Genomic DNA, 113,273 nt, shown 5'->3' with positions numbered 1-113,273 from the left:
GAGGATCCCGCCGGCGGACGACCGTTGAGCGCGTCCTGCACGGGCATCGACTGGTCGACCATCTGGAAGGTCAGCTTGGCGGTCTGGCCAAGAATTTCCTTCAGCCTTTGCGGATCCTGCAGGCCCGGCACCTGGACCAGAATGCGGTCGTCGCCTTGGCGTTGCACGATCGGCTCGGTGGTGCCGAGTTCGTTGACGCGGCGCTCGACGACCTCGAGCGACTGCGCCAGCGCCGTCGACGTGCGGTATTTGATGCCGGCGTCGGTAACGGTGAATTTGAGCAGGCCGGGCTCGGAATCATCCAGCGACATCTCCTGGACAGAGCCGCCGCTGAACAGGCCGGCCGCCACCGGGTCGGTCAGTGTCTTCAGTGCCGTCTTGGCGGCATCGACCTGTCCGGGATCGGTGATACGGACCTGCACGGTCCGGCCTGATCCGGCAAGGCCGGTGTAACCGATCTTGGCGTCGCGCAGCAGTGTCCTAATTTGGTCGCGCGTCGTCTCCAGCCGATCCTTGGTCAGATCGTTCGGATCCATCCTGAGCAGGATATGCGAGCCGCCCTGCAGATCGAGGCCGAGCGTCATCTGGCGCTTCGGCACCCAGTCGGGAAGCTTGGCCAGCGTGCTGGCTGAGAAAAGATTGGGCGCAACGAAGATCACTGTGGCGGCCACGGCCAGCCAGATCAGGATCATCTTGAAGCGCGAGAAATAGAGCATATGGCGTCGTCCGTCAGGGCATTCTGGCGGATCGTTCCGCCTGGAATTGGGTTATTTCTTGGCGTTCTGGTTCGCCACCGGCTCGCCTCGGTCAGCATATGGGTGATTGTCGAGCACGAGGCAGTTCACTTTGGTGCTGCCATCGGGCTTTCTTCCACTATTGTCAATCTTGCCGGCAAGAGACCAGCGCGCAATGGCATCACGAGATGTTGGCGCCCTGGACCGGGTGGCCAGCCAGATCAGTGTCGTCTTAAAGTGCGAAAATACAGCAAATGGCGTCGTCCGTCAGGGGCGTATCCGCGTACCGCTCCCCCAGAAATTTCGGCTATTTCTTGGCGTTCTGGTTCGCCACTGGCTCGCCCTTGACGCGCACATCGGCAATCGTCGAGCGCAGCGCCGTTACCTTGGTGCCACCGCCGAGATCGATCTCGAGCTCGTTGTCGTCGATCACCTTGGTCACCTTGCCGACGAAACCGCCGCCGGTGATGACCGTGTCGCCGCGGCGAACCGCCGCCAGCATCTCGCCGCGCTTCTTCAACTGCGTACGCTGCGGCCGGAGGATCAGAAAATACATGATCACGAAAATCAGGACAAACGGCAAAATGCTGATGAACATATCCGGGGAGGTGCCGACGCCTTGGGCATATGCCGGTGTCACGAACATCGAGGTACTCCTGAATTTTGAAAAACAGCCGCCAAACCGTCCTGGGGAAATTTGGCGGCCCCGTGAAATTTGGCCGGAATATAGTCGGTAAAGTTGCCAATGCAACTGCGGCCAGGCATTTCGGCTGCTTTTCGGGCTGGTTGAGCCGTGTTAGAGCATGATCCCGAAAAATGGAGCGCGGTTTCGGAAAAGATCATGCTCTAACAAAAGGTTGGAGCCGGTTCCGAAACCGCCGGAATCAAATAGGTTCCGTTGTCACGCCTTCCTGAATGCAGAAACAAAAAGACAAGAAATGACCGACAGCACCATCGAAGCCCTGAACAAGAAGCTCGACCGCCTGATCGAGGCGGTCGCCCGCCTCGCTCCGCCGCCGGTGCCGGAAACCGATCTCGGCGGGGCCGATTGCTTCGTCTGGCAGGCTGATCCCGGCTATCTGGAGCCGGTGCTCAAGGTCAACCGCGTCGACATCGGCCTGATCCGCGGCGTCGATCGCGTCCGCGACATACTGGTCGACAACACCGAGCGCTTCGCCGCCGGATACGCAGCCAACAATGTGCTGTTGTGGGGCGCGCGCGGCATGGGCAAGTCCTCGCTGGTCAAGGCCGTGCATGCCGCAATCAACGCGTCGGCAAAGCTGGACCTGCCGCTCAAGCTCATCGAGATCCACCGCGAGGACATCGACACGCTGCCGAAGCTGATGAATTTGCTGAAGGCGGCACCTTACCGTTTCATCCTGTTTTGCGACGACCTCTCCTTCGACCACGACGACACCTCCTACAAGTCGCTGAAGGCGGCGCTCGAAGGCGGCGTCGAGGGCCGCCCGGAAAATGTCATCTTCTATGCCACGTCGAACCGGCGGCATCTGTTGCCGCGCGACATGATCGACAATGAGCGCTCGACCGCCATCAACCCGTCAGAGGCGGTCGAGGAAAAAGTCTCGCTGTCCGACCGTTTCGGCCTCTGGCTCGGCTTCCACAAATGCTCGCAAGACGAGTATCTCGACATGATCGACGGTTATATCAGCCATCACGGTCTTGCCATCGCTCCCGAGACGCTGCGCGCCGAGGCGCTGGAATGGGCGACGACACGCGGCAGCCGTTCGGGCCGCGTTGCCTGGCAGTTCACCCAGGATCTGGCAGGCCGGCTCGGCAAATCTCTCAAGGATTAGGGACAAAGACTGAAAAAGCCCGCCCCCTGCGGGGCGGGCTGAGCCGGCGGGCCGGACTGGAGGTCAGGCGGCGCGCAATCGCTTTTCTTATTCTATTCGAGATAGGTCGAAGGATCGACTTTCTTTTATTCAAGATAGGTCGAAGGATCGACTTTCTTTTATTCAAGATAGGTCGAAGGATCGACTTTCTTTTATTCAAGATAGGTCGAAGGATCGACTTTCTTTTATTCAAGATAGGTCGAAGGATCGACCGGCGCCGAATTCTTGCGGACTTCGAAATGCAGTTTCGGCGAGTCGGTGGTGCCGCTCATCCCGGACTGCGCGATTTCCTGGCCGCGCTTGACCTTCTGGCCGCGCTGGACCTCGATCGAGCGGGCGTGGCCATAGACTGTAACCAACCCGTTCTCGTGGCGCACCAGAACCGTGTTGCCGAATTCCTTGAGACCATCGCCGGCATAGATGACGACACCGTTCTCGGCCGCCTTGACCGGGGTCCCTTCCGGCACGGCGATGTCGACACCATCCTTGCCGCCGCCAAAGCTGGAGATCACGCGGCCGCGTACCGGCCAGCGCATCTTGCCGATACCGGTGGCGTTTGGCGCCACCGCGTCGTCGTCCTCGGCCTGCTGGATGACCTTCGCGGCCTTTTGGGGTGGCGTGTAGGCGGCGAGCGTCTCCGACGGCGTGGTCTTTGCCGCAGGCGGGGTGGTGGCAGTCGTTACCGGATCGACCTTTGCCGGCTTGGCGCTGGCAACCGTCGCGGTTCCGCCGGCCGGCACCTTCAGGGTCTGGCCGATCTTGAGCAGACCGCCCTGCAAACCGTTCGCCTGCTTCAACGCAACAACGCCGACGCCGGTCTTCCTGGCGATGGCCGACAGAGTATCGCCTTGCTTGACCGTGTAGGTGCCGCCGGCACCAGTCGTCTTGGGTGCGGCTTTTCCGTCCTTCGGCTGGCTTGCCGCGGCCGATGCATCCACCTGCGCGGCGGACTTGCCCTCCTTGAGCTTCGGCTGCTGCGGCAGTACGGCCACCATCTCCGGCGCCTTGGCCGGCAAATCGTGCTTAGTGTCGTTCGCAGGCTTGGCGTCTGCAAGCTTCGGCGCCGGTTTCTTGCCTGAATAGGCATAGGCCGGAATGACGAGCTTCTGGCCGGTCTTCAGCCCGTTGGTCGCGCTCAGCCCATTGACCTTCATGAGGGCGTCGGCGGGCACGCCGTAGCGCCGCGACAGGCCGGAGATGGTCTCGCCGTCCCTAACGATGATCTCGGTGGCACGCGGTTCGCCGCCTGCCGTCGCCATGCGCGGAGCATCAGGTTGTGCATTCTTGAACGGCTTTGCCGCTGTCCCGGTTGCAGTCCGGTCGACCTGAGGGGCGGCTGGCGCCGAAGCGGTGCGAGCCGGACTGACGGCGGGCGCCGGCTGCGACTGGCTGACCGGCGGCAATTGCTGCGTCGTAACCGGTTCAAGACTTGAGCGGCTGACCGACTGGGTATGGCTGCCGTCGAGCGGCGCGGCCGACACCGGCGCATCACCTGGATAAGGCTGGGCGGCGTCCTGCTTGTCGATGATACTGCGCTGGTTGTTGGTCGAGGAGGTGAAGACGTCATCGACGCTGTTGAACCGCGAGACCTGGGAACTGCATCCCGCCGCGGTGCCCGCAACCATAAGGACAGCGAAACCACGCGCCAGGTTGCGTCCGTTTGCCTTCAAAATACTGAATTGCATCGCTTTTACCCGCAGATACCCGGTACAGACTGACCGTGATTAAAGCGCGTTAATGTTACCGGTCGGTTAAACCTTTAGAATCAGACGCAAATTTTCTTAGAATATTTGAGGCTGGACCTGGTCGGGTTGAGGTTCAGGTAGGGCCGAGTCACAGACGGGCGCGAAGCGACCAGACAGGTCGGTTGCGCCATCACCTGAATATCGACAGAACCTAGATGACCGCGGCTACGCTGCGCAGGATCGGCTGCAGGCGGACGAGACCGATGTCCTCGCGTTCGAAGCGGCTGCCGACCTTGGTCAGTTTGGCCAGCACCTGCTCGCCCTCCTCGGGTCCGATCGGAGCGATGACGATGCCGCCGCTCGACAATTGGTCGAGCAGGAAGCGCGGCAGGCTGTCGAAGGCCGCCCATGCGACGATGCGATCGAACGGCGCTTCATTGGCCAGTCCGTTGGAGCCGTCCGCCTGGCGCACGATGACATTGCCGATGCCGAGCGCGTCGAAGCGCTGCTTGGCCTGCTCGGCCAGCGTCTTGTAGCGGTCGACGGTGACGACCCGCGCAGCAAGCCGCGACATCACCGCCGCCGTGTAGCCCGACCCGGTGCCGATCTCGAGCACGCGGTTGCCCGGCTCGATGGCAAGTGCTGCGATCACCGCAGCTTGCAGATCGGCGCCCTCGATCGCTTCGCCGCATTCGATCGGCAGCATGCGGTCCGACCAGGCGATCGGATGGAACTGCGCGGAAAGGAAGCCGCGCCTCGGCGTCGCCTCGAAGGCGGCGATCAGCGCCTTCGGCACCACGCCCTTGCCACGCAGACGGAGCAGGAAAGCGGCGAAGCCTTCGCGGTCGTCGACCGTCGGACCATGGTTCAGGTTCATGCGAGCGCCTTGGTCAGTTGATCGCGGATTTCATGAGCGGTGAGATCGAGCTGCAGCGGCGTCACCGATACCAGCCGGTTGCGCATGGCGTGGAGGTCGGTGCCTTGCTTGCCCTCGACCGGCTCGCGGCCGAAGCGCAGCCAATAATAGGGAAGCCCGCGCCCATCGCGGCGCTCGTCGACCCATAGGCTGTGGACAAGCTTGCCTTGCGAGGTGACCACCGTGCCGGCGATATCTTCGGGGAGGCAATTCGGAAAATTGACGTTGAGCAGCACGCCGTCCGGCAGCGGCATGGCGACAAGCTTTTTGAGCAGCGCCGGCGCCAGCGCCTCGGTGGTCTCGTAAGGGACGACGCGATCCTCGCCGAGATAGGAATAGGCCTGGCTGAGCGCGATCGAACGCACGCCGAGCAGCGCGCCTTCCATGGCGCCGGCGACCGTGCCCGAATAGGTGACGTCATCGGCGATGTTGGCGCCGGAATTGACGCCGGACAGGATCAGGTCGGGTGCTGCAGGCAGGATCTTCTTCACGCCCATGATGACGCAGTCGGTCGGCGTGCCGCGCACGGCGAAGTGCTTTTCGCCGATCTTGCGCAGGCGCAGCGGCTCCGAGATCGACAGCGAATGCGCGTAGCCGGATTGGTCCTGCTCCGGCGCCACCACCCAGACGTCGTCCGACAGTGTGCGGGCTATACGTTCGAGCGATGCAAGGCCCTCGGCATGGATGCCGTCATCATTGGTCAGGAGAATGCGCATTATTTCGATTCGATCTTTTCCAGACCGCCCATGTAAGGCCGAAGCGCTTCAGGAATGGTTACGCTGCCATCCTCATTCTGGTAGTTTTCGATGACAGCAATGAGAGCGCGGCCGACGGCGGTGCCGGAGCCGTTCAGCGTGTGGACGAAGCGGTTGCCCTTGCCGTCCTTGTCCTTGTAGCGGGCGTCCATGCGCCGCGCCTGGAAATCGCCGCAGACAGAACAGGACGAAATCTCGCGATAGGCGTTCTGGCCCGGCAGCCAGACCTCGATGTCATAGGTCTTGCGCGCGCCAAATCCCATGTCGCCGGTGCACAACGTCATGGTGCGAAACGGCAGGCCGAGACGCTTCAGCACTTCCTCGGCGCATTCGGTCATCCGCTCGTGCTCGGCGAGCGAGGAGTCCTGGTCGGTGATCGACACCAGTTCCACCTTGTAGAACTGGTGCTGGCGCAGCATGCCGCGCGTATCGCGCCCGGCCGAGCCCGCTTCCGAGCGGAAGCACGGCGTCAGCGCCGTATAGCGCAGCGGCAGCTTTTCATGCGGTGTGATGTCCTCGCGCACAAGGTTTGTGAGTGGGACTTCTGCGGTCGGGATGAGCCACAGCCGAGAGGCCAGAGCTTTTGCCTCGTCATATTGTCGCCGGTAATCGACCATACCCTGTTCAATAGCGGCATTAAACCAGGAGAATGCCTCCTCGGTGGTCATCTCTTTTCCGGTTCGCTCCTTGTATTCTCTTTGAACTTCTGGCAGCGCCGCCCAAGTCTTGGCTTTTACGTTGTCAAAAAACCGTTCAAAAGATGGAAGCTCTTCAATGCGCTTTTGCGTCTGAAATAAATCTTCTTCAAATTTCGGCAATTGTCCGGTACCGAACATTGCCTCATCGCGCACCATCAGCGGCGGCTGGATCTCCTCATAGCCATGCTCGGTCGTATGCAGGTCCAGCATGAACTGGCCGAGTGCACGTTCCATCCGTGCCAGCCCGCCTTTCAACACGGTGAAGCGCGAGCCGGAAAGCTTCGCCGCCCGCTCGAAATCCATCATGCCGAGCGCTTCGCCGACCTCGAAATGCTCCTTCGCCCAGTTCGGGCGCGCCGGCACCTTGCCGACGATGCGTTTGACGACATTGTCGTGCTCGTCCCTGCCGATCGGCACATCGTCGAGCGGCACATTGGGCAGCACCGCCAACGCGTCGTTCAGCGCCTTGTCGAGTTCGCGTTCGCGCGCCTCGCCATTCTGGATAAAGGCCTTGATCTCGCCGACTTCGGCTTTGAGTTTTTCGGCAAGGGCGGCATCGCCCGAACGCATGGCGTTGCCGATCTCCTTCGAAGCAGCGTTGCGGCGCTCCTGCCTGGTCTGCAGCTCGGTCAGATGTTCGCGCCGCGCCTCGTCCCTGGCGATCAGATCATCGACCGTGGACTGCGCGTCCTCGCTGGACCACGAGCGCTTCCTGAGCGCCTCGACAAGGGCCTTCGGGTTGTCGCGAATCCATTTGATGTCAAGCATGGTCCTGAACGCTCCTGAGCTAGGTCAGAGGGCGTAAACCGCATCCTTGACCGATGCAAGATGTCAAGATCGAGTTCCTTCGCGCCCCCCTGTCCTGCCGGACATCTCCCCCGCGGGTGGGGAGATTGGCTGTCATCACGACTTTCGCCAACCTCCGGCGTTGAAGAAGTGCGCCTTCGGCGAAGCTGCCAATCTCCCCCCTTGAGGGGGAGATGTCCGGCAGGACAGAGGGGGGCGCGACAGGATGCAGCCTATGTAGACGACGCGTCCGCTGCCTTTTCGGCCGCCGCTTCCGCAGCTTCCCGCTTCTCGCGTGCCAGACGTTCCCGTTCTTTGCTGCGCTCGATCAGCCGGGCCGACCAGATCGAGACCTCGTAGAGAAGGATCGTGGGAACGGCCAGGCCGATCTGGCTTATCGGGTCGGGCGGTGTCAGAATGGCCGCGACGACGAAGGCGATGACGATCGCCCATTTGCGCTTTTCAACCAGCGCCTCGGACGACAGCATGCCCACCCGCGTCATCAGGCTGGTCACCACCGGCAACTGGAACACCAGGCCGAAGGAGAAGATCAGCGTCATGATCAGGCTGAGATATTCCGACACTTTCGGCAGCAGCGAAATCTGCACCTGGTCGTCAGTGCCGGCCTGCTGCATGGCGAGGAAGAACCACATCACCATCGGCGTGAAGAAGAAATAGACCAGCGACGCGCCCATCAGGAACAGGATCGGCGAAGCGATCAGGAACGGCAGGAAAGCGTTGCGTTCGTTCTTGTATAGGCCGGGAGCGATGAATTTATAGATCTGCGTGGCGATCAGCGGAAAGGCGATCACCATGCCGCCGAACATCGCCAGCTTGACCTGGGTGAAGAAGAATTCCTGCGGCGCCGTGTAGATAAGCTCGACCTTGTGCGGGTCGAGCCCTGCCCATTGAGTCGCCCATTTGAACGGGATGACCAACAGGTTGAACAGTTGCTTGGCGAAGAAGAAGCAGAACAGGAAGGCAACGAAGAACCCGCCGATCGACCACATCAGCCGCCGCCGCAATTCGATCAGATGCTCCATCAGCGGAGCCGCCGATTTATCGATCTCGTCCTTTTCCGAAATGCTCACTTGGCGGCTCCCGCCGTCTTTTTGGCGGCTGCAGTCGGCTTCTTCACCGCTGCCGGTGCAGGCTTCGGCTCGGCCTTTTTAGCCGCGGTCTTCGTCGCAGCAGGTTTTGCCGCTGCTGCCGCTGGTTTCGCTGCGGCCTTGGAGGCCGGCATCGCTTTCGCTGGCGCACCCTTCGTCTTCGCCGCCGAGGCCTTTTGCGGTGCAGCCGGCGTCGCCGCCGCGACAGGCGGTGTCACCACCGACTCATCGGTCATCGCCGGAAAGGTTGGCGCCGCCGGCGCCGCTTCCGGGGCATTGACGCCCGGCAGCACTGTCGCGCCATTCTTCAGCTCGGTATCCTGCGGCGTCGAAGCTGGCGTGACCGGGTCGACGGCCGGCTTCGGCTTCATCACCGCGTCGACGCCCGAACGGACATCGGCTGCCGCCTGCTCGAACGGGTTGAGCTGTTTCCTGATCTCGGCGGCCGGGTTAAGGCTTCTGAGTGAATCGACCGACTTCTTGACGTCGTCAAGCTCGGCCTCCTTCAGCGCGTCGTTGAACTGTTTCTGGAAGTCGGCTGCCATACCGCGCATCTTCGCCGTCGTGCGGCCGAAAGTGCGCAGCATCTTGGGCAAATCCTTAGGCCCGACGACCACGATCATGACAATCGCGATCACCAGCATCTCGGTCCAGCCGATGTCGAACATGGCGATACGTTCCGACTAAAGTTTTGGGCTCAGCTCTTGCTGGCCTTTTCCTTCACTGCCGAAACGGTTTCGTCGGCACGGTGTTCAACGGTGCGCTTGTCCTCGGCGACCTCGTCGTCGGCTATGCCCTTCTTGAAGCTCTTGATACCCTTGGCCATGTCACCCATCAGCTCGGGAATCTTGCCGCGGCCGAACACCAGCAACACAATCACCAGAACGATCAGCCAGTGCCAAATCGAAAATGAACCCATAACAATCTCTCTCGAAAGTTTTCTCTGACGATGATCTATGCGCTTTCACGTCGGGATTCAAACACAACCGCGACAGAGTTTATAAATGAGTGGCCGAAGTCACGCACTTTCGGCGCCATAGCCCGCTACCAATCGGCGCAGCCGCGAAATACCAACGGCTTTCGGCATGTCGTTTGGGTCAATCTTCCTCGACGCGCGGCGTCAACAGGCCGAGTTCCTCGAGGTCGATGTCGGTCAGCGGATCCTCGTCGTCGGTCAGCGCATCCGGATCCGCCGGCGGCAGCGGAATGGAAAAATTCGACGGCATGCGGCCTGAAAGCAGCCCGGCGCCCTTCAATTCGTCCATGCCGGGAAGATCGCGGATCTCCTCCAACGCGAAATGGTCGAGGAAGATGTCGGTGGTGCCGTAGGTGACGGGACGGCCGGGCGTGCGGCGCCGGCCGCGCATCTTCACCCATTCGGTCTCCATCAGCGTGTCCAGCGTGCCCTTCGAGGTCTCGACGCCGCGAATATCCTCGATCTCGGCGCGCGTCACCGGCTGGTGGTAAGCGATGATCGCCAGCACTTCGAGCGCCGCGCGGGAAAGCTTCCTCTGCTGCACCGTGTCGCGGCTCATCAGGAAAGCGAGATCGCCGGCGGTGCGGAACGCCCAGGCATCGCCGACGCGCACCAGATTAACGCCGCGCCGCGCATAAATCTGCTGCAGTTCGGCCATCGCCGCGGCAATGCTAATGCCGTCGGGCAGGCGCGCGGCAAGCTGCTTTTCGCTGACCGGCTCGGCGCTGGCGAAAACGATCGCCTCGGCCATTCGCACGGCTTCCGCCATATGCAGCCGCTCGCCAGGATTCTGGGACAAGTTCTGGGCTTGATTTTCTGCCGGTACCCCGGCGAGCACGCCCTCTTCGGTCTCGTCGTCGACGTTGAACGGAATGACCGAAGCGTTGGCGCGTTCACTCATGATGCCACCTCGACTGCCCTGATGCCTTGCGCACGGCCGCGCAGATAGAGCGGCGCGAACACCTCGTCCTGCCGCATTTCCATTTTGCCTTCGCGCACCAGTTCCAGCGTGGCCGCGAACGAACTGGCAATCGCGGTACGCCGCTCGTCCGGGCCGGTCAGATATTCGACCAGGAAACTGTCCAGCGCCGTCCAGTCGGCAAGCGTGCCGATCAGCCTGTTGAGGATGTCGCGTGCATCCTTGAGCGACCACACACCGCGCCTGGCGATCGTCACATTGGTGATCGCCTGCTTCTGGCGTTGCGCCGCATAGGCGGTCAGCAGATCGTAGAGCGAGGCCGAATAGGCGTTGCGTTTCTCGACCATGACCATTTCCGGCATGCCGCGGGCGAACACGTCTCGTCCGAGCCGGTTACGGTTGACCAGGCGTGCCGCCGCGTCGCGCATCGCTTCCAGCCGCTTCAACCGGAATTGCAGCACCGCCGCCAACTCCTCGCCGCTTTCGCCGTCGTCACCGGGTTGCTTGGGGATCAAAAGCTTCGACTTGAGAAACGCCAGCCACGCTGCCATCACCAGATAGTCGGCGGCAAGCTCCAGCCTGAGCGCTCTCACCTTCTCGACGAAGGCCAGATATTGCTCGGCCAGCGCCAGGATCGAGATGCGCGACAGATCGACCTTCTGGTTGCGGGCAAGATGCAGCAGAAGATCGAGCGGGCCCTCGAAACCGTCGACATCGACGACCAGCGCGGGATCGCCAGTCAGCCGCGAATCGTCGTTCTCGGCCCACAGACGGTCCATCGGTGCGGCCTTGCCGGCCTTGCTGTCCAATGTTTCCGCCACTTCCTGTCGCTTTCCTTTGCTTCTAGCTTCTTGTTTGACCATGATCTGTTCCGAAAAACCGGCTCCCATTTTTCGGGATCATGGTCTAGGCCACCGCATCGAAATAGGTGGCGAATTCGGCGCGTATCTCGGCTTCATCAGCCCGATCGCGCTTCTTGATATAGGTCAGCGCCCGTTGCGCGCGTTGCAGCGACGTGCCTTCAAGCCCTGTTGTGCGCGACGCAATGCCGGCCATCTCCTCGAAAACGCCGTTGCAGTGAAGGACCAGATCGCAGCCCGCCGCAAGGATCGCGGCCGCCTTTGTCGGGAAATCCCCAGAAAGTGCCTTCATCGAGGTGTCGTCGCTCATCAACAGCCCGTCGAAGCCGATTTCGCCGCGGATGATCTCGTCGATGACCTTGCCGGAGGTGGTGGCCGGGTTCTTCGGGTCGATCGCGCTGTAGACGACATGCGCCGTCATCGCCATCGGCAAATGATTGAGCTCCCTGAACGGGGCGAAATCATGCCGCTGCAAGTCGCTCATTGAGGCATCGACCGTCGGCAGTTCGAAATGCGTGTCGGCAAAGGCCCGTCCATGCCCGGGGATATGCTTCATCACCGGCAGCACGCCGCCCGACATCAGGCCCTCCGCCGCGGCGCGACCCAGTTCGATGACGGCACGAGGCTCCTTGCCATAGGCGCGCGCGCCGATGACGTCGCTGGCGCCCTCGATCGGAACGTCGAGCACCGGCAGGCAATCCGCCGTGATGCCGTAGCGCAGCAGGTCGAAGGCGTGCAACCGCGCCATCAGCCAGGCGGCGCGGTTGCCGGCATCGTGATCGTTGCGCCACAAGGCCCCGAGCGCACCACCGGCCGGATAATTCGGCGCCAACGGCGGCCGCAGGCGCTGCACCCGGCCGCCTTCCTGGTCGATGAACACCGGGGCGTCCGGGCGCTCGATACAGTCGCGCATCGCCGCGACCAGATCGCGGATCTGCTCGGTCTCGCCGATGTTGCGCGCAAACAGGATGAAGCCCCACGGGCATTCATTGCGATAGAAATTGATTTCGTCGCGTGTGAGCGATTTCCCGGCGCAGCCGAGGATCATGGATTTTGATTCGGTCATGAGCAGGAGTTTAGAGCTTCACGCGGACAAAGGGAATCGCATCGAACCACATGCGGTTGAGCCACAACCCCTTCCACACAAAGAACTCCCTTCCACCAAAAAACGGCGCGGTTCGTGACCGCGCCGGTTCTTTCCGCCCAAGGGCGGGTATTCGAAATGGCTAGCGCGACACGAAGCAGTTGCCGCCGGCAGCCTTGTAGTTGGTGCACAGGTTGATCGCATCGTTGCGTGACTTCGCCGGGACGCGGACGCGATAGAACGTTCCCTTGCCGGCGATCTCGGCCTTGACGATGTTGGCGGTGTGGCCGGAAAGCACGCTGCCGTAGCGGCGCTGCAGATCCTGATAGGTCGACTGGGCGCTTTCGACAGTCGGTTGCGAAGCGATCTGCATCGACCACGAGCCACCGCCGGTCGAGGCGGCCGCCGGACTGATGGACGCAACCTGGTCGGGCTTGACCTCGCCGACGACGTCGACCGGCTGGTCGGACGGACGCTGCGGCGCCACCGGAACCGTGGCCGGCGTATTGGCAGGCTGGGCGGTTTGGGCCTCAGCCTCAGGCGCGGCTGCCGGCGCGGTTATCGGATCGACTGTTTCCGGCTTGGCTGTTTCCGGCTTGGCGATTTCGGTCTGATCGCCGCCCACCGGGTCGCCACCCAACAGATCGCCACTTGCCTGGTCGGCAACAGGCGGTACCGTACCGGTCTGTTCTGCTGCGTCGTCGGCCTGTCCCGCTGGGGCCACATGCTGCGGCGCCGGATCGACAGGTTCGACGGCAGCCATCTGCGGTGCAGGCGCCGGATCGACAGGTTCAACGGCAGCCGTCTGCGGTGCCGCAGGCGCCGGATCCTCCCGCGCAACCAGCGAGCCATCTGATTTGACGACCATGGTTCTCACCTTGCGCGGTGCAACGGCGACGACGTCGGGTTCGATGCCCTGGTCGGCCTCTTGCAGAACCTGGGCGATACGATCCTCGGACTTGGGTGCCGGCGCGGCGGCGACGTCGGCATTTCCGGCCGCTTGCGTGCCGCGGATCGCATTGGCGCCTTCAGCGGCGGCGGATTCGGCATTGCGGATTGCATCGGGGGCTTCAGCCGTGTCGATATCGTCGGGCGAAAGATCGACCACACGGCTCTGCGGCGGCTCCTTGGCCGCCACGTCCACCGGCTCTTCGGTGTTGGTGACCAGTTTTTCCTGGACCGGTTCGGCAGGCTTTGCGCCACCCTTGGCCACTGCGTCATAGACCTTATTGTCCTGGTTCGGCACGACGGTGCCGCCCGGATTTTCAGGCCTGACCTTGATCGGTGCGTTGTCCGCCTTGACGATGACCGGCGCATCGGTGCCGCCGGCGCCGCCGAAAGACAGCGCGAAGGCGCCGAGACCGCCGGCGAGCGCCACGGCGCCGACGACTGCGGCGACCAGCAGGCCGCGGCTCCGCGGCCTCGCGGCATCGTGCCCAGCCAAGCCGGGAACCGACATGGCCTCATCCAGTTCGGGGTCGTAGTCGAGTTCGTCCAATCCAAAGTCGTCGGCCTGCGAGGCCGGCCGGCCGTTGGGCAAGTCGCCCCAATCGAAGCCGCTGGCGGCATCGGCATAAGACGCACTGACAGACGCTTGTGCGGGTCTCGCCGCATAGGTCCGCGTTTCAACGCGTTCGGGCTCATAGCCTGACTGGAACCCGGCCGCTGACTGGATTCCGGCCCCTGACGGGAAACCTGCATTGTAGGATTCGTCGTCATACGACGCGCTGCGCGCCGGGGTGGCAGCGACGTCTACGGTGTTCATTTCGGTGAGAAGGCTAGCGAACTCGGTGTCGAGATCGTCATAGGCAGGCGCCGCCGGTTCGTCGTCATTGAAGTCGAGTTCCGGAATATCGAGGTCGTCCGCCAGCGCCACGACGCGCTCGGGCACATCGACCGTCTCGACATCAGGCATCTCGTCATACGCCGAAGACTGTTCGCTTTGCGCCGGTGCAGATGCAGCATTGGCGGCATCGTCTTGCGCCGGCTCATCCTGATAGGATGGTACCGCAGCCATCGGCGGCGGCGCTTCCGCGGTCCTCGCCGAAGCCGTCGGCTGGGCTGCAAAGGCAGGTTGCGACTGCGCGACCGGCGTTACGCGGCTCCACGAATGGGCCGGCGCCGGCGGGGCGGAGCGTGCGGCCATCCAGTTGAGCGCGTCGTCCTGGGAAGCGGCGGCCGCAACGTTCTCGCCGTCGCCATGGTCCAGACCGATGTCCTTGGCGAAGGCGGTATGCAATGCATCATCGTCGAAATCGACATCGGCCGGCCCGGCGGCATCTTCAGCGCCGAAATCCTGACCCTCGAGGTCATCGAGGAGAACGGAGTCGAGATCGGCCTCGGCCGCCTGAACCGCGCCATCCGATGGCTCCGAAAGGTCTTGCTCGTCGAGGCTCCAGTCCAGTTCGTCGATGGTATCCACTGGTTTGTCGGCGGCTTTTCCAGCCGCGGCCACAGGCTGCTGAACCAAGGCGGGTTCATTGGCCGCGGACGCAACCACCGGAGCGGCCCGTGTGCGCATGATGCCCAACAGCGCGTTCAACTCGTCTTCGAGGCTCCGCTCGTCAGCGACGGGGGCAAGCGCCGCCGGCTGGACTACGGCGGCCGGCGCCGTCGGTTGGGCTGCAACGCCGGGGGCCGGCGCAACCGGCTCTTCGGCTTCCTCGGCAAGCGCGTCGTCGAAGCTCAAGTCAAAATCGTCGTCGAACGCATCTTCCGGGGTCGCGGCGGAAGGGCCATCCTTGGCCGCGATAGCCTCCGGTTCGTCAATTTCTGGCTCGTCAATTTCGACCGGTTCAGCCGTGCGAACCTCGAAATCCATGTCGACATCGGCCATGGCGTCGTAATGGCCGGCAAAATCCTCACCGGACTCTTCCGAAACGGCCCGATCAGGCGCAGCAGGAGCTTCAACAGCGGGCTGCTCCATCGGCACGTGTTCGTCGAGTATCAACTCGTCTTCGAGCGAGCTTGCGACGGCATTGTCGAATTCGTCGTCGAAGACGGGTTCGGCGGCCGGCGCGGCGATTTCAGCGGGTTCGGCAGCGACGGCGTGCGCCATCGGCACGTGTTCGTCGAGCATCAGCTCGTCTTCGAGCGAGCCTGCGACCGCGTTGTCGAATTCATCGTCGAAGGCGGGTTCGGCGGCCGGTGCGGAGATTTCGGCTTCGGCAGCCTGCGCCATCGGCACGTGTTCGTCGAGCATCAAATCGTCTTCGAGCGAGCTTGCGACTGCGTTGTCGAATTCATCGTCGAAGGCGGGTTCGGCGGCCAGAGCGGACACGGCGGCGGCAGTATTCTGTTCGGCCTCGTCCGTCGCATCGTCGTCGAGCAGTAAATCCTGTTCGAGCGAAGCGGCAAGCTCGTCGTTCCCAAGCTTGTCGTTCACCGGTAAATCGTCTTCGAATGGCGACACGTCTTCGAGCGAACTGGCGAGCCCATCGTTGAAATCGTCATCGAAGGCAGCTTCAGCAGCCGATGCGGATGCTTCGGCAACGTCAGAACGAACGTCATCGGCAGCAACGGCATAGGCGGTCTCGTCCGTCGCATCGTCGTCCAGCAGGAAATCCTGTTCGAGCGACGCGGCAAGCTCGTCGTTCCCAAGCTTATCAGTCACTGGCAAATCGTCTTCGAAAGGCGACACGTCTTCGAGCGAACTGGCAAGCGCATCGTCGAAATCGTCATCGAACGCAGCTTCAACAGCCGGCGCGGATCTTTCGGCAACACCAGCGCGCGCGTCGTCGGCAGCAACGGCATGGCCAGCTTCGTCCGCCGCATCGGCGTCGAGCAGGAAATCCCGTTCGAGCGACGCGGCAAGCTCGCCGTCCCCAAGCCCGTCGTCAATTGGGTCAATGGCAGCCGCTTCGAAAGCCGGCTCGCGAACCTCGGTTGCGCGGTCATTGTCGTCGGCGCCGAATTCGCCCATCAACTCCTTCTCGAGGTCGATGTCGAAGTCGCCGTCGTCCACCGGCTGGCTGGCGGGAGCCGCCTTCGGCTGGGCCTGCGGCTTGACCGGCTGGCGCGGGTCGAACCCCATGATCCTGGTCAGTTCCGCGAACGGATCATCGTCGGCGATATCGTTTTGGGCGGCTGCTCTCAGCTGGGTTCTGTCTGCCATTATTGTTCCCGAACTCGCACTCATTCGGACGCCATGGACGTCGCGTAGGGTTGGCCCTTACCAGCGCAATGTGGGCAAAAGGTGACAGGTTTTTTAGTCAAACCTAACGCATTTCGGTGGGCGCATCGGCTCCGATCAGCGTCAGGCCGGACGTCAAAACGTCCGAAACAGCCTGCACCAGCCCTAGTCTGGCATGCGTCAATTGTCGGTCGTTAACCTTAACAAAACGTAAGTCCGGATTCTCGGTGCCGCGGTTCCAATGTCCGTGGAAGCTGGAGGCGAGATCGTAGAGGTAGAATGCCAGCCGATGCGGCTCGAGCGCAAGGGCCGCGGATTCAATCAGCCGCGGATATTCGGCAAGCTTCCTGATCAGGCCGATCTCGCCTTCGTCGGTCAGCGAAGCGGTGGCGGCGGCCAGCCGACTGCGGTCAAAATTGGCCTCGCCCAACTGTTCGCTCGCCTGCCGGAACACCGAATGGCAGCGCGCCGAGGCGTACTGCACGTAGAACACCGGATTGTCCTTCGACTGCTCCGTCACCTTGGCGAAGTCGAAATCGAGCGGCGCATCGTTCTTGCGGTACAGCATCATGAAGCGGATCGGATCGCGGCCGACCTCCTCCACCACTTCGCGCAGCGTCACGAAATCGCCCGACCGCTTCGACATGCGCACCGGTTCGCCCTCGCGAAAAAGCCTCACCAACTGGCAAAGCAGCACGGTAAGCTTCACCTCGTCGCCGGAAATCGCCCGGGCAAGCGCTTCCAGGCGCTTCACATAGCCGCCATGATCGGCGCCAAGCACATAGATCAGCTCGACGAAACCGCGATCGACCTTGTCCTTCAAATAGGCGACGTCCGCGGCGAAATAGGTGAAGGTGCCGTCCGACTTGACCAGCGCCCGGTCCATGTCGTCGCCGACCGCCGTCGAGCGGAACAGCGTCTGCTCGCGATCCTCCCAGTCGTCCGGCTTCTCGCCCTTGGGCGGCGGCAGCTTGCCCTTGTAAATGTGGCCCTTGAGCGTCAGGTCGTTGATCGCCGAGCGGATTTTCCGGGCGTTGTCGGCGTGCAGGGTACGCTCCGAGAAAAAGACGTCGTGATGCACATTGAGCAGCGCCAGATCCTCGCGGATCATCGCCATCATCGCATCGATCGTCCTGTCCTTGACGATGGCAAGCGCTTCCTCGTCGGCCATCTGCAGCAAGGAGCGGCCGAATTCGCTGGCCAACCCCTGGCCGACCGGGATCAGATAATCGCCAGGATAAAGCCCGGCAGGAATCTCGCCGATATCATCGCCGAGCGCCTCGCGGTAACGCAGCATGGCAGAGCGGCCGAGCACGTCGATCTGCGAACCAGCGTCGTTGATGACATATTCCTTGGTCACGTCATAACCGGCGAAGGCCATCAGATTGGCGAGCGCATCACCCACCACGGCGCCACGGCAATGGCCGACATGCATCGGCCCGGTCGGGTTGGCCGAGACATATTCGACGTTTGCCTTCTTGCCGCCGCCGACGGCCGAGCGGCCGTAATTGCGGCCTTCGCCGAGCAGCGCAGTCAGGTGCACCTGCCAGAATGCGTCCCTGAGCCTGAGATTGACGAAGCCCGGACCGGCGACGTCTGCGGCGGCGATGTCGATGTCGGCACGGAGCGCCTGCGCCAGCTTTTCAGCCAGTGCGCGTGGGGACTGGCCGGTCGGCTTGGCCAGCACCATCGCGGCATTGGTCGCCAGGTCGCCATGGCTGGGGTCGCGCGGCGGCTCGACGGCGATGCGCGACAGGTCCAGCGAACCGCCGTCCTTGTCTTTCAAATCAAGCGCTTCGACAGCTCTGGTGATTCGCGCGTTGAAATCGGCGAAGATGTTCATTGGTGTGGCTCTGGGGTGTGGCTCTGGCGGCTTTGCAGGGATCCGGCTCATTGGCCGGCAAAATCGAGCTCGGCCTAGCTTAATTCCGGCGTATGGTCAAACAAACGGCGGTGTTCTTTCAATGCGTAGGTATCCGTCATGCCCGCCAGGAAATCGGCGACGCTGCGCGCCTTGATGCGATCGTCGGCCCGGTCGAGCCCTTCGCGCCAGCCATCGGGCATGGCGCGCGGATCGGCGAAATAGACCTCGAACAGGTCGTTGACGATCTGCTCGGCCTCGTTGCGCACGCGCATGACCTCGCTGTGCCGGTAGAGATGCTTGTAGAGAAAGGCCTTCAATTCCTTTTCGAACGCGGCCATTTCGGCTGAAAAGGTCACCATCGTCTCGCCTGCCGCCCTTACCGCGTCGGCGCTGTCCGGCTTGATGCGGGCCAGATTGGCGGTGGTGGAAACGATGACATCCTCGACCATCATCGTGATCTGCCGGCGCATCAGTTCGTGCCCTGTCCTCACATCGTCGAGCGCCGGATAGCGCCGGCGCACGCCTTCAAGGATCGAGCCGGGCAGCGAGATCTTTTCCAGCATGTCCAGCTTCAGGATGCCTGACCTCAGGCCGTCGTCGATGTCATGGGTGTTGTAGGCGATGTCATCGGCGATTGCCGCGCACTGCGCCTCGATGCCGGCGAAGCGGTCGAGCTCGAGATCGTGCAGCTCCGAATAGTCTCGGATCGCTTGCGGCACCGGCCCCTTCAGGCCGTTTCCCCTGGCGTCGGTCAGCGGGCCGTTGTGCTTGACCAGCCCCTCCAGCGTTTCCCAGGTGAGGTTCAGCCCGTCGAATTCGGCATAGCGGCTCTCCAGCCGCGTCACCACGCGCAGCGATTGCGCGTTGTGGTCGAAACCGCCCCAGACAGCCATCTTGTTGTTCAGCGCATCCTCGCCGGTATGGCCGAAGGGCGTGTGACCGAAATCGTGCACCAGCGCCACCGCCTCGGCCAGATCCTCGTCGCCGCGCAGCGCCCGCGCCAGGGCGCGCGCTATCTGCGCCACCTCGATCGAATGCGTCAGCCGGGTGCGGTAATGGTCGCCCTCGTGCGCGACGAACACCTGCGTCTTGTGCTTCAGCCGGCGGAATGCCGTCGAATGGATGATGCGGTCGCGGTCGCGCTGGAACGGCGTGCGGGTCGGGCTCTCCACCTCGTCGAACAGGCGCCCGCGCGACTTTGCCGGATCGCAAGCATAGGCTGCGCGCGGCCGATAGCCGAATCCGATGTCGCCCAACTCATTTGTCATCGCCGCTGCCGCAGTTGACTTGCCCTCTCGCGCTTCATACCTATCATGTGAAACCGAAAGCAAGGTGACGCCCATGGGCGCTGATGCCAAGACTGCCATGAAAGTCGAGATGACCGACGCCGCCGCTAGGCGGATCGCCAAGATTATATCTGGCGAAGCCGGCAAGAAGGCGCTGCGCGTTTCGGTCGAGGGCGGCGGCTGCTCCGGTTTTTCCTACAAGTTCGACCTTGTCGACACCCGCAACGATGACGACGTCGCCATCGAGAAGGACGGCGCCACCGTGCTGATCGACGACCTCTCGCTGGTCTATATGGGTGGGTCGGTGATCGATTTTGTCGACGACTTGATGGGCCAGTCGTTCCAGATCAGGAACCCGAATGCGGTCGCTTCGTGCGGCTGCGGCACCAGCTTCAGTATTTGAAAATATGAAGCCGCTCCTCGAGGGCCTTGAGGATCCGATGACGGTCCTTGTCGCCCGCGAGATAGAAGCAATTTCCGATGTCGATATCGTTGGTTGGGCCAACCGTCACAAGGCAGCTCGGGTCTACGAAGACGACGCTGACTATGTGCAGCTCGTGCGGTGCAATCCGCGGGATGCCGTTAACCTTGCGAAAGCTCATGGCCATTTGAAGTCGCTGATCACGCGGTGTTTTCCCGATTTCAACGACAAGTCCGATGAAGCCAAGGAAATAGCACGTAAGCTGTTCCTTCGACGCATTCGGACTTACCTTGACGGCGAACTGGAACCCTTTCAGGTCTGCCGTATGGTGTCGCCGATTGAGGACAAATATGATTTTCCGCACTGGCTTGGAGACCTTTCCAACGGCTGTGATTGGATGGACGAGAATGCAACGCGCGAGCAGGCATCGCACCTGCGATGGATGATAGCGAAAATACTCGCGGAAAATGCCGAACCCCAACCTTTCGGGAGTGAATGAGCATGCGCCCGGTCGGCGCGGTCCGTCAGGTCGCGCTTTCAGCCGGGCGCGATCTCGATGCAACGCTGACGTTTTGGCATGATGTGCTCGGCATGACGGTGCACGCACGCTTTGATCCGCCCGGCATCGCCTTCATCATGGCCGGCGACGTGCGGCTGCTGTTCACCGATGGCCTGCCGGCCGGCACAGTCTATCTCGACATATCGGGCCTCGACGATTTCCACGCCTCGGCAAAAGCCGCCGGTGTCCCCTTCACCGCGCCGCCGATGCTCGTCCATCGCGATGCCGAGGGTCTGTTCGGGCCGGCGGGGGAAAGCGAATGGATGGCCTTCCTAAAGGACCCGGCAGGCAATACGATCGGCCTGGTCGAACGTCATCCGCCGGAACAGCAATGAGGCCGTTATGAAAATCGTCACCTGGAACATCAATGGCGTTCGGGCCCGCATTGGCAATTTGACCCATTGGCTGACGGAAAGCGCGCCTGATATCGCCTGCCTGCAGGAGATCAAGACGGCCGACGAGCAGTTTCCGCGCGCCGAGATCGAGGCGCTTGGCTACAACGTCGAAATCTATGGCCAAAAGGGTTTTAATGGCGTCGCCATCCTGTCGAAGCTGCGCTTCGACGAGGTTATCAGAGGCTTGCCGGGCGACGATACGGACGAGCAGGCGCGTTTCATCGAGGGCGTGTTCTCGACCGACAAGGGCGCGTTGCGCGTTGCCTCGCTCTATTTGCCGAACGGCAACCCGATCGATGACGAGAAGAAGTTCTCCTACAAGCTGTCCTGGATGGCGCGGCTGGAGCGCTGGGCCGAGGAAAGGCTCCCGCTCGAAGAGGCTCTGGTGTTGGCCGGCGACTACAATGTCATCCCCGAATACATTGATGCGAAATTCCCGGAGAACTGGCTCGGCGATGCGCTGTTCCAGCCGCAGACCAGGCAGGCGTTTCGCCGGCTGAAGCATCTCGGCTTCACCGAAGCCGTGCGCGCGGTCACCGACTCGCCGGACATTTTTACTTTCTGGGACTATCAGGCCGGCGCCTGGCAGAAGAACAACGGCATCCGCATCGATCACTTGCTGCTCTCGCCCGAGGCCGCCAACCGCTTTTCCTCGGCCTCGGTCGAAAAGCACGTGCGCGCCTGGGAAAAACCTTCCGACCATGTGCCGGTGGCCATAGAACTGGCTTTTGCGCCGATCTGATCATTTCGAGGTCCGGACCGCCGGATTCCCGGTTGATAGACCGTCATATCGACACAATCGGGGTTTCCGCTGCAATCTGGGTTCGGCCGGGGTTCAGGATGACGATCAGGTTTGCGATTTGCTCATGTGCCGCTGCGCTCGCCCTCGCGGCGACGCCGGCGTTTGCAGATCCTGAATGCCTGGCCAACGGAAAATCATTCCAGATCGGCCAGGTCGCCTGCCTGACGCTTTCCGGCCGGAGCCATCTCGCCCGCTGCGACATGGTGCTCAACAACACGTCATGGACAAAGATCCGGGACGATTGTCCGGGAACCACGTTGACGCCGCCGGCCACGCCTATTTCAACGCCGGAGTCCGGCCTCGTTCCGACGAAACCGACCGAGAATTGATCTCGGCTGTCCGACTTCGAGATACCCAGTCTTCCTGACTATTGGCTTTATGACTGGCTTCGCGACTACCGGTCGCCGCCGCCCTTGGTGAGGATGTCGTCGGCCAGCGAAATCGCGGTGCGGCGGTCGGCCTCGCCCGCGGCGGCAAACGCCTCTTCCTGCATGCCACGTATCCATGGCTGGTCGGAAGGTGACGCCCGTTCGAGTGCCGCGGTCATCATCGCCAGCCCCCGAACGATCTTGCCGCTCTGGAAAAGCAGGTGGCCGAGCGTCGCCTGCGCGCCGGCATGCCCTTTTTCCGCAGCGAGTTGGAACCAGCGCCCGGCCTGCTTGAGGCTAGCCTTGACGCCGCCCTTGCCATTCAGAAAGATCTGGCCCATCTCGAACTGGGCATTCGGGTTGCGGTAATTGGCGGCGGCGCGCATGTAATATTCCTGGGCCGCCACCTCGTTCTCTATGATGGGGCTGCCGGGGATGCCCTTCCTCAGATAATCGCCGAGCGCCACGAGCGCGTCCGACACATAGCTCTCTTCCGGCGAACCGGGCTCGACGTCCTGGTCGGCGATCTCGCTGAAGAACTTGAACGCCGCGTAATCGTCGCGCTCCACGCCGTCACCCTCGGCATACATACGCGCAAGCTTCCAGGTGGCGCCGATCTGGCCGTTTTCGGCCGCGTACTTATAAGCCTCCGCGGCCTGCTCCTTGCGGCCGTTCTTATAGGCGGAGAAGCCGAACTGAAACACCGCCCATGGGCTGGACTGCGGCTTCACGCCGGTCTTGTCGTCGAACACCTTGTCGTCGAAGGCCATGGCCTGGCCCGCGGCGCCCAAGGTCGCGCCAAAAGTGGCGATCGCGACCAGTGCCGAAAAGACAGACAACCTCAGCAACTCAGATATCCGCATAACAATGTGTTTCTTTCGCACCACCGGGATGGGTGACCGCGCCGTCGCGGGCAGGCCCTACCGTTTGCGCATACTTCCAGATCGCGCCCGACTGATAGTCGGTCGCGCGCACCTTCCATGCCTTCGCTCTGGCCGCCAGTTCGGCGTCGGACAGCGCCACCTCGATCGTGCCGCTCACCGCGTCGATCGAGATCAAATCGCCATCCCTGAGCAGCCCGATCGGACCACCCACGGCGGCTTCCGGCCCGACATGGCCGATGCAGAAACCGCGTGTCGCGCCCGAAAAACGTCCGTCGGTGATGAGAGCCACCTTGCCGCCCATACCCTGACCGTAGAGAGCAGCCGTCGTCGATAGCATTTCGCGCATGCCCGGACCGCCGCGCGGTCCCTCGTAGCGGATGACGAGGACCTCGCCTTCGCTGTAGCTGCGATCCGTAACCGCCTGGAAACATTCCTCTTCCGAATCGAAGCAGCGTGCCGGACCAGAGAATTTCAGCTCCGACATGCCCGCGACCTTCACGATCGCGCCTTCGGGGGCAAGGTTTCCCTTCAAGCCCACGACGCCACCCGTTTGGGTGATTGGTCGGTTGGCGGGACGGACCACATCCTGGCTATCATTCCACGCAACGTGCTCCATATTTTCGGCTAAAGTGCGGCCGGTCACCGTCAGGCAGTCGCCATGCAGATAGCCGTGGTCGAGCAACGTTTTCATCAAAAGCGGAATGCCGCCGGCTTCGAACATGTCCTTGGCGACATATTTACCGCCCGGTTTCAGGTCGGCGATGTAGGGCGTCTTCTCGAAGATCCTGGCGACGTCGAACAGATCGAACTTTATCCCGGCCTCATGCGCGATCGCCGGCAAATGCAGCGCTGCGTTGGTCGAGCCGCCGGTGGCCGAAACCACGGTTGCCGCATTCTCCAACGCCTTCAGCGTGACGATGTCGCGCGGGCGGATATTGTTTGCGATCAGCTCCATGATCTTTTCGCCGGCGGCGAAATTGAAGCGGTCGCGCATCTCGTAGGGCGCCGGCGCCCCGCAGGAATAGGGCAGCGCCAGACCGATGGCCTCGGCGACGGTGGCCATGGTGTTGGCGGTGAACTGGGCGCCGCAGGAGCCGGCCGACGGACAAGCGGCTTGTTCGATTTCGAGGAGTTCGGCGTCGCCGATCGTGCCGACCGAGTGCTGGCCGACGGCCTCGAACACATCCTGCACGGTGATCTGCCGGCCCTTATAGGAACCGGGCAGGATCGAACCGCCATAGATGAAGATCGATGGCACGTTGAGCCGCACCATGGCCATCATCATGCCGGGCAGCGACTTGTCGCAACCGGCAAGGCCAACCAGTGCATCGTAGCAATGGCCGCGCATGGTGAGTTCGACCGAATCGGCGATGACCTCGCGCGACACCAGTGACGATTTCATGCCCTGGTGGCCCATGGCGATGCCGTCCGTGACGGTGATGGTGCAGAATTCGCGTGGCGTGCCGTTAGCCGCCGCGACCCCCTTCTTGACCACCTGCGCCTGGCGCATCAGCGAGATGTTGCACGGTGCCGCCTCGTTCCAGCAACTCGCGACACCGACCAGCGGCTGCGCGATCTCGGCCGCCGACAATCCCATCGCATAGAGATAGGAGCGGTGCGGCGCGCGCGCCGGACCGACGGTCACGTACCGGCTGGGCAGCTTGGTCTTGGAGATGACTCTGGCGTTCATACTCTTCCCTTGCCGCGGGCGGTGCGACCTGCCCCATTGCCGAGCCTTTTGGCACATGCCCTGAGACGAATTCGAGGTGCGCCGGGTTTATGGCGGGAAGTAGGCAATGTCGGCGGGCGCCCTTGTGGCGCGAGGGTTGTTCAGAAACTGTTGCCAAAACATCACGATCGCGTGAGGCAGAGGGAAGCGGCGTCGTTGCAACGCCGCTTGGTTGCCGGGAAGCCCCCCTCAAGCAAAAAAGTCGGGCATGACCCGGCTTTTTACTATTGAAAACATGTATTTAGAACTTGACCTTAACCGAAGCTGAGCCGGCAAGGAGCAGATCGTCGTCGTACGTGTAGGTGATGGCATTTGCCGTGTCGCCAACACCGGTGAAGGTCGACGACCCACTGGTCAGAACACCGATCGAACCACCAAGTCTGACCTCGATCTTGTCGTTCGGCGAATAAGAAATGCCGCTGGCCACGGACCAGGTGTCCGACTGATAGCCGGAGGTCGTCGAGGTTCCACGGTCCCAGGTCAGCGAAACCGCGCCAGACAATTGGTCGGTGAACTTGTGAGCTATGCCGCCCGAAACCGTCCAGCCATCGCGATAAAGCAGATCGAAAGAAACGGGCGAGGGTGTACCGAAAACCGGGTTAATCACGCCGTTAATTGGAATAATGCCAAGCTTGCTCCACTCCTGCCAGCGAACCGAGCCAAAGGCCAACCAGCCAGGCGCTATACCGCTCTGCAGCTTGAATTCCACGGCCTGGGGTATCTCGGCCGAGGCGGAGACAGGGAACACTCCGGTAACATTTCCTAGCGGCCCACCTGCAAATCCGGTCGTGTCGACGGTTCCCGACAGTCCGTCATATTTGTAGCTCGAAGAGTACATCAAGCTTGCGCGCAAGGCGATTTCGGGAATTTCATAAGCGGCGCCCACGCGCCAACCCCATGCCTCGTCGGAAAGCTTGAATTTTCCGAGGCCGGTATTGCCGAAGGCCAGCAAGGTCTGGCGCGACAGAAACGCATCGACCTCCTGGTAGGAGACGCCGCCGATGAACCGCAGGGAGCCCTTGCCGACGTTTATCTTGTAGGAGCAGGTAAGGCCGAAATCATTTGTTTTGACGTAGTATTCGACCGCGGTTGGCGAATAGGCGTTGTTCATTCCGAAGTCTGCCTCCGCACCATACGGTTCCGTATAGCTCGCAAGGCAATCCACTGGTTCAAAAATGTTGGCCTTGATACCGATGCGCGGCACCGCATAGTCGCCGTCGACATCCACTGACGAAGACGACATTCCCGAGCCATCCAGGCGCTGCACATTCTTCAGTGTGCGCTGTGGCGAAACATAGGTGACGCCGGCGTCGAACGAATATGGCGCGGCATCAAACAACTGGTCGATGTTGACACCGCCCCGGTCGAAACCGCCCGCGTTCGCGACGCCCGAAATCAACAGCGAAAAGCACCCCGCCCCCAGCAGCGCTTTCAGACGCAAATTGTTCATGACTCTCCTCCCCGAATACGAATGGACGAAGCTAGAACCAATTCAGGTTAACGTCGCAACAACGAATTCTCGACGCGTACATGTACGCCTTCGCCGACCGCATTTTAGACAAAGTGGCAGCTTCACCGCAGAGCGGGAAAACGGCTCGTTTGGCTGCAAATCGAGAAAAAAATCGGAAAACTCGCATGGAACGGCGCAAAAACGGCCCGTTCTGCGAGAACTAATCCCATTGTTACATTATGGCAACAATAGGGCTAAAACATTCCGTTTACGTCAAGATTTACGCTGCGGAATGCCTATTTTCGTGGCAGGGGCCCGTCCGAAAAGCAAGTTCGGAGACTCGCGAACCTAGAGCATCGGACCCAAAGCGGCGCCCGGTTTTGGGACAATGCGATGCTCAGCCAATTCGATTCTCAAACACCAGAGATAGGTCAACCGGCATCACGCACTCGTGTCAGCGCCACCGAGAGCTTTTCTTGCGCCTCGCGATACTCGGCGAGTTTTTCGCGCTCGGCTTCCACGACCTCTTCCGGCGCGTTGGCGACGAATTTCTCGTTGGACAGCTTCTTGTGCAGGCGGGCGATCTCTTCGGTCACCTTGACAAGTTCCTTCTGCAGCCGCGCCGCCTCGGCGGTAAGGTCGATCAGGCTGCCGAGCGGCAGGCAGATGGTCGCCTCGTTGAGCACGATCTGGGCGGAGCCTTTGGGCGCCGCATCGACCAGCGAGATGTCGCCGACCCGCGCCAGCCGCTTGATGGCCGACGCCTGGCGCTCAAGCCTTTCGTGGGTTGCGGTATTGGCGCCGATCACCATCAGCGGCGCAATCGCAGCCGGCGGCACGTTCATTTCCGAGCGTACGGAGCGGATGCCGGAGACGAGATCGACCAGCCAGTTGATGTCGGCGGCCGCTGCCTCATCCTCGAAGTCTGGCGACGGCCACGCGGCATGGCAAAGCAGCGACGGCCGTTCCTTGCCCTCGCCTGATGTCTCGGCCCACAGCTCTTCGGTCATGAATGGCATCATCGGATGCAGCAGCTTATAGATCTCGTCGAGCACGAAGGCGACACAAGCCCGGCTTTCGGCCTTGGCAGCCTCGTCCGTGCCTGTGAACACCGGCTTCAGCAGTTCCAGGTACCAGTCGCAGAACAGGTTCCAGACGAAGCGGTAGGCCGCACCTGCCGCCTCGTTGAACCGGTATGAGGTGATGCCATCGGTGATTTCGCGCGCGGCGCGCGTCAGTTCGGTCAGGATCCAGCGGTTGACCGCCAGCTTGGCGTCGTTCAGCCAGAACTCATCGTTCCTCGCGACGTCGTTCATCTCGGCAAAACGCGTCGCGTTCCACAGCTTGGTGCCGAAGTTGCGGTAACCGGCGATGCGGGCCGGATCGAGCTTCACGTCGCGCCCTTGCGCGGCCATCACCGTCAGCGTGAAGCGCAGCGCATCGGCGCCGTATTCGTCGATGAGTTCGAGCGGGTCGATGACGTTGCCTTTCGACTTCGACATCTTTTGCCCGTTCTTGTCGCGCACCAGCGCATGGACATAGACGGTGTGGAACGGCTCCTCGTCCATGAAATGCAGGCCCATCATCATCATGCGGGCGACCCAGAAGAAGATGATGTCGAAACCGGTCACCAGCACGTCGGTCTGGTAGTAGGTCTTCAGCTCCGGCGTCTGGTCCGGCCAGCCAAGCGTCGAGAACGGCCACAGCGCCGACGAGAACCATGTGTCGAGCACATCCTCGTCGCGGGTCAGGATCTCGCCCGGCTTGAAGTTTTCGAGCTTGTCCTCGACCCAGGCCTTCCATGGCCCTTCCAGCGCCAGATAATATTCGACGGCGGCTGCGAGCGCCTCCTCCTCGGTCTTCTCGACGAAGACACGTCCGTCCGGCCCGTACCAGGCCGGGATCTGGTGACCCCACCAGAGCTGGCGCGAAATGCACCAGGGCTGGATGTTCTCCATCCAGTCGAAATAGGTCTTTTCCCAGTTTTTCGGCACGAAATTGGTACGGCCCTCGCGCACCGAGGCAATCGCCGGCTTGGCGAGCTCCGCCGCGTTCGCATACCATTGTTCGGTCAGGAACGGTTCGATCGGCACGCCGCCGCGATCGCCATGCGGCACGGCATGGCGATGCGGCTCGACCTTTTCGAGGAAACCGCCCGCTTCCATCAGCTCGACGATCTTCTTGCGCGCGACGAAACGATCGAGGCCGTCGAGTTCATCCCAGACGGCCTGGCGCTCGGGCGTCACCTCCAGCCCGGCGAGAAAGTCGTCATTGTCCGTGAGGGCGACCGCCGCCTCGACGGTGAGGATATTGATCGCCGGCAGCTTGTGGCGCCTGCCGACCTCGAAGTCGTTGAAGTCATGCGCCGGCGTGATCTTGACCGCGCCGCTGCCCTTTTCCGGATCGGAATATTGGTCCGCCACCACGGGGATCTTGCGGCCGACGATCGGCAGGACGAGGTTCTTGCCGACCAGATGCCGGTAACGCTCGTCGTCGGGATGCACCGCCACCGCCGTATCGCCCAGCATCGTTTCGGGACGCGTCGTCGCTACGGTGATGAAGGTTTTTGGATTTTCCGGATCGAAGACCTCGCTCTCGACGGGATAGCGGAAATGCCAGAGATTGCCGTTGACCTCCTGCTGTTCGACCTCGAGGTCGGAAATCGCTGTCAAGAGCTTCGGGTCCCAATTCACAAGGCGCTTGTCCTTGTAGATCAGGCCTTCCTTGTAGAGCGTGACGAACACTTCGAGCACCGCCTTGGACAGGCCCTCGTCCATGGTGAAACGCTCCCGGCTCCAGTCGGCGGAGGCTCCCAGCCGCTTCAACTGGTTGAGGATCGCGCCGCCGGATTCGGCTTTCCACTCCCAGACTTTCTCGATGAACTCATCGCGCGTCAGGTCGCGGCGGTGGATCTGCTTCTCCATGAGCTGACGCTCGACCACCATCTGCGTAGCTATGCCGGCATGGTCCATGCCGGGCTGCCACAGCACGTTCTTGCCGCGCATGCGCTCGAAGCGCACCAGAATGTCCTGCAGCGTGTTGTTGAGCGCATGGCCCATATGCAGCGAACCGGTGACGTTCGGCGGCGGGATAACGATGGTGAAGGCTTCCGCCCCCTCCTCGGCGCCTGCGCCGGCACGAAACGCGTCGGCTTCCTCCCAGATTTTGGCGATCTTCGGCTCGACGATTTTGGCGTCGTAGGTTTTTTCGAGCATAGGGAAATGGTCCGAGCTGTCGGGTTTTTGCTGGTCCGGTGTAAATCGGAAGGTTTTGGCCAAGTCAACCGCGAGGCGGCAGGCGAGCGGGCTCGCCTGCCATACAGATAGATCGGGCAAGATCACAGGCAATGCCACTGCCGAGGCCGTAGGCATTGCATCGCGCATCAACGAAGACGCCGCCCGCAGCGGCGGGGTTCATCCGTCGACCGTCGGAATTATTACTGCGCGCCGCGCGCCACGCGTTCGATTTCCTCGCGCACCAGCCGCTCGACCAGCGTCGGCAGATTGTTGTCCAGCCAGTCCTGCAGCATCGGCCTCAGCATCTCCTCGGCAATCTCGTCGAAGGTTTTCTTGCTGCGGCTGGCGAACGCATCGGAAAGCTCGCCGAAGGCGGCGGCGACCTGCCGGCCCGTATGTTCGGAAAGGATCGCCGGACGAGCCGATGGCGCCTCGCTTGCTGGGCGAGCCAACCCGCTTCGCGGCGGAGCCGGCTCGAAAGCAGGTTCGGCCGAGTCCTCGAAAACCTCGGGCTTCGGTTCCGCGTCCGGCGTCCGTCGCCCCTCGGCCCTGTCCGGCTTGGCTACGGTCGTCGCTTCGCCGACTGCGGCGATTTCCCGCCGCCAGTCGGCAACGACGCTGTCAGTCGTCTCCGCAACCCTTGCCGTCGCAGGCGCATCCGGCTCCGGCTTGGCGGCCGGGGCCGGCTCGGCAGCGACCCTGGCACCAGCAAGCGTCACGGGCGCTTTGACCGAAGCCGGATCGGAACGCACCGGCGGCTCCATGCGTGCGATGACGGGCTCGACGGCCGACGGTGACGCCTGCACCTCGGTCAGCGTGACCGGCCCCTTGGCGTCCAATCCCGGACGCAACTCGGCGCGAAACGCGCTCACCTCCGGCGGCGCTCCGCCTGCCTCCGGCGGCGCTCCGCCCGCCGCCGCTGGCGCCCCGACTGCCGCCGGTGCCGGCACTGCAACCGACGTCAAATCCTGCAGCAGGTCGTCCGCCTCATCCGGCTGCTTGCGGCCGGTATCGTTGTCCTCGATGATCCTCCTGATGGAAGCCAGTATCTCCTCCATGGAAGGTTCGCGCTGTACGCTGCTTGCCGTCGCCATCGTCACATCCGCCGCCCTTGTGACTCGTTGTAGATTCCCTGTCCGGCCAAAGCCGGATTCGAATCATGGCAATAGCGTAACCGACGGATCGCGTTACGAGAATCCCCAATCTGAGGGCATGTTGGATTTCAACAGATTAGAGCCCGCGCATTCCTTCGAACGCGCGGGCTCTAATGCCTTGAAACTGGACGGGATTTGAAACTGCTGGCGCGATCAGCGGCCGTCCGGGGTGCGCAGGCCGATCCACTTGTCCTTAACCGCATTGTAATGCTCTTCGGGTCTGTATTTCGTCACCTGAAGGGCGAGACGCTCGACCGATAGACGACCGATCGCCGAGAGGATGGCATAGCTCGCCACCACCAAATCGCGTTCGGAACTGGCCTGGTTGATCTTGGCGGTGATGAGGGTGGCCTGGGCGTTGAGAACGTCGAGCGTGGTGCGCTGGCCGACATTGCGCTCCTCGATGACCCCGCTCAAGGCAAGCTGCGCGGCGGCGATCACCTGCCTGTTGGCCACCACGGTTTGCTGGGCGGCGATATATTGCGTCCACGCCGAGGTCACGGCTTGCCGCACGGTGTCGCGGCTTACATCGACCTCGATCCGGGCCTGGCTGAGCGATTCCTTGTTCTGACGCACTATCGCCGACGTCCGCCCGCCCGAATAGATCGGTATAGTCAAGGTGGCACCAATGCTGGCCGAATTGGTTGTGCCATCCTGCCCCGTCCCGAGATCGACGCCCGGACTCTCCCTGCGATAGGCGCTGGAAACGCCGGCGGAAGCCGAAAGCTGCGGCAGCAGCGCGCCTTCGGCCGATTTCACCGAAAACGCCGCCGCGTCGACCAGATGCTGGGTGGAGAGGATGGCCGGGTGCTCGCTGGCTGCAATCGCGATCGCCGCATCGAGGTTCGACGGCAACAGCTTCGACAGCGGCGAAGCGGCCCTGAGCCTGCCTGGCTCATCGCCGACGATCTGGCGATAGGTCGCAGCGCTTGCCAGCGCCTGCGCGCGGGCGGCGGCCAGTTCCGCCACAGCGGAGGAGCGCTCGGCATCGGCCTGTGCTACGTCGGTGCGGGTGCCCTCGCCGACTTCGAAGCGCGAGCGCGCGGCGCGCGCCTGCTCGGTCAGGAACTGCAGGTTCTGCTCCGTCAGCACCGCCACTTGGCGGTCGCGAATCACGTCCATGTAGGCGCTTGCCGCGTTGAACAGAGTGTTCTCTTCGGTGTTGCGCAGGCTCTCGAACGAGGCGCGGACCTGGGATTCGGCTGCAGCGACGTTGTTCCTGGTCTGAAAGCCGTCGAACAGGGTCTGGTCGATCTGGACGCCGAAGTTGCCGGTGGTCAAACGCGTGCTTCGGTTCGCGCCGGGTACATTGCCGCGGGCATTGAAATTTTCGCTGGAGTAGTCGATGTCGGCAGAACCGGTGATGGTCGGGCGCCAGCCGGACTTGGCGATGGCAACGCTCTCATCGGTGACGCGGACGCCGGCACGAGCCGAATTGAGCTCGGAATTGTTCTGGTAGGCTTTTGAAAGTGCACCGAGAATGGTTTCCGCCGAGGCGGCCAGCGGAGAAAGCGCGGTCGCCGAGAAGAGGACGGCGGCAAAAAGGCTCTTGCGTAAAGACGGCACGTTATTCCCTCATTCGTTTTGCATGGGAACCACACCGCGCCGGCTTCTCCCATTCGAGCAGCCGGCGCGGTGTGTTTCAGGTCCCCTGCTGTCAGCCCCCAAAAGAACACCCCGGTTATGCGGATCAGCAACGATTGTTCAAGCGCAAGCGAACATGACAACGCCTTTGCCGCAAGCCAAAATTGCTCAGAATTCAAACGCATGAGCACGTTCAAATCCCGGTAGTGGCTTAATTGCCGCATTAAATGCGCCTCTTCCGGTTACACCCCCCCTTGTTTTCAAAAACAATCGGGCCACACCCGAATTCCCCTGCCCTTCGACGGCGACGAGCCGGCCGCCTTCCGCAAGCTGGTCGAGCAGCGATTCCGGCACCTTCTCCACACTGCCGCCGATGAAAATGACGTCGTAGGGTGCTCCCGCGGCATGGCCTTCCGGCAGCGACCCCTTGACCACGCTGACATTGTCGCAGCCCAGCGCCGAAAGCGTCGACATGGCGGTCTCGACCAATGCCGGATCGCTTTCCAGGGCGACGACCGACTTTGCCAGCCGCGACAGGATCGCCGCCGCATAGCCGGTGCCGCAGCCGACATCGAGCGCCGAATCGCCAGGGCCGATCTCGGCCAGTTGCATCAGCTTGGCCAGCGGCGAAGGCTCCATGAGATAGCGTGGGCCGTCCGCTGCATTGGCGATGCGGATGTCCTCGTCGATATAGGCCAGATCGCGCTGGCCGGGGGCGACAAAGGCCTCGCGCGGCACGACAAGCATCGCCTCGAGCAGCGGCGCGCTGGTCACGTCGGTGGTGCGGATCTGGCCATCGACCATTTTCACCCGACGTTCGGCAAAATCAGCGCTCATGTTCCAACCAATCCGCCCAAAACCAATCTGCTTGCCGCGCCAAGACCGCGGCTCATTTCGACCGGAACTCAAGCCCCCTGGCGCGGGTGCGCGGGAGCTTGGGCATTTGGAGGCCTCGCCCGGAATCGAACCGGGGTGCAAGGATTTGCAGTCCTCTGCGTAACCACTCCGCCACGAGGCCTCATTGCTCCCGGCGTTCCACCCGGTTCCAATAGGTTGCGGCGAAAATGCCGTCAAGCGCGCATGGTGCATTCCGGACGGTTTCCCCTCGGCCATGATGCCACGCATCGAATCGTCGATACGCATCCTGCAATTAAGATATTAGTTAATTGTTAAGTACGGAGTATGGCAAAGGGAAGCCGGGACCTGGACCTTACGTCGGGTAAGCAAAAGGTCCGCCATTCTGAAGGAGAATTGCGAGGGCCGGAAACAGCGCTCCGGGCATTGGCCAGATTTAGTCGAGCCGGAAAGACGCCCCTTCACAGAAGCTTGCCCATGCGGTGCAAACCCGTCAGTTCGGCCGCCGCCGCCGCTCCCACCACACGACAAGCCGGCGCCGGTGGCGGCGCACCAAGGCAAACTCGTAGGAGAGCACCAGCAATCCGATCGGAATCATCCAGAATCCCAGGATCGGCAGGAAGCCGAGAATGCCGCCGAAGATCAGCACGACGCCGATCGCAATCCTGAGGCCGCGCGAACGCGGCATGGTGAACTGACGGCCGAAGACCGATATTTTCCGTGCCGGTGGATGGTTGTGGCTCGCTGCGCTCATGTCTGGTCGGTGATCCGTTCGGGCAAAGTAAAAGCACCAGCTGACGAAAGCCGCAACCGCGTTTTCGGTTCCGCGCACCCCGTCAGACGGCTCATATGAGGACGCGCGCACATGATTGCGAGAAATCGTGGCGCGAAAAAGCGCCGAAAAATACGAAATGCTGCTTTGCAAAGCCGAAACGGGTTTGCTATAGGCTGCGCCACTCACACGAGAGCCTTTGTTCCCCGGTAGCTCAGTGGTAGAGCAACCGGCTGTTAACCGGTTGGTCGCTGGTTCGAATCCGGCCCGGGGAGCCAGCGCCTTTTCTACGATACGGCGCGATCCTGTGCGCAGTGTGCGATGTTTCCTTACGCTTCAATTTGGTTCGCTTCTGCTAAAATGGTTGCAAACAGCAGAGATGCCTATCGAAGTCAGGGTAAGTTAGCGTGGCGCCTTGCCTTCGCCTAGGTCTGCAAAGCCCTCATCGTAAGTTCGGCGGCGACATCGTGAAAAGACATGCTCCCGGCGCGATTGCGCCGAAACGAGCCGTCTCAGAGATTCGGCCGGCGAAACCTTCCAACACGAGAACCGGAAGAATCGACCGATCCGGACATTCCGGTCCTAAAGCTAAACAGCTGCAATCAAGCCCGCCTCCAGACTGCACCATGACCATGAGACTGGAGATCGACTCGCATCACACATCCTGTGCTATTTGTGATAATGTGACTGAGGCGGTGACATGCTGCAGCATCTACGAGTCCAAGCTCAAGGTTCCGATGCCGCCGACCAGACGCGGCAGTGGACGAGTTCAATTTGGCTCGCTGTTGTCATCGGTATCGCGTATTTCCTGGCGGCACAGTTAAGCCTTTCCCTACTCACTCCTGATGGCGTTGCCGTGTTCTGGCCCGCCGCTGGTATCGCCGCGGGCACGTTGATCGCCCTTGGGCCAAGAGCGCGATTGGGGGTTGTGGTTGGGACGATGATCGCCACCATCGTGGCCAATCTCTTGGGTGACCGAAACCTCGGGAGCGCCACCGTCTTCGCCGTATGCAATGGGGTGGAAGCCCTGCTTACAGCTAGTCTGATCGAGCGCTACTTCGGTTCCGGAGTGAGTCTCAACCGCCTGCGCAACGTGCTGGGACTGTTAGGGGCGGCGATCGTCGGTGCCGCTGCATCCGGGATCGGCGGGAGCTTGGGGTTCACTTTGTTCTATGGCGCGACGACATCGATTTTTGCCATTTGGCAAAACTGGTTCTTATCCGACGCGCTTGGCATCGTCACGACTGCGCCGCTGGTGATCGGCCTCGCCTCAGCAGCACGCGAGCCGCCGCCGCAAAGCGAGGCAATCGAAGGTCTCTTGGCTCTAGCGGCGGTAGCCGCGATGAGCCTCGTCGTCATTTCCCTGCCAGCGGAGCCTTGGAAAACAGTAGTGCCGATCGCGCTACTATTCCCGTTACTCTTGTGGATAGCGGCCCGTTGCCGGCCGATCTTCGCTTCGGCAGCGGCGTTCATTGTTGCCGTTGCAATAGTGTGGACGACGACGTTTGGAATTGGCCATTTCGGCGACCCGGATCTTCCGGTTGCGGACCGCATCCTTGCCGCTCAAGCCGGCATACTGATGGTTGCGCTCTGCGCAACCGTCCTTGCTGCGCTGTTCGCCGAGCGGCGTCAGCACGAGGACGCGCTCATTGAGAGCGAAGCCCGTTTGCAAGAGGCGCTGTCGGCAGGGGCGGCCACGGCGTTCGTTTGGGATGTCCGGACGGGCTCGTCGCTGCGCAGCGCAAACGCCGCGCAGATCCTGGGTTATGAGCCGCGGCAAACGCTGACCGCCGGTAACTTTCTCTCGAGAGTCCATCCGGACGACCGCGGGCGCTTCAAAGCGCTCGTCCGCGGTGTCCGCCCCGAAAGCCCCACATATACCGTAACATTCCGCTTCAAGCGCTGCGACAGTTGGGAAGTCTGGCTAGAGGAAGTGGCCAAGGCCGAGTTCGATGCAATGGGGCGCCTTGTATGCCTCAAGGGCCTCACTGTTGACGTCACCGAACGCAAGCGGTCTGAGGAGCACCAACGCCTGTTGGTCGCCGAACTGGATCATCGCGTCAAGAACTTGCTGGCACGCGTTTCCGTCGTCATCACGGATACGAGCCCGGGCAGTGGTTCGCTGGACGAATACATTCAAGCACTCGATAGGCGCATTCAATCCATGGCCGCCGCCCACTCGCTACTCAGCCAGAATCGTTGGCACGGCGTTGACCTCATGGACCTTGTCCGCCATCAGCTTGCGCCCTACGCGACGGACGCAAACACAACGATCCGTGGCTCCAACTTCACACTCACGGTCGCGGAGACACAGGGGTTGGCGATGGTGCTCAACGAGCTGGCAACGAACGCTGCGAAGTACGGCGCACTGTCGACCAGAAATGGGCGGGTGGAGGTGGTCTGTAACCGCGGGCCTAGCGAGAATGCGACAAACCTGTCGATCGTATGGCGTGAGATTGGCGGCCCCGCAATTGCGGCTTCGCCGCAATGCGGATACGGCGTCAGCCTCATTCGTGATCTTATCCCTCACGAGCTCGGCGGTTCGGTCGACCTCGTATTTGCATCCGACGGCGTTTGCTGCAGAATTGAGTTTCCTGTCAAGGCCGTGACCGTGACAGACATAAAGGGAGCCACTTCCGGCCATCCAGCAGCTAGCGCGACGTCACTTGACGCACCGTTGCAATAAGATGTGCCGCGCTGACGGGTTTATGCAAGATAGCTTCAACCTTGCCCAGTGCTAGCGGAACGACCTCGTAGCCGGTAATGACGATGACACTGATCCCTTGATCTTGCAGACGGTCGATCAGGTCATGAGCGGGCTCGCCGTCTCGGAGGCTAAAGTCGACGAGCGCTACATCAGGGCGGCGTTCGGAGATGAGGCGCTCGGCGTCGGCTGCGGTTGCAACGGGCCCGGCCAAGTCAGCCCCCAACGCGTTAAGCAGCCTCGTCATAGCTCTTGCGAGGTGCCAGGAATCCTCAACCAAGAGGATACGCACGCCCGTCAACGACCCGGCTGTGGGCGGGTCGCGGTGGCTGGGTGAAGTCACCGGCTCCTCAACACATTGCATTGGGCCCACCTCTATCCTGAACGTTACTGACCTGCCACAGGTAATTTCCTCCAAACTGGAGTTTCGGCTCTCAAGGAATACGTCGGCTCGACCGGCTTGACTTCAGCTTTGCGAGAACCGCGCTCACGTATCCGTGCTAGAACCGGCTGAAACGTCGTGACCCGCGCTTGCTAGAGATTTCCGCCTCGCGAAGCGCAGGATAACACCTAGCGAAGCCGCGATTGGTATCGCTAGCAAGACACCGATGAAGCCAAACAGCCACCCAAAGGCGAACAGCGCAAACATCATCCAGACTGGATTGAGGTTGACGCGACGACCGATGAGGCGCGGCGACAGCACATAGTCGGCAAGCATTTCACCAACGATGAAGATGCCCCCCACAACAGCGACAGGTGCCCAATCGGGCCAGAACTGGTCCACCGCAACGCAGACGGACACCAAGATCCCGGTGGCTGCCCCGAGATAGGGAACGAAACTGATGAGGCCTGCAGTGATGCCGATCAAAATGGCATGATTGAGTCCGGTCAGCTTCAAAGCAGCGGCATAAATGACGGCAAGAACGAGGCAGATGACGACCTGACCGCGCACGAAGCCGGCAACAGTATCGTGGATTTCGCGCCCCAGCGCCCGAACATCGTCGCGGTACTCCGGAGCAAACCAGCCATCGACCGTTGCAATCATTCGATGCCAGTCAATCGCCAGATAGATGGCGATGATTGGCGTGACGACGAGCAGGGAAAGAAGAGAAATCAAGGCTCTTCCGCTCGACCATAGCGAGGTAACGACGCCGTCGAGCCATTTGCTGCCCACCGTCCTCACGACATCGACAGACGATTGCTCGATGTGAAGATTCTCACCCATGACACTACGCATCCAGGGGCCACTTGCATTGGTCGCAAGGGACTGCAGACGCGTGATGTAGCGGGGAAACTCCTCAACAAAAAATCTGAGTTCGCCAATAATTACCGGGAGCATGACCAACATTACCCCGATAATGCCCACGATCAGCGGCAAGAAGACGGCTAGTGCTGCAAGGGTTCGATTGATCCCGAACCGCTCCAACCTGTCGACCGCCGGAACGAGGAGATAGGCGAGCAATGTGCCTACGACAAATGGCAGCAGAATTTCGCGCAACAGCACCAGCGCAACCAAGGCGACTGCGGAAACCCCAATCCAGAACGTAGCTGGTTGCGCAATTCTCATCGACCTTCTCCCCACATCCCGTTTCGAGCTCAACTGTCGGCCACTTGTTGATCTCGGCGCACGTGTCCTCGGATCCAATGGAGGGGCGACGGTTAGCTTTTCCTTTGTCAATTCTCTATCAAGCTGGCGAAGGCGATCTCACCATCGGTAATGTAATGGTTGACCATTCCGGTCTGCAGACGTGAACCGGACTGGTGCAATACAACATCCCCGATCACCCGCTTCGTCTTCAGCTGGGTGACTATGTAGTCTCGTTCAGCATTCGTGTCTGAATCGGTAGCGTGTGTCACTTGGAGCGTCAGCCTGGTTAGCGATAATCCGGTATCTCTGGTGCCCGCCCCGACCCACAGGACACGCTGATCGTTCGGCGGTCTATCCGTATTTAGCCAGAAGCTTGCTGCCGTGATATCGTCGCTCGAGTGGGAGAGGCTCAGCGCCCAGAAGCGGATATGATGGCGCTTGCGCGGACTGTCGTTGATGGGCTGTTGAAAACCCATGTCCTGCCTTCGTCCAAAGAGATAGAGCGTGCTGAATGGGGCAGTGGGATACGAAGAGTTGAGCAGGAACGCTCGTACCATCCGCCACGAGCTTGCAACCCCCAAACGATCAGCCGTTGACCAGCCCGCTGCTGCAAATGCATCGCAGAGTTGTTGACGGGTCCCGATCAGGACTAGATTTACTGGATCGCCGGGCAAGCCGTCTCCGGTGATTGAGTATCTAGGAATGAGTCTCCGGTGCAGAACCTTAAGGCCCATTCGGACTACGTTTGGCAAAATGACATAGGCAGCAAGCCCGTAGGTAAGACCTACGGCTAGGACCCATGGAAGTCTGCGGTCCGCAGTATCGAAAACGATAAAGACTATGAGCCAAACGCTGACTACTCCCAGACAGATGATGAGAAATCTCTGGAATAACCGCGTAAGTGTCCTCAAAATTCATTGTCCCGTATGGCGCCAATAGCCTCGGCGTCGACTTCCCGGTTCGTGCCCGGATTCTGCCGATTCAGCATAGCCGCCGTCAGACCATTTCTACCTCACGTTTCGTCGTCACGATATTGCTCTTTGGGGAAGTGCTATCGGCAAAGGTCTTGTTGGTCCCGAACCGCGCGGCCGGTCCATTCGTATGCAAACGTCGATGGAAGGCATTTTTTGGGCGCGAAACAGACGTTGGCGAATGACCGCTTTGACCGAGACCGTGTGAAAACGCGGCTGCGCGCACATCGTTCGGGACGACGGGTTCGCAGGCAGGTTTTGGATGCGGGCCGGTGGCTGGTTCTGATTAGGCGGCAATGGTCTGCATGAGTCGTTTGACGCCGAAGATGTTGATCATCAGCTTCATGTTGTAGGCGAGAACCTGCCTGGCCGACCTCAATCGCGAGCAAGTCATCAAGTTTGGCAGGAACATAATCGAAGAACAGCGTTTGGCCACTGCGGACGAAGGTCCATCCTTCCCTATAATGGCAAATCATCTGGAACCACATTCCGACGCGCCTTCCGGGAATGAATATCGATGATTTGAATTTCCACGATCTGCGCCACGAAGGCACCAGTCGCCTGTTGGGGGCAATGGCAACCCGCGTAACTGAACTCGGCGAGGCCTCTCGACACATACGCTGCACCCTGTTGGGTGTGTGGGTCGTGAAATAACACTCCGGTGCTGGATGAAACGGATGCCCAGAACCCGCCGCATCATTTTATTCGACATGGATTTTCAGCGCCGTGTCGCCGATTTCCCGCCATAACCTCTATTCGCGCGATCGAACCGCTGCAGACATTGCCATTCTCCGGGAATTGGCCAAGATCGGGTCATGCTGCCTCCTGATCGGCGGCGCGATAAATGCCGTAGCCGACCTTGACGAGCAGACCCTCATCGCACATGCGGGCCAGATAACAGCGGGGAATTCCAATGTCGGTTAGATCGCACGTTCGCACTTCACCCTTTTCGCGTACGAGTGCGACAGCGCGCGCTCTGAGGGATGGCTTCGGCCCGCCGGCCAATCGGGTGCGCTCAGCGCGCTCGCGGTCGCGCTTCCGAATCTTGATAGTGGGCTGTTGCGTAGTTTCGAGGGGGATCGGCAGTTCGTAGTTCGCAGTTTCGTTCAGCCCGGGGAGCCACTTCAGATCAAAATTGCGAACGCCGCTTACACGCGGTTCCACTCCAGAGCCGCTTTCGTACGTGGCGAAAGTCTGTAGGCCGATCCGGCCAATCCAAGTGTCCCTCGCCGATGTGCCGCTGATCCGCCCGACCCACCGCATCGACCGCAGCCGCCTATCCGGCCTGCGTCCGACATGCGACAGGCTGATCATTCGGCCCGCTCCCTTCCGGCCAGCACTGAAACCCGGTGTTAACGTCGTTCGCGGCTTAGAGGATGCGGCCGCAGCTTGAAAGTGTAGGGTACAGCTCGCTGCCAGACAGGGAGGCGAAAATGAAATTGCTTGGGATTGCGCTCTTGTGCACGGGCATGATCAGCGTAGCAATGCCGGCCGTTCGCGCTGAGGATCAGCTTGTTCCGCCTAACCATGTAGAAGCGCCGGAGCCGGCAGTTCATTGCGAAGGCCAAAACTGCCTTCCACCAGCCGATAACCCTGTCGAGGAATGCAAGGGGCAGGATTGCACGCCGGCTCCGCCGGTCGACCCAGGCCCGCAGATTGAACAGGTCGACTGAACAGCATCAGCCGACAACTACGAAGGTGATCGCAGATCCGTGGAGAAGGTTGGATTTCAAGTCCTCTCCCTCGCCAGGATGTACCAATGGGACTAAAGCGCGTCGCGTTTGACCGGCCTATGCGACGCGCTTTAGGTTTTGTTTTTACGCATGTCGCTATCGCAAAAACCGCTGCACACTTTTGCGCGACGTCCGGGAAACAAGTCCCCGGCCGCTCACATGAGTCTGCACAACAGCCGTCCGGAACGTCATGTTGCTGGGTTCCCCAGCCCTTCCACCAGCGTGCTCAAGGCCGCATCCAAGGGCGCCGATCCCACCTTCTCGGGCACCAAGAGCCCATCGATCGCAAGCATGGTCATGCCGTGGACGAGTCCCCAGGCGGCTGCCGCCTGACCTTCTATCGGCCGCTTGCGAATGCTCCCCGCGGCCTGGCCGCGCCGGAGGATTTCGAGGAGAACATCGAAGACCGCCAGCGCCCGCTCATTGAGATGCATTCCCACCGCTTTTCCCTCCTCCGCGCTAAACATCAGGCGGTACAGAGCCGGGTTGTCCGTTCCGAACGCGACGTAGGCACGAGCTATCGGAGTAATTTCGTCGCGCAGAGATTTCGGCGCTTCAGACTTCGCTGCCGATAGGGACTCGCGCAGCCGGTCGAACCCAATCATAGCGATCTCCGCAAGCAGCGCGGCCTTATCGGGGAAGTGCTTGTAGGGTGCCGCGTGGCTTACGCCTGCCCGGCGGGCGACTTCGCGCAGCGTGAACTGCCAGCCCTTCTCCTCCCGAAGCATATCCAACGCCGTCTCGATGACCGCACGACGGAGATCACCGTGGTGATAGGGGCGGTTGGGTGCGTCCTGCATGGTACCTCAAAGTTTCTTGTGAATACATTGTTGACAGTGGCTACTTAAGGGCGTATGTCAAGGGCGTAAGTTTCTCCTGTCTACATCGGAGTGGACCATGAACGCAATCGCAAAAATCACCGACGCTGATCGGCTGGGCAGTCTCCTCGCCGGCCAGCGTGCTGCCTTCCTGCATGACGGAGCGCCTTCGCTGGCGCAGCGACGCGCTGATCTGGCCAAGTTCAGGGCCACGATTATCGGGCACCGCAAAGCGATTGAAGATGCCATCAATGCCGATTTCGGGCATCGCTCGAGATATGAGACGGCGATCATGGAGGTCGGAGGGGTCGCCGAGGGCACGAAGTATCTGATCCGAAACCTTCGCAAATTCATGGCGCCGACCCGCCGCCACGTCGCCCTGCATATGCGAATGGGCAACGCTCGCATCGAATATCAGCCGCTTGGTGTCGTCGGCGTCATGTCGCCGTGGAACTATCCGGTGAACCTCGCGCTGATGCCGGTCGTCACGGCCATCGCCGCTGGAAACCGGGTGATGCTGAAACCCTCGGAGTTCACGCCCGTCACCAATGCGCTGCTCGCAAAAATGTTCGGCGAGATTTTCGCTGAAGATCAGTTCGCGATCGTCACTGGCGATGCGGCCGTGGGGGCGGCCTTCACGGCCTTGCCGTTCGACCACTTGGTCTTCACCGGGAGCACCGCAGTAGGGCGAACGGTGATGAAGGCCGCAAGCGACAACCTCGTTCCGGTTACCCTCGAACTCGGGGGCAAGTCGCCCAGCATCGTCGCCAAGGGCAACGCCCTCGACCAGGCGGCCGCGTCAATTGCCTACGGAAAGCTGCTCAGCGCCGGACAAACCTGCATCGCCCCGGACTATGCACTGGTCCACGAAAGCGAGGTCGACGCATTCGTCAAGGCATATGACCGGAAGGTGACGTCCTTTTATCCTGACGGTCCGACGAGTGAGCATTACACCTCGATCATAAACGATCGGCACCATGCCCGGCTTCAGAGTCTGATCGACGACGCCCGCTCCAAAGGAGCGCGGATCATCGAGGTCGGCAACCGGCCCAGCGATGCATCCCGTCGCCTCAACACGCTGGCGCCAGCCGTCGTCCTCGGCGCCACCGACGACATGAGCATCGCTCATGAGGAAATCTTCGGCCCGGTCCTGCCGATTTTTCCCTACCGCGACATCGAAGAAGCGATCGCCTACGTGAACGCCCGGCCTCGGCCACTCGCGCTCTACTACTTCGGCGCCGATGATGAAGACCGGCGCAAGGTGCTGAGCCGAACGACCTCCGGCAACGTCACCATCAACGGGACGATCATGCACATCGCCCAGGATGACTTGCCTTTCGGCGGTGTCGGTCCCAGCGGCATGGGGGCGTACCATGGCATCGAAGGCTTCCGTACCCTCAGCCATGCCAAGGGGATCTATGAGCAGGGCCGTTGGAACCTTTCCAACCTGCTCCACGCCCCGTTCAGACAGCCGATCGATACCATCCTCAACATGATGCTTCGGTGATCGGAATTCCGTTTCCCAATGAAACCGAGGAGCATCAGCACATGACCACCCACACATCGTTGCCGCTACGCGGTTCCTGCGAATGCGGCGCCTGCTCGTTCGAGGTGCATACCTCCCCGAAAGCCAGGTTCCGGTGCCACTGCCTGATCTGTCAGGCGTTCAATAGCAAACCGTTCGCGGATGTGGTCGCTGTTCGCGCCAAGGATGTCGCGCTGAAAAACGCCGGCAATATCTCATTCAGGAAATACCGTCCGCCGCCGAACTTCAATCGCGGGGTCTGCCGGACTTGCGGCAAGCCCGTTGTGGAGGTTGCGGGCGTCGGGCCATTCAAGGTGATGTTCATCCCGGCCAGCAATTTGGAGCCCGAGGCCCGTCTGCCGCCGGTTCGCATGGATATATTTTATCACCGTCGTGTGCGGGACATGCCCGATAGCTTGCCCAAATACAGCGGCTATTTCCCGAGCGAATTGGCGGTCGGGAAACTGATCATGAGTGGTTTGTGAAATGGCGAGTCGATTTATTTGGCAAGCATGCGACCCGAGTTGGAACGATCTCGGCTATCTAACGATGCCCCTACATCAGGTCGGAACGCCCCAAGCCAAATAGGTGAACCGACGAGCCTCCGCCGTGATCTCGGCGTCTTCTGGGGAAGCTCCCAGGAACCCGCCGTGAGACCAGCTTCGATAACGTGGAGTTCGGCCATCGCGCCTGCATTCCGAAGGGCTCGGTGCATGCGCACCGTATCGGACAGAAGCAGGTCGCGTGTTCCCGTCGCCAGAAGCGTCTGGGTCCAGCCCAACTCGAAGTTTCCGAACAGGGGAGAGACATGGGGATGTTCGAGATCCTCCGCGCCGGCGTAGCTGCGAATGTAGTCCGCGCCGCCGTAGAGGTTCACGTGGAGGAAGCGGTTCGTCTGGTGGCTGTCGCCTGCGAGCGGGCCGGGGTGAACAGTGGATTCATTAGGGACCTCCATTTTGCTGGAGTCCTTGTCCGCTATTCCACTCACGGGATAAACCTGGCAGAATTGAACAATTTGAACGACATGGCGCTGTTCGTGGAGGTGGCCAGAGCCAGGAGCTTTCGGAAGGCGGCGGAGGCTCTCGGCATGCCGAACTCCACTCTGTCGCGACGTATCAGCGAGCTGGAGAAGGCGATCGGCTTGAGACTGCTGCATCGCACGACGCGCAAGATCGAGCTCACCGAGGCCGGCCAGCTCTATTATGAGCGAAGCAAGCGAATCGTCGACGAGGCGCGACTGGCGCACGAACAGCTCGGCGCGATGCTTGAGCAGCCGAGCGGCGTCCTACGGGTTTCGCTCCCGGTCGACCTCGCCACGCTTTACCTCATTCCGATCATCGGCGATTTCGCGCGGCATTATCCCGGCATCACGTTTGAATTCGACCTGACCCCACGCCGTGTCGATCTGGTCGCCGAGCCGTTCGATGTGGCGATCCGCATCGGCAAACTGGAAGATTCCAGCCTGATCGCTCGCCTGATCGGGCGGCATTCGCGCCACCTCTATGCGTCTCCTGGCTATATCGAAGCGTCGGGCGAGCCCGCCACACCTGCGGAACTGGCGAAGCATGAATGCATCGGCATGGCGCGGAGCCCGACCTGGAATTTGCACCAGGAGATGAACAAGGTCGATGTCGCCGTTCGCGGTCGCTTCACGCTCAACAGCGTCGGGATGATCCGCGCCCTGGCAGTCAACCACCAGGGCATCGCCCTGCTTGCCGAGAAGATCGTCGCCGAAGACTTGGCCACTGGCCGGCTCCGACGCATCCTGCCCTAATGGCAGGGGTCGTCGGTCAGCATTTACGCCGTCACCGAAACTCGCCTTATTCCAGCCAAGACGCAGCGCTTCATCGAATTCCTGTCTTCCAGGTTGATGGAGGCTTGAAAATGCGGGCGGCTCTCACCTCTTCGGCATGGGGCGTGCGAGCTGATCTAGAGCGTCGGGCACAGGACCCACTGCGCGCCCGCTCCCCTTGCTACGTCATTCATTCCGAAAGACCGGAATCAAGCTGCCTTAGGAAGGGCCGCTCGATAGCGCCCATAAGCGACTTTGATGAGCAAGCCCTCGTCGCACATGCGGGCTAGGTAGCAGCGAGGAACGCCGATGTCGGTCAGTTCCTTCGCCCGAACCTCGCCCTTCTCCAGGGCGAGCGCGACCGCGCGTTCCCTCAGCGTTGGCCTGGGCCCACCCGCCAATCTAATCCTCTCCGCGCGATCGCGATCGCGCTTGCGAATCCGCTTGGTGGGCCCTGGTGTAGGTTTGAGGGCGATCGGCGACTCAAAGTTCGCAGTTCCATTCAGCTCGGGGAGCCAATATTTTCAAACACTTAGGTATCGATGCAGGGTACGCCAATCGGCGTATGCTCGCTGCTGGGCTACATACCGGGCTACAGATGCTGAGTCAGGGGAAGTCGCAGATGTCGACGACAAGATCGCCACGTCCCTCACCGCCCCTGGGAAAGCTCTTGCGATTCACGCGCAAAGAAGCGGCTTTAAATCAAATCAATCTCGCGATCAGACTTTTCATGAGGGGAATTCGCTGGCGGGCGACGATCCTATTCATGGCCAGCTCAATCGTGCCGCTGTCGGTCTCCAGCAGTTCGATCAACGGCACGGCCGATAGCAGTGGTGTCGGCGTAAGGCTGCGGAGATTGGCGTCTAGCGCCGTTGTTGCTCCGGCTACCAGCCCAAAGTGATTATCTGGGACAGCTCGGCGATGTCGCCATAGATCATCGAACCCTTGACGAGAAAACACTTGTCACCGAGGACTTCGAAGAGCGAGCTTGACGCGGTGCAAACCGGCAGGTTCTTCGAATTGGCGTACGTCCCGAGGGGCGCGGTTTCGACCTTACGGTCCGCGGCTTCGGCATAGCCGACGCTGATCGCGAGGATAGCGATAGCAATGAGAGTCGTCTTGCTCATATTTAGCCCGTAGAGCCAGCGGGCTTCTTGCCCTTGGCCTTGCCATAGGTGGCGCAGGGGTAAGTCGCGCCATGCATCAAATTAGCACCGGCCCATATGGGCTTCATCCATCGATTGGATGAAGCGGGCTCATCTATATTAGCCAACGCTTGACGATGCCGCTTGCCGCTAAACGCGCAAGCAACGCGCCTTGGTGATTGAACTCGACAATTTCCGCGGATTGAAACCTGCTACCGCCAAGCGCTCGTGTTCTGCCTCGAGATCATCAACGCAAAGAGCCATGTGGCCATAGCCGTCGCCAAGCGCGTAGGGCTCACCCCTGCCCTTGTTGATCGTCAATTCAAGCTCGAAATCGGCCTTCCGCATTGCAGATAGTCCAATGTGAACGTGTCGAAATCCAACCGGTCCGCAACATCGAGTCCGAATGCGCTTTTGTAGAAACTCACCGACTGGTTCTCTTCTACCACCTGGATCATCGAATGAATTGCTTTCGCCAAAGGAGCCTCCAGTTTGCGGTCGTCTCCGAAATACCGGCGACCGTGGCCCATTGGCTGCAAAAAGGGGTGGCAGCCGGTTACCACGTCGAGAAATTGGCGTAAGGCTGGTTACGCACCAAAGCCCGATTGCAGTCATTGCAAATGGTTCGGAAAATGCGCTTTAGATGGTATCATCCCGGCGAATGGGCGCAGAAGCCGCTTTCGCCGAGAGCATATCAAACGGGAGGACTTCGCATATGTAAGGTCTTTGCCGGGCAGGTCCGGAGGGGTATCGGCTAGTCAATCGCTCAGTTCGAATAGGTGGCCATTCGACGAGCATCCAGCTCGAGGCCACTTTTGGACGCTGTTGGACGAGATCGCCCATGGACAGGGGATGACGGCGCCAAAGTTCCTATCGACGCTTTACGACGAAGCGCTGGAGATCAACGGCCATATCCGAACTTTGCCTCCATGCCGCGCACTACATGCGCGCTCTACCTGCGCGACAGGCGACCACTCGATTGCGAAGCCGCGGAATTGAAGAGCAAGGCAGCCTGACCCGCGGGCATTGCTCAAACGCGCCCAGTACCGGAAAATCCCGTGTAGCAGCTACCTGCTACCAGCGACCTGAATTTTAGCGCTATGTGATATCAATGGCGAACTTTGCCGAGGCGGTGTAGGGTTCGCTTCAAGAGAAGAATGAGCCGTATCGACGGCGACGCGGATCGAATCTGGGAGGATTCATGGTCGAGATTATCTCCAAGCGGGATGGCCCGCGGCGCGAGGACGCACAAGTCAAAAGACTGATCGAGCAGAACCGCTCGACCATCGTCCGCCTTGCCGACCAGATCAGCGGCGGCGGCTATTCAGCTTCGCGAAAGCCACGCCAGCAACCCAAGGCGGAAGGCCTGATCATCCATGTCGGTGGCGGCGCGGCATCGGTGGCCGAGGCCAAGCCGTCCATCCAGGTCACCATGAACGGCCGCGTAATTTCGAAGGATCGGAACACCGGCCGTCAACTTCATCACATCGGCGATATCCGCTACCGCGGCGGCGACCAGGTCTTCGTGCTGGCAACAAAGCAGAATGGCTTCTTCTCGCCGGTTGACGAAATCGTTGCGGAGGCGCTTGCCGACATGGACGGATCCCGCCTCGCTGCCACCTATACCGAAGAACAGCTTGCCTTCGACATCGGCGCGAAACTCGGCATCAACTGATCAGGCACACGCCCGGACATCCTTCTTCGCGCCCAACTCGCGGCAGTATACGAACGCGACAGCATACAGAAATGGCATACCTCAAAGGTTCTGTGATGACTGAATGAAACGCGAGATAGCCCCCAATCAGATGAAGATCGATGCCCTTCCGGCGCGTACCTCGCTGGCCACCGGCCAAATGGCTCTGAGCAACATCGACTATGACGAGCGTGCCACCATGCGCGCCTGGGAAAATTTTCTAGCTGACGAACCCAAAAGTGCCCGCGATCCGGTCCACCCAAGCCACGTCCGCTCCCTCATTCACGATTCCTGGTATCGCAGCGCCACCGGCGGCATCAACGCTCAAGGCATTGAAGCGCCACTGAGCAGTGATCGCGACGCAATCGAATATCTGACCCGGGCCAATGCAGAACTGCTTTCGGCGGCGCGGCGGTCGTTCGCCTCGCTTGGCCAGTTGCTGGACGGGACCGGCGCGATGCTGGTTCTGGCCGACAGCGACGGCGTGCTGATCGACGCCATCGGCGACAAGAAGACGCTGCATGACGGCATGGATATCCACCTCGCCATCGGCGGCAAATGGAACGAGGATGCCGTCGGAACGAACGGCATCGGTACGGCGCTGTGGACCGGTGAGCCGACTTTCGTGCATGCGGCCGAGCATTTCTGCGCCGGCATCAAATCCTGGACCTGCGCCGGCGCGCCGATTCGCGACCCGCTGGACGGCAAGATCATCGGTGTCGTCGACCTGTCAGGCTATTCGCCGATCTTCAGACCGCACAACACCGCGCTCGTCGCCGCCACAGCCCGGCAGATCGAAAAGGCATTGGCCGAACAGCAGCAGGAACAGCGCACGCGCCTGCTCGAAGCCTTCATTTCATCGGCTCCCAGCTACCGCCGAAAAGACGGGCTGGTAATCGTCGACCATCGCGGCCGCGCCATCTTCTGCAACAATGTGCCTGACGGCGAGACCACCGAGATGATGGACGGCCCGATGGAGCCAGGCCGTGGCCGCTGGCTGATGAACCTTCCGTCCTCCGGCTCCGAAGCCGATCTTGCCAGAGCGCTGCCGGCCCATCTGCGATCCTGCCACATCACGCCGCTCAAGCTCGACGGCGACCTCCGCGGCGCGGCGCTGGTGTTCCCCTCCGTGCCGGCAGTCTCCAGCGCGGCGGTGCTCCACCGGGAAGTGAACAAGCATCTTCAGGATGCTGTCGCCATGATCGTCGGCGAAAGCGAAGCGCTGCAGGCCGCAATCGACGTCGCCTGCCGCGTCGCCCGGTCGGGCAGCGTACCATCGCTGTTGGTCGAAGGTGAGACAGGGGTCGGGAAGGAGCTGTTTGCGCGGCTTGTCCATGCCGGCAGCCGGCGCACGGCAAACGATCCGTTCATTGCGATGAATTGCGGGGCGATCACCAGAGACCTGTTCGGCAGCGAATTGTTCGGCCATGTCGCCGGCGCCTTTACCGGCGCCTCGCGGGAAGGCAAACCGGGCGTTTTCGAGCTCGCCAATGGTGGCGTCCTCAGTCTCGACGAGATCGGCGAATTGCCCCTTGAGATCCAGCCGTTCCTGCTGCGTGTGCTGGAAGAGCGTGTGGTCCACCGCATTGGCGACAGCCGGGGTCGCCCGGTGGATGTACGCCTGGTCGCCTCAACCAATCGCGATCTCAAGCAGGAAATTGCCGCAGGCCGCTTCCGCCGCGATCTCTACTATCGAATTGGCGCGGTCTCGATCACCGTTCCACCGCTGCGCGAGCGCGGCGAAGATGTGCTGCTGCTGATCGAGCATTTCAACCGGCAGATCGCCACCGCAGCGGGCGAGGAGCCGCTGGAATTCTCGCACGAAGCACTCGAGGCCCTGCTCGCCTATGGTTGGCCGGGCAATGTACGCGAACTGAAGAACCTCATCGGGCGGCTGCATGTCCTGGCGCGCGGCCGCGACATCGGACTTTACGACCTTCCCGAGGAGATCACGGCGCCCGGCTCTGAATCGGAAGCCGGATCGAACAGCAGTGCAGCGACCCCGCAGGACGTAGGCACGCTCGTCGAGGCGGAACGCCAGGCGATGAAAAACGCATTGGCAGCCGAAGGCGGCAACCTCAGTCGGGTCGCACGGCGGCTCGGTATCTCCCGGCCAACGCTCTATCGCAAGCTCGACCAATACGGCATCCGCCGCGGTTTCCTCTAGAGCCTGTCACCGGCACGAAAGAAGCCCGCGGCATTCGCGCCACGGGGTTGGGATAAGTCAATCACTGAAGCGGTAGCGGGGGTTAGATCAGCTCTTCACGACAGCAGCTGTCACTTTCTCGGAGACGTAGCCGAGACTGTTGCCAATGATCAGCGAAATCACCACAGCTGCCGCGACCTTGCTGATGCCGCTTGGACCCTCGCCATAGGCGGCAGCGCCAAGCAGAAAAAGTGCCGCAGTCGTTGCGTAGCCATAGACCGCTGATGGAATCGCACTCAGCAATGGCAGCTTGGCAGCGAGAATCAGGACTACGATTGAAACGCCGACGCAAATGCCGGCCGTGAGAGCCGTAACACCAATAGACGTCAGTGCTATCAATGCGCTGGCGGCGCAGATCGCTCCCCAAAGGTTTGCAAGCGCCGAATTCTTGAACCCGGCTTCCTTGCCGCCACAGTGATAGAAACTCCCCCAGCCCACAAATACCGCCCAGATCAGCAGATAGGGGTTGCCGATCGTGATCGCTGCCCACGTTGCAATGCCGCCCATAATGCCGATGACGACGGCCAGTCCTGTGATAAGATCCATATTGTCCTCCCATTTTTCCAAACTGCGAAGCAAAGAACTCGTTTCAGGACCGCGCTTCGCTGACGTCCCGATACGGAAAAGCCATGGCATCAGCCGCGGCGCCCAAGAAAGAAAGGCTTGCCGGGCCGGCAAGCGAACCAAAACGTCGGGCCCGCTCCGTGCAGGCCCGACCAGACGCTTCAGGGCACGATGACGCCGCGGCCGGTGAACCGCCGGTTCTTGAAATCGTCGAGTGCGGTGTTGATGCTGGCGAGGTTGTATTCGGTGTAGTGCATCTTCACCTTGCCGTCGGCGTTGAGCTCCATCAGTTCGACAAGCTCGGTAAAATTGCCGACCAGGCTACCGCCGATGTTGATCTCCTCGATGACGAGATGGGCAGTCGGCACATTGATATTGCCGCCATAGCCGACGACGAATAGCTGGCCGCCCTTGCGCACCATCTTCCAGCAGATGTTCTCGACGCCGAGTTCGCCGACGAAATCGATCACCACATGAGCGCCGCCGCCGGTGATCTGGCTGACCTCCTCGACGATGTTCGGCCCGCCATCAAGGACGTAGTCGGCGCCAAGATCCTTGGCCAGCACCTGTGCCGCCGGTTCGCGATCGACGGCGATGATGCGGCAACCCGAAATCGCATGCAGCGACTGCAGCGCGATGTGGCCGAGCCCGCCTATGCCGAGCAGGACGCAGTAACTCCCTGGCCTTAGCAGCTTGGCCGCCCGCTTGGCGGCGCGGTAGGCGGTGATGCCGGCGTCAGCCAAGGGCGCCACTTCGATCGGCGTGACATTGGCGTTCAGCTTGATCAGCGAGCGCTCGCTGGTGATGAAATATTCGGCGAAGCCGCCATTCATGCCAAGGCCGGGAAACTGGCCGTTGTCGCAGTACATGTCCTCGCCATGCCGGCAGTTGAGGCAGATCCCGCACGAGCGGAAGGGATGGCAGATCACGGCGTCGCCGCGCTTGACGGACTTGACGCCGCTGCCAACTTCCTCGACCCAGCCAGCATTCTCGTGACCCATGATGTAGGGCAACAGCGTGCCTTCGGGATCCATGGTCGGCTTCCACACACCCTCGATGATATGCAGGTCGGTGCGGCAAAGGCCGGCAGCACCGACCCGCACGATCACTTCGTCGGGGGCGGTGATTGTCGGCGCCTTGACCTCTTCGATCCTGAGCTGGACATTCATTTGCGGATCGTATTCGTACAGTCTGGCAGCTTTCATCGTCGTATCCTTTCAACGTCGAGATTTGTTCGGATCGCTTTCGGATTGCTTAGGCGCGGCCGAGCTTTTCGGAGCCGCCGCCGCGAGCCGGTCCGGCCGTCGGATCCTCGTCCTCGGCGAGATGGCCAATCAGCGTTTCAGTGGTAAGGATCAGCGTGGCCACCGAAGCCGCATTGGCGAGTGCTGTGTAGGTGACACGAACCGGATCGATGATCCCTGCCTCGAACATGTTTTGATAGCTGCCGGCAGACGCGTTGTAGCCGTAGCCGCCGTTGATGCGCGTAACTTCCGCCACAACTGCTTCGGGATCGGCGCCGGCATTGGCGGCGATGCGCCAGAGCGGCCGCGACAGCACCGACCGCACCAGGCGCACGCCTTCGGCGACATCGCCGTCGACGCCGGCCGACACCTTGTCGAGCAGCGGCGCGATCTGGGCAAGCGCCGAGCCGCCGCCGGCGACCACGCCCTCTTCGGATGCGGCGCGTACCGCATTCAGCGAATCCTCGATGAGCTGAATGGTTCGCTTCTGCTCGACGGGTGTGACACCGCCGGCATAAAGGATCGCGGTACCGCCAGAAAGCTTGGCCAGGCGTTCGCGCAGCTTGTCCTGATCGATGTTCGGCGGCGAAGCTTCATACTGCCGCTGTACCTGGGCGCGCCGCGATGCGATTGCCGCATGGTCGCCACCACCGCAAATGATCGAGGTGTAGGACGAACTGGTCTTCACCCGGTCAGCCTGTCCGAGATCGTCGGCGGTGATGTCCTCCAGCCGGCCGCCAAGATCGCGCGCGATTACCTTGCCGCCGGTGATGATCGCCAGATCCTCCATCATCGCCTTGCGCCAATGGCCATATTCCGGCGGGTGGACCACGAGGTATTTTCCCGGTCCTTGCTTGCCGAGTAGCGTCACCACAACTTCCGGCGACATTTCCTCGGACACGATCAGCAGCGGTCGACCATCCTCGTCGGCAATGCGGCGAGCCGCATCCAGCGCCTCAGGCTCCTTGATCTTGAGATCGGTCATCAGAATGTAAGGCCGTTCGAGAACCGCCTCCATCTTCTCCTGGTCAGTCACCATGTGATGCGAGAGATAGCCGCGATCGAAGGACATGCCCTCGACCACATCGAGCGTGGTCTCGGTGGTGACGCTGAAGTCCGTGGTGATGACACCTTCGGCTCCCACGCGCTGATGGGCTTCCGCCACCAGCGCGCCAAGCTTGGTATCGGTCGCCGCAATGTTGGCGACCGAAGCCAGGATGCTGTTGCCCTTTGCCGGCTTGGCCGAGGCCTTGAGCGCGGCCACCACCGCCGCCACCGCAAGGTCGATGCCCTTGCACAGATCGACGGATTTCACACCGCGTTCATTCGCCTCCACACCGCCCTGGATGAGAGCGTTGGCGAGCACGATGGCAGTCGTGGTACCGTCGCCAGCGACCTCATTGGTCTGCATCGAGACCTCGCGGACCACTTGCGCGCCCATGTTTTCGAAACGGTCGTGCAATTCGATCTCGGAGGCGATGCTGACACCGTCACGGGTCACCATCGGCGTGCCGATCGGCCGGTCGATCATGGCGTTCATGCCTTTGGGGCCGAGCGTCGGCTCGACGGCAGCGGCCAGCCGAAAGACGCCACGGGCCAGAGCACGGCGGGCCTCGGAATTGTGAAGCATTATTTTGGGCATGATTCCTCCTTCCGCCTTACGGGCGGGTTGTTGGTTAGGGGCCTCGTGCGAGGGAGGCCGTTGTTTCAGCTCTGCTTCAGGCGGTCGGCGCGGCTCGTGCCGGCACGCGGTCCATGATGAAATCGACCAGCGTCGGTTCGCCGTCGACCACATCCAGTTCCTTGTATCTCGTCTGCTTGAGTCCACGGCACAGCGCGCCGTTGAACTCCATGTTGACGCGCACACCGCGCAGATCGGCGAGATGGGCCCCGAGTGCGGCGGGCGGAATGCGTTGCCCTTCCCATGTCACGAAGACAGGGTCATCCGCGCGGCGGTCGGGGTAGCGCTCGAGCAAAGCCGCCCTGTACCTCGGCTTCTGGTTGGCCGCCTCGCCCGGTTCGAACCGCGCGACGTCGTATGCCGGCAGGTCCATGGCGAGGATTTCCCGATCTGTCAGACCGTGCTGCCTGAGGCCGCGCAAGACTGCCTCTTGGCGGCGCTTGAATGCCTTCATCCTGAAGGTTTCGCGCAAAGCGCCGAGATCCTGATCCTCGGCAAGCTCGGCGAATATGTCGCCGAATGTCTTGCCGGCTTCCATGCCACGATTGACCTCTTCCGCGAACATGTGATCGTGCAGCTTGACACGATAGGCTGGCGACCATGAGAGCTGGTCGAGCGCCTTGCGGACGCCGTCCAGCATCAGGAACGCGAAGTTGGGCGAGCACCAGTAGGTCGGCAGGCGGAAGTCTATTTCCACGCTGCCGTCGCTCGTCATCGCGGCCCGCTCAACGAAGCCCATCTCGGTAATCGGTTCGTCGAGTTCGGGGTCGTTAACCTCACCAAGGCACCGCCAGAGTTCGTTCTCGCGGTTGCCGGAAACGCTGGCGGTTGCCATGGCCCCTACTCCGCCGCGATGCTGAAGGGCGAGCCGGCGAGCGCCTTCTTCTTGGCTTCGACGTCGATGTTGTAGAGGCGCGCGGCATTGAGGCCGAGGATCTTCTCCTTGATCTCGTCGGTCAGTTGCACACCGCGTTCAGCGGCGATGTCCTCGGGGATCTGGTAGGCCCAGAATTTCTCGACCAGCCAGCGCGGCGTCCAGATCGCATAGTCGGAACCGAACAGGATTTTCTCCGGCCCGATCCAGAACAGCAGTTCGGCGATGACTTCGCCGAAATAGCGCGGGCGGGAATGGATGAAGGGCAGCGCTACCGCAAGTCCACCATAGACGTTGGTTTCCTGCGTCGCGATCCAGCAGAAATCGTCGAGGCGTGGCAGGCCGCAATGCTCGATGATCCAGTTGAGGCCTTGGAAATCCGTCGCCGCGTGATCCACGTCATGCACGTCGAACGCATCCTTCGAGAGCGGCAGGATCGTCGGGCCCTTGTGGACGTGGATGTTGCTGATGCCGAGCTTGTCGCAGAGCTCGAAGCACTTGTAGGCATCGGGATCGGTGAGCTTCCAGCCCTTGGAAGCGCCATTCCATTCGGCCGTGTACATCTTCACGCCCTTGACGTTGTAGGTCTCCTTGAGGAAGTGGATGTATTCGAGAGCCTTCTCACCGTCGCGGGGGTCAAAGGCGCCGTTGACGATGAAACGCTCCGGATAGCGCTTGGCCACCTCGGCGTTGCGCTCGATCGTGTTGAAGCCGTTCTTGTAGAAGTCCTTGAGATAGGTCGACTGGACGATCGCCACATCATCGGGACCGTCGATGAACAGGTCGCGATAGAGATCGTCGGCGCTGTATTTCTCGAACTTGCTCTTCTCCCAAAGCTGGTCCTTGGGGCTCAGCCCGGTGTGATAGGCGTAGAAGCAATCGATGAACTGCTTGCCGTGGACATTTTTCTGGTTGTCCGGGCTGCCGTCCCAGAAATGGGTGTGGCCGTCGACCACGAAGATATCCTTGCCTTCCGGTGTCCTAAACATTCTTTCCTCCGCGAGATGGCGTTGATCGGTTCGGCACGCCGCAACCAGGGCGGCGCGCCCGGTTTTTTTGGCGGCTATTCGATGTATTCGAACATCTCATCCATGTTGCCGAACAGGATCACGGTGTTGTCGTCGACGCGAACCATGCGGCCGTAGTGGGTGGAGGTGTTGACTTCGAAGGTCTCCGCTGAAATCTCCCGGCCGAGATATTCACCGATCGCGTCCATCTTGAAGATCAGCTTGCCGTCACCGTCGATGCGGATCAGTGCCGGCTGGTAGGTGATGGTCACCCCCGGCTTCTGGCCCATGAATTCGGCGATGGCCCTGGCCTCGACCGAGTCATTCATGGTGACGCCGCATTGATGCGAAATCGTCTGTTCGAAGGTGATGTCCTTCATCTCCTTGAAGATGTTGGAATGCGTTGCGTCGCGTGCTGCTAGTGACATGGCATTTCTCCCTCTGTCAGCGCTTGAGGCCGAGTTCGCCGAGGATCTGGCCAATCCGTTCCTCGGATTTGGCGCGGACATCCGCGAACGCGACTGGCTTGGAATGCGGCATCGACCAGATCGGCTGCAGGCCGATGGCTGCCTTGTCGGCGAGCGCGCCGTGTTTCTTGACCCAGCCCTGGAAGAGCTTCTTGTTCGTCGCGCCGTGTTTCTCATCGTTGGCGAGCATGTGCATGAGGTCGATCGTGTTGGCGAGGTTGCGCTCGTAGTCGGCCTCGGCCGCCGAGATCACTGCAGGCGTGATGAAGTCATGGTTGGCGGCGGCGATCTGCATCAGGAACCCTGAGCGGAATGCTTCCCCGACCAGCGGTTCGAAGACGATGTTGATGGCGAAATACTGTTCGAGATAGTCGGTCGCGCCCATGATGGTCTCGACAGCTTCGCGGGTGCCTTGCCAGTTCTTGTCTTCGAGCCAGCTCCTCTTGCCGAGTTCGTCGTCCCAGCCGGAAAGGTCCATGCCGATCTCGGCAAGGTAGAGCGTAATGTCCTGCGCAAGCCGCAGCTTGTAGGACGAGTTGGTCAACGTCGCGTTGTTGATCATCTGGGTATAGCCGTAGCGCTGTGCCTGCATCAGCGAGGTGCCGAGCCCGAATTCGGCATGTTTCCACGCGCCGAGCTGCGTCTGCAGGATCTTGACCCAGGCTTTGTCGAAAGTCTTGGGCGCGCCCGATTTGCGGGCATTGTTGATGACGCTCTGCACCATCGTCTCGATCTTCGACTGACGCTGGTAGTGCGTACGCTCCCATTCCTGGTCCGGAGCGCGGAAGGCATGCCAGTTGGAGCTGTGCGCGGCGGTGTTCTGCTTGACATAGGCGCCCTTGCCGTCGGCAAAGGAGATGATCCAGTCCTGGATCAGGTAACGCTCGGGATCGGGCTGCACGTCGACCGTCATGTCCTCGTAGTGGGTCGCACGCTGGCCCTTCGGGTCGAAATACCGGTACTTCCGGCTGTCGGAGTCGGCAAAGAGCGCCGCGCCGGCGGCTCCGGATCCGACTGAACTCGAGGTAGCTGGCATAGTCTTCACTCCCTTGTTGCAGTTGTGGTTACAGTTGCGTGGCCGCCCTCTTAGTGGGCCGGCGTTGCACCTGCCGATGTGGTGAACTTGTCGAAGAAGATCCGCTCCGTCTCGAACCCATTCATGAACAGAACCGGCTGAAGCGCATCGATCATTGGCGGCGGACCACAGGCATGAACGTCGCCCTGCCCGTCGACCGCCAGTTGCTTGAGCTTGGCGTCGACACTCTGGTGTACGAAACCGCGCTCGCCTTGCCATTCAGCGTCGTCATTCGCGTGCGACAGCACGGGAATGAAGGTGACGTCGGAATGATTGCCGACGAGTTCAGCGATCCTGTCGAGATAGAACAGGTCGTTGCGGGTGCGGGCGCCGTAGAAGAAATAGACCGGACGTTTCTCGCCGCTCTTCAGATGGTCGTTGAGGATAGACCAGATCGGTGACATGCCCGATCCGGCTCCAACGAGGATCAGGGGTCCTTGCCGTTCGTCGCGGCGGAAACAGGTTCCGTAGGGTCCAACGACGGTGACCTCTGCTCCGGCCTTGATGCCTCCGCAATCGAGTTCTCCGGAGAACTTTCCCTTAGGGTATTTTTTGATGATGAAGGAGAGTTCTTGGGTTTGGTCCGGCGTATTTGCCATGGAGAACGAGCGCGTAATCGTCTCCCCTTTTTGCGTGGTAACCGTGATGTCGACATATTGCCCCGCCCAGAACTTTATCGGCGAGCCGAGTTCGATCTCGATGCCGCGAATGTCGTGGGTCAGGTGCTCGATCCGAGCAATCCGGCCCTTGAACGTCTTCACAGCGATCGCTTTCGCCAAAATCTCCTCGTCGTAGTTGAGAAGCTCGACTTCCAGATCGGAGTAGGCGATGCAGCGGCACAAAAGGACGTGGCCGCTCTCCTTCTCCATGTCGTTCAGCGCGAAGGTCGAGTATTTGAGCATGTCGACTTCGCCGTCGAGCAACACGCTCTTGCAGGCTGAGCATTGCCCTTCCTTGCAGCCGTGCGGCAGCGCGATGCCCTGGCGGAACGCGGCGTTAAGCACCGTTTCGCCATTTTCGACATCGAATTCGACGCCGACCGGGCTTAGCCTGACCGTGTGGGTTTCCGACATACGGACCTCCAGTAAGACAAGGGGCGGGACGAACCCGCCCCTTGGCCTGATCAGTTGCAGGGATTGATCGTGAAGCCGGCCCGGTATTCCGCCAGGTGCTTCTCACGGTCCGCGGGCGACATGGCACGCAGCGCGTTGAGCGGCGACCCGAGCTTGTTGCCGCGCACGTCGTCCAGCGTCCACATCTCCGTGTCGTCGAAGCGCATATGCGGCTGCGGGACGAGCGTCTTGCCGTCAGAGCGGACGAAGTTCAGGTCCTTGATCGCATCGGCCAGATCCCAGCCGTCATAGAGCGTCTCCCACTCGCGCTTGCCGCTGAAGCGGCCCATCGCGGGCGTCGGCCGGCCCTGATACTCGTCGGCGAACGCCACGGTGGCAGTCCACTTGTCGAGTTCGTGGGCGAAGGTGTGCAGCTGGCCGTCGATCTCGCCGACAACCATATCCTCACGGATCAGGCAGGGAACGAGGCAGGACCAGCAGCGGTGCGGATAGACGTAACCGACGTCGCTGTTGAACAGCAGCACCTTCTCGCCCTTGTGGCTGAGCTTGGCGTACCATTTCCAGAAGTCGCCGAATTCGGCGTACCAGCCCGGATACTTGTGCTCGAACCACTCGAAGTCCTTGTCGGTCTGGGCTTCGATGCGCCAGAAGTTGACCGGCCAGCCGACCGCGAAGAACTGTCCGACCTTGTGGACGTAATTCTTCTTGGCAATGCGTTCCCAGGCCGCCTGGACGTCGTCGTGATGGACCTTGATGCCGTATTTCTCGAGCGGCAGCATGTAGGTGCGGTAGTAGTCCTCGTAGATCCAGCGGTGCCACATTTCCGCGTAGGACTCCTTGTTCTTGTCGCGGTTGGTGGTGCCGTATTCGATGAAGGTGCCGATGGCCGCGTCGACGATCGCGTGGTTCTGCCAGAAGGCGTAGCGAAGGTCGCGCTCGAGCAAGAGGTGATTTTCCGGCTCCTTGAGCGCCGCCATCAGCAGCGAATGGCCATTGCCGATATGCCGGCTCTCATCGGACTGCACCGACAGGAAGACGGTGGGTAGCGCATAGTCGCCGTTGCGGGCAGCTTCCGAAGGCATGGCGACGAACAGCGTGTTGGTGAAGGCGGTCTCGGCGACCACGGTCAGGTACATGCAGGCGGCGGTCATGGTGTCGCCGGTGATGAAGCCTTCCGCGAACTGCCGGCCGATGGTCGTGGCGTAGCATTTTCCGAAGGCTTCCTCCGTAATGTCGAAGCCGGCCGGATCGATGTAGTTCTCCATGTACCATTTCTTCAGGTTCATCTGGATCGTCGAGTGACGGAACTCGTCGATCATCTGCATGGTAAAGCCGGTCCGGAGTTCCTCGCCGGGCGCGATGCGGGCGACCATCGCCATCGAGCGAGCGGCGGAGATTTCCGGGAAGGGAATGATGGCCAGGAAGAGCTTCATCCATTCGACCCACCGCGGCTCGACGTTGCGGAACATGTCACCGCGCAACGCCGCATCGAGCGCGCCATATACGCGGTTGTCCTTCTCTTCCTGCATGGGGAAATAGGACCGCAGGACCTGCTTCATCGGGTCTCGCGGCGTCTTGTTGATCTTATAGTCTGTCGGAAACGTCATCGCTTCCTGGACGTAGGAAGGATTCCAGCCGAGATCGGCAATCTTCTTGGTTGCCTCGCCCACGGAGATTCCGCGTTGTGAAGTAATCTTGTTGAGCGTCAGAGACGTCATGGTCATAAGCCTCCACCAGGTTTGAGCCGCAGGTCCCTTGACCCCGGAATGAAGCGGCGCACAGCACCGCTAGTGAGAGTGCGAACGGCACGACAAAGGATTGCGCATTCAGGCGCGACTCATGGTCCGGCCATTCAAGTGGATCGCGGCAAAGGTTTTGGAGGCGTCTGGCAGGGACCGCGGCGCCAACCGCATATGCGATGGGCATATCGAAGCGGACGCGACTTGTCCCTGCTTCCTCCGTTCCTTCGTTCTTTTGGCACCGCGTCAAAAAGCGCGATGGGCTTCTTATGGAAGTGTACAAAGCAAGCGCCGTGCCAATTTGAAAACAGCACCCATGGCTGGCGCTCAAAACAAAATCGCCGCTCTTTCGGCATATGAGCTGATAGCCAACTGTAACGTTCTTTTACAGTTGTAACGTACGCCTGTAATATTTAGCATCTATTCGCAATTGCAACATACTTAGTTAGCAAGTGCAGCAAATCCGACAACAAATATTATCTATTCAATTGTTACCCTTTCTCTACTATTTGACGGCGATGGCCCATGGACGGGCGACGCGCCGGAGAGAGAAGATGCCGAACAACAAAGACAGCCGAGGGCCGCAGGAGCCGATGTCCAGCCAGGCCGATGGCGTCACCGGCGATCTTGTCAGGCTGATGTCCCGCGATCTGGTCTTTGTCATGCGCTTCATGGGCGAGAGCCAACATCGCCTCCAGAGCCACTTCCAGGATTTCATCCGGGCCGAGCTTGCCGCCGGCGGCGTCACCACGGAAACCCATCCGATGATCCATCTGTTCATCGAGAACCATGCGATCCTGTTGCGCGACTTCGTGTTTTCCGGCGTTTCGCTGTCGCGCCAGTTCCGCGTCGACGAGATCGAACGCCTCACCGGCGATACGACATCGATGATCCGCGTCGACATCTGGGACCAGCTCAAAAGCCACATTGAAACGGCTGAAAAACAATTCCATTCGCAGGCCGGTACATTGCCCAAATTGCTGTCGGCTTTTGGAAAACCGCACGGACCGATGGCTGGAAGCGAAAAATGACAGGAGGATCCGATGGGGCAACCTGACTGGCGTGACGCGCTGCTCGCTCGCCGGCTCGATCTGATCGCCAACGTCTCCGCGCTTACTGCCGAGGCGCTGCGGCTAAATCAGAAGCGCGCCGGCATCGAGATGGATGTGTTGCGCCTGGAACTCGAAATCGACAGGAGCGGCGCGAACGCGCAACTGGTGCAGGACTTGCATGAAGCGGAGGAGAGAGCCGCGGCAATCATGCTCGCATGTGCGGCGTGCGAGGAGCGCATCGTCGCCGCGGAAGCCGACGTCGAGGACGTCGACCGCAGCCTCGCGGCACCGGATGAGAATTACGATGGGAGCCAGCCATGAACCAGCACGCGATACAGAACCTGACCTTGTTCGACCTGCTGGCGCGGAGCTGGCGTCGCCCGTCGGCGATCGCCGATCTGCGCTTCAGCACCGATGACTCGACAGTCGCCTTCACGTGCATGGACGGAACGGTCGCAATAGCCGCGGTCGCGGACAAGGAGCCGCCGGAGTCGCGGATCAGAGTGAGCGGCGATCTCGGCCAGACGACGATCCGCCCAAAGGAAAAGCTACCAGCGCCATTGATTGCCACTGCTGCATTAGGAGATGGCGATATCCCGCTCGCCAGCTACCTTCGGTCCAGCTTCCTCGTCGGAACAGCGGCCGGCGAGGCGGTGCATCTGACCGCGGACGGCAGCGTGATGGAGACGCTGGTGAAGATCGACGGACCGATCGTCGCTATCGACCACAGCCGCCAGCCGGCGATGACAGCCGTCAGCAACGGGCAGGATGTCTTCCTGTCACGCGGCCACGGCGACGCGGTGAGACTGCGACATGGTGCGGCACCGTCCACGGACGCGCTTGCCTTTTCGCCGGGTGGACGGCGCCTCGCTTATGGTCTGGAGGACGGATTATCGATTTGGATTGTCGAAGGCGACGCGACCTTGATAAGCGATATCAGTTTTTCAGCGCGCCCCGTGTCGATCCGCTGGAGTGGCGACGGCACCTGGCTGGCCTGCGGGCTCGAAACCGGAGGCTTTGCTTTGGTCAGCGTGACCGATGGCCGAGCTGACATCGTCGAAGGATTTCCATCGCCGGTCCGGACAGTATGCTGGAGCCTGCCGGAGAATGCGCTGTTCACATCGGGCGCATTCCGGATCGCCGGCTGGTCAATGACCGCCCCGCCGCTTCACGGCGATGCCTCCGGCGCGTTGGAGACTGGCCGCGCCGGGCTGGTGCCGGTCGAGACGGTGGCTGCGCACCCGGAAAAGAAACTAATTGCAGCCGGCTATACCAATGGCCGGATCACCATAGCCCAGATCGGCGCGCGGGACGAACTGCTGGTCAGATCCTTGGGCGGTGAGATCGCGGCGCTTGCCTGGTCGGGCGACGGACGGCACCTGGCGGTAGGTTCGGTAGACGGCACCGCCGCGATCGTCACTTTTCCCGCGCAGATGTTCAAATAGTGGTTGCATGCAAAAGGAGGAAAAGATGCAAACGGAATCCACACCCGAGGACGAGAGCAAGGACGAATTTTTCGAACGGCTCGCCAACCTGTCGGAAGAAATGGTGGCCAAGCATGGCAAGGATTTCAGTATGGGCGCATTGGTGCTCGCCGCCCGCTGGATCGCCGAAAACCGCGTCGGCCAGTTGAAAACGAACTAGGGTTCGGATCGCAGGCAGGTGCTTCATAGAACGACAAGGCGTTCGAAGGAACTAACACTGCGACACGCTCTTGAATCGCCAGGCTTCCGCCGCCTGGGTACCGGATGTCGATTGCTAGGGCGTCACCCGCTTTGCTGCGCATGAAAGTTCAGTAGCGCGGCATACAGCGGATCGTGGATACACCGACGAAGATCGGTTGGGGTGGCCAGTCGACAAATGTCGACGACAAGATCGCCCTGTCCCCACCGCCCCTGGGAAAACTCTTGCGATTCACGCGCAAAGAAGCGGCTTTAAACCAAATCAATCTCGCGTCAGACTTTTTCATGAGGGGGAATTCGCTGGCGGGCGACGATCCTATTCATGGCCAGCTCAATCGTGCCGCTGTCGGTCTCCAGTTCGAGCAGTTCGATCAACGGCACGGCCGATAGCAGTGTGGTGTCGGCGTAAGGCTGCGGAATTAGCGTCGAGCGCCGTTGTTGCTCCGGCTACCAGCCCAAAGTGATTATCTGGGAAAGCTCGGCGATGTCGCCATAGATCATCGAACCCTTGACGAGAAAACACTTGTCACCGAGGACTTCGAAGAGTGAGCTTGACGCGGTGCAAACCGGCAGGTTCTTCGAATTGGCGTACGTCCCGAGGGGTGCGGTTTCGACCTTACGGTCCGCGGCTTCGGCATAGCCGACGCTGATCGCGAGGATAGCGATAGCAATGAGAGTTGTCTTGCTCATATTCAGCCCCTAGAGCCAGCGGGCTTCTTGGGCAGCAAAACCGGGCTGCCGTCCCTGGCCTTGCCATGGTCGCGCTATGCATCAAAGTAGCACCGGCCCATATGGGCTTCATCCATCGATTGGATGAAGCGGGCTCATCTATATTAGCCAACGCTTGACGATGCCGCTTGCCGCTCCAAAATCTTCTGCATGGCGCGGGGAATTGGCATTGGTGACGGGGTGGTGATAACGGGCACGGCGCGAAGGCGGGGTCACCGAGGATCGCGTCCGCGTCGCCATTCCGGGCGAAGCCACTGGATGCCCGGGCAGAGGTCCGATCGGCCGATCAAGCCCGACGCAGAGCAATTTTTAGGGTGCCCCATATGCGGCCAGGACTTCGACATGCGCGATCTTGGCCAGGTATCACTACTCCCCGGACCACCAGCCGCTATCCTATGGAGATACATAGGAGGCCTTGCACATGGCAAACCACCAGGTCCGAAGCACTATCACACACATTGGGACGCTGACGTCGCGCCCGCAGGCATTTCTGATCTTTTTTACCTATGCCGGCCTCTGGCTAATTTTCGATCGGGATAGCCTCGATTGGCACGCCGTTGCGACACTGGCGACGTGGGCGATGACGCTGTTCATCCAGCGCGCCGAGCATCGCGATACGCAGGCGCTGCACGCCAAACTGGACGAACTGCTTCGCGCGGCCAGTGAGGCCGACAGCGAGACCGCGACGGTCGACAAGAAAGAACCAGAGGAAATCGAGGTCCAACGCGAGTGGAAACAGCAAGGCGATTCACCAAAGCGAACACGATGAATACCGATCGGCAGGTCACGCAGCATCGTTATCGGTCGCAACCAAATAATACCGGAAGTGATTGCGGATGTGCTCGTTGAAATATTGGCCCTTGGCAAACGCGGCTTTGAACTCGGCGAAGGTCTTCGCCGGCACATCCTCAACTCGTGCCGTTTGTTGCTGGCGACGATCCATACCGAGATCTCGATAGCTGGAGGCAACCGAGGGCGAACTCAACTCCATTGCTGGTGAAATAAAGATCGGCCGATCGGACCTCATTCAGATCGTGCTGCGGTTGGACACCAATGCCTATCTGCCTGTCCGGGCGACCAATGAGGAAAGCGAGACTGACCGCAGTGCACAGGGACTTCCGCGATCATCGAATTACTTGAATCGCCAGGTTCGGCAGTATCCAACGGCGGCGGACCCCATCGCCGCCGGCCGGCGCTCGACAGGCAATTTACCCCGACGCTCCCCAAGTGGCGCCGGCCGCAAGCGACTGACAATCGCTCACCAAATCAAAGCGGGGCTGTAGGTTGCGGACCTTTCCCCTGAACGCGTCCTTCAGCCGCCGTTAGCAGGTGCTGCCGGAGCGGGCGCGGCTGGGGCAGGTGCGGCTGGGGCAGGTGCGGCCGGCTCTGCCGGAGCGGGCGCGGCTGGCGCTTCGACCTTGGGCGCTTCGACCGTGGGTGCTTCAACCTTGGGCGCTTCAATCTTTACATCGAGGTCCTTTCCGTCGCCCCCGCCCGGGATGTTGATAACGCCGGTGAACAACAGCAGGATCACGATTGCGATAATTGCGAGAACGACGGCGACAGCAGTGCCGCCGCCATTTCCGCCTGAGTTAACAACCGTTGGACCGTCAGCCATGGCCACCTCTCCTATCTCTGAATTATCACTGGTCGGCAAATGGGACCGGCGGTACTTAGTTCCGCCGCAGGGCTATGGTCCCACATGCGGTAAGACCGAAGTCGTTGCGTCATAGACAGAGGGCTGAGAGCCGGCAACCAAGACCTTACCAATGCATTTGGATTGGGCCGCCGAGCAAAGTCCCTTCATCGGTGGCTCACCGGGTGCTCGCTGTTTGTCCCCCATCGGCGGGCACCCTAACAGGGGAAAGAACTGTGACCCTTATCCAGAGCAGACAGAATGTCGATGAGGTCGCAAGCCGACCCGCAAATGACAATCAAACTCCTAACCCAACAGATTTCTCGGTGGTTGATCTCATTTCGTCGAGCGACGATGAGGTCGCTGCCATTGTCAGGCGAGCAGAGAACCTGGCCCTTGCCGTTATTATAGTAATGGCGATCTTCCTGATCCTTGCACCGGTGGTCTTCATTGCCATGAGGTATGGGATCTGAGATGTCCCGCTTTAGCCCTCGTCCCAGAAATCCTGCAGCGAAGCGTGCCGAAGTTCGTCCTCGCCCCTGAGATACTTCACACGGGCTTTGATTCCTGGTTTGACCCACTGCGTCGCCGGCCGCTTTGGCATGTCCTTGGGCCGTGGCCCAGCATGTTCCTGGGCGCGCTTCCAAAGCCGCTCCCGACGCCAAGGGGGGAGCGTGCTGAAGGTAAAGCCCATCGAAGCAAATAACGTCGGAAGAGAAAGCCTCGGAGGCATAGAGGAGCGCCGCTATCGGCAGGCCCGGCCAACTTCCGCGATCACGCCATAATCAATCTGGCGAACTTCTTCCTTCGTTGCGAACCCCAACGCCGCTTGGCCGGCGCCAATCTAGGCAACCCCACCTCCCCCGCTCCCAGCGGCGCTGGCCATCTTTTCGCTAATGCATATCGCGCAAAAGTGCGCAGCGGTTTTGCGATAACGACATGCATAAAAACAAGAACCTAAAGCGCGTCGCAAACGCCACGCGCTTTAGGGTAACTACATCGGTTACGCCATCACGCCACCACGACCGGTTTTCGGTGCCGTCATCCAGGGTATAGCTGCAGAGACGTCCTCGAGGATCTTGGCCGATCTGGCGAAGCCGGCGAAAGCCTCGCGTGCAACTGAAATGGGGACTTGGCCATCATAGGCGCGCTGGCAAGCTCGGAGCGCCGTGTCAAAGATTGGCCCTCTGCGATTCTTCGGCCATTCCTGCAGGAACTCGAAAGCATCAGCTAAGCATTCGATTTCCTCCACCGTGAACTCCCCTTTCCTGACGAAAACAGGCCGGGCGAAAGTCCTGTCGTTCATTACAACCTCCATTCAACTGAACGATTGTTTGAGCTTCCACGAGAGCCGTGAGCGACGGCTGCGGGAAAATATGTGAAGAGCACTTTTTGCTGTCAAGAAAGGACCAATTCTTGACTGAAGCAAAACTCATCGCAGGACCGAGACCGCATGCGGAATGTCGCTGTGTACCGCTGCAACCTGCAGCCGAGGGCGCTTTGAACTCCATAGCTCCCGATGAAAACCGAACACTCGCAAAGACCGCCCGGCGGCACCATAGGCGGCCCGGAAAGACCGTGACAACAGCAGAAAGCCCGCGCCCTCGGGGAGAGGACACGGGCTAATCGGGGCCACCGATCTCGCAGCATTTGTATGGGGGACAATACTACGCTGCTGGCACTAAACTTTCGTCGCAGGACAGTGTTCCATCCTCAAAGGAAAAAAACCGCAGGTTTGTGTTCGCCGCTATAGAAACTCCTCCCAACGAAGGACCGCGTACACTGCTCCGCCCACCATCGAGAGTACAGAAAGAACCAGGAGCAAGGCGACCGGGTATGGCTCGCTGACGACGGCGTTAGCTTCGTCCTGTTTCTCGTTCAAATTCTCGTTTCGCCCTTCCTGATGACGCTGCGACCAAGCCCAGTTTTGCCCTGGGTCTCTGTCGAAATCTTGGTGGCGATATCCCATGCGATCACCGGATCGTCGGGCAGATGCCTCTGAAGCCATTCAGGGAGACTGCGGCCAGTGTTCTTGTCCATTTCGCGAACAAGTCTTCTGCTTTGAACTATGTCCAACTTGCTAATGTATAGTTTTAGCTTTCGGCAGTTTTTAAGGCAAGATGGCCAGGTCCGACCATTTTCGGCTGCTTTCGGTTTCAAGGCTCAGTAGCAACGCCCTGGTCCTTGGACCGCTTCAGCAGCGCACGCGACGCCTGCACCAAGCGTGACGGGGCCAGTGTGTAGCGAAGGTCCTCAACCAGCGCCCTTCCGTGTTCGACGGTCTGCCGAACGCGCGTCGCACGGATCTTGTTGGTTTCCCAAATAGATTCTTCCACGTTTGCTGACCTTCCAAGGCTGCGTCTGCGACGGAGCGTTGGCCGGCGTCTACCAACCGGCGGTTGGAAGAGATTTGTCAGCAGCGAGCGCGGATCTTTCAATCTCCGCCCCCGACCAGGACCTCGCGTGGGCCGAACAAGGGAACCTGCACCTCTGCTGGAACAAAGACACGAGCCCTATTCGGCGCGCGCACCATGGCTCAGTACGGCGCGCGCCTGGATGCGGACTGTTCCAACAGGCTCCGATAGCTTCCGCCCGGTCAATTCGCCTGGAACAAAGCTTTCCAGAGGTGGTTTTCCCCCGTGAAGGGACAGACTTTTCGAAGGAGATGCCTCGTGAAAAAAGTTCTGATCACCAGTATGCTGGCCATCGGCGTTGGCTGTGGTGCAGCATTCGCTCAGGAACAGCAGCCGGCCCAAAGCCAGTCGGGCGCCGATTGCCCGGCCGGCACGGCCGGTTGCCCGGAAGGTACGATGGGCGAACAGTCCCAAGGTAAGGCCGGCGCCACCACTGAGGAGCGGGCTCAAGGCAAGGCGAAGATGCAGACCGATGAGCAAGCCCAGGGCAAAGCCGGCGTAACCACCGAGCAGCAGACCCAAGGCGAGGCTGGCGCCACAACCGACCAACAGGCGCAGGACAAGGCCAAGGTCCAGACCGAGCAGCAGACCCAGGGCGAGGCCGGTGCCGCTACCGAGCAGCAGACTCAGGGCACGATCTCTACCCAGCCACAGGATGAGACTTCGACCGGCGCGATCAGCAATGTGACCGTTGAACAGAAAACGGAAATCACCCAAATCCTCAAGCAGGAAAAGGTCGAACCGGTTGCCAGCGTCGATTTTGACATCTCAGTGGGTGTCGAGGTTCCGCGGCAGAAGGTCAGACTGCGTCGTCTGCCACCGCGAATCGTCGAGATTGTCCCAGCTTACGAATCCTATGAGTATTTCGTGTTGGCTGATGGCCGAATCGTCATCGTCGACCCGGATACGCTCACGATCGTCCTTATTCTGACCTAACGCCCTTGTTCGGAATAAAGGAGGGGTCCGCTGCCCCCACGGCGGACCCTTCAACATGCATTGATTGAAGTTGGAGACCAGTCTCCTTTCATCGAACGGCGACTGCTATTTACGTCGCCAGTACATCCTGCTGTTCAAGCTGGCGGGCTTTTTGCATGCATGCTGGCGGGCTTTTTGCATGCATATTGAGGACCCTTCCGGCCGATACCCCTCGACGGGTGCCCTTCATGCTCAAAAAAGGCCTGAGATAGGACTTCAGTCTGCCCGCTGGCCGACCATGGGCTGGCGCAAGCAGTGCTTTGGTCCGGGACTGCTATCGCAATAGCCTGAGATGGGAGAGTTTTCAGGAACCGAGCTCCTGCAGGCGTCGTTGCGATGTCGACCCGTGACAGGAAGGCTGCAATGGACCCCAGCATTCACCAGGCACGTTGGCTGCTTTTTCCGGTGTTTGGCTTGGTGTTCGGGGTCGCAGCCGTCGGGCTTATTATCGGCTGATGGGCCCGATCAATGAAGGCAACACACTTGCGCAGTAATGAGTCCCTTCCTGCGCTAGCGAGACCCACCGGTTTCTCCCCCTGAGACTGGTGGGTCTTGACACCGCCTGATGATGGCGAAAGCGTGATAAACTGGTGCAAAGTACAGAGGATTGGCTCGGGCGAATTCGAAACAGGTAGAAATGCAACGTAGACCGTGACGGTCAGAGGATATTTAGCGTGCTATTGGCAAATTCATTGATCACAGACGCGATACGGCCGCAACGCCTGAGGTTTCGTGAGACAAGAATTCTCGCCAGGATGAATGCGCGGCCTGCGTGCTCTCAATCGCAGCAATCTCTTCGAAGGCTTCGCGTCGCCATCTGCCTCACCGCATCGGCCTTGGCTCTCGTCGTGAGCCCCTACCGTGTGGCACAGGACGGCCTGTCCCTGACGCTTAGCCCGCAGGCCGCCCAGGCACAAGGGAACTCTGGGAACGCTGGGAACTCTGGAAACTCCGGGAACGCTGGAAACTCCGGGAACGCTGGAAACGCTGGAACTCCCGGGAGTTCGAACTCCAATGCCAACGCGGGCAAGGGCAAATCAAAATCATCGAAAGGCAATCCCCCGGCAAATCCAGTTGCCGCTGTAAACCCCGGCAACAAGCCAAAAGTTTATGTCAACGCGACCACTGGAGACCGGATCGAAGTGCGCGGGCCAAGTGTGGGTGTGGTGCATTCCAACGGGCTCAGTGAGCGCATCGACGGTGGCCAATATGAAATGCGGGATGCCATGGGCCGCACCATCATTCGGCGGCAGGCGACGAACTCCGATCGGGCAAGACTGCTCGCCATGATCGAGTGATGACGAGTTCACCGGCCGCAAGGCTACCTTGCTTCACGCAGGATGGCGGGCAGGCGGATGCTGATGCTCGGTCGCGTCGCGCAATGTCATCGCGGCTTCGGTCCGGTTGCTCACATTGAGCTTGGCGAGAATCCGCGTCATGTGATGCTTTATGGTTTTCTCGTGCAGGTTTAGCTGAAGACCGATCCGCTTGTTGCTTAATCCCGCGGCAACGAGCGTCAGGATCTCTCTTTCGCGGCTGGTGAGTTCGGCCAGCACGTTGGCTTTCGCGGTCGCGGTTGACTGGGTAGACAGGTCGACCAACACGCGCGCCGACAATTGCGGGCAAACATACCGTTCGCCCATCGCCACCGTGCGCAGTATGGCGGCCAGCGTTCTCGACCCGACACCCTTCAGGACATAGCCTCTTGCCCCGCTCTGCAAGGCGGTCATGACGTGCTGGTTTTCCTCCGAAACGGTCAGCATCACGATTTTCAGATCCTGATGCCGCTCCAGAGCCGGTTCGATCGCGCTGAGGCCCCCACCAGGCACCGAGATGTCCATCAGGAGAATATCGAGCTGCTGGTCTTCCGATATCCGCAAGGCGTCATCTCTACTGCTGCCTTGGGCGACGATCTCGAACCCGCCGATCTGCTCGAGAGTGCGCACGACGCCCTCCCTGAACAGCGGATGGTCGTCGATGATGGCGAGCTTTATGGCCGCTGCCATCACGCCTGTCCTATTTCAACTATGTTGAGAATCATTTTCACCTCCGTGCCATTCTGTGAAGATGTTACAGCAAATTGGCCGCCGAGGCTTTCTACCCGCTCACGCAGCCCGATGAGCCCCAGCCTTTCAGGGTGGATGATCTTCGGGTCGAAACCTGGGCCGGTGTCGGAAACCTCGATAGAAACGCGCTCCCCGTCGAAATGTTTCGCGACCGATTGACCGGCACCCCCGGCGTGACGGAAGCCATTGTTCAGCGCCTCCTGAATGAAGCGAAAGATGCAGATCTTGGCCGCTGGTGACAAGGGTGTGTGCCCCCCGGTCGTGGACAGCATCACTTTGACGCCGGTTCGCTCTTCGTGCGCTCGCACGGCAAGCTCGAGGATTTCCGTCAACTCGGCATTCTCGACATGCGGCAGCATGAGGCCCTTGCTGACATTCCTGATTTCTCGCATCGCATCGTCCAAATTGGCTTTGACTGCCTGCAATTCCCGTGCGCGCGCCGCTGACGGCGCGGCAGGATCGGCAAGCACGGGGCTGTCGATCCCTAGCGCAGCGAGGGCAACCAGTTGCGCCGGCCCGTCGTGCAGGTCCGCGCCGATCCGCCTGAGGTAACGTTCGTTAAACGCCGTGGCGCGCTGCGAAGCACGCTGCACCCGCAGTCTCAACATTCTGTTTTGAACAACCAGATCGGAAAGTTCGGCAATGCGCTGCTTCAATGAGCGGCTCTGGGAACGAATCGTGCGGCTGCCACGAAAAACGATCGCCGAGAGACCGAGGAAGAAAATAGCGGTGACGGCTGCGACATCGAACCAGGTCCGAACGAGTGCCTGCCGGAGGTCCTTTTCAAAATCGGTGGCGATCTCGTCGAATTCCAAAACAGCCACGACTTCGCCCGACCACGGCTGAAGCATCGGATTATAGATTTCAAGAAGATGCAAGCCGCTGTCCCTCTCAGCCTGGTTATCATAGTGCCTGTCCAATTCAGCAACTATGTCGCCTGCGAATGCGGCCCGGAGATTGTCGCTGAGTGGAAAGCGCTTCCCGACCAAATTTTTATTGGTTGAATAGAGGATGGTGCCGTCGCGGCGCCAGAGCTTGAAGGATTCGAGCCTTGTGCCGAGCGCGCCTTGTCCCAGCGTTTCATCCAGCGCGTGGGCAACGCTCTCGTCGAGCACTTCGCTCCTGCGCATGTCGGGGAGCAGCGGCGCGATAACGCTGTCGACGTAAAGGGCGGTCGCAGAAGCCGAGTTCCGGGTGACCGCGGCTTCTATCTGGCTTGTCACGGAAATTCCCACCACGATCATCGCCGACAGCGAGAATAGCCCGCCGGCGAGCAGAAACTGAGTGGCCAGCGACAGTGCATTCCATCGATCGATCAGTCTTGTCGCTCTATATGGCGCCATATCCCCAACGGCCCGGTCGGCGGCGCGTCGCACCAGCGGCATGATTCGAGAGAACCGGCCAATCTGTCGTCGAACGACGCTAAGCGACGCCATCTTTGATCTGCAACTGATCAATCGCTAGGGAACTTAGGGCTTTACGGGCTGGACGGAAACCGCAGCCGACGGTTTTTTTGCGTAAAACTCCACTGCCTCGTTGAGAGAGGCAGCAAGCCATGACGCGCCAACTCCGATGCTTTCGATCCTTCGGCACAGATGGTGCAACGCCTGATCGCCCGCGCGGCGGAAGATGCGGCGGGTTTTTCACTTCCGGTCGCGCAAGGCTCTCACTGCTTGAGTAAGGGTCATCCGATCGTTGCCGTTCTTTTTGATCAGCTTACTGACCTGGCTGGGCGAAACGCCATTTTCTCGTGCGAAATGTTCCACCTCGTAATACTCGTCGACCGACAGGCGGTCGTGGTCGAGGAAGTCTCGATTGCACTTGTTGTCGGCCATTTCCTTTCTCCTGGCGAAGCCTAACACGGGGTCTGAATGTCGGTTGGAAACAGGCTGGATGAGGGTGTTGGACACTCCTCTCCTTGAACTCCTCCCATGAACTTGCGGCGAACGAGTGCGAGCGGTCGCGGTTCCGCGCGGATCGATAGCCGGACCCATGCGCGCGGCAGGTCAGACTTAAGTCCAATGGCAGGGCCTCTCGGATCGGACCGAAGCCCAGCCAAGGAACATTTGCAGCGGCCTGATGTTTCAACGAGTCTGGCGCGAAGATGATGCCAAAAGAGCTCAGCTAAAGTCACATAAAGGAGGCAACTATGAATATGCGACTTTCCACTGTAGCCGCGGGGTTTCTCCTACTGGCAGGTATAGGCGCCGCGTCCGCCCAGGACGTGATTATCGCGCCTGAACAGGAGACCGTCATCAGGGAATATGTGGAAAAGCAGCCGCTCGCATCGGTGAAGATCCCTGGGGTGGAACTCAATATCGGCTCAACGCTGCCCGATACGGTCGAGCTTCATGAAGTTCCCGACGTCGAATACCGCTATGTCGTCGTCGACAATCAGACCGTTATCGTTGATCCAGGCACACGCAAGATCGTCAAAATCATTCGGTGACCTGAGCGAGAGGGAGGAGACGCCCGCCGCTTCGAACGAGCGGCGGGCGACTGTGCTATGGGCAGTGTCAAATGCGAACAATCAGCAGACTTTTCGATTCCCACGACCAGGCAGCGCGTGCCGTTGCCGCGCTTCAGGCGGCAGGAATTTCTCACGAACAGATCAGCGTCATCGGACCTTACGACGACGAAATCGGCGCTGTCCTCAGCGGTCCTGGCGGTGCCGCGCTTGGCGCGGCTGCTGGTCTGTTAATCGGCCTGGGTGCTTTTGGAGCCACCGGCATTGATCCTGTCGGAGCAGCGGCTGGCATGGTCCTCGTCGGTGCGGCCTGTGGCGGCTTTGCTGGCAGGCTTCTCGGGGCATCTGCCGATCTTGCCAAGAAACCGGGTGAGCCGAACGTTGTACCAGGCGTCATTTTTGTGATGGCGCATGTCGATGAAAACCAGGCCGATACCGCGCAGGCAGTGCTCGAAAATCCCGTTCACGTAATGCAGCTCGTGGCCACGGTCGGGTGAGATGTGTCGGGTTGCACTTCTCGCTGAGCCATCAGTTTTCCCTCTGACGGTTCACGAGACGGGAAGCGTCTGCTCGACCAGATTGACGTAGTAGCGCAACACGGTCGGCACGATCTCGTCATTGAATACGTAGCGATCGCCATGCAGCCCCTCGCCGGGACCGACATCGCCGACCCCGATCCACGCGTAGCAGCCGCCTGCCTCGCGGATCATAAAGGCGAAATCCTCGCAGCCGAGGCTCGGGCTGAACTCGGTCGTGACGTTCTCCCTGCCGACGGCGGCGGCGGCCGCCTCGACGGCGCGGGCCGTGGCAATCGCCGTGTTGATGAGCGGCGGATAGCCCTTCTTGTAGTCGAGCGTGGCCTTGAGCGAATGGGCTGCGGCAATGCCCTGGGCGATCTCGCCGATCAGCTTCTCGCAATGATCGGAATGACCGGGCTCGAAAAAGCGGCAGGTGCCTTGCAGCCAGACCTTGCCAGGCACGATGTTGCCGACATTGCCGCCATGGATCTGCGTGAGGCTGACAACCAGCGCGCTTTGCGGATCGACCGAGCGGCTGACAATGCGCTGGACGGCCTGGACAAAGGCGCCCGCGGCCAGGATCGGGTCGTCGCCGAGCTGCGGCATGGCGGCATGCGCGCCAATGCCCTCGAAGGTCAGCTCGAAATTGTCGACGGCGGCCATCTGCGCTCCAACGCGAGCCGCGATCGTCCCCAGTCTGACGCCCGGCCAGTTGTGGACGGCATACATGGCCTCGACTGGGAAACGCCTGAACACGCCGTCTTCGATCATGCGCAAGCTGCCGCCTTCGTTTTCTTCGGCTGGCTGGAAGATGAAGTAGACGATACCCTCGAAGGCGCGGGATTGGCTGAGCAGTCTGGCCGCGCCGAGCAGCATGGCGGTGTGGCCGTCATGGCCGCAGGCGTGCATTATGCCCTCATTCCTGGAGGCATAGGGCAAGCCGGTCCTCTCGACGACCGGAAGCGCGTCCAACTCGGCGCGAAGACCGATGGCGCGCGTGCCCGTGCCGCTGCGCAGGACGCCGACAACCCCAGTGCGGCCGATCCCCTCATGCACCTCATCGAAGCCGAAGGCGCGCAGTTTCTCGGCAACGAAACGTGCCGTTTCGTTCTCATCGAATCCGAGTTCGGGATTGGAATGGATATGGTGGCGCCAGGCTATCACCTCTGGCATCAAGGCGGCGATGGGGTCATTATGCAGCACGATGCTCTCCTTCCACCGGCAAAGGGCGGTTTGATCCGGGATCACGATTAGAAGATCGCACAAGAGGCGTCTTGAACCAGATTGACCGCAGCAGAGAGAAAGACGTGGACGCGACCGAGACCAGGAAATACTGGCGCCATCCCTGCTTCCCGGACCTTGGCCTGTTCAAGGCGCGCTTCACGCAGCACCGTTATGAGCTGCACACGCACCCAACCTATGTGATCGCGCTGATTACTTCTGGCTGCGAACGCATCCGCATTGGACGCCACAACGTTCTTGCTCCGGCTGGTACCATTGCCGTCGTCAACCCCGAGGAGTGGCATGACGGGGAACAGGGTGCGGATGAAGGCTGGGCCTACCGGACGTTTTATCCCTCGGTGCCGCTGATGGTGGGGCTCGCCCGCGAGTTGGGCGGAGATGGCGCTCCGATCTTCTCGCACGCGATCATCGAGGACAGCGATCTCGCCGAAGCGTTGGCGGCGGCGCATGAAGGTTCTACGTCCCAGGACGCAACGAAAGCCGAGGCGTCGCTGCTCGTCGCCTTGAGGCATCTCATCGTTCGGCATGGCGATTGGAGCGGGCGAACCGAAGCGATCGATAGCTCGGGATCGCGACAGAGGTTCTCGCTCTACGAGGATCTTGTCGAAAGCGAACTTGGCTCGCAGCTCGATCTGCAGCGGTTTGCCGACGCCGGGCGCGTCACCCGGTTCCAGGTCATCCGGGATTTCAAGAAAGCGATTGGCCTGACGCCCGCGGCCTATATCCGCGACCGGAGACTGCGTCGCGCCAGTTCCTTGATCGAACAGGGGCTCGGCCTCGCCGATGCCGCGATTGCGGCAGGTTTCGCCGACCAGAGCCATCTTTCCCGCACGTTCCGGGCGACGCGCGGCATGACACCTGGCATGTATAGGAGAGGAGGCTGAGTGCTCCCAAAGGAGACGCTTGCGCGCGGAAATTTGCTGCGCGATGGTGAAGTTGGGCTTGGGGGGAAATCATGCGAAAAATCCTGGTATCGACGACGCTGCTGCTCGCGGCAGCCATTTCCGCAACCGCCGCGTACGCGCTGGACGCCAGCGGCACCCCGGTTGTCGTGACCCCGCTTGCCTCGCGCACCGAGACGGCGTCCGGCCAACCGATCACGCTGCCGCAGAAAAACGTGCAGGTCCTGGTTTCGTCCTTTGAGATTGCGCCGGGCGCGACCTTGCCGGTCCACAAGCACCCGTTCCCCCGCTATGCCTATGTCCAGGGTGGGACGCTTCAGGTCACCAATGTCGAGACCGGCAAGAGCACCACATACAAGTCAGGCGATTTCATCATCGAAATGATCGGGCAGTGGCATCAGGCCACCAATGTCGGCGTCGATCCGGTCAAGCTGCTGGTCATCGACCAAGTCGAAGAAGGCACCAAGAACACAGTGTTGCGCCAGTAGCTGGCAACAGTCGTGGCTGCCAGCAGGCTGCTCACTTCGCCGCCGCGCTCACCCGGTCCGCGGCAGCGGCCAGCACGGCGCGGTCGCCCTCCTCGTACAGGCGGCGGACGGCGATGGCGCTGACGCGCCAGCCTTCGGGCGTCCGCACCAGCCGGTGGAGATAGCTGGCGCCGACCGTCCAGACCCGTGCGTCGATCCAGTGGCTGGCGCGGACATGGCTGCGCGCAACCGCATCGTTGCCCCCGCCTTCGACAACGATGTTGGTGATGAGGTGCTGGGTGGCGTCGAAGCCCGGCAGCAGGCCTTGCCACTGAGCAATCAACGAGTCGCGGTCGCTGGTCGCCGCCTCGCCACCGAAAAGGCTCGTATAGTCGGTCGTGACGCGGGCCGCGAGATAGGATTTGACCCGGTTCCATTCGCGCAAATCGGCATAAAGGCCGATCCCCGCCACTGCCTCGGCGATGGCGGTCCTGTCTTCGACCGTCAGCGCAGCCGTGGACTGCGTGGTGCTCAAGGCCGGCGCACAGCTGGCGGTAGACGTCGCGGCGAAAACTGCCGAGGCCAAGACGTGCCGGCGGGTGACGGGGCTCATTGTCCTGCCTCCCCTGCACTGCTCAGCATGGCGCGGAAATGCGCGGCGACGGCATCGGTCGCCGCCTCCACCGGCGCGGCGCCGTCGTAGAAATCGAACTGGGTCACATTGTCGAGCCACAGTTCCTGCTTCGGCCCAGTCAGTCGCGCGTAAAATTTGTGCGCACCCTGCGGGATGGCAGCCGCCTCGCTATGCACCATCAGGAAGGGCTGATGCAGGCGCAGAGCAGCCTGGATCGCGTCGAATGTCAGCCAGCCGCGCCAGAAGGCCGGATCGGCCTCGTTGCGCCAGGCCGGGATCATGCCGCGATCGGGCTCGGTGTAGTAAGGCACCTTGAACATGATCGCCCGCTGGTCGGTCAGGCTGGCGGCGGGCAGGAATGCCGGCTTGCCGGTGCTGCGATACGCAGCCTCGGCCGCATTGCCCGCGGCTTCAAGCCTGGCGACCCCGTCCTTGCCGCCATAGGTCTGCTCGACCACCTCGGCATCGTGCAGCCAGGGCGCAACGAGGGCGACCGACTTGATCGCGGCATCTTTAGCGGCGGCAGTGACCATGTAGCCGGAGCTGGCGCAAATGCCGAGCCCGCCGATGCGGTCCTTGCTGACCTCGGGCCGGGTTGCGAGATAGGCGACCGCCGCTTCGATGTCGGCGATCTTGGTGCCGGGATCCTCGTATTGGCGACGTGCGCCGCCGCTTTCGCCCCAGCCGCGGAAGTCGAAGGTCAAGGCCACGAACCCGCGGTCGGCCATCTCGCGGGCGTAGCGGGCGGCCATCTGTTCCTTCACCGTCATCCATGCGCCGGTCACGACCAGCGCGGGCCGAGCTTTCGCCGGGTCCATATCCTCGGGCAGATAGAGATCGCCGACGATCTGCTCGCCGTGCGAGGCGAAAGTGACGCGCTCGACGCGCGGTGCGGCGAAGGCGCTGGAGCCGAGCGCGACGGCGGTTGCCGCGGCTAGCGTCAGGATTTTCAACATCGCAAGTCTCCTTTTGCTTGGAGCGAGAAACGCGGCGCGACGGATTTAGGAAGGCCGCCGTCTCAGCGGTCGTCCGCCAGTCGGCCGGGCAGTGGCTTCAGCGGGTAGTGTGCCCAGTAGAAGGCGTCCGACTGGTACATGTCGGTCAAGAAATTCTGTGCCTCGGCGATCTTGCCGTCCTTGATGCGAAACATCAGGGCGTAGAGCTGGTCGATCTCAGGACCTGAGCCGACGTTTGACCAGCCGCGATGGATGTCGACGACGCTTCTCGCCTCAGGCGCGCTGGTCAAGGTGCTGGAGCCTTTCTGTCCCACCTACGAACCGCTCCACCTCTATTATCCCAGCCGCCGTCTCGTCCCGCCCAAGCTGCGAGCCTTCATCGACTTCGTGCGCGCGAATGCCCACAATTTGCGGATCTGATGCGCCGCTGCGAAAACCGACATGTGCCGCGGTGCATATCGGCGAACCGGCTCATCCCCAGGCGCCGACCATCTGCCTGGTGGCGGCGTTGAGGCGGTTGAAGGCGTTGATCAAGGCAATCTGGACCACCAGTGCGGCAAGCGCCTTCTCGTCATAGTGCCGGGCGGCCTCGTCCCAGATCGCGTCCGGCACCGGGTCCGGCCGATCGCAAAGCCGGGTTGTTGCCTCGGCAAGCGCAAGAGCCGCGCGTTCAGCGTCGGTGAAATAAGGCGTCTCCCGCCAGGCGGACACGTTGAAGATGCGCTCGTCCTTTTCGCCGGCCTTCTTCAATTCGCGCGCATGCATGTCGATACAGACGCTGCATCCGTTGATCTGGCTGGCGCGCAAATGGACGAGCTTGCGCGTCACATAGGGCAGGTCAGCCGTTTCCGTCGACTTGTCCAGCGCGAGCAGCGCCTGCAGGGCGCCGGGAATGAGAAGCACCGGGTTTTTCAGTCTTGCTTGCATGGCGGTCTCCTTGTTTTGCCGATTCCGGATGCCAATCATCCGGGTTTTTGGTTTTACTGTTCCGTTCGTCCTGCGGGTCGGATCGGAGAGGGTTCGAAGAAATCATCGGCCGCGCTGTCCACGCCAAAACCCATAACCCGTTAGCTATGGATTTACCCATAACTCATTGGTTATGAGTGTGTCAAGCGGGAAATTGGCGGCAATGCAAACGGCAGCGATCCGTCGCGTTGAGCCAATAATTCCGGCTTTCGCGGCAAGGAGCCCGATGCTAGGGCTGCACGTCTTGAATCCGCAACGGATCGCCCTGTGACCGACACCGAACGCCCTCGCCTGCCGCTGATCGAAATCTGTGTCGAAGGCATAGATGGCCTGCTCGCCGCGCAAGCCGCCGGCGCCGACCGGGTCGAGCTGTGCGCCAGCCTGGTCGAGGGCGGCATCACGCCGAGTTTTGGCACGGTGCGCGCAGCCCTCGAACTCGCGACGGTCCCGTTCCACGTCATCGTGCGGCCGCGCGGCGGCGATTTTCTCTACAGCGATGCTGAATACGGTTCGATGCTCGCCGATGTGCGCGCGCTGAGCGAGCTTGGCGTGGCCGGCGTCGTCGTTGGCTGCCTGAACGCTGACGGCACCATCGACGAAAAGCGCATGAGCGAATTGGTGCAGGCGGCAGGGTCCTTGAACGTCACCTGCCACCGTGCCTTCGACATGACGCGCGATCCGGCCGAGGCGCTGGAAGCGCTGATCCGCAGCAAGGTCGGCCGCGTGCTGACCAGCGGCCAGCGCGACACCGCATTGGACGGCGTTACCCTGCTGGCGGAACTCGTCCGGCAGGCGGGGAAGCGCACCATCATTCTCGGTTGCGGCGGGCTCGACCCCACGAACATCGCCGAGGTGCGGGAAAGATCCGGACTGACTGAAATGCACTTCGCCGCACTCAAGGACGTGCCGAGCGCCATGCGCTACCGCAATCCGCATGTCGGCATGGGCGGCACCGACCTTGACCGCGAATACCGCAACACGGTGACCGACGCGGCGCTTGTGGCTGCGACGATTGCGGCGGCGCGAGCATGATCCCGAAGGAAGCAAGCATTTGACGCAAGCACGGTTGCCGATCGAAAAAGTCTCGCCGCAGGACGAGCCCGCCGTCCTCGCCCTCAATAACGAGCACGCGACCGAGCTGTCGTGGCTTGGGCCGGAACGCCTGTCCTTCCTGCTCTGCGAAGCGTTTTATGCCCGCCGCATCGGCGCGCTCGAAGCCTTCATCATGACCTTCGACCAGGACGCCCGCTACGACAGTCCGAACTTCCTGTGGTTTCGCGAGCGCTACCAGCGCTTCGTCTATGTCGACCGTGTCGTCGTTGCGGAAGAAGCGCGTGGCCGCGGCCATGCCCGCAGGCTCTATGAGGATCTATTCGACGATGTCTTGCGTGCCGGCCAGACCATCGTCACTTGCGAGGTGAATGCCGACCCACCCAACCCGGCCTCGGATGCCTTTCACGCCGCACTCGGCTTTGTCGAGGTCGGCGACGCGGTGATCCACGGCGGCAAGAAGGCGGTGCGCTACTATACCAGGCAGATCACCGGCTGAGACGACAGCCCTACCAGTTGCGGTTCAGCCAGCCACGGGCCGGCTTTTCGATGGACCGGCAGATTCAGGCGTTGGCGGCAGCCACTGCGCGCTTGGCCATCACCGCGATCAGATTGGCGCGGTAGTCGGCCGAGGCGTGGATGTCGCTCATCAAATTCTTCGCCGAAATCTTCATGCCGTCGAGGGCGGCGGCCGTGAAACTCTTGGTCAGCGCCGCCTCGATTTCCTTCGAACGGAAGACGCCGTCGTCCCCGGCCCCGGTGACGGCGACCCTGACGCCATCCTTGCTCTTGGCCACGAACACCCCGACGATCGCATAGCGCGAGGCTGGATTGCGGAACTTTTCATAGGCCGCCTTGGCCGGCGCGGTGAAGGTCACGGCGGTGATGATCTCGCCGTCTTTCAGTGCCGTCTCGAACAGGCCTGTGAAGAACTTGCCGGCGGCGATCTCGCGCTTGTTGGTGACGATGGTAGCGTCGAGCGCCAGCAGTGCTGCCGGATAGTCGGCCGCCGGATCGTTGTTGGCGATCGAGCCGCCGATCGTGCCCTTGTAGCGTACCGCCGGATCGCCGATCCGGGACGCCATATGGGCGAGCGCCGGACACGCCTTCTTCAGCTTCTCGTCGCTGGCGACATCGTGATGCGTGGTGGCGGCGCCGATGGTGACGGTCTTGCCCGACACCTTGACGCCTTGCAGTTCCTTGATCCGCGACAGGTCGACCAGGTCGGAAGGCGCGGCAAGCCGCGTCTTCATCGCGGGGATCAGCGTCATGCCGCCCGACAAGAGCTTTGCATCGCCGCTCTTGAGCAGCTTGGCGGCCTCAGTGACGGAGGCGGCGCGGTGATAGTTGACTGAGTACATTTGTCTTTCTCCCTTCGGGGGAAAGGAGCGAATAGGGAGTAGTGAGTAGCGAATAGGGCCTATCCCTTCGCACGCTGTTTGTTCCCTATTCGCTACTCCCTATTCGCTATTTGCTTATCAGTGTTTCGTCGCCCGGATCGCTGCCCAGACCGTGGACGGCGATGCCGGCATGGCGATATCGGTGATGCCGATGGCGTCGGTGATGGCATTGATCACTGCCGGCGGTGAGCCGATGGCGCCGGCCTCGCCGCAGCCCTTGATGCCGAGCGGATTGCCCGGGCACGGTGTGTTCGAGGTCGAGACCTTGAACGACGGCAGATCGTCGGCGCGCGGCATGGTGTAGTCCATATAGCTCGCCGTCAAAAGCTGCCCGCTGGCGTCGTAGCGAGTGCCCTCCAGCAAGGCTTGACCGATGCCTTGTGCGACGCCGCCATGCACCTGGCCTTCGACGATCATCGGGTTGATGATGTTGCCGAAATCGTCGGCCGCGACGAACTGGACGATCTCGGTGACGCCGGTCTCCGGATCGATTTCAACCTCGCAGACATAGCAGCCGGCCGGGAAGGTGAAGTTTGACGGATCGTAGAATGAGGTCTCCTTCAGCCCCGGCTCCATGCCGCCTGGCAGGTTGTGGGCCGTGTAGGCGGCAAGCGCCATCTGGAACCATGGCACGCTCTTATCGGTGCCGGTGACCTTCAACGCGCCGTTTTCGATGACGATGTCACCCTCGTCGGCCTCGAGCAGATGGGCGGCGATCTTCTTGGCCTTGGCCTCGACCTTATCGAGCGCCTTGGCGACGGCCGACATGCCGACGGCGCCCGAGCGCGAACCGTAGCTTCCCATGCCCATCTGCACCTTGTCGGTATCGCCATGGACGATCGAGACGCTGTCTATCGGCACGCCAAAGCGCTGGCTGACCAGCTGCGCGAAGGTCGTCTCATGGCCCTGGCCGTGGCTGTGCGAGCCGGTCAGCACCTCGATGGTGCCGACGGCGTTGACGCGCACCTCGGCACTTTCCCAAAGGCCGACACCCGCTCCAAGACTGCCGACCGCCGCCGACGGCGCCAGGCCGCAGGCCTCGATATAGTTGCTCATGCCGATGCCGCGCAGCTTGCCTTTCTTGGCGGCGGCGGCCTTGCGCTCGGCAAAGCCGGCATAGTCGGCAGCCGCCATCGCCGCGTCGAGCGAAGCGGCATAATCGCCGGCGTCATAGTTCATGATGACCGGCGTCTGGTGCGGAAACGACGTGATGAAGTTCTTTCGGCGAAGCTCCGCCGGCGACACGCCCAACTCGCGTGCGGCGGTCTCCATGGTGCGTTCGAGCAGATAGGTGGCTTCCGGCCGCCCTGCCCCGCGATAGGCGTCGACCGGCGCGGTGTTGGTATAGACGGCACGCACATTGGCGTGGATCGCCGGAATATCGTACTGGCCCGATAACAGCGTCGCGTAGAGATAGGTCGGCACGCAGGACGAGAACAGCGACATGTAGGCGCCGAGATTGGCGATGGTGTCGACCTTCAGCCCGGTGATCCTGTTGTCTTTGTCGAAGGCCATCTCCACTGTCGAGACATGGTCACGGCCATGGGCGTCGGTGAGAAAACTCTCGGTGCGGTCAGCAACCCATTTGACCGGCACGCCGGTCTTCTTCGAGGCCCACAGGCAGATGATTTCTTCCGGATAGATGTAGATCTTCGAGCCGAAGCCGCCGCCGACATCCGGCGCGATGACGCGCAGTTTGTTTTCAGGCGCGACATTGTAGAAGGCGCTCATCACCAGGCGCGCAAGATGCGGGTTCTGCGAAGTCGTCCAGCACGTGTAGTGATCCTCGGCCTTGTCGTAATAGCCTAGTGCGGCACGCGGCTCCATGGCGTTGGGCACCAGCCGGTTGTTGACGATCTTCATGCGGGTGACGTGGGCAGCGGCCTTGATCGCCGCATTGGTCGCGGTGCTGTCGCCGAGCTCCCAGTCGAAAATCAGATTGCCTTCGGCTTCCGGATGGATCTGTGGTGCGCTCCTTTCGAGCGCCTTCGGAGCATCGACGACTGCCTTCAGTTCTTTGTAGGTGATATCGACTGCTTCGGCCGCGTCGCGCGCCTGGCCCTTGGTTTCGGCAACCACGACGACCACCGCGTCGCCGACGTAGCGGACCCTGTCGAAGGCCAGCGGCGACCACGCCCCCATCTTCATCGGCGAGCCGTCCTTGGAATGGATCATCCAGCCGCAGATGAGATTGCCGATGCCGTCGGCCTTGAGCTCCTTGCCGGTCAGCACACCGATGACGCCCGGCATCGCCTGGGCCTTTTTGACATCGATCTTCTTGATCTGTGCATGCGCGTACGGGCTGCGCACGAAGGCCGCATGCTTCATGCCGGGAACCACCATGTCGTCGACATAGCGCCCGGCGCCGGTAATGAACCGCTTGTCTTCCTTGCGCGCTACACGAGCGCCAACACCTTCAATGCCCATCGCAGAAATTCCTCCCGAATTGCCGAAATAGTGAGTAGCAAACTAGTGAGTAGTGAAAGGAAACCGGCAGTGAGCCATTCAGGCCGAACTACTCACTACTGACTACTCACTCTTCATCTCACGCAGCTTGCCTAGCCTTGCCCTTGGCGGCTCCCTTGGCCATCGTCTGCGATGCGGCGAGGATCGCCTTCACGATGTTGTGGTAGCCGGTGCAGCGGCAGATGTTGCCTTCGAGCTCGGCGCGCACCGTGGCCTCGTCGAGGCCTTCGGGGTGACGGGCAATCATGTCGGTCGCCGCCATGATCATGCCCGGCGTGCAGAAACCGCACTGCAGCCCGTGATGCTCCTTGAACGCCGCCTGCACCGGATGCAGGTCGGCGCCGTCCGCCAAGCCTTCGATCGTCACGATGGTCGATCCGGAGGCTTGCACCGCAAGCATCGTGCAGGATTTTACCGCCTTGCCATCGACATGGATCACACAGGCGCCGCATTGCGAGGTGTCGCAGCCGACATGCGTCCCGGTCAGGCCGAGATTCTCCCTCAAGAAATGAACCAGAAGCGTACGGTCTTCGGCAGTGCCGCTGACCCGCTTTCCGTTCACCGTCAACGATATGTCCGACATGAAACCTCCCTGGGTGCTGCCTTGGTCGTTCTGGCGTCGGTGGTGCCCGAGCCCTCCATCTGTCCGCTATTCTTATACCGCATAAAGCACGGGGAAAAAGTGCCGCGGAATGCCGAGATTGCGAGAATGCAGTTCGTCCGAAAATCCGCCTATTGTACTTTCGGTCACGCAAAGACAGGAAATGGCGCAACGAAGCGAACCACGATCGCCGTGCGAAGCCGCCTTCCGGCCATCAGCGGCCGAGGCTGGCCAAGCCGATTTCAGCCGACGCCGTGTTTTCTGAGAACCTCCTGCTCGTCGCCTGACACCCAGCCAAATATTTTAGGCTCTCCGCCCAGTTTCTGCACGAGGTGGTGGACGTCGAAATCGATCGTGACGTCCGGTCGGTCTTTGCGAGCGTAGGACGACGTCCAGGCGACGTGGGCAACGCAATGATGCCCGTCAATCGGCGAGATGCGAACATCGCGTATTCGCATCGCCTTCGTGCCGTTCGCTCGATAGCGAGCATAGCCTTGTTCCATAACCTGCTTGAGCTGGTCGTCGTTCTTCCGACCATGACGCCGACAGGCGACGCTGCAATGAAGGCGGAGGCATAGACGGATGTCACTTCGTCCATGTCGGCATCGCCGGCGAGGGATTTCTCGAAAAGCTGCTCGTACCTTTCGAATAGCTTCCTGACCTGCGCTTCCATGGATCACGCTACCTTCCGGTGTGGTTTGGATTCGAAGTTTCTCAGCGCTGATGCCGTCAAAATAGCAGAAACTTCAAATCCATCATGTTGGCTCATTGCCAAAGCAGCACTTGAAGACAACAATGACCTCGACGCCGGCGCGCCAGACGCGCACAAAAAGAGCGTCGGAGGAATCGAGGAGGAAGCCGCTGGCCAGTTCAAGCACGCGCTATGCATGCGGCCTATCGGTGCTCACCACGGATGAGCCTGACGCCGATGCGTTCACCCGGGCGGTCGCGGCCGAAGCCGCAGCCATCGATGCCGGCTTCGCCCTGCTGTTTTTCTCCCAGAGCCTTGTCGATGCGGCGGCCCTGTCGGATGCGCTGAAGATCAACGCGCCGGCACTTGCGTATGCCGGCTGCTCCACCGCCGGCGAAATCACGCCGCGCGGTCTGGAGGAAGGCCAGATCCTCGCCTTGCTGCTTCCGTCAGCAGCGTTTTCGGTCGCAAGCACCATGGTCGACAGTCTCTCTTCGTCGGGCATGGACAGGATCACCGGTGAAGTCGGGGCGCTGCGGCGCTCGCTGCAGGGCCGCGTCGGGTACGAACGGTCCAACACCACCTTCGCGCTCTGCTTCATCGACGGGCTGTCCTATGCCGAGGAAGCGGTGACCTCCGCCATCCATTGGGGGCTCGACGATATTCCACTGATCGGCGGGTCGGCCGGCGATGATCTGAAATTCGAGACGACGCGGCTGATCTCGAACGGCAAGGTTACCTCCGACAGCGCCATCATCGTGCTGATCACCACGGAAATTCCTTTCCACGTGTTCAAGACCGACAATTTCGTTCCCACCGACGAGAAGCTGGTGGTGACCGCGTCCGATCCCGATCACCGCACCGTACGCGAATTCAACGCCACCAATGCCGCCGAGGAATATGCCGCCTCGGTCGGCGTCATCCCGCAGATGCTGACGCCGCTGAGTTTCGCCTCCCATCCGGTGGTGGTGAAAGTGGGCGGTGAATTTTACTGCCGCTCGATCCAGAAGATGCACGCGGACGGCTCGCTGTCGTTCTTCTGCGCTATCGACGATGGCGTCGTCCTTTCCATCGCCCAGCCCAAGAACATGGTTGAATCGACACGTGCCGCCCTTAGGGATGTCGAGGAAAGGCTTGGCGGCATCGACATGATTCTCGGTTTCGACTGCGTGCTGCGCAGGCTCGATGCGCGCAACCGGCAGGTCTTTCGAGAGATTTCGGAACTCTACAAGGTCAACAATGTCATCGGCTTCGGCACCTATGGCGAACAGTACCGGTCGATGCATCTGAACCAGACTTTCACCGGCATCGCCTTCGGAGAGCGGCAGGCGGCGGAGTAGGAGGTTGTTATGCCGCTCAGGAACATCAACGACCTGGAGAAGCTGAAGAAGATCAACGCAGCCCTTGTCAGCCGCGTCGAGCGCTCGATGGACCAGCAGGCCAACGCGTTCTCGCTGTTCCAGACCGCGATTTCGCTCGAGAATCGAGTGCGTACGCGCACCGAGGAACTGCATTCGACACTGCGTAGATTGGAACAATCCAACATCGATCTCAGCGCGGCCAAGGAAAACGCCGAACTGGCGAACCTGTCCAAGACCAGGTTCCTGGCAGCCGCCAGCCACGACGTGCTGCAACCGCTGAACGCCGCCCATCTCTCCGTCTCGGCGCTGGCCGAGGTGCAGACCAGCGACGAGGGCAAGAAACTGGTCCGGCAGGTCGAGCGGTCGCTGGAGACGATGGAGGATCTGCTGCGCACCCTGCTCGACATTTCCAAGCTCGACGCCGGCGTCGTGCAGCCCGATATCGGCGACGTCAGCCTGGAAATGCTGTTTTCGTCGCTGCGCTCGGATTTCCTGCCGGTCGCCGAATTGAAGGGCCTGACGCTAAAATTCCGGCCGGTCAACGCCGTCGTGCGTTCGGACCGCACCTTGCTGCGCCGCATCCTGCAGAACATCCTTTCCAACGCGCTGCGCTACACCCGCTCCGGCGGCGTGCTGGTCGGTACCAGGCATCGCGGCGACACGATCCGCATCGATGTCGCCGATACCGGCTGCGGTATCCCCGACGACCAGCGCGAGGCGGTGTTCGAGGAGTTCCACCGCGGCACGATCCCGACCGATGCCGGGCTTGCCGGCGGCGGGTTGGGATTGGGCCTGGCCATCGTGCGCCGCATCGCCGCCGCACTCGGCCATCCCGTGACGTTTTCCTCGAAAGTCGGGCACGGCACGATTTTCCATATCGACGTTCCGGTCGGGATCGGCGCCAGCGTCGATGCCATTGCCAGCACCGCCGACATGGAGCGGCCGCGCGGCTACGGTCTGTTCGGCACAAAGGTGCTGCTGGTCGAGAACGACGTCGAGGTGCTGCAGGCGATGACATCCCTGCTCGAGCGCTGGCAATGCCTGGTGCGCCCCGCCACCTCGACCGATGCTGCGCTCGAGATGCTAGGCGATACGGACTGGGTGCCGGACATCGTCATCGCCGACCAGCATCTCGACGGCGGCGACCTCGGCACCACGACCATCGCCGAGGTCCGCGATTATCTCAGCCGCGCCGTGCCGGCGCTGATCGTCACCGCCGACGGTTCGGACGCCGTTGCTATAGCTGCCCGCGCGGCCGGCATCGAGCTGATGCGCAAGCCGCTGAAACCGGCACAACTACGCGCACTGCTGGCGCACTTGCTGGCTTGATCCCTTGCCCCCGAAGACACGGGCAGAAGACCGCGAGCGACAAGAAAATGGTGCAATCGCGGTAGGGACGCTCATTGCTGAGCGCCCCCCGCACAGAACCGGACGGGCCCGATTAAGGCATCCGTCTCCCACCTTGGATGATTGACGGCGAAGCGCGCGCTGGACCATGGGTGGAGAATGCGCGGTCGCGGCAGCCACTGGCCGACGATCCGCCGCATGCGGTCCCATTTGGTCCGGTCTTTCTGGCTGCGCCGCCGCAGCGCCCGGAGCCAGAGCTCGGTCACGCGGTCGCGGAAGGCGCCGAGGGCGGGGCCGTTGGTCGGGACGGCATGGTAGTTGTACCAGCCGCTGAGGACCCGTTTGAGCCATCGCCCCTGGTCGGGGATCGCTTGGTGCCGGCGCCGCGCGAGTTCTGCCTTGAGCGCACGCAGTTTGGCCTGCATCCGGTCGCGCCGGGACTTCCGCCGGAGCTGGAAGCGGCCCTTGCGCGAGCGGCCACAGATATGCGTGAACCCCAGGAAATTGAGCGTCTCCGGCTTGCCAAGGCCGGCCCTTTCGCGGTTGGCCGCCGCAAAGCGGCCGAACTCGATCAGGCGCGTCTTGTCCGGATGCAGCGCCAGCGCAAACCCCGCCAGCCTCTTGTGCAGGTCCGCCAGGAACCGCTCGGCGTCGGCCTTGTGCTCGAAGCCGGCGACGATGTCGTCGGCATAGCGCACGAGGATGACCTTACCGCGGGCGTGGCGGCGTCGCCACCGATGTGCCCACAGGTCGAAGACGTAGTGGAGATAGATGTTCGCCAGCAGCGGCGAAATCACCGCGCCTTGCGGTGTGCCCGCCTCGCTCGGCGTCTCCACGCCATCCTCCATCACCCCGGCCTTCAGCCATTTGCGGATCAGGCGGATCACCCGCCGGTCGCCGATGCGGTGCTCGACGAAACGGATCAGCCAGTCATGGCTGACCGCATCGAAGAACCCGGCGATGTCGGCGTCCAGCACCCAGTTCACCCGTGCCTGCTCGATCCCGACCGCAAGTGCGTCCAGCGCATCATGCTGGCTGCGCTCCGGCCGGAACCCGTACGAGAACCCGAGGAAGTCTTCCTCGTAGATCGCGTTCAGCACCTCGCTCAGCGCGCGCTGGACAATCTTGTCCTCCAGCGCCGCCAGGCCGAGCGGGCGTTGTCGACCATCGGGCTTGGGAATGAACCTACGCCGCGACGGCCAGGGTCTGTGACCGCGCGGAGCCGGCCTCACGCTCGCAATAGCGCGTGCGACCGTCTCGCCTTCCGCCTGACAGACGGCGTCGGCGCTCCGATTGTACCTTTCGCGGCTCAATGGCTGGCCTATACGCTCCCCTGCCGACGCTTCGTCCCCAGCCTCGCGGCCGGCAACGCACGGCTCGGGGCCGATGCGGGTTGCTAATCCTTCATCGCAGTGGACTTCCACCACCTACTCCCTGCCGGTCTCCCGGCGCACCTGTCACCACCGTATTTCAAATAGGGAAAGCATTTTTGCAATTTGCTTCTTTCTAATTCGGCAGCGTCAGGTCAAATTCAGGAGGTGATTGTTCCGCAGTTGTCGTCAACCTCTTACCTGCCTTGAGCATTGCAAGGGCTTCCCTGCCAAGCCACCAGTCTCGGACTTTGGTGAAGCCCTCCTGTTTCAAGGCGGATTGAAACCATTTCATCAGCTGTTGCGCTACCGGCTTTTCATGAAGCGTAGCCATGTTGCCAGGCAGCAAGGTGCCTGTCCTTCCAAGACCAGCCATTGTAAGAATTACAGTTTCTTCGTTATCGCTGTTATCGAGACTCCACCGTTTCTCGCCTTTCCTACCAACGAACGAATGCATGTTATTCTTGGTGTCTCGATGCGACACCATGTACCCTTGCGAAAGGCTGCCTGTTTCATGGGTCGCGATTCCGGGATTGGGGATTTCCGATGAATTCAGATAAATTGCCCTATTTGGCGTAGTCAGGTTTCCCATTTCAACGAATTTCAGCGGCGCGTTCGCTTCGAAGCGATTGAGAACCGAAACGATATCAACACGGGTGGCGAAGAAGAAAATGCGTTTCATGGCTAGCGCTTCGGCACGAGTAGGAGCTTGTCACTCGGGAGAGCAGCCCTGATACGGGCTGCGGCGGCAGCTTCGCTTGCCTTGGTAATACCGCACCGTAATTCCGCAGCCGGCGGCTAAAATCCCGCCTGGCCGCGAAACAGCTCGGCACTGTCGAGCTTCGAAACCTCGATAACGGCTTGCGTCCGGCTGTAGACATTGAGCTTGCGCAGGATCTCGGAGACATGCGCCTTGACAGTGGTTTCGCCGACCTGCAACTCGTATGCGATCTGCTTGTTGAGCAAGCCCTGGCGCAGCATCTGCAGCACCCGCAATTGCTGCGGCGTCAGTTTGGCAAGGCGCTGCACCATCTCGGCGCGGTCGGTGCTGTCGGCGTCCGGCGGCTGGCCTTCATAGGTTTCGGGCACGTAGATCGCACCGTCCATCACCGAGCGGATGGCGGCGGCCAGATCGCTCTTGCGCGCCGATTTCGGGATGAAGCCGGCCGCGCCGTAGGACAGCGCCTCGGAAATGATCTTGGGCTCTTCATGCCCCGAAACGATGACCACCGGGAGGCGCGGATAGCGGGTCCGAAGCTGCAGCAGCCCATCGAAGCCATGCACGTCTGGCATGCTGAGGTCGAGCAGCGCGAGATCGAATGGCTTCGCATCCGCCAGAAGCTCAAATGCCTCGGTGATCGAACGCGCCTCGACAGTATCGACATCCGGATAGGCCATTTGCACAGCGCTGTGCAGCGCCTCGCGAAACAGCGGGTGGTCGTCGATGATCAGAAACCGGGCGCGATCGTTGACTGCGGTCATGGCGTTTCGTTTCATTTCAGGCAGGATAGAATAGCCCAGTGACCATGGCCAGATTATTGGCAAATAGTACATCGCCATCCCTGGCCGAAGGGCGGAGACGGCAATTTTCGGACCACCATGCCTTGCCCGATCGTCCAAATCGGCCGAGTGTGCCGCAATGAGCGACCTCGTCCTTCATAACTACTACCGCTCCTCCACCTCCTACCGGGTGCGGATCGCGCTGGAGATGAAGGGCCTGACCTACCAATATGTGCCGCATCATCTGCGCCACGGCGAGCATCTGGAGCCCGCCTATCTCTCGGTCAATCCGCAGGGACTGGTGCCGGCGCTGATCCTGGGCGACGGTACGCTGCTGACGCAATCGCTGGCGATCATCGAATTTCTCGACGAGACCAGGCCCGAACCGCCGCTTTTGCCGCAGGACGCACTTGGCCGGGCCCGCGTCAGGATGCTGGCGCAGATGATCGCCTGCGACATTCATCCGGTGAACAATCTGCGCGTGCTGACCTCACTGCGCACGCTGTTCGGCGCCGGCGACGAGGACGTCGCCAACTGGTTCCGGCACTGGGTGAACGAAGGTTTCCAGCCGCTTGAAAAGATTCTGGCTTCCTCCCCCGAAACAAAGACATTCTGCCATGGCGAAGCGCCGGGACTGGCCGACATCTGCCTGGTCGCACAGGTCACCAGCAACGCCCGGTTCGGCGTCGACATGGCGCCCTACCCGACGATCACACGCATCCACGCCGCCTGCATGGCGCTGCCGGCCTTCCAAAAGGCAGCACCCGAGAACCAGATCGATGCCGAATAGAGCAAGTTGGACAAAAGCATGAGGAATTGCCGATGAAAGCCGTCGTCTTCGAAAAGTTCGGCGAGGTGCCGACGATCCAGACCGTTGCCGATCCGGAGCCGGCACTGGGCGGCGTTGTCATCAAGGTCGAGGCGACCGGGCTCTGCCGCAGCGACTGGCATGGCTGGATGGGCCATGACGATGGTATCCGCCTGCCGCATGTGCCTGGCCACGAGCTTGCCGGCGTCGTCGTGGCCGCCGGCAAGCAGGTGACCCGCTGGAAGGCCGGCGAGCGTGTCACTGTGCCGTTCGCCGTCGGCTGCGGCCGTTGCTTCGAATGCAGCTCCGGCAACCATCAGGTCTGCGAACACCAGTCCCAGCCCGGCTTCACCGGCTGGGGCTCGTTCGCCGAATTTGTCGCCATCGACCATGCCGACACCAATCTGGTCCGCTTGCCGGACGAGATGGAATTCGCCACCGCCGCCAGCCTTGGCTGCCGCTTCGTCACCTCGTTCCGCGCCATTGTCGACCAGGGCCGGGTGACGCCCGGCGAATGGGTGGCCGTGCATGGCTGCGGCGGCGTCGGCCTGTCGGCGATCATGATCGCCAGCGCCATGGGCGCCAACGTGATTGCCATCGACCTGACCGACGAGAAGCTGGACTTCGCCAGCAAGATCGGCGCGGTGGCGACCATCAACGCGGCCAAGACGCCGAACGTGGTCAAGGCGGTCAAGCAGATCACCAATGGCGGCGCGCATATGTCGATGGACGCGCTCGGCCACCCCACCACCTCGTTCAACTCGATCGCGAATCTGCGCCGGCGCGGCCGCCATGTGCAGGTCGGCCTGATGCTCGGCGATCACGCCAGGCCGCAGATACCGATGGACAAGGTGATCGCCTTCGAGCTCGAAATCCGCGGCAGCCACGGCATGCAGGCCCACCGCTACCAGGCGATGATGGAGATGATCCGCACCGGCAAACTCAAACCCGAACTGCTGGTCGGCAAGAAAATCAGCCTCGAAGAGGCGCCAGCCGCACTAATGGCGATGGGCGGCTTCGAAGGCATCGGCATTGGCGTGGTGACCAAGTTCTAGCCAAGTCGGCTCTCCCTTCTCCCCTTGTGGGAGAAGGTGGCCGCGAAGCGGTCGGATGAGCATCTGTGTTTGTTGTCAAGGGGCGATTGGGCTCCAGAAGCGGTCTTGGGCGATGAGTGCGTTGGCCATGACGACGAGCTTTCGCATGACGGCGACGAGGATGACCTTTGCGGCCTTTCCGGCGTTGCGCAGGCGTGCGGCGAAGGCGGCAAGGTCCTTGTTGTAGCGGCTTGCCGACAGCGCCGCCATGTAGAGGACGTTTCTGACAGCCTTGCGTCCGCCTTTGATTGCACGGCGGCCCTGACGCGGCCCGCTGTCGTGGGCGACGGGGGCGAGGCCGGTCAGCATGGCCGCCTGTTTGGCGTTGAGCGTGCCCATCTCGGCGAGACCGACCAGCAGCGCGGTGGCCGTGATCGGGCCAATGCCCGGGATCGACACCAAGATGGCGTGGCGGCGGGCAAGGGCGGGGTCGGCCGAGATCAGGCGAGCGGTTTCGGTTTCGAGACGGACGAGGTGGCGTTCGATCATCCGCAGTCTGCGCTTGAGTTCGGCGCGCAGAAAGGGGCTTTGGAGTGTCGCCAAGCGGTTGATGAGCGCGGTGCGTTCGGCACTGGCGGCACCGCGCACGCCGACGATTTCCTGCAATGCTTCCATCGCAAGCGAAGCCGGTACCGTCTCGGCCGGTTCGAGTGCGACCCCCATCAAGGCCAGCAGCCTGGCGTCGATCCTATCGGTCTTGGCGAGCTGGCCGCAGGCTTCGGCAAAGAGCCGAGCGCGCAGCGGGTTGACGACGGCCACGGCCAATCCCGCCTCGTGCAGCGAGCGTTGCGCCGCCCGATGGTATTTGGACGTCGCCTCCAGGACCACCCGCCTCACCGCAAGCTCGCCGAGCAGGCGCTTCAGCCGCCGCAGTCCGCCACTGTCATTGGCGACGCGGAAGCTCTTGCCGGCCGGATGGACGTAGACATCCAGCCACTCTTTACACACGTCGATGCCGGCATAGACTGGCGGCGTCGCATTCGGTTCGGACAATACCTTGCCTTGCATGCGGGACTTGCTCCCCATCATCTGTTCAGGACCAATGTGAGAACGAATGGACCTTGCTCATCCGCGGCTCACACCAAGGGGCGTACGGTCCCATCCGTCCACTCCCCGGCGGACGGCCATCCGTCGGGGAGTACAGCTATCTTGCACAAATAGCCGCAATCCGAACATGCAAGGGGTGTTCCAGCTTGGCACGAGGGCGTTCCGGCCAGCACCCCGCTGCGCGCCAATCCACCTTCTCCCACAAGGGGAGAAGGAAGAAGGGCCGGCGCCTATCTCGCATATCTCTTCGCACCGACCACGCAAAGCACGACGGCAGCGGTGACGGCAATCATGGCGGGACTGACCGGCTCATGCAGCAGCGTTGCCGCCAGCCCAAGGCCGAAGAACGGCTGGAGAAGCTGCAACTGCCCGACCGCAGCGATGCCGCCTTGCGCCAGCCCGCGATACCAGAACACAAAACCGATCAGCATGCTGAACAGCGAGACATAGGCCAGGCCGATCCAGGCGGCGTTGCCGACGGGTTCGAGCGACGGTGGCATGGTGAAGAGGGTCAGGGCCAGCATGACCGGCAGCGACAACACCAGCGCCCATGAGATCACCTGCCAGCCGCCGAGTTTGCGGGACAGCGTGGCGCCTTCCGCATAGCCCAGTCCGCACAGGATAATGGCGGCCAGCATCAGCATGTCGCCAAGCGGCGCGGCCGCCACACCTTGCGTCACTGCAAAACCGGCAACAAGGGCGCTGCCAAGGCATGAAAACAGCCAGAAAGCCGGTTTGGGGCGATCGCCGCCGCGAATGACGCCGAAGATTGCGGTCGCCAGCGGCAACAGGCCGACGAAGATGATGGAATGGGCCGAGGTGATGTGCTTGAGCGCCAGCGCGGTCAGCAGCGGAAAGCCGACCACGACGCCAAGCGCCACGATGGCCAGCGACAGCAGATCGCGCCGCTCCGGACGCTTCTGGCGAAAAGCGAGCAGGAGCGCGAGGCCCAGAATGCCTGCCGTGGCAGCACGGGCGACGGTTAGGAACGTCGGATCGAAATCCATCACCGCGACGCGCGTTGCCGGAAGCGATCCGCTGAAAATCAGCACGCCTACGAATCCGTTGATCCAGCCGCCCGCCGTCTTATCCATCGCACGCTCCTGATGTTCTCGCCCTCTATCGGGCCGGACATGTGGCGCCACCAGGGACAATGAGGTACAGTTTGATAAAACTGTTATGGTAGATTGAGCAGTACGGATGGACGAGCAGGCGACGGCAAATGAGGGCAGCGGGACGCTTGTCGAAAGCGTCATGGCGACGATCAGGCACAGGATCGCCGCACGCAGCCTGACACCGGGAACCCGGCTGCCTTCGATCCGGGCTTTTGCGAAAACCATGCAGGTTTCGAAATCCACCGTGGTCGAAGCCTATGAGCGGCTTGCGGCGGAAGGCATCATCCGCTCGCGTCCAGGTTCGGGCTTTTATGCCGCCGGACCGCTGGCTCCTTTGTCGCTGGCCGAGATCGGCCCCAGGCTTGATCGAGCTGTCGATCCGCTCTGGGTTTCGCGCCAGTCGCTGGAAGCCGGCGACGGCGTGCTCAAACCCGGCTGCGGCTGGCTGCCTGCCTCCTGGATGCCCGAGGCTGGATTGCGCCGGGCCCTGCGGACAATGGCACGCGGCGATGATGTCACGCTGACGGATTACGGCACCCCGCTCGGGCTGCCGCCGCTGCGTCATCTGCTCGCACGGCGCATGGCAGAGCACGGCATCGAGGCATCTCCCGACCAGATCATGCTGACGGAATCGGGCACCCAGGCCATCGACCTCCTCTGCCGGTTCCTGCTCGAGCCGGGCGACACGGTGCTGGTGGACGATCCCTGCTATTTCAACTTCCATGCCCTGCTGCGCGCTCACCGGGCCGAGGTGGTCGGCGTTCCCTATACGCCGTCGGGACCGGATATCGAGCTGTTTGGGCAGGCGCTGATCGAGCACCGGCCGCGCCTCTACATCACCAATTCCGCGCTTCACAATCCAACGGGTGCAATTCTGTCGCCGGTCGTCGCCCATCGATTGCTCAAGCTCGCCGACCAATCGGATCTGACGATCATCGAAGACGATATCTTTGCCGACTTCGAACACACGCCCGCGCCCAGGCTGGCGGCGTTCGACGGTCTTGGTCGCGTCGTCCATATCGGCAGCTTCTCCAAGACGCTTTCGGCGTCGGTGCGCTGCGGCTTCATCGCGGCTCCGCGCGACTGGATGGAAGGGCTGACCGACCTCAAGATCGCCACGTCCTTCGGCAGCGGCAGGCTTGCCTCCGAACTGGTGCTGACGCTGCTGAAGGACGGCAGCTATCGCAAGCACGTGGATTTGCTGCGCACGCGGCTTTCACGCGCCATGGCTGAGACAAGAACCCGCCTGAAGACGATCGGCGTGACGCCGTGGATCGACCAGCCCGCCGGCATGTTCTTATGGTGCAGCCTGCCGGAAGGCGTGGATGCAGCGGAAACAGCCCGCCGCGCCTTGTCGGCCAATGTCGTGCTGGCGCCCGGCAATGCGTTCAGCCTGTCCCAAACTGCCAGCCGTTTCCTGCGCTTCAACGCCGCGCAGTCGGCAGACGAGAGAATCTTCAGGACGCTTGAAGAGGCAATGTCGCGATGATTTTCGCTGTCACGAAGATGCAGGCCCTGGCGCTTCGCCCCTCAGGCCCTTGCCCGCCTCCGGCGCTCATAGAGCATAACGAGCGTTTCGGCGGTCAGCGCCGGCTTCTGCTCACCTTCGATCTCGACGATATTGGCCGCCTTCATCAGATACTGGCCGGGACCTTTGTCCTCCATGGACAAAAGCGTGATGCGCAGCCTGATGCGCGCGCCGGCCCTGACCGGGGCCAGGAACCGCACCTTGTCGAAGCCATAGTTGAAGACGGCTTGCGTGTTTTCGGGCACGATGCCCATGTCGAGCGCCAGCGCGCCGATGATCGACAGCGTTAGATAGCCATGCGCGATGGTGGCGCGGAACGGGCTCTGCCGCTTCGCCCGCTCTGGATCGACATGGATCCATTGGCGGTCGCCCGTGCATTCGGCGAACTGGTCGATGCGGCTCTGGTCAACCGTCGTCCACTCCGACACGCCAAGCTCCTGCCCTGTCATCGTCCTGAGCTGTTCGTAGGTCGGCGGCGTCCTCAGCCGTGTTTGCGTCATTCCTGCTTTCCCGATCGCTTGCCCTGCCTCCGGACCACGAACCGGCCGCCTCTGTCAATTCGCTCCGCGCGTTCCGCTGCGGTATCCTCGGCCGGCCGGATGCCTGTGTCCAGCGCCGGAAACAGGTTCATCCGAGCAAGAGAAACTTTGTGCGCCTCGCCGGGGCCAAAGACCAACAATACGGCTTTCAGCAGCCGGACATGACGGGAGAAAAGTCCGCCTGCTTTGGCTTGGGAACAGCCTACTTCTTATCGTAGCTGCTGCGGATTTCCGCCATCGCCTCCTTGATACGCTCGCGCAGGATCTCGACCGATTCGGTCCCGGATTTCCTGGCCAGTTCGGCCACCTCGCCGGCATTCTTCAATGCGGTCTCGAAGGATTTCCTGGCGAACGCCGCTTGCTTGGCCATCAACTCCCGAGGATCGCCCGGCGCCCTGTAGCTCTGCGCCATGTCGGCGATCTCGTGCAGCGTGTCCTGCAGCATCTCGCGCTGCCTGGAGAGCAGCGACGACGCTCCGGCGGCACTCGCCCTGGCCGATTTTTCCAGTGCCTCGAGGTTCTTGCGATGATGGTTGAGGATCGCCTCGACATCGACGTTCGGCAGCTTCAGGTCGCGGCCGAACCTGGCGAAAATGTCCATGAAGGTGTCGGATTCCGGTTGCTTTGCCATGGTGGCTTCTCCCCTGGCGCTGCGAATGCGGCACCTGAAGAGAACATAGGGCACTGGAGCCTCACGGTCCATTCGGCCGCGCAACAGATCGCGGCTCAGTTGACGAGGAACAGCCGTTCCACAGTATGGAGCACGACGCCGGCAAGGCCGCCGATGACCATGCCGTTGAAGCGGATATATTGCAGGTCCCTGTCGATGTTCATGGTGAGCTGGGCAAAGTCCCAGCGCTTGACCTGATCGGCGGCGTGTCAGTCGCTAGTGTCCTGATTCCGAAGTTCTGACGATTTTAGCCTGTTGGTCGCCGGTTTTGAGGGTTGCGAGGCAGAAGCGTTCGATGGAGGCGAGAATGTCGGTAGCAGACTTTGTCCATCTGAAGGGCTTCGGATCGGCGTTGACAGCATTGATGTAGGTTTCGATGGCGGCTTCAAGTTCTCCGGTTGAGCGGTGAACGCCGCGCCTGATCTGCTTGTCGGTGAGGTCGGCGAAGAAGCGCTCGACCTGATTGATCCAGGACGCGCTGGTGGGTGTTAGATGGACGTGCCAGCGGGGTCGCTTGGCGAACCAGTTGCGGATGGGTTGCGTCTTGTGCGTGGCGTAGTTGTCCATGACCAAATGGATGTCGAGATCCTCAGGAACCGCCGCTTCGATCTCGTCGAGGAAGCGGCGGAACTCCGTAGAGCGGTGGCGCGGATAGCATTTGCCGATGATGCGTCCGGTGGCGATATCGAGCGCTGCGAACAGCGACGTCACGCCGTGGCGCTTGTAATCATGGCTGCGCCGCTCGATCTGGCCGGGCCGCATCGGCAGCACCGGTTGGGTGCGATCGAGCGCCTGGATTTGGCTCTTCTCGTCCACGCACAGGACCAGCGCGTGTTCGGGCGGTGCCATGTAGAGGCCGACGATGTCGCGCACCTTCTCGACAAACAAAGGATCGCTCGACAACTTGAAGCTTTCTGCGCGGTGCGGCTGAAGGCCGAAGGCTTTCCATATCCGATGGATCGTCGATGGCGCATGGTCGACCGCGCGCGCCATCGAGCGCAGACTCCAATGCGTGGCTTCGCGCGGTGTCGCCTCCAGCGTCAGGCGGATCGTCTCGGCAATCGCATCATCGCCGATCTCTCGTGGCCGACCCGGCCGCGGCTCATCGTAGAGGCCATCCAGCCGATCTTGGGCAAAGCGGCGTCGCCACTTGCCGACCGTGTTCTCAACCGCCCCGACGCGCTGCGCGATCACTTTGTTCTCAAGCCTCTCGGCCGCCAACAACACGATCTCTGCCCGCTGTGCCAGACCTTGCGCCGTTCGCCGCCGGCGCGACAGACCTTCAAGCTCCTTGCGTTCCTCGGCGCTCAAGTCGATGGTTGCAGCAACTCGTCCCATGCATCGCATCTCCAATCGAATCAACGCAATAATCGCACGAATTACGCGATCATGACACTAGAGGGTCTTCGGATTTCGATTCGTCCGATTGGCTGGCTTGCATTTCGGGGCTGGAGCCGGACAGCTGCCTGACGACGAACGCATAGAAGAGGAGGGATGATGCCGATCCCGCCCATCGGCCCCTTGTCAATTGCAGAATTCCAAGGCCGCCAAAGACGAGCGCAATAAATGGATTCTTGAGAATTCGTAGCGCACCGAACGCATTCCAGAAGTTTTCGGTGGCGGGACCCAATCCATAACCTCGCGTCGCCCGGTAAGCGGCCAGACCACCCAACAGGCCGATTATGGTCGCTCTGCCCCCTTCCAACGCGGGGTTCCTGTCGTCCGCCTTGTCTCCGCTCGGAACGGGCGGCTCTCGGCGAGGCGGCGGCGAAAATGTTTCCTGCAGGTCGAACACTTCGCCGTCGGCCGCAATTTTGCGAATCGAGGGCAAATCCGTCTTGTGCTCGATGATAAAGCTTCCGGTCATCGGGTTCGCCCTCAAACCGGCAATCTCCGGATAGTTCGAGAGCTTCTCGATCGCCGAGCGGAAATAGGACACGTCGCCGCGGAAATCGGAAACTTTCACCCGAAGGCGCCCCGGCATGGTGTGTTCGACTGTCGCTTTGGGAAGCATGACTCGCCTGCTCGTTGGAACCCTGTTTGCGCCCCCGATGCCAGCTGGTCTTTTCGCCGCACTCCTTTGTATTGCCTTCAGCCTCGCATATCGAGGAGTCTTGCACCAGAGCACTCTGCTCACTGATTATACAGGAGTCTCGGTATGCCGGTAGATTCGTCCTCTCCCCTTTCAATCTCCGAACAAGCCACTGACGCGAGCGCCGGGGACGACCAAATCGCCATCCGGCGCCAGCGTCGCAACCGCGCCTTCGCCAACGGTCTCCTTGGCTCAATGGCAGCGATCGTCGTAAGCACGCATTGGGTTGATAATCCGGGCTTCGCCACATTGCTGCTGCGGTCAGGCGCCGAGGCTGGCCTGGTCGGGGGGCTGGCGGACTGGTTTGCCGTCACGGCGCTGTTTCGCCACCCTTTAGGTGTCCCGATTCCGCATACCGCTATCATCCCGAACAGCAGGGATCGCATTGCCACAACGCTCGGGCGCTTCATAGAGCGGCATTTCCTCACGGCGGACACTGTCCTTGCCAAGTTGCGCAGCGTTGGTGTCGGACACCGCTTCGCCACCTGGATTGCTCTTCCTTCCAGTGCCGATGCGATCGCCGATACGATTGTCGACGCACTACCATACCTGATCCGATCTGCGGGAAGCCCCGACCTGCTGAATTTCGCCCATCGCACGCTTGGCGAGCAGCTTCGGCAAGCCGACTTTACGCCTGTCCTCGGCCGCGTTCTTCATGCGCTGACGGTCAGCGGAGAAGCCGACGTCGTATTCGACCGCGCCATCCAAGTTGCCGAAAAATTACTCCAGGAGAACAGCGGCCAGATCGAAAAACTTGTGCAGGAACGCAGTCGCTGGTGGATTCCGAAAGCCATAGACCGCCGGATAGCTGCTGCGCTTATTTCAGGTGTGATCGAAGTATTGCACAAGCTGCAGGAGCCTGAAGGTGACGCGCGGCTGAAATTCCGGAAAGCAATATTGGACCTTGTTCACACCCTGCAAACATCTCCCGAGCAGCGGGAGCAGATAAATGCAGCCAAAAACCGTTTGCTCGAGCATCCCGGCATTCAGGCATGGCTCGGTTCAATCTGGACCGAGCTGTCAGAGCTTGCTCTACAGGATTTGCAAACGCCCTCGTCGAAGACGCGCGCCAGCCTTCAGCGTGGGCTTTCCCTGTTCGGACAGGCGCTTGCGACCGATGAGGCAATGCAGAAACACCTCGACTCTGCGCTGGAACGCTTGGCGCTTTATATCGTCACGTGGCGCGGCGAGATCAGCTCCTTCTTCAGCGACGTCGTCAGGAACTGGGACACGAAAGCTCTATCGGACCGCCTCGAACTGGTTGTCGGGAGCGATCTCCAATACATCCGCATGAATGGAACCATTGTAGGCGCGCTCGTCGGATGCCTCCTCTATCTCGGAACATGGGCGATTTCCTAAGAAATCGCGCCGCCCAGCAAAGCCTGCGACTGTCATCAAGCTTTTGTGAAAATCTCCTATCTCGCTCGCGAATGGTCGCCTTGGCGGCATGAAAGTGAGCGAATCGAGATGCATGTTCAAAAAACCGCCCGTGTCGTTCACCGCACAACGGGCCGTCTACGGATCAAAATTCCCGCTGCGCGCTATCAGGTCGCGTTTTTCGCCAATCTGCAGCGAGAGCTTCTCGGCGTGGAGGGCATATCCAGCGTCACCGTCAATCCCACGGCCGCAAGCCTGGTGATCGTGCACGATAATAGTGTCGATCCGTTGGCTGCCTGCCGCGGCATTCCGTATCTGACGGTCGAATCGACTCTTCATCCGCTCGTCGTGGCGAACGGTCGGGCTGACGGCATGAGCGGGCGCGAACTGGACCTGGTGTTCCTGCTGGCAAAGTTTCTGCCTCTCGTCTTCGCGAGGCATCCTGCTGCCCAACTGGCAGAGGTCCTGGCCGAACCGGTGCTTCGTGCGGTTGTCGGCACCATGATGCGACCTCAGTCGCATCGATCGCCGACTGTAACGTATGAGCAAGTCGAAGAACCTATGCCGATCGCAGCGTAAGGCCGGGGGCTGCAATTACACCGGTGCCGGAAGGTTCGTTTGCTCCTTTGCACGGGTCCAGACCAACTCGCCGTCGGCGGCATCACGTCGCGATTTCATCCATTCCATTGCCAGGAAGGGAAGAGTTCCACCGGCGAGGGTAATGATGGCGTCTGTTCCGGTGATCGGTGCTATCCCGAGAAGCCTTCTGAAAAACGGTATTAAGAGGCAGCCGGCCTGAACGGCCATCGACCCCCCAATGATCAGGGAGAGCGCGCGATTGGGCGGTCGCGGGCTGCGATCAAAGATGCTGTGCCTATCGGAACGCGATGTGATGGCATGAAGAAGCTGGGCCATCACCAGGCTTTCGAAAGTCATGGTCCTCGTGATTGGAGAATCCAATCCATAGCGCGTGGCGCCGAGAAGGCTCACCGCCATCGCTCCACCGCTTATGATCGCAGATTGAGCGGCAAGCCGCCCGATTTCACCACGCCGCAATATCGCCGTGTGGTCTTCTTTCGGTGCCTGCCGAAGAATGTCGGGTTCAGGCGCTTCCATCGCCAGTCCGATGCCAGGCAGCACGTCCGAGATCAGGTTTATCCAGAGGAGCTGCATCGGCGAGAGCGGTGCTCCGATGCCGACCGAAGTACCCGCCAGAACCAGCAGCACCTCGCTGAGGTTAGTGCTGACCAGGTAGCGAATGGTCTTCCGAATGTTGCGGTGGGTCGTGCGGCCTGTTTCGATGGCGGTGGCAAGACCGCCGAGACTACCGGTGTGGATGATGACATCCGCGATTTCCCTCGCGGCATTCATGCTCTGCTGCTGGCCGATCGCAACGCCCACGTCTGCAGCCTTCAACGCAGGGCCGTCATTCACTCCGTCACCAACCATTGCTACGGTTACACCTGCTTCCTGAAGGGAGCGAACGATTTGCAGCTTTTGCGCCGGGCTGACCCGACTGAACGCATGCGCGCGCCGAGCGGTCTGGGCAAGCTCGCCCGAAGACATGTCTTCGAGGTCCGCGCCATCGACAATCTCCACCTCGCCTCGACCGTTCAGCCCGATAAGCTCGCTAACGGCAGCCGCCGTTGCCTTCTGATCACCCGTGAGCATAATCGTCTGAATGCCGGCCTCGTGCAGCTGGCTCAGCAGTTCGCTGGTACCCGGACGCACCTGATCCGCCATCCCAACAAGCCCGAGCCAGGCAAGATCTCGACCATTGTGCCCATTCGGCTTGGAACCTGTGGCCTGTCCACGCGCGACACCCAGTACGCGAAGAGCCTGAGATGCCATTTCGAGATTTACTTTCCCGATGGCGGCGCGCCGTTCCGGAGTGAGTTCTCGCTCGGTGCCGTCCGGCAAGGTTTCGATGCGGCAACGCGCCAGGACCTCCTTCGGGCTCCCTTTCATGGCGGTCAGCGTCCCATCTTCCATTGCATGTTGCGTCATCATGAAGCGATACGTTTCGCTCCTGCGCTGCACGGATATCCGTGCAAAGCGCTTACGCAGAGATGTAACGTCCACGCCACGGTCGAGAGCGGCCTGGACGAGGCAGCCGTCGGTAGGCGAGCCGTTCAAACGCAATCCTTCCTCCGTCTGAACAATCTCGGCATCGTTGCACAGGCAGCACACTTCCAGCAGATGGCGCAACGCGTTCTGCGCGCCCCAATCCTCATTGATCGAGTAGGCGTTGTCGCCAATCCTGATCGTATCGACATCGATGTGGCCGAGGGTCAGCGTTCCCGTCTTGTCGAAGCAAACGACCCGCGCCGCCGCAAGCGTCTCGACAGCATCCAGCTTGCGGATCAGAACACCTTCACGACGCAGTTTCTCGATGCCAAGAGCAAGGGTGGTCGTCGCCACCATCGGCAGACCTTCAGGGACTGCTGCGACGGCAACAGACATCGCCGAGCGGGCCATCTGGAGAAGACCGATGCCGCGCAGCCAGCCTAGAGAGAAAAGGACTGCGCAAGTGCCCAATGTCAGCCAGCCGAGCCGCTGTCCGAGGTTCTTGAGCTCCATTTGAAGCGGCGTTTCAGGGGCGAAGGTTGCGCCGACCAGCCGCTGTATTCGTCCCGCTTGCGTGAGCGAACCTGTTGCGACCACGACCGCGCGCCCGCCGCCTCCAGTCACGATCGTTCCGCGATAGATCATGTTTGAACGGGACCCAAGAGGCAAGTTCACCCGTTCGATAGCACCCACAGTCTTCTGAATGGGTGCGCTTTCGCCCGTCAGCAGGGCTTCACTAATTGTCAAAGCCTCCTCATTCAGCAGACGCGCATCGGCCGGAACAACGTCTCCCCGTTGCACCGTAAGAACGTCCCCGGGAACGATCTGCTGAACTGGGACAGTGGCAATGACGCCTTCGCGCATAATCTGGGCGGTTTGGGGCCCCTTCGCTCCCAAACTTTGGATCGTCCGTTCCGCACGGCTTTCGGTTTGGTAGCCGATGACGGCATTCAAGCCGACTACCGCGAGAATCACGGCGGCTTCGAATGCGCCGCCGGTGAGAATGGAGACCGATGCGGCACCAAGAAGCATCGCGACCGGCAAGCTTTGAAATTGGTCCGCAAGAATGCTCGCGCGCGACCGTGGCTGAATGTTTTCGAGGATGTTGGGGCCGGTGCTTGCCAACCGCCGCAGAGCTTCATCTCCCGGCAGACCGGCGTCTGCCGAAGCCTCCAGCTTGAAACACGATTGTTTTGGCGAAAGCGTATGCCACTCCGGCCCGGCATCGGGCATCTCGCCCGGTGCGATGATCTCACCTCGCAATAAAGCTGCGAGATAGTCGATGATGGAATCAAGGCCTGACGTCACGTCAAATTGGACGACGACATTTCCGGTCAGATCGCTGGCGGTGATGCTGGACACGCCAGGCGCCGCGTAGCCTCCCCGCTCCAGCAGAGTCTTGACTGAACTTGAGCCTTGCAATCCGCCGATTTTCAGCCTGGCCCGACCCGGGACTGATGTATGGATCCGGGTAATGGACACGGCGCTGCGACTATTGGACGACTCGGGATTCCCCGACTCGGCATGCATCCCACGGCACCCTTGAGCTGACTGTTGTACCGAACTCCACCGCAAGAGCTTGCTGGGCAAAACGACTGTGCCCGCGGTGGAATCCTTTGAGGCAACGAGTGGATGGCCTGGCGTGATGCAAAGCCCTCACGCCGGTCATGACCCGTTTCAGACGAGTATTGATGCTTAGCTGCTAGGAGACTTTTCTGCAGCTTCGCTCTTACGGGCGCGACGCGCGCCGGTTTCGCTGCTGCCTCCATTGTCCGTTTCCTTGGTCGCTTCGGCCATCTCTGTTCTGGCTTCAGCAACCAAGTCGGACGTCATTTCATTCATCTCAGCAACGGCAACTCGGCCTTGGTCGTAAGCAATCAGACCGGCCTTGAGGACCGCTTTCGAAACAGGACGCAGCACGGATACGGCAAGCGGGGCCAAGAAGGCCGCTCCAACTCCGAAGGCCAGACCCGTTGCTAAGTTGCCGCCTTTAAATGCGTCTTCGAGTATCGCCATTGAACTTGCTCCTTGTTGGTGCCCCCATTCTTCTTACAGGTACAAACGAACCTCCCAAGACTCGCGAACCTCCCAAGACTCGACCCCCAAGACTTCAATTCGACAGCCGCATGTGGATGTCAGGATTGGTCCGCGGATTTCGGTTGCTCAGCCGCGGCTTTACGCGCTTCTTCCACTTCAGCCCGAGCCTCGGCCATGACGTCGCCGGTTCTCTCATTGAGTTCGGCGAAGGCAACTCGTGCTTGATCGTAAGCCACCAATCCAGCCTTGATAGCCGATTTGGCAAATGGTTTGAGGATAGGCGCAAGCATGGGGGCAATGACACCTGCTCCAATGCCAATCGCCAGCCCCGTGACGATATTGCCACCCTTCAACAAGGCCATGGCCCTACTCCTTGGAGCTTTGTCTCGACGCGACTGGAGCGCGTAAGGTTGGTCCAACGATTTGCCACCGGGATGGTTCCGCGTGAATATCGAAAATTGTCATTAATTTGTCACCCTCCTTTTACATTCAATACGGTCTCTGCAAAACGGTCTCTGCAACGAGGGCGGCGACGAAACCCAGCCACGCATGGCGGCACTCGAAAGACTTGGCGAGGGCAAAAATGAGGACGCAGAGCGCGAGCGCTACGGTGGCGACGAAGCGCCGAAAGCTTGGCGTCCGCGTCGGCATCGAACCGGACGGATGCCAAAGTCGGTGCTGATTGTGACATGGATGAACTGCTCCTGGTCGATCTCGCGGACTTAATTTAGTAATCCGCCCACCCGAATGCTCGCCAGATCAGGGTCGTCGCTTGCACGACCGCGCACGCAAACCTGACAAAAAACTTCATCTATTATGCGGTGCTTGTCTGGAATTATTCCAAGGTATGGGCCATATTAGGGCTGAGCTACTGCTTCGTGAGGACAAAATGCGGCTGACACGCCAGACCAACTACGCCATGCGCATCCTGATGTATTGCGCCGCGAATACCGATCGGCTGAGCCGCATCCCGGAGATCGCGGCCGCCTACTCGGTGTCTGAACTTTTTCTTTTCAAGATCCTGCAGCCTTTGGTCGAGCATGGTCTGGTCGAGACGGTGCGCGGCAGGAACGGCGGTGTCAGGCTCGGCCGCCCGGCCGAATCGATCACCCTGTTCGACGTCGTGCGCGTGACCGAAGAGAGCTTCGCCATGGCCGAATGCTTCGAGAACGACGCCGCCGAATGTCCGCTGGTCGACAGTTGCGCACTGAATTCGGCGCTGCGCGAGGCGCTCAATGCGTTCTTCGCCGTGCTCGAGCGCTATACGATCGCCGACATGGTGGCGGCGCGCCCGAACGTGCGCCACCTGCTCGGCATCGACATGCTGGTGCAAAAGGCGCCGGCCGCCTGAATTTGCCCTTTACCCTCTCCGAGCGTTTGCGCTGCCCCTCACCTGCCTGCCGGCATCCTCTCCCCGTATAGTGACGGAGAGAGGGACGATGTCATCGACGGTTTCGCCAATCTCCATCGTTGCAAAAAGGCCGGCAGGGCGATGAGGGGCAGCGCCGACCTTGCAAGTTGGAACTTACGCCGCTGACTGCGGCAGGACGAACGGCATGTCTCCGGCCGGCAGCACGCCGACCCTCAGCCGGCAATCGAATACTTTTTCGATCAGATCGTCGCTCAGCACGTCCTGCGGTGAGCCGGTGGCGGCAAGCCTGCCGCGGTGCATGACGAAAATCCGGTCGGCATACATCGCCGTCAAATTAAGGTCGTGCAGGATGGCGACCACGCCGCCGCCCCTTCTGGCGAAATCGCGGGCGATGTTCATGATGATCAATTGGTGCGTGATGTCGAGGCTGGAAACCGGCTCGTCGAGGAAGAGATAGCGCGGTTTGCCGTCGAGGAGCGGCGCCCACACCTGGCAGAGCACACGGGCCAGTTGCACGCGCTGCTGTTCGCCGCCCGAAAGCTCCTGGTAGAAACGGCCGGCAAAGCCATCGAGATCGACCCGCGCCAGCGCCCGTTCGGGCAGGCGCTCGTCCTCGCCGGGCAGCGCGCCCGAGCGCCCGCCGAGCAGGCCGAGCCTGACGATCTCGCGCACCGTGAAGGGAAAGGACAACGTCGTCGCCTGCGGCAGCACGGCGCGCAGCATAGCTGCCTCGACAGGCTTCACCCCTGACAGGTCGCGGCCGTTGATGGTGACCGCACCCGAAAAGGCTAGATCGCCGGACAACGCCCTCAGGAAAGTCGTCTTGCCCGAACCATTGGGGCCGACGATGGCCGCGATTTCGCCAGGCCGTATGTCGAAATCGACATTGGCGACGATACGCTTGCCGCCGATCGCCACCGAGACATCCCGCGCTTCGATCATGCCCGCACTTCGATCATGAAAAGTCCTCTCACAGGTCCCCCCTCTCACATGTCAATGACGCCACGCTTGCGCAGCAGGATCCAGAGGAAGAAGGGAGCGCCGGCGATCGCGGTGACGATGCCGATCGGCAGCTCGGCCGGCGCCACGATGGTGCGGGCGACGGCATCGGCCAGAAGCAGCAGGCAAGCGCCAAGCAAAGCCGAGGCCGGCAGCAAATAACGGTTGTCCGGGCCGATAGCCAGGCGCAGCAGATGCGGCACGACGATGCCGACAAAGCCGATGCCGCCGCTGACGGCGACGGATGCCCCGACCGCCGCCGAAACGCCGACAATTGCAGTGTATTTCAGCCGCTGCACCGGGATGCCGAGATGGCCGGCGGTGGCTTCGCCCAGCGCCAGCGCGTTGAGGCCGCGCGCCAGGAACGGCATCGCCGCCAGCGCCAGCACGATCACAGGCCCGACGGAACCGATCTTTTGCCAGGTCGCGCCGGCGAGCGAGCCGAGTTGCCAGAAGGTCAGGTCGCGCAACTGCCGGTCGTCGGCCATGAAGATCAGGATACCGGTCAGCGCCATGGCAAGGGCCGCCAGCGCAATGCCGGCAAGCAGCATGGTGGCGACCGAGGTTCGGCCGTGCCTGGTGGCGACCTGATAGAGCACCAATGTCGTCGCCAGCCCGCCGCAGAACGCCGCCAGCGGCAGGGCGAGTGTGCCCAGCACCGCAATTACCGGCGCCAGCACCGTGGCGCCAAGCACGATGACGGCCACCGCGCCGAGGCTCGCTCCCGCCGAAACACCGATGAGACCGGGATCTGCCAGCGGATTGCGGAACAGCCCTTGCATCACCGCGCCGGAGACGGCAAGCGCTGCGCCGATCAGCACACCGAGGGTGACGCGCGGCAGGCGGATATCGTAGACGATCAGGCGGTCGCGCGCGCTCAGCGCCTCGCTGCCGGGTGCTGCACCCAACAGCCAGTCGCCAACGACGCTGACGGCCGAGGCATCGGATGCGCCTGAGGTCAGCGACAACAGGACGGCAACGGCAAGCCCCAGGCACAAGAGCAGGATGGCGATACGCGCACGCCCCGAACGGTCACCGTCGGATGCTGCCGCCATAGTGCCCGCACCAGCGATCGATTGATCCACCATTGGGCGCCCGCTCAGTCCGCGGCCTGCCCGCCATAAAGCGAGGCGGCAAGATCGCGGATGACGTCGGCGGTGCGCGGCCCGAAGCCGAGCAGATAGCCGCCATCCATGCGGATCACCTTGCGCGCCGCACCCGCCGGTGTCGACAATATGGCCGGGTTCGCGAACAATTCATCATCCGATGCGGCAGGGCCGGCGTTGTTCATCATCAGGATCACGTCGGGCTTGGCGGTGATAACAGCCTCGTCGGACAATTGCTTGTAGCCGGAGAAGCCGTCAACCGCGTTGACGCCGCCCGAAAGCTTGATGATGCCGTCAGCGGCAGTCTTGCTGCCGGAAGCGAGGATCTTGCCGCCCTGCATCGACAGCACGAACAGGACGCGCTTGCGGTCCTTGATCGAAACGGTCTGCTTTTCGGCGGCCTTCAGCTTGGCATCGATCTCGGCTGCCAGCGCATCGGCCTTGGCGTCGGCGCCAAGCGCCTTGCCGACGATGCGGATCTTTTCGAGAATGCCTTCATGGTCGTAGCGCTCGGGCACCTCGATGAACGGGATGCTCGTCTTCTTCAGCACATCGACGGTTTCCTTCGGCCCGCTGCCGTGCAGTGCCAGGATGCCCGACGGATTGACCGACAGCACACCTTCCGGCGACAACTGGCGCATGTAGCCGACGTCAGGCAGCTTGAGCGCCGCCTCGGGATAGCGGCTGGTCGAATCGCGAGCGACCAGCCGATCCTGCTCGCCGAGCGCAAAGACGATCTCGGTGATCGAGCCGCCGATGGCCGCAATCTTCGACGGGTCCGCAAAGACCTCCGTGCCATCGGTGGCACGGGCCGGCAGCAATGCGGCAAAGGCCAGGGAAAGGCCGATCGCGGCCCCAAGCGCCATTCTGAAAACACCCGCCCGTTTAAGCAAAGGAGCCATTGTCGTTGTCCTCAGGCTGCGGTCGGACTTGGAATGCGCGGCAGGTTCTCTGCCAGAAACCGCCAGTCCTCGCGTTCGCTTTCGCCTTCATGGCGCTTGCCGAAGAACTGGATGATCATCTTGCCGTCGGCGCCATAGGCTTCGAGAGACGTGACATGGCCGTCCTTGGTCGGCTTGCGCACGGCCCAGACCTCTTGGATGTGGTCGGTTCGCAGATGCAGGCGGAAAGTCTCATCCAGCACGTTAATCCATGGCCCCATCGGCTTGATCGACTTGATCGGGCCCGAATGGATCTGGATGCAGCCGCGATTGCCGACAAAGCACATGATCGGCATCTCACCCTCGGCGGCGTGATGAAACATGGCGTTCACGGCATCGTTGTCGAGCAGCCAGGCGTAATCCTGGCCGACCATGCGCATCGCCTGGCGGCGGTCGAGCTTCAGCGTCTTCAGCATGCCGAAGAACTGATGCACATCGGTCAGCCGGCTCCAGCGGTCGCGCAGATCGTCGACATCAGCGGAAGCGTCGGAAGTCTCGGCCTCGTCGGCAAATCCGCCTTCTGAAATCGCAACGGTCGGCTCCTGGTTCGGCGATTCGAGTTCTGCCACCAGCTTCTGATAGGAATAGAGGTTGGACGCGAGCCGCAGATGCACCTTGTGCACCGGCTCGCCTGACGCGTCGAAGAACTGCAGACTGCGCCTGATATCGCCGCCGTCGCGCTGTTCGACGGCAAAGCCGTGCGCCCAGACTTTCGGGAAGATGCGTAGGTCGATGTTCTCGCCAAGCACCATCGCATTGTGGTTGCCGGTGACGACTTTGTCGTAGACGCCGATCTTCTCGTGCACAGCGCTTTCGTTGCGGGTCAGCGCCATGACCTCGCCGACGGCCTCGAGGCCGGTAAGAAGATCGTTGACGCGCGGCTCGACGCGGACGACGCCGTCGCCGCAATGTGCGGCGACCAGCTCGGCCTCCGAAATGCCGAGCTCGGCGGCGAGATCGCGCTCGCGCGTCCTCGGATTGTCTGCCCGCGCCCGCCGGATCTCGTGCGGCGTGGGCTTTACGCGCTGGTCCATATCTTACTACCTACTTGTTGAGGATGAGCTTGCCCTGGCGGGTGATCTTCAGCCGATAGAGCGCTCCGTGATGCTCGATGCCGATCTCGTGCTCGCCCTGGAACAGCGTGTTGCTGGACAGGGTTCTCACCGTCAACGGAACCCGATCGAAACGAGCTGAATTGTCGTCGGAACGGCGGACGCGATAGCGAAAGTCACTGGGATTGTGCGTGTTCATCTGGTTCGATTCCTTTCCTGGGCCGGGCGTCTGGCTAGGCGTTGCGTAGATGCCGATTCATTTCTTGACTTGAATAATCATGTTTATTAGTCAGTGCAATACCGGACTAAATTAGTCAAGATTTAAGACGCCGGACACGACGAAAAATGCCAGCATGCGCCAAGCCAGCCAGCATCGAACCTGGAATTTTGGAGTTGGGGCATGGGGTTGGCGAATTGGGGACGGCTGGGTCTGGCGCATCGAGGTCCGGCGCATCGATCGATGGCAAAGGGGAATAGCCGCATTGCTGGCAGGTGCTGCAGCGATCGTGCTGCTCACCCCGTCGGCCAATGCTCAGTCGGCCAATACTCAACAGGCCGCCCAACCAGCAACAGACCAGCAGCAGGCCGAACAAGCGCAGACGCCTGAAGAGGCTGTGCCGGCCCCGGTAGGCGCGACGCTGCTCGACCAGATCCTGGTCATCAGCCGCACCGGCGAGACGGCGATCGATTCCCTGGCTTCGGCCAGCCATGTCGATCAGGAGCAATTGGAACGCCGCATGGCGACGACGCCTAACGAAATGCTGTTCGGTGTGCCGGGTGTAGCGGTCCAGTCAGACGCAAGGCGCGTCAGCTCCAGCATCAACATCCGTGGCCTGCAGGACTTCGGCCGTGTCGCGGTGATCGTCGACGGTGCGCGGCAGAATTTCCAGCGCTCCGACCACGGCACGCAATCGACCTTCTATATCGACCCGGAACTCGTCAACTCCGTCGATGTCATCCGCGGCCCGGTCGCCAACACCTACGGCTCGGGCGCCATTGGCGGCGTCGTCTTGTTCGAGACCAAGGACGCGGACGACTTTCTTCGCGACGGTGAGACATGGGCGGCATCCGCGACCGGGGGCTACGAGACCAATGGCGAAGGCTGGACGACCAGTGCTGCCGGCGCCTACCGTTTCAATGATAACTGGGATGTCCTCGGCAACATCGTCTACCGCGACTATGACGACTACAAGGATGGCGGCGGCGATACGGTGAACGGCACCGGCTTCGACGTTTTAAGCGGCCTTCTCAAGACGACCATCCGCCCCAGCGAAAACAGCGAACTAAAACTGGGCTGGAACGGCACGAGCGACGGCTGGAACGAAGTCAGCGGCGGCACGCCGGTGAATGACGTCGGCCTGGAGGCGAATACCTTCACGGCGCGCTACAACATCACCGATGAGGACAAAAGCTGGCTCGATCTCCACGTCAACGGCTCCTACAACAAGACCAAAATGGAGATGACAAGCCTCGTTTCGCAAAACCGGTTTGATCCAGTCACCGGTCTTCCCATCGTCCTGCCGGCGGGTTCGATGTCGACTTTCGATGTCGGCACTTCGGGCATCGACATCTGGAACACCTCGCGGTTCGAGACCGCCGGCATTGCGCACGAGCTGACCTATGGTGGCGACTGGATTGGCGACGACGTCGAGACGGGTGGCGCCGCAGGCGGCGACAGTTTCTATACCCCTTCGGGCAAGCGAAACGTTTCCGGCGCCTACATCCAGGACAAGCTCACCTGGGACTGGCTCGAAATTATCGCCGGCCTGCGCTACGACAGCTACAAGCTCGAAAGCGATGTCGGCGAAACCTCCGGCGATCGGCTGTCGCCGCGCATCACTGTCGGCGTCTCGCCGTTCGAAACCGCCAGCCTTTCGGGACTGCAATTCTACGGCACCTATGCGGAGGGATATCGCTCCCCGTCGCTGTCGGAAACCCTCATCAGTGGCAACCATCCGGCAGGCGTCAGCTTTCCGTTTCTCCCCAATCCCGATCTGAAGCCTGAAACCGGCAAGACCGTCGAATTCGGTATCAACTACAAGCAGGACGACATCGTCGAAGCCGGCGACGCGTTTCGTTTCAAGGCGGCCTACTTCAACAACGACGTCGAAGACTACATCGACGGCGTCACTCTGTCGGCCTTCGATCCGACCAGCGGCTGCCCGTTCGGCCCCGGCATCCCGATCTGCTTCCAGTACCAGAATTTTGCAAAGCCAAGATCCGCGGCTTCGAAATGGAAGGCATCTATGACGCCAGCTGTGGTTTCGCCGGGCTTTCGGCGTCGATCATCGATGGCCACACCATCTCCTATGACGGCGACCGCGCGGACCTCGTCACCGTCCCCTCTTCCCAGGTCACCGCGCAAGTCGGCTTCCGCTTTCTGGAGGACAAGCTGACTGTCGGCGGCGAGGTGCAGTACAATGGCAAGCCGAAGGGCAATCCAGTGGCCAAGGACTACACGCTGGTCAACGCCTTCGCCAGCTACCAGGCGACCGACAATTTCAAGGTCGATTTCCGCGCCGACAATTTGTTCGACGTCAAATACACCAACCCGTTGAATGCATCGGCCACGAGTGTAATTTACGAGCCCGGCGTCACGCTCAAGCTGGCGGCGACAATGCGGTTTGGAGGCTGACGACAATGAAACGCTTGACGGCATCGCTTCGCCTGCTGACCTCGGTGCTGGCGATGCCGCTTGTGCTGGGTCCGGCGTGGGCGCAACAGTCCGCGCCGGCCCCTGCTCTCACGCTTGAACTCAATGGCGCACAACCCTCCGACAAGGGCTGCCGTCTGACCTTCGTGGTCAACAACACGCTCGGCGCCGACCTCTCGAAGGCGGCGTTCGAGATCGCGCTGTTCAACGAGGCCGGCGTCGTCGACCGGCTGACCGTGCTCGACTTCAAGGACCTGCCGGCGGGCAAGACCAAGGTGACGCGTTTCGATCTTGCCGGCGCCGACTGCGCCAAGGTCAGCCGCGTGCTGATCAACAGCGCGACCGAATGCGCCGGCACCGGCATCCAGCCGGACGCTTGCATGCGTGGACTGAAGACCGAGACCAAGACCGGCATCGCCTTCGGGGTCTGAAAAGACGGTGGGACTGGAGCCCGCACCCGCACGAAACACACTTGCATGGCCGCTGGCCGGCCTCTTGCCGCCGGGAGCAAATGATCTT

107 protein-coding genes, 2 tRNA genes and 6 pseudogenes (2 of these 115 cut by a window edge) are annotated in these 113,273 nt (G+C 61.3%); 40 read left to right on the top strand and 75 right to left on the bottom strand.

The window, feature by feature from the left end; all coding sequences use genetic code 11:
- Both secDF and yajC read right to left on the bottom strand, forming a co-directional pair.
- A protein-coding gene (gene secDF, locus AC0NIE_RS19765; RefSeq protein WP_473489571.1) for a protein translocase subunit SecDF crosses the window boundary here: on the bottom strand, positions 1-716 show its 5' portion. Its footprint begins 1,837 nt before the window's first position; only the first 716 of its 2,553 coding nucleotides appear in the window; the start codon lies at positions 714-716; the stop codon falls past the left edge of the window.
- 325 nt (positions 717-1,041) lie between these two features.
- Positions 1,042-1,380 (bottom strand): preprotein translocase subunit YajC, encoded by a 339-nt coding sequence (gene yajC, locus AC0NIE_RS19760; protein WP_123150653.1) that lies wholly within the window; start codon positions 1,378-1,380, stop codon positions 1,042-1,044.
- Positions 1,381-1,672: 292 nt separating this feature from the next.
- On the opposite strand from yajC, the gene AC0NIE_RS19755 reads away from it, so the two are divergent.
- Positions 1,673-2,548, top strand: coding sequence for an ATP-binding protein (locus tag AC0NIE_RS19755; RefSeq protein WP_473489570.1), 876 nt, complete (start codon positions 1,673-1,675; stop codon positions 2,546-2,548).
- A 224-nt stretch (positions 2,549-2,772) separates the two neighbouring features.
- Here the strand turns inward: AC0NIE_RS19755 and AC0NIE_RS19750 are convergent, their stop codons facing one another.
- The 13 genes from AC0NIE_RS19750 to AC0NIE_RS19690 form a co-directional block, all read right to left on the bottom strand.
- Positions 2,773-4,272 carry a peptidoglycan DD-metalloendopeptidase family protein gene (locus AC0NIE_RS19750; protein WP_473489520.1) on the bottom strand — a complete coding sequence of 500 codons (1,500 nt, stop codon included), beginning with the start codon at positions 4,270-4,272 and terminating at the stop codon, positions 2,773-2,775.
- A 211-nt stretch (positions 4,273-4,483) separates the two neighbouring features.
- Positions 4,484-5,149, bottom strand: coding sequence for a protein-L-isoaspartate(D-aspartate) O-methyltransferase (locus AC0NIE_RS19745; protein WP_208867856.1), 666 nt, complete (start codon positions 5,147-5,149; stop codon positions 4,484-4,486).
- Positions 5,146-5,904: a 5'/3'-nucleotidase SurE gene (surE, locus tag AC0NIE_RS19740; RefSeq protein ID WP_473489519.1), complete on the bottom strand. Its 759-nt coding sequence runs from the start codon at positions 5,902-5,904 to the stop codon at positions 5,146-5,148. The genes AC0NIE_RS19745 and surE overlap by 4 nt, the downstream gene beginning before the upstream one ends.
- The gene (gene serS, locus AC0NIE_RS19735; RefSeq protein ID WP_473489518.1) at positions 5,904-7,409 is read right to left on the bottom strand and encodes a serine--tRNA ligase; all 1,506 of its coding nucleotides are present in this window, start codon (positions 7,407-7,409) and stop codon (positions 5,904-5,906) included. Before serS ends, surE begins: the two co-directional genes overlap by 1 nt.
- 251 nt (positions 7,410-7,660) lie before the next feature.
- Entirely contained in the window at positions 7,661-8,470 is an 810-nt protein-coding gene (tatC, locus tag AC0NIE_RS19730) for a twin-arginine translocase subunit TatC (RefSeq protein WP_095493799.1), read from the bottom strand.
- Positions 8,471-8,514: 44 nt separating this feature from the next.
- Complete coding sequence (gene tatB / locus AC0NIE_RS19725) at positions 8,515-9,204, bottom strand: Sec-independent protein translocase protein TatB (RefSeq protein ID WP_473489517.1); 690 nt, start codon at positions 9,202-9,204, stop codon at positions 8,515-8,517.
- A gap of 29 nt (positions 9,205-9,233) precedes the next feature.
- Entirely contained in the window at positions 9,234-9,455 is a 222-nt protein-coding gene (locus tag AC0NIE_RS19720) for a twin-arginine translocase TatA/TatE family subunit (RefSeq protein WP_095493766.1), read from the bottom strand.
- Positions 9,456-9,633: 178 nt separating this feature from the next.
- Positions 9,634-10,413, bottom strand: a complete 780-nt coding sequence (gene scpB / locus AC0NIE_RS19715; protein WP_292185833.1) for an SMC-Scp complex subunit ScpB — start codon at positions 10,411-10,413, stop codon at positions 9,634-9,636.
- Positions 10,410-11,210: a segregation and condensation protein A gene (locus AC0NIE_RS19710; RefSeq protein ID WP_473489522.1), complete on the bottom strand. Its 801-nt coding sequence runs from the start codon at positions 11,208-11,210 to the stop codon at positions 10,410-10,412. The genes scpB and AC0NIE_RS19710 overlap by 4 nt, the downstream gene beginning before the upstream one ends.
- A 127-nt stretch (positions 11,211-11,337) precedes the next feature.
- Entirely contained in the window at positions 11,338-12,357 is a 1,020-nt protein-coding gene (gene nagZ, locus AC0NIE_RS19705; RefSeq protein WP_292185835.1) for a beta-N-acetylhexosaminidase, read from the bottom strand.
- Between the two features lie 160 nt (positions 12,358-12,517).
- Complete coding sequence (locus tag AC0NIE_RS19700) at positions 12,518-16,489, bottom strand: SPOR domain-containing protein (protein WP_473489516.1); 3,972 nt, start codon at positions 16,487-16,489, stop codon at positions 12,518-12,520.
- A 103-nt stretch (positions 16,490-16,592) separates the two neighbouring features.
- On the bottom strand, positions 16,593-18,350 hold the full coding sequence (gene argS, locus AC0NIE_RS19695) for an arginine--tRNA ligase (RefSeq protein ID WP_473489515.1): 1,758 nt from the start codon (positions 18,348-18,350) through the stop codon (positions 16,593-16,595).
- Between the two features lie 74 nt (positions 18,351-18,424).
- The gene (locus AC0NIE_RS19690; RefSeq protein WP_473489514.1) at positions 18,425-19,639 is read right to left on the bottom strand and encodes a deoxyguanosinetriphosphate triphosphohydrolase; all 1,215 of its coding nucleotides are present in this window, start codon (positions 19,637-19,639) and stop codon (positions 18,425-18,427) included.
- A gap of 73 nt (positions 19,640-19,712) precedes the next feature.
- Between AC0NIE_RS19690 and erpA the strand changes: the two genes are divergently transcribed.
- The 5 genes from erpA to AC0NIE_RS19665 all read left to right on the top strand — a co-directional run bounded on the left by erpA (position 19,713) and on the right by AC0NIE_RS19665 (position 22,163).
- Positions 19,713-20,060, top strand: a complete 348-nt coding sequence (gene erpA, locus AC0NIE_RS19685; RefSeq protein ID WP_095493771.1) for an iron-sulfur cluster insertion protein ErpA — start codon at positions 19,713-19,715, stop codon at positions 20,058-20,060.
- The gene (locus tag AC0NIE_RS19680) at positions 20,017-20,577 is read left to right on the top strand and encodes a hypothetical protein (RefSeq protein WP_473489513.1); all 561 of its coding nucleotides are present in this window, start codon (positions 20,017-20,019) and stop codon (positions 20,575-20,577) included. The genes erpA and AC0NIE_RS19680 overlap by 44 nt, the downstream gene beginning before the upstream one ends.
- 2 nt (positions 20,578-20,579) lie before the next feature.
- Positions 20,580-20,972 (top strand): VOC family protein, encoded by a 393-nt coding sequence (locus AC0NIE_RS19675; protein WP_473489521.1) that lies wholly within the window; start codon positions 20,580-20,582, stop codon positions 20,970-20,972.
- A 7-nt stretch (positions 20,973-20,979) separates the two neighbouring features.
- Positions 20,980-21,774 (top strand): exodeoxyribonuclease III, encoded by a 795-nt coding sequence (xth, locus tag AC0NIE_RS19670; RefSeq protein WP_473489512.1) that lies wholly within the window; start codon positions 20,980-20,982, stop codon positions 21,772-21,774.
- 98 nt (positions 21,775-21,872) lie between these two features.
- On the top strand, positions 21,873-22,163 hold the full coding sequence (locus AC0NIE_RS19665) for a hypothetical protein (protein ID WP_473489511.1): 291 nt from the start codon (positions 21,873-21,875) through the stop codon (positions 22,161-22,163).
- Positions 22,164-22,228: 65 nt separating this feature from the next.
- Here the strand turns inward: AC0NIE_RS19665 and AC0NIE_RS19660 are convergent, their stop codons facing one another.
- From AC0NIE_RS19660 to AC0NIE_RS19620, 9 genes are all read right to left on the bottom strand, one after another.
- Positions 22,229-23,065, bottom strand: a complete 837-nt coding sequence (locus AC0NIE_RS19660; RefSeq protein ID WP_473489510.1) for a tetratricopeptide repeat protein — start codon at positions 23,063-23,065, stop codon at positions 22,229-22,231.
- Positions 23,052-24,776 carry a dihydroxy-acid dehydratase gene (ilvD, locus tag AC0NIE_RS19655; RefSeq protein WP_473489509.1) on the bottom strand — a complete coding sequence of 575 codons (1,725 nt, stop codon included), beginning with the start codon at positions 24,774-24,776 and terminating at the stop codon, positions 23,052-23,054. Before ilvD ends, AC0NIE_RS19660 begins: the two co-directional genes overlap by 14 nt.
- A 280-nt stretch (positions 24,777-25,056) precedes the next feature.
- Positions 25,057-26,265, bottom strand: a complete 1,209-nt coding sequence (locus AC0NIE_RS19650; protein WP_473489508.1) for an OmpP1/FadL family transporter — start codon at positions 26,263-26,265, stop codon at positions 25,057-25,059.
- A gap of 431 nt (positions 26,266-26,696) precedes the next feature.
- A complete protein-coding gene (locus AC0NIE_RS19645) occupies positions 26,697-29,480 on the bottom strand; it encodes a valine--tRNA ligase (RefSeq protein WP_473489507.1) in 2,784 nt (927 codons plus the stop codon).
- Positions 29,481-29,701: 221 nt separating this feature from the next.
- Positions 29,702-30,595, bottom strand: coding sequence for a PopZ family protein (locus tag AC0NIE_RS19640; RefSeq protein ID WP_473489506.1), 894 nt, complete (start codon positions 30,593-30,595; stop codon positions 29,702-29,704).
- A 213-nt stretch (positions 30,596-30,808) separates the two neighbouring features.
- Positions 30,809-32,221 (bottom strand): TolC family outer membrane protein, encoded by a 1,413-nt coding sequence (locus AC0NIE_RS19635; RefSeq protein WP_473489505.1) that lies wholly within the window; start codon positions 32,219-32,221, stop codon positions 30,809-30,811.
- 186 nt (positions 32,222-32,407) lie between these two features.
- Positions 32,408-33,076, bottom strand: coding sequence for a protein-L-isoaspartate O-methyltransferase family protein (locus AC0NIE_RS19630; protein ID WP_473489504.1), 669 nt, complete (start codon positions 33,074-33,076; stop codon positions 32,408-32,410).
- A gap of 107 nt (positions 33,077-33,183) precedes the next feature.
- Positions 33,184-33,257, bottom strand: a tRNA-Cys gene (locus tag AC0NIE_RS19625).
- A 330-nt stretch (positions 33,258-33,587) separates the two neighbouring features.
- A complete protein-coding gene (locus AC0NIE_RS19620; protein ID WP_029353198.1) occupies positions 33,588-33,848 on the bottom strand; it encodes a hypothetical protein in 261 nt (86 codons plus the stop codon).
- Between the two features lie 221 nt (positions 33,849-34,069).
- Here AC0NIE_RS19620 and AC0NIE_RS19615 point away from each other — a divergent pair.
- Positions 34,070-34,144 (top strand) — tRNA-Asn (locus AC0NIE_RS19615).
- A 422-nt stretch (positions 34,145-34,566) separates the two neighbouring features.
- Entirely contained in the window at positions 34,567-36,552 is a 1,986-nt protein-coding gene (locus AC0NIE_RS19610; protein WP_473489503.1) for an MASE1 domain-containing protein, read from the top strand.
- Here AC0NIE_RS19610 and AC0NIE_RS19605 read toward each other — a convergent pair.
- From AC0NIE_RS19605 to AC0NIE_RS19585, 5 genes are all read right to left on the bottom strand, one after another.
- Entirely contained in the window at positions 36,518-36,817 is a 300-nt protein-coding gene (locus AC0NIE_RS19605) for a hypothetical protein (RefSeq protein ID WP_473489502.1), read from the bottom strand. The genes AC0NIE_RS19610 and AC0NIE_RS19605 overlap by 35 nt on opposite strands.
- A gap of 240 nt (positions 36,818-37,057) precedes the next feature.
- Positions 37,058-38,137 carry an AI-2E family transporter gene (locus AC0NIE_RS19600; RefSeq protein ID WP_473489501.1) on the bottom strand — a complete coding sequence of 360 codons (1,080 nt, stop codon included), beginning with the start codon at positions 38,135-38,137 and terminating at the stop codon, positions 37,058-37,060.
- A 107-nt stretch (positions 38,138-38,244) separates the two neighbouring features.
- On the bottom strand, positions 38,245-39,069 hold the full coding sequence (locus tag AC0NIE_RS19595) for an LssY C-terminal domain-containing protein (protein WP_473489500.1): 825 nt from the start codon (positions 39,067-39,069) through the stop codon (positions 38,245-38,247).
- An 873-nt stretch (positions 39,070-39,942) separates the two neighbouring features.
- Positions 39,943-40,443 carry a type IV toxin-antitoxin system AbiEi family antitoxin domain-containing protein gene (locus AC0NIE_RS19590; RefSeq protein ID WP_473489499.1) on the bottom strand — a complete coding sequence of 167 codons (501 nt, stop codon included), beginning with the start codon at positions 40,441-40,443 and terminating at the stop codon, positions 39,943-39,945.
- A gap of 607 nt (positions 40,444-41,050) precedes the next feature.
- The gene (locus AC0NIE_RS19585; RefSeq protein WP_473490066.1) at positions 41,051-41,662 is read right to left on the bottom strand and encodes a TetR/AcrR family transcriptional regulator; all 612 of its coding nucleotides are present in this window, start codon (positions 41,660-41,662) and stop codon (positions 41,051-41,053) included.
- A gap of 97 nt (positions 41,663-41,759) precedes the next feature.
- On the opposite strand from AC0NIE_RS19585, the gene AC0NIE_RS19580 reads away from it, so the two are divergent.
- Entirely contained in the window at positions 41,760-43,187 is a 1,428-nt protein-coding gene (locus AC0NIE_RS19580) for a coniferyl aldehyde dehydrogenase (protein ID WP_474043727.1), read from the top strand.
- A 41-nt stretch (positions 43,188-43,228) separates the two neighbouring features.
- The gene (locus AC0NIE_RS19575) at positions 43,229-43,690 is read left to right on the top strand and encodes a GFA family protein (protein ID WP_474043726.1); all 462 of its coding nucleotides are present in this window, start codon (positions 43,229-43,231) and stop codon (positions 43,688-43,690) included.
- A 14-nt stretch (positions 43,691-43,704) separates the two neighbouring features.
- Here the strand turns inward: AC0NIE_RS19575 and AC0NIE_RS19570 are convergent, their stop codons facing one another.
- Complete coding sequence (locus AC0NIE_RS19570; protein ID WP_474043725.1) at positions 43,705-44,160, bottom strand: alpha/beta hydrolase fold domain-containing protein; 456 nt, start codon at positions 44,158-44,160, stop codon at positions 43,705-43,707.
- A gap of 51 nt (positions 44,161-44,211) precedes the next feature.
- Here AC0NIE_RS19570 and AC0NIE_RS19565 point away from each other — a divergent pair.
- Positions 44,212-45,087, top strand: a pseudogene (locus tag AC0NIE_RS19565) (LysR family transcriptional regulator).
- A 794-nt stretch (positions 45,088-45,881) separates the two neighbouring features.
- On the opposite strand, the gene AC0NIE_RS19560 reads toward AC0NIE_RS19565, so the two are convergent.
- A complete protein-coding gene (locus AC0NIE_RS19560; protein ID WP_258116479.1) occupies positions 45,882-46,124 on the bottom strand; it encodes a hypothetical protein in 243 nt (80 codons plus the stop codon).
- A gap of 172 nt (positions 46,125-46,296) precedes the next feature.
- Positions 46,297-46,621: pseudogene (locus tag AC0NIE_RS19555) on the bottom strand (VOC family protein); the annotation flags it as partial.
- A 234-nt stretch (positions 46,622-46,855) separates the two neighbouring features.
- Between AC0NIE_RS19555 and AC0NIE_RS19550 the strand changes: the two are divergent.
- The 3 genes and pseudogenes from AC0NIE_RS19550 (at position 46,856) to AC0NIE_RS19540 (ending at position 50,002) form a co-directional block, all read left to right on the top strand.
- Positions 46,856-47,158: pseudogene (locus AC0NIE_RS19550) on the top strand (ribbon-helix-helix domain-containing protein).
- Between the two features lie 185 nt (positions 47,159-47,343).
- The gene (locus AC0NIE_RS19545; protein ID WP_473489256.1) at positions 47,344-47,817 is read left to right on the top strand and encodes a hypothetical protein; all 474 of its coding nucleotides are present in this window, start codon (positions 47,344-47,346) and stop codon (positions 47,815-47,817) included.
- A 103-nt stretch (positions 47,818-47,920) separates the two neighbouring features.
- Positions 47,921-50,002 carry a sigma-54-dependent Fis family transcriptional regulator gene (locus AC0NIE_RS19540; RefSeq protein ID WP_473489255.1) on the top strand — a complete coding sequence of 694 codons (2,082 nt, stop codon included), beginning with the start codon at positions 47,921-47,923 and terminating at the stop codon, positions 50,000-50,002.
- A gap of 87 nt (positions 50,003-50,089) precedes the next feature.
- Here AC0NIE_RS19540 and AC0NIE_RS19535 read toward each other — a convergent pair whose 3' ends face one another.
- The 9 genes from AC0NIE_RS19535 to AC0NIE_RS19495 form a co-directional block, all read right to left on the bottom strand.
- Positions 50,090-50,677 (bottom strand): DUF1097 domain-containing protein, encoded by a 588-nt coding sequence (locus tag AC0NIE_RS19535; protein WP_473489254.1) that lies wholly within the window; start codon positions 50,675-50,677, stop codon positions 50,090-50,092.
- Positions 50,678-50,766: 89 nt separating this feature from the next.
- Entirely contained in the window at positions 50,767-51,810 is a 1,044-nt protein-coding gene (locus tag AC0NIE_RS19530) for an NAD(P)-dependent alcohol dehydrogenase (protein WP_095494439.1), read from the bottom strand.
- Positions 51,811-51,859: 49 nt separating this feature from the next.
- Complete coding sequence (gene groEL / locus AC0NIE_RS19525; protein ID WP_473489253.1) at positions 51,860-53,491, bottom strand: chaperonin GroEL; 1,632 nt, start codon at positions 53,489-53,491, stop codon at positions 51,860-51,862.
- Positions 53,492-53,567: 76 nt separating this feature from the next.
- The gene (locus tag AC0NIE_RS19520) at positions 53,568-54,365 is read right to left on the bottom strand and encodes an iron-sulfur cluster assembly protein (protein ID WP_473489252.1); all 798 of its coding nucleotides are present in this window, start codon (positions 54,363-54,365) and stop codon (positions 53,568-53,570) included.
- A 5-nt stretch (positions 54,366-54,370) separates the two neighbouring features.
- Positions 54,371-55,393 (bottom strand): amidohydrolase family protein, encoded by a 1,023-nt coding sequence (locus AC0NIE_RS19515; protein WP_473489251.1) that lies wholly within the window; start codon positions 55,391-55,393, stop codon positions 54,371-54,373.
- A 74-nt stretch (positions 55,394-55,467) separates the two neighbouring features.
- Entirely contained in the window at positions 55,468-55,839 is a 372-nt protein-coding gene (locus AC0NIE_RS19510) for an MmoB/DmpM family protein (protein WP_006206781.1), read from the bottom strand.
- A 16-nt stretch (positions 55,840-55,855) separates the two neighbouring features.
- The gene (locus AC0NIE_RS19505) at positions 55,856-56,914 is read right to left on the bottom strand and encodes an aromatic/alkene monooxygenase hydroxylase subunit beta (RefSeq protein WP_473489250.1); all 1,059 of its coding nucleotides are present in this window, start codon (positions 56,912-56,914) and stop codon (positions 55,856-55,858) included.
- 50 nt (positions 56,915-56,964) lie between these two features.
- Entirely contained in the window at positions 56,965-58,026 is a 1,062-nt protein-coding gene (locus AC0NIE_RS19500) for a 2Fe-2S iron-sulfur cluster-binding protein (RefSeq protein WP_473489249.1), read from the bottom strand.
- A gap of 50 nt (positions 58,027-58,076) precedes the next feature.
- Positions 58,077-59,750, bottom strand: coding sequence for an aromatic/alkene/methane monooxygenase hydroxylase/oxygenase subunit alpha (locus tag AC0NIE_RS19495; protein ID WP_473489248.1), 1,674 nt, complete (start codon positions 59,748-59,750; stop codon positions 58,077-58,079).
- 569 nt (positions 59,751-60,319) lie between these two features.
- Between AC0NIE_RS19495 and AC0NIE_RS19490 the strand changes: the two genes are divergently transcribed.
- The 4 genes from AC0NIE_RS19490 to AC0NIE_RS19475 are packed head-to-tail and all read left to right on the top strand — an operon-like array spanning position 60,320 to position 62,461.
- Positions 60,320-60,796 carry a hypothetical protein gene (locus tag AC0NIE_RS19490; RefSeq protein ID WP_473489247.1) on the top strand — a complete coding sequence of 159 codons (477 nt, stop codon included), beginning with the start codon at positions 60,320-60,322 and terminating at the stop codon, positions 60,794-60,796.
- Between the two features lie 12 nt (positions 60,797-60,808).
- Positions 60,809-61,138 carry a hypothetical protein gene (locus AC0NIE_RS19485; protein WP_473489246.1) on the top strand — a complete coding sequence of 110 codons (330 nt, stop codon included), beginning with the start codon at positions 60,809-60,811 and terminating at the stop codon, positions 61,136-61,138.
- A complete protein-coding gene (locus AC0NIE_RS19480) occupies positions 61,135-62,262 on the top strand; it encodes a WD40 repeat domain-containing protein (protein WP_473489245.1) in 1,128 nt (375 codons plus the stop codon). The genes AC0NIE_RS19485 and AC0NIE_RS19480 overlap by 4 nt, the downstream gene beginning before the upstream one ends.
- A gap of 25 nt (positions 62,263-62,287) precedes the next feature.
- Positions 62,288-62,461, top strand: a complete 174-nt coding sequence (locus AC0NIE_RS19475) for a hypothetical protein (RefSeq protein ID WP_473489244.1) — start codon at positions 62,288-62,290, stop codon at positions 62,459-62,461.
- A 485-nt stretch (positions 62,462-62,946) separates the two neighbouring features.
- On the opposite strand, the gene AC0NIE_RS19470 is transcribed toward AC0NIE_RS19475, so the two are convergent.
- Entirely contained in the window at positions 62,947-63,189 is a 243-nt protein-coding gene (locus AC0NIE_RS19470) for a hypothetical protein (RefSeq protein ID WP_258116479.1), read from the bottom strand.
- Positions 63,190-63,649: 460 nt separating this feature from the next.
- Here AC0NIE_RS19470 and AC0NIE_RS19465 point away from each other — a divergent pair, with 460 nt between their 5' ends.
- A complete protein-coding gene (locus AC0NIE_RS19465) occupies positions 63,650-63,997 on the top strand; it encodes a low affinity iron permease family protein (RefSeq protein ID WP_473489243.1) in 348 nt (115 codons plus the stop codon).
- Between the two features lie 15 nt (positions 63,998-64,012).
- On the opposite strand, the gene AC0NIE_RS19460 is transcribed toward AC0NIE_RS19465, so the two are convergent.
- Positions 64,013-64,171 carry a KTSC domain-containing protein gene (locus AC0NIE_RS19460; protein WP_473489242.1) on the bottom strand — a complete coding sequence of 53 codons (159 nt, stop codon included), beginning with the start codon at positions 64,169-64,171 and terminating at the stop codon, positions 64,013-64,015.
- Between the two features lie 369 nt (positions 64,172-64,540).
- On the bottom strand, positions 64,541-64,846 hold the full coding sequence (locus tag AC0NIE_RS19455) for a hypothetical protein (RefSeq protein WP_473489241.1): 306 nt from the start codon (positions 64,844-64,846) through the stop codon (positions 64,541-64,543).
- Between the two features lie 254 nt (positions 64,847-65,100).
- Between AC0NIE_RS19455 and AC0NIE_RS19450 the strand changes: the two genes are divergently transcribed.
- On the top strand, positions 65,101-65,337 hold the full coding sequence (locus AC0NIE_RS19450; protein WP_192357035.1) for a hypothetical protein: 237 nt from the start codon (positions 65,101-65,103) through the stop codon (positions 65,335-65,337).
- Positions 65,338-65,867: 530 nt separating this feature from the next.
- Here the strand turns inward: AC0NIE_RS19450 and AC0NIE_RS19445 are convergent.
- On the bottom strand, positions 65,868-66,170 hold the full coding sequence (locus tag AC0NIE_RS19445) for a DUF982 domain-containing protein (RefSeq protein WP_473489240.1): 303 nt from the start codon (positions 66,168-66,170) through the stop codon (positions 65,868-65,870).
- 1,366 nt (positions 66,171-67,536) lie between these two features.
- On the opposite strand from AC0NIE_RS19445, the gene AC0NIE_RS19440 reads away from it, so the two are divergent.
- Both AC0NIE_RS19440 and AC0NIE_RS19435 read left to right on the top strand, forming a co-directional pair.
- Positions 67,537-68,214, top strand: coding sequence for a DUF1236 domain-containing protein (locus AC0NIE_RS19440; RefSeq protein ID WP_473489239.1), 678 nt, complete (start codon positions 67,537-67,539; stop codon positions 68,212-68,214).
- Between the two features lie 1,181 nt (positions 68,215-69,395).
- Positions 69,396-69,551, top strand: coding sequence for a hypothetical protein (locus tag AC0NIE_RS19435; RefSeq protein ID WP_473489238.1), 156 nt, complete (start codon positions 69,396-69,398; stop codon positions 69,549-69,551).
- Between the two features lie 33 nt (positions 69,552-69,584).
- Here the strand turns inward: AC0NIE_RS19435 and AC0NIE_RS19430 are convergent, their stop codons facing one another.
- From AC0NIE_RS19430 to AC0NIE_RS19420, 3 genes are all read right to left on the bottom strand, one after another.
- Positions 69,585-70,259, bottom strand: coding sequence for a LuxR C-terminal-related transcriptional regulator (locus AC0NIE_RS19430; protein WP_473489237.1), 675 nt, complete (start codon positions 70,257-70,259; stop codon positions 69,585-69,587).
- Entirely contained in the window at positions 70,259-71,662 is a 1,404-nt protein-coding gene (locus tag AC0NIE_RS19425) for a sensor histidine kinase (RefSeq protein ID WP_473489258.1), read from the bottom strand. Before AC0NIE_RS19425 ends, AC0NIE_RS19430 begins: the two co-directional genes overlap by 1 nt.
- A 300-nt stretch (positions 71,663-71,962) precedes the next feature.
- Complete coding sequence (locus AC0NIE_RS19420; RefSeq protein ID WP_123150566.1) at positions 71,963-72,154, bottom strand: DUF3606 domain-containing protein; 192 nt, start codon at positions 72,152-72,154, stop codon at positions 71,963-71,965.
- A gap of 314 nt (positions 72,155-72,468) precedes the next feature.
- Here AC0NIE_RS19420 and AC0NIE_RS19415 point away from each other — a divergent pair, with 314 nt between their 5' ends.
- Complete coding sequence (locus tag AC0NIE_RS19415) at positions 72,469-72,768, top strand: DUF1236 domain-containing protein (RefSeq protein ID WP_473489236.1); 300 nt, start codon at positions 72,469-72,471, stop codon at positions 72,766-72,768.
- Between the two features lie 71 nt (positions 72,769-72,839).
- Entirely contained in the window at positions 72,840-73,283 is a 444-nt protein-coding gene (locus tag AC0NIE_RS19410) for a hypothetical protein (RefSeq protein ID WP_473489235.1), read from the top strand.
- A 51-nt stretch (positions 73,284-73,334) separates the two neighbouring features.
- Here the strand turns inward: AC0NIE_RS19410 and AC0NIE_RS19405 are convergent, their stop codons facing one another.
- Positions 73,335-74,507, bottom strand: a complete 1,173-nt coding sequence (locus AC0NIE_RS19405; protein ID WP_473489234.1) for a M20 aminoacylase family protein — start codon at positions 74,505-74,507, stop codon at positions 73,335-73,337.
- A gap of 104 nt (positions 74,508-74,611) precedes the next feature.
- On the opposite strand from AC0NIE_RS19405, the gene AC0NIE_RS19400 reads away from it, so the two are divergent.
- Both AC0NIE_RS19400 and AC0NIE_RS19395 read left to right on the top strand, forming a co-directional pair.
- Complete coding sequence (locus tag AC0NIE_RS19400; protein ID WP_473489233.1) at positions 74,612-75,430, top strand: AraC family transcriptional regulator; 819 nt, start codon at positions 74,612-74,614, stop codon at positions 75,428-75,430.
- A 71-nt stretch (positions 75,431-75,501) separates the two neighbouring features.
- Entirely contained in the window at positions 75,502-75,936 is a 435-nt protein-coding gene (locus AC0NIE_RS19395) for a cupin domain-containing protein (RefSeq protein ID WP_473489232.1), read from the top strand.
- A gap of 31 nt (positions 75,937-75,967) precedes the next feature.
- Here AC0NIE_RS19395 and AC0NIE_RS19390 read toward each other — a convergent pair whose 3' ends face one another.
- The 3 genes from AC0NIE_RS19390 to AC0NIE_RS19380 form a co-directional block, all read right to left on the bottom strand.
- Positions 75,968-76,528, bottom strand: a complete 561-nt coding sequence (locus AC0NIE_RS19390; RefSeq protein WP_473489231.1) for a nuclear transport factor 2 family protein — start codon at positions 76,526-76,528, stop codon at positions 75,968-75,970.
- Entirely contained in the window at positions 76,525-77,505 is a 981-nt protein-coding gene (locus AC0NIE_RS19385; RefSeq protein WP_473489230.1) for an alpha/beta hydrolase, read from the bottom strand. Before AC0NIE_RS19385 ends, AC0NIE_RS19390 begins: the two co-directional genes overlap by 4 nt.
- 62 nt (positions 77,506-77,567) lie before the next feature.
- Positions 77,568-77,819, bottom strand: coding sequence for a hypothetical protein (locus AC0NIE_RS19380; RefSeq protein ID WP_473489259.1), 252 nt, complete (start codon positions 77,817-77,819; stop codon positions 77,568-77,570).
- Between AC0NIE_RS19380 and AC0NIE_RS19375 the strand changes: the two genes are divergently transcribed.
- Complete coding sequence (locus tag AC0NIE_RS19375) at positions 77,758-77,925, top strand: LysR substrate-binding domain-containing protein (protein ID WP_473489229.1); 168 nt, start codon at positions 77,758-77,760, stop codon at positions 77,923-77,925. The genes AC0NIE_RS19380 and AC0NIE_RS19375 overlap by 62 nt on opposite strands.
- 51 nt (positions 77,926-77,976) lie before the next feature.
- On the opposite strand, the gene AC0NIE_RS19370 is transcribed toward AC0NIE_RS19375, so the two are convergent.
- Positions 77,977-78,432, bottom strand: coding sequence for a carboxymuconolactone decarboxylase family protein (locus AC0NIE_RS19370; RefSeq protein ID WP_473489228.1), 456 nt, complete (start codon positions 78,430-78,432; stop codon positions 77,977-77,979).
- A gap of 306 nt (positions 78,433-78,738) precedes the next feature.
- Between AC0NIE_RS19370 and AC0NIE_RS19365 the strand changes: the two genes are divergently transcribed.
- Both AC0NIE_RS19365 and AC0NIE_RS19360 read left to right on the top strand, forming a co-directional pair.
- Positions 78,739-79,503, top strand: a complete 765-nt coding sequence (locus AC0NIE_RS19365) for a copper homeostasis protein CutC (RefSeq protein WP_473489227.1) — start codon at positions 78,739-78,741, stop codon at positions 79,501-79,503.
- Positions 79,504-79,522: 19 nt separating this feature from the next.
- Positions 79,523-80,020 (top strand): GNAT family N-acetyltransferase, encoded by a 498-nt coding sequence (locus tag AC0NIE_RS19360; RefSeq protein ID WP_473489226.1) that lies wholly within the window; start codon positions 79,523-79,525, stop codon positions 80,018-80,020.
- A gap of 64 nt (positions 80,021-80,084) precedes the next feature.
- Here AC0NIE_RS19360 and AC0NIE_RS19355 read toward each other — a convergent pair whose 3' ends face one another.
- The 4 genes and pseudogenes from AC0NIE_RS19355 to AC0NIE_RS19340 form a co-directional block, all read right to left on the bottom strand.
- The gene (locus AC0NIE_RS19355; protein WP_473489225.1) at positions 80,085-80,882 is read right to left on the bottom strand and encodes an FAD binding domain-containing protein; all 798 of its coding nucleotides are present in this window, start codon (positions 80,880-80,882) and stop codon (positions 80,085-80,087) included.
- A gap of 117 nt (positions 80,883-80,999) precedes the next feature.
- Positions 81,000-83,348 carry a xanthine dehydrogenase family protein molybdopterin-binding subunit gene (locus AC0NIE_RS19350; RefSeq protein WP_473489224.1) on the bottom strand — a complete coding sequence of 783 codons (2,349 nt, stop codon included), beginning with the start codon at positions 83,346-83,348 and terminating at the stop codon, positions 81,000-81,002.
- 118 nt (positions 83,349-83,466) lie between these two features.
- Entirely contained in the window at positions 83,467-83,970 is a 504-nt protein-coding gene (locus tag AC0NIE_RS19345) for a (2Fe-2S)-binding protein (RefSeq protein ID WP_473489223.1), read from the bottom strand.
- 260 nt (positions 83,971-84,230) lie between these two features.
- Positions 84,231-84,661: pseudogene (locus AC0NIE_RS19340) on the bottom strand (nuclear transport factor 2 family protein).
- Positions 84,662-84,783: 122 nt separating this feature from the next.
- Here AC0NIE_RS19340 and AC0NIE_RS19335 point away from each other — a divergent pair.
- Both AC0NIE_RS19335 and AC0NIE_RS19330 read left to right on the top strand, forming a co-directional pair.
- Positions 84,784-86,019 carry an FIST N-terminal domain-containing protein gene (locus tag AC0NIE_RS19335; protein ID WP_473489222.1) on the top strand — a complete coding sequence of 412 codons (1,236 nt, stop codon included), beginning with the start codon at positions 84,784-84,786 and terminating at the stop codon, positions 86,017-86,019.
- 9 nt (positions 86,020-86,028) lie between these two features.
- Complete coding sequence (locus AC0NIE_RS19330) at positions 86,029-87,369, top strand: ATP-binding response regulator (protein ID WP_473489221.1); 1,341 nt, start codon at positions 86,029-86,031, stop codon at positions 87,367-87,369.
- A 71-nt stretch (positions 87,370-87,440) separates the two neighbouring features.
- On the opposite strand, the gene ltrA is transcribed toward AC0NIE_RS19330, so the two are convergent.
- From ltrA to AC0NIE_RS19315, 3 genes are all read right to left on the bottom strand, one after another.
- Complete coding sequence (gene ltrA, locus AC0NIE_RS19325; protein ID WP_473489219.1) at positions 87,441-88,700, bottom strand: group II intron reverse transcriptase/maturase; 1,260 nt, start codon at positions 88,698-88,700, stop codon at positions 87,441-87,443.
- Between the two features lie 193 nt (positions 88,701-88,893).
- Positions 88,894-89,439: a hypothetical protein gene (locus tag AC0NIE_RS19320; protein ID WP_473489218.1), complete on the bottom strand. Its 546-nt coding sequence runs from the start codon at positions 89,437-89,439 to the stop codon at positions 88,894-88,896.
- Positions 89,440-89,555: 116 nt separating this feature from the next.
- Positions 89,556-90,239 (bottom strand): response regulator, encoded by a 684-nt coding sequence (locus AC0NIE_RS19315; protein ID WP_095521992.1) that lies wholly within the window; start codon positions 90,237-90,239, stop codon positions 89,556-89,558.
- A gap of 157 nt (positions 90,240-90,396) precedes the next feature.
- On the opposite strand from AC0NIE_RS19315, the gene maiA reads away from it, so the two are divergent.
- Together maiA and AC0NIE_RS19305 are read left to right on the top strand one after the other, a co-directional pair.
- Positions 90,397-91,047, top strand: a complete 651-nt coding sequence (gene maiA / locus AC0NIE_RS19310) for a maleylacetoacetate isomerase (protein ID WP_473489217.1) — start codon at positions 90,397-90,399, stop codon at positions 91,045-91,047.
- A gap of 32 nt (positions 91,048-91,079) precedes the next feature.
- A complete protein-coding gene (locus AC0NIE_RS19305) occupies positions 91,080-92,120 on the top strand; it encodes a zinc-dependent alcohol dehydrogenase family protein (protein WP_473489216.1) in 1,041 nt (346 codons plus the stop codon).
- Between the two features lie 75 nt (positions 92,121-92,195).
- Here AC0NIE_RS19305 and AC0NIE_RS19300 read toward each other — a convergent pair whose 3' ends face one another.
- Positions 92,196-93,167, bottom strand: a complete 972-nt coding sequence (locus tag AC0NIE_RS19300; RefSeq protein WP_473490043.1) for an IS110 family RNA-guided transposase — start codon at positions 93,165-93,167, stop codon at positions 92,196-92,198.
- A gap of 269 nt (positions 93,168-93,436) precedes the next feature.
- A complete protein-coding gene (locus AC0NIE_RS19295; RefSeq protein WP_473490021.1) occupies positions 93,437-94,300 on the bottom strand; it encodes a DMT family transporter in 864 nt (287 codons plus the stop codon).
- Between the two features lie 106 nt (positions 94,301-94,406).
- On the opposite strand from AC0NIE_RS19295, the gene AC0NIE_RS19290 reads away from it, so the two are divergent.
- Positions 94,407-95,810 (top strand): aminotransferase-like domain-containing protein, encoded by a 1,404-nt coding sequence (locus tag AC0NIE_RS19290; protein ID WP_473490020.1) that lies wholly within the window; start codon positions 94,407-94,409, stop codon positions 95,808-95,810.
- A gap of 41 nt (positions 95,811-95,851) precedes the next feature.
- Here the strand turns inward: AC0NIE_RS19290 and AC0NIE_RS19285 are convergent, their stop codons facing one another.
- From AC0NIE_RS19285 to AC0NIE_RS19265, 5 genes and pseudogenes are all read right to left on the bottom strand, one after another.
- Positions 95,852-96,349: a MaoC family dehydratase gene (locus tag AC0NIE_RS19285; RefSeq protein ID WP_473490019.1), complete on the bottom strand. Its 498-nt coding sequence runs from the start codon at positions 96,347-96,349 to the stop codon at positions 95,852-95,854.
- Between the two features lie 241 nt (positions 96,350-96,590).
- Complete coding sequence (locus AC0NIE_RS19280; protein ID WP_473490018.1) at positions 96,591-97,019, bottom strand: phasin family protein; 429 nt, start codon at positions 97,017-97,019, stop codon at positions 96,591-96,593.
- 95 nt (positions 97,020-97,114) lie between these two features.
- A pseudogene (locus tag AC0NIE_RS19275) lies at positions 97,115-97,261 on the bottom strand (DUF445 family protein); the annotation flags it as partial.
- 13 nt (positions 97,262-97,274) lie between these two features.
- Positions 97,275-98,405, bottom strand: coding sequence for an IS630 family transposase (locus tag AC0NIE_RS19270; protein ID WP_473490042.1), 1,131 nt, complete (start codon positions 98,403-98,405; stop codon positions 97,275-97,277).
- A gap of 40 nt (positions 98,406-98,445) precedes the next feature.
- Complete coding sequence (locus tag AC0NIE_RS19265; RefSeq protein WP_473486512.1) at positions 98,446-99,072, bottom strand: hypothetical protein; 627 nt, start codon at positions 99,070-99,072, stop codon at positions 98,446-98,448.
- Between the two features lie 144 nt (positions 99,073-99,216).
- Between AC0NIE_RS19265 and AC0NIE_RS19260 the strand changes: the two genes are divergently transcribed.
- Positions 99,217-100,509 carry a DUF445 domain-containing protein gene (locus AC0NIE_RS19260; protein ID WP_473486513.1) on the top strand — a complete coding sequence of 431 codons (1,293 nt, stop codon included), beginning with the start codon at positions 99,217-99,219 and terminating at the stop codon, positions 100,507-100,509.
- A 45-nt stretch (positions 100,510-100,554) separates the two neighbouring features.
- Positions 100,555-101,106: an HMA2 domain-containing protein gene (locus tag AC0NIE_RS19255; RefSeq protein ID WP_473486514.1), complete on the top strand. Its 552-nt coding sequence runs from the start codon at positions 100,555-100,557 to the stop codon at positions 101,104-101,106.
- Positions 101,107-101,121: 15 nt separating this feature from the next.
- Here the strand turns inward: AC0NIE_RS19255 and AC0NIE_RS19250 are convergent, their stop codons facing one another.
- The 3 genes from AC0NIE_RS19250 to AC0NIE_RS19240 form a co-directional block, all read right to left on the bottom strand.
- Positions 101,122-103,956 (bottom strand): cation-translocating P-type ATPase, encoded by a 2,835-nt coding sequence (locus AC0NIE_RS19250; RefSeq protein ID WP_473486515.1) that lies wholly within the window; start codon positions 103,954-103,956, stop codon positions 101,122-101,124.
- A 333-nt stretch (positions 103,957-104,289) separates the two neighbouring features.
- Positions 104,290-104,610: a DUF5132 domain-containing protein gene (locus AC0NIE_RS19245; RefSeq protein ID WP_473486516.1), complete on the bottom strand. Its 321-nt coding sequence runs from the start codon at positions 104,608-104,610 to the stop codon at positions 104,290-104,292.
- Between the two features lie 119 nt (positions 104,611-104,729).
- On the bottom strand, positions 104,730-104,993 hold the full coding sequence (locus AC0NIE_RS19240; RefSeq protein WP_095494486.1) for a DUF5132 domain-containing protein: 264 nt from the start codon (positions 104,991-104,993) through the stop codon (positions 104,730-104,732).
- Positions 104,994-105,520: 527 nt separating this feature from the next.
- Between AC0NIE_RS19240 and rirA the strand changes: the two genes are divergently transcribed.
- Positions 105,521-105,982 carry an iron-responsive transcriptional regulator RirA gene (gene rirA / locus AC0NIE_RS19235; RefSeq protein ID WP_473486517.1) on the top strand — a complete coding sequence of 154 codons (462 nt, stop codon included), beginning with the start codon at positions 105,521-105,523 and terminating at the stop codon, positions 105,980-105,982.
- Between the two features lie 174 nt (positions 105,983-106,156).
- On the opposite strand, the gene AC0NIE_RS19230 is transcribed toward rirA, so the two are convergent.
- From AC0NIE_RS19230 to hemP, 5 genes are read right to left on the bottom strand one after another with little or no spacing between them, the layout of a single operon-like run.
- Positions 106,157-106,945 (bottom strand): heme ABC transporter ATP-binding protein, encoded by a 789-nt coding sequence (locus AC0NIE_RS19230; RefSeq protein WP_473486518.1) that lies wholly within the window; start codon positions 106,943-106,945, stop codon positions 106,157-106,159.
- A gap of 44 nt (positions 106,946-106,989) precedes the next feature.
- Positions 106,990-108,090: a FecCD family ABC transporter permease gene (locus AC0NIE_RS19225; protein ID WP_473486519.1), complete on the bottom strand. Its 1,101-nt coding sequence runs from the start codon at positions 108,088-108,090 to the stop codon at positions 106,990-106,992.
- An 11-nt stretch (positions 108,091-108,101) separates the two neighbouring features.
- Complete coding sequence (locus tag AC0NIE_RS19220; RefSeq protein ID WP_473486520.1) at positions 108,102-109,010, bottom strand: heme/hemin ABC transporter substrate-binding protein; 909 nt, start codon at positions 109,008-109,010, stop codon at positions 108,102-108,104.
- An 11-nt stretch (positions 109,011-109,021) separates the two neighbouring features.
- Positions 109,022-110,083 carry a hemin-degrading factor gene (locus AC0NIE_RS19215; protein ID WP_473486521.1) on the bottom strand — a complete coding sequence of 354 codons (1,062 nt, stop codon included), beginning with the start codon at positions 110,081-110,083 and terminating at the stop codon, positions 109,022-109,024.
- Between the two features lie 10 nt (positions 110,084-110,093).
- Complete coding sequence (hemP, locus tag AC0NIE_RS19210) at positions 110,094-110,300, bottom strand: hemin uptake protein HemP (protein WP_095486642.1); 207 nt, start codon at positions 110,298-110,300, stop codon at positions 110,094-110,096.
- A gap of 154 nt (positions 110,301-110,454) precedes the next feature.
- On the opposite strand from hemP, the pseudogene AC0NIE_RS19205 reads away from it, so the two are divergent.
- The 3 genes and pseudogenes from AC0NIE_RS19205 to AC0NIE_RS19195 all read left to right on the top strand — a co-directional run.
- Positions 110,455-112,736, top strand: a pseudogene (locus tag AC0NIE_RS19205) (TonB-dependent hemoglobin/transferrin/lactoferrin family receptor).
- 5 nt (positions 112,737-112,741) lie between these two features.
- Complete coding sequence (locus AC0NIE_RS19200; RefSeq protein WP_473486522.1) at positions 112,742-113,185, top strand: hypothetical protein; 444 nt, start codon at positions 112,742-112,744, stop codon at positions 113,183-113,185.
- Between the two features lie 64 nt (positions 113,186-113,249).
- Positions 113,250-113,273 carry the beginning of a TonB family protein gene (locus AC0NIE_RS19195; protein WP_473486523.1) on the top strand. The gene runs 1,002 nt beyond the window's last position, so 24 of the gene's 1,026 nt are visible here — the first part of the coding sequence; the start codon lies at positions 113,250-113,252; its stop codon lies off the right edge, out of view.

The sequence above is a fragment of the Mesorhizobium sp. WSM4842 genome (assembly GCF_055901575.1).
Note: the sequence above shows the minus strand (reverse complement) of the source record. Positions and strands in the feature narration are given on the sequence as shown.

Coding starts and splice junctions, on each gene's coding strand:
- yajC (WP_123150653.1), bottom strand. CDS start 1,380: ATGTTCGTGACACCGGCATATGCCCAAGGCGTCGGCACCTCCCCGGAT.
- AC0NIE_RS19755 (WP_473489570.1), top strand. CDS start 1,673: ATGACCGACAGCACCATCGAAGCCCTGAACAAGAAGCTCGACCGCCTG.
- AC0NIE_RS19750 (WP_473489520.1), bottom strand. CDS start 4,272: ATGCAATTCAGTATTTTGAAGGCAAACGGACGCAACCTGGCGCGTGGT.
- AC0NIE_RS19745 (WP_208867856.1), bottom strand. CDS start 5,149: ATGAACCTGAACCATGGTCCGACGGTCGACGACCGCGAAGGCTTCGCC.
- surE (WP_473489519.1), bottom strand. CDS start 5,904: ATGCGCATTCTCCTGACCAATGATGACGGCATCCATGCCGAGGGCCTT.
- serS (WP_473489518.1), bottom strand. CDS start 7,409: ATGCTTGACATCAAATGGATTCGCGACAACCCGAAGGCCCTTGTCGAG.
- tatC (WP_095493799.1), bottom strand. CDS start 8,470: ATGGAGCATCTGATCGAATTGCGGCGGCGGCTGATGTGGTCGATCGGC.
- tatB (WP_473489517.1), bottom strand. CDS start 9,204: ATGTTCGACATCGGCTGGACCGAGATGCTGGTGATCGCGATTGTCATG.
- AC0NIE_RS19720 (WP_095493766.1), bottom strand. CDS start 9,455: ATGGGTTCATTTTCGATTTGGCACTGGCTGATCGTTCTGGTGATTGTG.
- scpB (WP_292185833.1), bottom strand. CDS start 10,413: ATGAGTGAACGCGCCAACGCTTCGGTCATTCCGTTCAACGTCGACGAC.
- AC0NIE_RS19710 (WP_473489522.1), bottom strand. CDS start 11,210: ATGGACCGTCTGTGGGCCGAGAACGACGATTCGCGGCTGACTGGCGAT.
- nagZ (WP_292185835.1), bottom strand. CDS start 12,357: ATGACCGAATCAAAATCCATGATCCTCGGCTGCGCCGGGAAATCGCTC.
- AC0NIE_RS19700 (WP_473489516.1), bottom strand. CDS start 16,489: ATGGCAGACAGAACCCAGCTGAGAGCAGCCGCCCAAAACGATATCGCC.
- argS (WP_473489515.1), bottom strand. CDS start 18,350: ATGAACATCTTCGCCGATTTCAACGCGCGAATCACCAGAGCTGTCGAA.
- AC0NIE_RS19690 (WP_473489514.1), bottom strand. CDS start 19,639: ATGACAAATGAGTTGGGCGACATCGGATTCGGCTATCGGCCGCGCGCA.
- erpA (WP_095493771.1), top strand. CDS start 19,713: ATGGGCGCTGATGCCAAGACTGCCATGAAAGTCGAGATGACCGACGCC.
- AC0NIE_RS19680 (WP_473489513.1), top strand. CDS start 20,017: ATGCGGTCGCTTCGTGCGGCTGCGGCACCAGCTTCAGTATTTGAAAAT.
- AC0NIE_RS19675 (WP_473489521.1), top strand. CDS start 20,580: ATGCGCCCGGTCGGCGCGGTCCGTCAGGTCGCGCTTTCAGCCGGGCGC.
- xth (WP_473489512.1), top strand. CDS start 20,980: ATGAAAATCGTCACCTGGAACATCAATGGCGTTCGGGCCCGCATTGGC.
- AC0NIE_RS19665 (WP_473489511.1), top strand. CDS start 21,873: ATGACGATCAGGTTTGCGATTTGCTCATGTGCCGCTGCGCTCGCCCTC.
- AC0NIE_RS19660 (WP_473489510.1), bottom strand. CDS start 23,065: ATGCGGATATCTGAGTTGCTGAGGTTGTCTGTCTTTTCGGCACTGGTC.
- ilvD (WP_473489509.1), bottom strand. CDS start 24,776: ATGAACGCCAGAGTCATCTCCAAGACCAAGCTGCCCAGCCGGTACGTG.
- AC0NIE_RS19650 (WP_473489508.1), bottom strand. CDS start 26,265: ATGAACAATTTGCGTCTGAAAGCGCTGCTGGGGGCGGGGTGCTTTTCG.
- AC0NIE_RS19645 (WP_473489507.1), bottom strand. CDS start 29,480: ATGCTCGAAAAAACCTACGACGCCAAAATCGTCGAGCCGAAGATCGCC.
- AC0NIE_RS19640 (WP_473489506.1), bottom strand. CDS start 30,595: ATGGCGACGGCAAGCAGCGTACAGCGCGAACCTTCCATGGAGGAGATA.
- AC0NIE_RS19630 (WP_473489504.1), bottom strand. CDS start 33,076: ATGAGCGCTGATTTTGCCGAACGTCGGGTGAAAATGGTCGATGGCCAG.
- AC0NIE_RS19620 (WP_029353198.1), bottom strand. CDS start 33,848: ATGAGCGCAGCGAGCCACAACCATCCACCGGCACGGAAAATATCGGTC.
- AC0NIE_RS19610 (WP_473489503.1), top strand. CDS start 34,567: ATGCTGCAGCATCTACGAGTCCAAGCTCAAGGTTCCGATGCCGCCGAC.
- AC0NIE_RS19605 (WP_473489502.1), bottom strand. CDS start 36,817: ATGACGAGGCTGCTTAACGCGTTGGGGGCTGACTTGGCCGGGCCCGTT.
- AC0NIE_RS19600 (WP_473489501.1), bottom strand. CDS start 38,137: ATGAGAATTGCGCAACCAGCTACGTTCTGGATTGGGGTTTCCGCAGTC.
- AC0NIE_RS19590 (WP_473489499.1), bottom strand. CDS start 40,443: ATGATCAGCCTGTCGCATGTCGGACGCAGGCCGGATAGGCGGCTGCGG.
- AC0NIE_RS19585 (WP_473490066.1), bottom strand. CDS start 41,662: ATGCAGGACGCACCCAACCGCCCCTATCACCACGGTGATCTCCGTCGT.
- AC0NIE_RS19580 (WP_474043727.1), top strand. CDS start 41,760: ATGAACGCAATCGCAAAAATCACCGACGCTGATCGGCTGGGCAGTCTC.
- AC0NIE_RS19575 (WP_474043726.1), top strand. CDS start 43,229: ATGACCACCCACACATCGTTGCCGCTACGCGGTTCCTGCGAATGCGGC.
- AC0NIE_RS19570 (WP_474043725.1), bottom strand. CDS start 44,160: ATGGAGGTCCCTAATGAATCCACTGTTCACCCCGGCCCGCTCGCAGGC.
- AC0NIE_RS19560 (WP_258116479.1), bottom strand. CDS start 46,124: ATGAGCAAGACGACTCTCATTGCTATCGCTATCCTCGCGATCAGCGTC.
- AC0NIE_RS19545 (WP_473489256.1), top strand. CDS start 47,344: ATGGTCGAGATTATCTCCAAGCGGGATGGCCCGCGGCGCGAGGACGCA.
- AC0NIE_RS19540 (WP_473489255.1), top strand. CDS start 47,921: ATGAAACGCGAGATAGCCCCCAATCAGATGAAGATCGATGCCCTTCCG.
- AC0NIE_RS19535 (WP_473489254.1), bottom strand. CDS start 50,677: ATGCCATGGCTTTTCCGTATCGGGACGTCAGCGAAGCGCGGTCCTGAA.
- AC0NIE_RS19530 (WP_095494439.1), bottom strand. CDS start 51,810: ATGAAAGCTGCCAGACTGTACGAATACGATCCGCAAATGAATGTCCAG.
- groEL (WP_473489253.1), bottom strand. CDS start 53,491: ATGCCCAAAATAATGCTTCACAATTCCGAGGCCCGCCGTGCTCTGGCC.
- AC0NIE_RS19520 (WP_473489252.1), bottom strand. CDS start 54,365: ATGGCAACCGCCAGCGTTTCCGGCAACCGCGAGAACGAACTCTGGCGG.
- AC0NIE_RS19515 (WP_473489251.1), bottom strand. CDS start 55,393: ATGTTTAGGACACCGGAAGGCAAGGATATCTTCGTGGTCGACGGCCAC.
- AC0NIE_RS19510 (WP_006206781.1), bottom strand. CDS start 55,839: ATGTCACTAGCAGCACGCGACGCAACGCATTCCAACATCTTCAAGGAG.
- AC0NIE_RS19505 (WP_473489250.1), bottom strand. CDS start 56,914: ATGCCAGCTACCTCGAGTTCAGTCGGATCCGGAGCCGCCGGCGCGGCG.
- AC0NIE_RS19500 (WP_473489249.1), bottom strand. CDS start 58,026: ATGTCGGAAACCCACACGGTCAGGCTAAGCCCGGTCGGCGTCGAATTC.
- AC0NIE_RS19495 (WP_473489248.1), bottom strand. CDS start 59,750: ATGACCATGACGTCTCTGACGCTCAACAAGATTACTTCACAACGCGGA.
- AC0NIE_RS19490 (WP_473489247.1), top strand. CDS start 60,320: ATGCCGAACAACAAAGACAGCCGAGGGCCGCAGGAGCCGATGTCCAGC.
- AC0NIE_RS19485 (WP_473489246.1), top strand. CDS start 60,809: ATGGGGCAACCTGACTGGCGTGACGCGCTGCTCGCTCGCCGGCTCGAT.
- AC0NIE_RS19480 (WP_473489245.1), top strand. CDS start 61,135: ATGAACCAGCACGCGATACAGAACCTGACCTTGTTCGACCTGCTGGCG.
- AC0NIE_RS19475 (WP_473489244.1), top strand. CDS start 62,288: ATGCAAACGGAATCCACACCCGAGGACGAGAGCAAGGACGAATTTTTC.
- AC0NIE_RS19470 (WP_258116479.1), bottom strand. CDS start 63,189: ATGAGCAAGACAACTCTCATTGCTATCGCTATCCTCGCGATCAGCGTC.
- AC0NIE_RS19465 (WP_473489243.1), top strand. CDS start 63,650: ATGGCAAACCACCAGGTCCGAAGCACTATCACACACATTGGGACGCTG.
- AC0NIE_RS19460 (WP_473489242.1), bottom strand. CDS start 64,171: ATGGATCGTCGCCAGCAACAAACGGCACGAGTTGAGGATGTGCCGGCG.
- AC0NIE_RS19455 (WP_473489241.1), bottom strand. CDS start 64,846: ATGGCTGACGGTCCAACGGTTGTTAACTCAGGCGGAAATGGCGGCGGC.
- AC0NIE_RS19445 (WP_473489240.1), bottom strand. CDS start 66,170: ATGAACGACAGGACTTTCGCCCGGCCTGTTTTCGTCAGGAAAGGGGAG.
- AC0NIE_RS19430 (WP_473489237.1), bottom strand. CDS start 70,259: ATGGCAGCGGCCATAAAGCTCGCCATCATCGACGACCATCCGCTGTTC.
- AC0NIE_RS19425 (WP_473489258.1), bottom strand. CDS start 71,662: ATGGCGCCATATAGAGCGACAAGACTGATCGATCGATGGAATGCACTG.
- AC0NIE_RS19420 (WP_123150566.1), bottom strand. CDS start 72,154: ATGGCCGACAACAAGTGCAATCGAGACTTCCTCGACCACGACCGCCTG.
- AC0NIE_RS19415 (WP_473489236.1), top strand. CDS start 72,469: ATGAATATGCGACTTTCCACTGTAGCCGCGGGGTTTCTCCTACTGGCA.
- AC0NIE_RS19410 (WP_473489235.1), top strand. CDS start 72,840: ATGCGAACAATCAGCAGACTTTTCGATTCCCACGACCAGGCAGCGCGT.
- AC0NIE_RS19395 (WP_473489232.1), top strand. CDS start 75,502: ATGCGAAAAATCCTGGTATCGACGACGCTGCTGCTCGCGGCAGCCATT.
- AC0NIE_RS19390 (WP_473489231.1), bottom strand. CDS start 76,528: ATGAGCCCCGTCACCCGCCGGCACGTCTTGGCCTCGGCAGTTTTCGCC.
- AC0NIE_RS19385 (WP_473489230.1), bottom strand. CDS start 77,505: ATGTTGAAAATCCTGACGCTAGCCGCGGCAACCGCCGTCGCGCTCGGC.
- AC0NIE_RS19375 (WP_473489229.1), top strand. CDS start 77,758: ATGTCGACGACGCTTCTCGCCTCAGGCGCGCTGGTCAAGGTGCTGGAG.
- AC0NIE_RS19370 (WP_473489228.1), bottom strand. CDS start 78,432: ATGCAAGCAAGACTGAAAAACCCGGTGCTTCTCATTCCCGGCGCCCTG.
- AC0NIE_RS19355 (WP_473489225.1), bottom strand. CDS start 80,882: ATGTACTCAGTCAACTATCACCGCGCCGCCTCCGTCACTGAGGCCGCC.
- AC0NIE_RS19350 (WP_473489224.1), bottom strand. CDS start 83,348: ATGGGCATTGAAGGTGTTGGCGCTCGTGTAGCGCGCAAGGAAGACAAG.
- AC0NIE_RS19345 (WP_473489223.1), bottom strand. CDS start 83,970: ATGTCGGACATATCGTTGACGGTGAACGGAAAGCGGGTCAGCGGCACT.
- AC0NIE_RS19335 (WP_473489222.1), top strand. CDS start 84,784: ATGACCTCGACGCCGGCGCGCCAGACGCGCACAAAAAGAGCGTCGGAG.
- AC0NIE_RS19330 (WP_473489221.1), top strand. CDS start 86,029: ATGCCGCTCAGGAACATCAACGACCTGGAGAAGCTGAAGAAGATCAAC.
- AC0NIE_RS19320 (WP_473489218.1), bottom strand. CDS start 89,439: ATGAAACGCATTTTCTTCTTCGCCACCCGTGTTGATATCGTTTCGGTT.
- AC0NIE_RS19315 (WP_095521992.1), bottom strand. CDS start 90,239: ATGACCGCAGTCAACGATCGCGCCCGGTTTCTGATCATCGACGACCAC.
- maiA (WP_473489217.1), top strand. CDS start 90,397: ATGAGCGACCTCGTCCTTCATAACTACTACCGCTCCTCCACCTCCTAC.
- AC0NIE_RS19305 (WP_473489216.1), top strand. CDS start 91,080: ATGAAAGCCGTCGTCTTCGAAAAGTTCGGCGAGGTGCCGACGATCCAG.
- AC0NIE_RS19300 (WP_473490043.1), bottom strand. CDS start 93,167: ATGCAAGGCAAGGTATTGTCCGAACCGAATGCGACGCCGCCAGTCTAT.
- AC0NIE_RS19295 (WP_473490021.1), bottom strand. CDS start 94,300: ATGGATAAGACGGCGGGCGGCTGGATCAACGGATTCGTAGGCGTGCTG.
- AC0NIE_RS19290 (WP_473490020.1), top strand. CDS start 94,407: ATGGACGAGCAGGCGACGGCAAATGAGGGCAGCGGGACGCTTGTCGAA.
- AC0NIE_RS19285 (WP_473490019.1), bottom strand. CDS start 96,349: ATGACGCAAACACGGCTGAGGACGCCGCCGACCTACGAACAGCTCAGG.
- AC0NIE_RS19280 (WP_473490018.1), bottom strand. CDS start 97,019: ATGGCAAAGCAACCGGAATCCGACACCTTCATGGACATTTTCGCCAGG.
- AC0NIE_RS19270 (WP_473490042.1), bottom strand. CDS start 98,405: ATGCGATGCATGGGACGAGTTGCTGCAACCATCGACTTGAGCGCCGAG.
- AC0NIE_RS19265 (WP_473486512.1), bottom strand. CDS start 99,072: ATGCTTCCCAAAGCGACAGTCGAACACACCATGCCGGGGCGCCTTCGG.
- AC0NIE_RS19260 (WP_473486513.1), top strand. CDS start 99,217: ATGCCGGTAGATTCGTCCTCTCCCCTTTCAATCTCCGAACAAGCCACT.
- AC0NIE_RS19245 (WP_473486516.1), bottom strand. CDS start 104,610: ATGGCGATACTCGAAGACGCATTTAAAGGCGGCAACTTAGCAACGGGT.
- AC0NIE_RS19240 (WP_095494486.1), bottom strand. CDS start 104,993: ATGGCCTTGTTGAAGGGTGGCAATATCGTCACGGGGCTGGCGATTGGC.
- rirA (WP_473486517.1), top strand. CDS start 105,521: ATGCGGCTGACACGCCAGACCAACTACGCCATGCGCATCCTGATGTAT.
- AC0NIE_RS19230 (WP_473486518.1), bottom strand. CDS start 106,945: ATGATCGAAGCGCGGGATGTCTCGGTGGCGATCGGCGGCAAGCGTATC.
- AC0NIE_RS19225 (WP_473486519.1), bottom strand. CDS start 108,090: ATGGTGGATCAATCGATCGCTGGTGCGGGCACTATGGCGGCAGCATCC.
- AC0NIE_RS19220 (WP_473486520.1), bottom strand. CDS start 109,010: ATGGCTCCTTTGCTTAAACGGGCGGGTGTTTTCAGAATGGCGCTTGGG.
- AC0NIE_RS19215 (WP_473486521.1), bottom strand. CDS start 110,083: ATGGACCAGCGCGTAAAGCCCACGCCGCACGAGATCCGGCGGGCGCGG.
- hemP (WP_095486642.1), bottom strand. CDS start 110,300: ATGAACACGCACAATCCCAGTGACTTTCGCTATCGCGTCCGCCGTTCC.
- AC0NIE_RS19200 (WP_473486522.1), top strand. CDS start 112,742: ATGAAACGCTTGACGGCATCGCTTCGCCTGCTGACCTCGGTGCTGGCG.